The organism is Mesorhizobium sp. P2_C4, from assembly GCF_056404575.1.
This window is the reverse complement of record NZ_JBFUDT010000003.1, coordinates 280,924-393,091: the sequence shown is the minus strand read 5'-3', so window position 1 is coordinate 393,091 and position 112,168 is coordinate 280,924. Positions and strand designations below refer to the sequence as shown.

Sequence of the window (112,168 nt, the reverse complement as noted above, 5' to 3'; positions counted from 1 at the left end):
GATTGCCGACGTCGACCGCTGGCAGGCGACACTCGACGCCATCTGCAAATTGGCAATCGGCCAGCTTGCCATACTTGGGGTCGTCGACACGGTCAGCAACGCGGCCCGATTTTCGGTTTCCTGCGGCGATCCGGCCATGCTCGAACCGCTGCAGCGGGAGTACGGGGCCACCGTGCCCTTCTCCACCGCCTTGCCCAAGATGGACCTCGACACGCCCTTCACGGTCGATTCCATCTATGCGCTGCAAGGTCCGGGCGCGCGGCAGAACTGGCTCGAAAGCCGCATCGTGCGCGAATGGGTGGAGCCCAACCGGCTCGACGATTTCTTCTGGGTGGCGCTGATCAAGCGGCCAACCCGCGTCGGCACGCTGATGGTGGTGACGGACAAGGACAGACGCCAGATTTCGAGCCAGGATCTCGAGCTGATTTCACAGCTTGCGCCTCATGTTCGCCGCGCCGTGACCATCGGCGACCTGTTCGAGGCCGAACGGCGCAAGGCCGAGATTTTCAGCTCGATCATCGAAGGCCTCGACCATCCGGTGCTGATCGTCGCGGACGACATGCAGATCCTCTTCGCCAATCCGGCGGCCGAAGCACTGCTGAGCGAGAACATCTCGGTGTCTTCCGCGCGCGGCCAGCTCTCGTTCACCTATGCCGACGCCAATGCCGCGATCGGCCTTGCCGTCGAGCTCGGCACGCGCGACGAATTCGCTCTCGGACCTTCCGGCATCAACATTCCCCTGGTCAGGGCCGCCGTTCCGGCGGTGGCGCATGTCATGCCGCTGGCGCGGCGTGAAATTTCCGCACGCGTGTCGCAGCGCGCCGCAGCCGCCATCTTCATCGCTGCTGCCGGCTCGACGCCGATGCCGGCGCTAGATGCGATCGCCGCACTGTTCGGGCTGACCGCAGCTGAAAAACGGGTCGCCGGCCATGTCGCCGCCGGCTTGACGCGCCGTGAAATCGCCGCCACGAGCGGCGTCTCGGACGGCACCGTCAAGTCGCAACTGGCGACGATTTTCGACAAGACCGGCGCCAGTGACCAGCGCGGGCTGGAACTCTTGATGCGCGAATTGTCACCGCCGCTGCGCTCGAGCTGACACCGCGCCAGGCCGCGTATCTTGCGAGTTGGCTAGAGCCTGTTCCATCCCGATGAAATCGGGATGGGGCTCTATCTCTTTGTTTGAGCATGATCTTTTCCGAAAACCGGATTCCACTTTTCGGGATCATGCTCTATTCCTCGGTCGGCATGTGCAGGTACATCGACTGGATGCCGACCCGGCCCGGTCCGGTGAAGCGATTGACGATGAAATTCATGTTGGCGCCGAAAAACCCGCTGGAAAGCCGGTCGATCTTGGTCTCCATCTTCACCGACACATCCTTGAACAGCCAGCCGCCCGGCTCGATGTCGATGGTCTCGCCGGCGGCAAGCGTCTTCTCGAAGACATTGCCGTAGCCATGCAGCCAGACGATGCCGTCGCCGGAATCGCCGCGAAAACGATCGATGAAGAAGCCGCTCTGGCCAAACAGCATCGTTGCCAGGCCGCGCACGCGCTCGAAGGTGTAATCGACATTGCCGGTCGCTGCGAGGAACTGGTGTTCGCGCACCTGGATTTCCTCGCCGCGCTTGAGATGAATGGGCACGATATGGCCCGGCCCGTCGCGGCTGAAGGCGATGATGCCGGCTCCCGACGCCTCGGTGACAAAGATCTGCATGCCGGCCATCATCCGCTTCAGCGCGCCCTTCAGCGACTTCAGGCCGATGGTGATGGTGGAATGCTTCCACAACAGGATGTGGTGTTCGAAATAGACAGGCATCTGCGTGACGTCGACTGACAGCACCGGCACCAACTCGCCGGCAATATGATAGGTGACGCCACCAAAGGTTTCGTCCGACACCTGTGTCGGCATCAGTTCCGGTAAGTTCGGCATGAATTCCCCCTCGCGCCGTCGCGTCCCATCTCGTCATGCGGGTGCGGATCGGCGAAGACAGCCTTCATCTTGTCGGGGACGCAATCAAATCAAAAACGCGCGATGGCCGGAGCGATCCGGAAGCCTATCCGATCGCTTTTTCGAAGATCAGCGCGGGCAGCCCTGAACTGCCGCCGCAATCGGCAGTCTTGCCGACGGGCAGAAATCCTTGCGAACGGTAGAAGGCGATAGCCGCCGCGTTTGCTTCTTCCACCTCAAGGCGCAGCGTTTGCGCCTCCGGAAAGCTGGCCTCGACCTCTTCCAGCAATGCCTGGCCAATCCCTTGCCGCTGGCAGTCTGGATGGACGTAGAGCTGGTTCAAGAGGACGATTTTCGTATCCGTGGTGGCAGCGGCAAAAGCCATGCCGCCGATGCGCTTGCCGTCATCGGCCACCAGGAATTCGGAATTCGGCCGGACCAGCCGCGCCTTGAGCGCGGCGATCGAATGCCATTCACCGGTGATTTCGGTGACCCGCTCGACGCCGTAGATCACATCGTAAGTGGCGTGCCACGTCTCGACCAGCAGCGTGCGGATGGCAGCCAGATCGCGTTCCCCGGCGGTGCGGACGAACATCGCCCTACTCGATGCCGAGCTTGGCCTTGACCAGGTCGTTGACCGCCTGCGGGTTGGCCTTGCCACCGGTCGCCTTCATCACCTGGCCGACGAACCAGCCGGCCATGGTCGGCTTGGCACGCGCCTGCTCGACCTTGTCGGGATTGGCGGCAATGACCTCGTCGACGGCCTTCTCGATGGCGCCGGTGTCGGTAACCTGCTTCATCCCCCGGCTTTCAACCAACTGGCGCGGGTCGCCGCCTTCGTTCCAGATAATCTCGAACAGGTCCTTGGCGATCTTGCCGGAGATGGTGCCTTCCTTGATCAGGTCGATGACCGCACCCAGCTGATCGGGTGTGACAGGAGCATTTTCAATGTCCTTGCCGGCCTTGTTCAACTGGCCGAGCAGATCGTTGATGACCCAGTTGGCGGCAAGCTTGCCGTCGCGGCCGGCGGCGACCTTTTCGAAATAATCGGCGATCGACTTTTCCGACACCAGGATCGAGGCGTCATAGGTCGACAGGCCCAGCGAAGCGATCAGCCGAACCTTCTTGTCGTCGGGCAGCTCCGGCAGGTCCTTGGCCAGCGCATCGACATAAGCCTGGTCGAACTCCAGCGGCAGGAGATCCGGATCGGGGAAATAGCGGTAGTCGTGCGCCTCTTCCTTCGAACGCATGGAGCGCGTTTCGCCCTTGACGGCATCGTACAGCCGCGTTTCCTGGTCGATCTTGCCGCCGTCCTCCAGGATAGCAATCTGGCGGCGCGCCTCGAAGTCGATAGCCTGACCTATGAAGCGGATCGAGTTCATGTTCTTGATTTCGCAGCGCGTGCCGAACTCGCCACCGGGCCGGCGCACCGAGACGTTGACGTCGGCGCGCATCGAGCCTTCATCCATGTTGCCGTCGCAAGTGCCGAGATAGCGCATGATGGTGCGCAGCTTGGTGACATAGGCCTTGGCCTCATCGCCAGAACGCAGGTCAGGCTTGGAGACGATCTCCATCAGCGCCACGCCCGAACGGTTGAGGTCGACATAGGACATGGTCGGATGCTGGTCGTGCATCGACTTGCCTGCATCCTGCTCCAGGTGCAACCGCTCGATACCGACCTCGATATCCTCGAACTCGCCCTGCCGGTCCGGCCCGACGGAAACGATGACCGTGCCCTCGCCGACGATCGGCTGCTTGAACTGCGAGATCTGATAGCCCTGCGGCAGATCGGGATAGAAGTAGTTCTTCCGGTCGAAGACGGCTTTGTGGTTGATCTGCGCCTTCAGCCCAAGGCCGGTTCGGATCGCCTGCTTGACGCATTCCTCGTTGATCACAGGCAGCATGCCCGGCATTGCCGCATCGACCAGGCTGACATTGGCATTGGGTGCGGCACCGAAAGCCGTCGAGGCGCCCGAAAACAGCTTTGCCTCTGAAGTGACCTGCGCGTGCACTTCGAGACCAATGATGATTTCCCAATCGCCGGTGGCGCCCGGGATCAGGCGTTTTGCGTCGGGCGTGCGGGTATCGATGAGTGTCATGGTGGCCTGCAAATTGGAACTACGGCATATGCGCGAACGCATATTTTGGTGTGCAACTTCGCTAGTGCAAACCGCCAAAAGAGACAAGCGCCCAAAAAACATGGGCGCGAAGCCGCAGGCCGGCTTTTTTCAGCCGCTTGCCTCGAATTCCGGTTTTCTCTCGCTCAGGCCGTGGCGATATAGGCCCTGATCTCGTCGGCCTCGCGCTCGACGTCCTCGATGCGGCGCTTGACCACGTCGCCGATGGAGATGATGCCGTCGAGCAACCCGTTCTTTTCCACCGGCAAATGGCGGAAACGCCCCTTGGTCATGATCTCCATGACCTCATTGACGGTGTGGTTCTCGTTGCAGATCTTCACTTTCGGCGTCATTGCCGAGCGCACGGCGATATCAAGAGCGGCAGCCCCCTCCTTGGCGACGACCCGCACGATGTCGCGCTCGGAAAGAATGCCGACGATCTTGTGATCGCCATTGGTGATAACCAGCGCACCGATCTTGTGGTCGGCGAGCATGCGAATGGCCTCGCTCAGCTTTTCGTTGGGCCCGAGCGTCAACACGTCGTGACCCTTTTTCTCGAGAATTGCCTTAACGGTCATGGCGTCCTCCTCAATTTTTGCTCGCCGGTTCCTGCCCTGACCGGCTTTCACGTTCTGGTGAACATCGTGCGCCGTGATCGGTCGCATTTCAAGTGCGATGGTCACTGCTCGTGCTCGTGAACCTCCTGCTGCCGCCGATCGAAAAGACGCAAACCGAAGAAGCCGGCGACGAAGCCGCCAATATGCGCTTCCCAGGCGATCTGGCTGTCGACGCCGGGGGCGCCGAACAGGCCGGTGGCGAGATTGATGATCATCCACATGGCGAGAAAAGTCATGACGCTGCGCGAGCGCAGCACGGCGGCTATCGATAGCGGCGCGCCGGCAAAGGCAGCTTTGCCGGAGGAACGGTCGATGCTGAAGCCAAAGCGCGCCGCAGCCCCCATCATGCCTGAAATCGCGCCCGAGGCGCCGACCAGCGGCGCCTCGCCATAGGGATGCATGGCCCAGAAGAGCACCACGGAAGCCAGTCCGGTGATGGCGAAGAACAAAGCGAACCAGAACGCACCGAGACGATTGGCCAGCGGCGAGCCAAAGGCGGCGAGCCAGATCATGTTGATGGCGATGTGCGCAAAACCGCCATGCATGAAGGCATAGGTGAAGGGCCGCGTGAACAGGAACCAGTCGAAGCCGTATTGTCCGGTATAAAGGACAGGGATGAAGGCCCCGTCGTAGAGCAGCGTCATTTGCTGCGTGTCGTTCAGGACATATTGCTGCAGCAGAAAGACGGCGACGCAGATGCCGATCACCGCCAGCACCACCGGTGGCAGGTTGAACACCGGCTCGCGGCGCGGCTCCGGAGGAGGTTCCGCCAGCTCGATTTCCGATGGGCTTACAGGTTCGCTCATACGCCTTGCACTCAGCTCCGGGATTTGATGCGCGAGCTTTAGAGCAAGGACGCTCGACTTGGAACAATTCTGTTTCTCCGGGAGCCAATGCCCGGCTCGCCGGTCATTTGCTAAAACCAGGCAGGCAACAAGGCGGAAATGCTCCCGGAGTCGAAAAACTCGCAACTGGAGTTCTCGGAAGCGATGCCGCCGCTCCCTACCATGGAGATGAGAGAAGCGATTCCCCTCCACTCCCATGCGCCGTTTGGCCAGAGAAAAGCTGGCCAAACCCTTTCCCAATTCGCCAACCGGTAACCGGCCGAAACCACTTGTCCCTCCCCACCTCCCCCATCGCCGTCTCGGTTGCCGGGATCGAAAAATCCTTTGGGCCGACGCGCGCGCTCGCTGGAGCCGACCTTGCCGTGGCGGCTGGCGAAGTCGTGGCGCTGATGGGCGCCAACGGCGCCGGCAAATCGACCTTGGTGAAAATCCTTTCGGGTTCGCACACCCCCGATGCCGGGACGATCAGGCTGAACGGCAGGACCGTCACCTTCGCCTCGCCGAGCGCCGCCAAGGCGGCCGGCATCGCCACCGTGCATCAGGCGACCGACCAGGCCGGCGCTGCCGGCCTGACAGTTGCCGAGAACCTGCTGCTCGATGAACTTTGCGGCAGCACCGGGCGCTTCCTCGTCTCAAGCAGGTCGATCCGCAAGCGCGCCAAAGAGATCGCGGCGCTGATCGATCTCGACCTGCCACTCGACCGCGACTTTGCCGACCTGCGTCCGGCCGAACGGCAATTGATCGCCATCGCCCGCGCTGTCGCGGCAAAAGCCTCCGTGCTGATCCTCGACGAACCGACATCGAGCCTGTCGACCACGGAAGCCGACCGGCTGTTCGCCATCATCCGCCGGTTGCGCTCGACCGGCATGGCAATCCTCTACATCTCGCACCGGCTTGGCGACCTCGCCGCGATCGCCGACCGCGCCGTGGTCATGCGCGGCGGCCGCATCGTCGGTGCGTTTGCCAAGCCTATCGATTTCCCGGCCGCCGTTGCCGCCATGATCGGCCGGACACTGGAAGCCGTCATCCATGACGGCAAGACCTCGACGGCGCCGGTCATCGCATCCATCAAGGGCGCGCAACTGGTTACCGGAGCGAGACCCTTCGATCTCGACCTGCGCTCCGGCGAAGTCGTCGCCATCACCGGCACGCTCGGTTCGGGCAAGAGCCGGCTTTTACGGGCGCTGTTCGGTCTCGAAACATTGGCGCGAGGCAGCGTCGTCCTCGACGGCAAGCCGTGGCTGTCGAGCGGACCGGCGCAATCGATCGAAAGCGGCGTCTTCATGGTCGCCGAGGACCGCTGGCAATCGTCGCTGCTGCCGCCTGAAGTTCCCGGCGCCTCGATTGCCGGCACCATCGCCCTGCCGCACCTGAAACGCTGGTTTCCAGGCGGGCTCTTGCGAGAGAAGCGGGAGCGCAAGGTTGCCGCCGAGGCAATCGCGCGGCTCGGCATCAAGGCGCGCGGCCCCGACGACACGCTCGACGAGCTTTCCGGCGGCAACCAGCAAAAAGTCGTGCTCGCCCGCTGGCAGGCGGCACCTTGCCGGCTGCTGCTGCTCGACGAGCCGTTCCAGGGCGTCGATGTCGGCGCGCGTGCCGATCTGATCGCCGCGATACGCAGCAGCCAGAGCGGTTCGGCCACGCTGATCGCCACCAGCGACACCGAAGAGGCGCTGGAGGTTGCCGACCGCATCCTCGTCATGCGCAACCATTCACTTCATGAGGCCGCGGACGGCCATGGCTCACTGACCGAGCAGATCGGCAAGGTCGAGAGCGAAGAAGCCGGAGGCCATCGATGACCGACCAGACGACAGCGCAGGCCGCGCCGCGCCTATCGCTTTTCCGCGAGATCCGCCGCTACGCCCTCTTCGTGCTCCTGGCTCTTCTGGTCGTCGGCTTCTGGCATGTGCAGCCCGCCTTTATCCGTTCAGCCAATCTGTTCTCGATCCTGCAGGCGGTTTCGGTGGTGGCGATCCTCGGCGTCGGCGTTTCGATCACCATGGCGGCTGACGGCTTCGATCTTTCGGTCGGCAGCATCGCCGCATCGTCGGTGATGGCGGCAAGCTACGCCATGGTCGTCTGGCAATTGAACGCGGCCGAGACCATGGTTCTGGTCTTGCTGATGGGCGCCTTGATCGGCCTCGCCAACGGGCTGCTGATCGTGCGCGTCGGCGTCCCCGACCTTCTCGCAACGCTGGCGACAATGTTCCTGCTCGCCGGCGTGCAATTGATCCCGACCGGCGGCCGCTCGATTACCGCCGGCATGGTGCTTCCCGACGGCTCATCGGCTCTTGGTGCCTACGATCCGGCTTTCCTGGTCCTCGGCCGTTCCAGGCTCTTCGACACGATCCCTCTATCTGTCGTGGTCATGGCGATTGTCGCCGTTCTCGCCTGGTTCCTGATGGAACGCACGCGCTGGGGCCGCGTCTTCTACGCCATCGGCGGCAACGAAACGGCCGCGCATCTTTCCGGCGCGCCGACCAAGGCATACCGGCTCTGGGCCTATATCCTGTCGGGCACGCTGGCTTCGCTGGGCGGGCTGATCGTCGCGTCGCGTGTCGGCCGCGGCGACGTCTCGGCGGGCAATTCGTTGCTGCTCGACGCAGTCGCCGCGTCGCTGATCGGCTTTGCCGTTCTCGACAAGCGCCGCCCGCATGTGATCGGCACGGTGGTCGGCGCGATTTTCGTCGGCGTGCTGCTCAACGGCCTCACCATGCTGAACGCGCCCTATTACACGCAGGACTTCGTCAAAGGCGTCGTGCTGGTTGGCGCGCTGGCGTTGACCTTCGGCCTCGGAAAGAAGCGGTAACTCGAGCAATTCCGGAAAAGTGTGTAGCGGTTGTCCGTCCGGATCGCGCTCCAGCGCGGCGTCAGTCACGACAACACAGATTGCGTTGTCCTCGATGGAGGGAGGCGGCATATCTTCTCACCCTGGCCCCACGGGTTTAGACTGCAAAAAAATTCCTGACCGTTGTCGGCCAGGCCCACGCTCCGCCGTCCTTGATGAAAGGCATGCAATCGGGAGGAGAAAATGCCGGAAAAAGTCCTGGTCCTCATCGGCACGAAAAAAGGCGCCTTCATCGCCGAGAGCGATGGCAAGCGCGGGTCGTGGAAACTGCGCGGTCCGTTCTGCGAGCACTGGCCGATGAACCATGTCGTCGGCGACGCCGCGACCGGTGCGATCTACGGCGCCGGCGGCAACGAATGGTTCGGTCCGGCGGTCTGGAAGTCCAACGACCTTGGCGAGAGCTGGACACATTCCAGTGAGGGCCTGGCCTATGCGGCTGGCGAAGAACCGATCAAGGCGGTGTGGAGCCTCGCCAGGCGCAATGGCAGCCTCTATGCCGGCGTGCAGCCGGCCGGCCTGTTTCGCTCCGACGACGACGGTGCCACCTGGAGCCACATCGAGGGCCTGCAGCATCACCCCAGCCGCAAGGACTGGAACCCGGGTGGCGCTGGCCTCATCCTCCATTCCATCGTCACGCACCCCGCAGACGAGGAGCAGATCTGGGTGGGCATCTCGTCCGCAGGCGTGTTCTACACCTGGGACGGCGGCAAGACGTGGGAGCCGCGCAACCGCGGCACCCGCGCAGACTTCCTGCCTGAAGGACAAAACTACCCAGAGTTCGGCCAGTGCGTGCACTGCCTGGTGATGGCGCCCGGCAAGCCCGATCGGCTCTACCAGCAGAATCATTGCGGCATGTACCGCTCCGACGACGGCGGCAAGAACTGGCAGAGCATCGAGAAGGGCCTTCCCTCGACCTTCGGTTTTCCTGCGGCCACGCATCCGCGCGACGCCGACACCCTCTTCCTCCTGCCGCTCAACGGCGACAGTGCCGGCCGCTACGTGCCGGACGCGAAGGCGGCTGTCTGGAAGACGCAGGATGCGGGCGCCACTTGGCTGGACGAGCGCAAGGGCCTGCCGCAGGAGAACTGCTATGCCGGCGTGTTGCGGCAGGCCATGGCGACCGATAGCCTTGAGCCGGCCGGCGTCTATTTCGGCACCAGCGGCGGCTCGCTCTTCGCCAGTGCCAACGAAGGCGAAAACTGGTCGGAGATTGCTCAGCATCTGCCCACGATCCTGTCCGTCGAGGCGATGGTGGTGAGCGGGTAGGGAAAATGCCGAACGACACCGCCAGCACCGTGTCCCTTGTTGTCGCCCGGCTCCCGGGCGTGCTTATCGACCTGTTTCCCGGCGCGTCGCGCCGGGTCGAATTGCCGGCCTCGACCGTGAGGGAAATGATCGACGGGCTGGACGCGCTCTGGCCCGGCATGCGGGACCGCATGTGCGATTCCCGCCCTGCGATCCGTCGCCATATGAACGTCTTCGTCGATGGCGAGAAGGCAACCCTGGAAACCAGGCTCGCGCCCGGCGCCGAGGTTTTTATCCTGACGGCGATCAGCGGCGGTTAGGTCAGGAAACAAAAGTAGCCCGAGCCTCCCGCCCCCTCGCCGGAAGCGAGGGAGGGGAGAAAAAGGATCAGTTGGACGGGATCCAGCTTGCGGTCGCTGCGTCGCTCTGGCCGAAAGCCGGAAGCTTGGCGTCGAGATCCTCGATCGTCTTGATACCGTTCTTGCGCAGATCCTCCTGTGTCAGCAGGACCGGTTTGACGACGATATTGTGGCCCGGATCCTCCCCCGCGATCAGCTTGGCCGCCGCGCGGACCGAAACCGCGCCGACGACGGCCGGATTGGTGGCCGCGGTGGCGACCCACGGACTGCCTTCCGCGGTGATCTCGGTGATATCGGCCGTGGACACATCGGCCGAATAGATCTTCACCTTGTTCGAGATGCCGAGTTCGTCGGTGGCGAGCTTCACGCCGCGCGCAAACTCGTCATAGGGCGCAAAGACGACGCTGATATCGGGATTGGCCTGGAATGCCGCCTTGGTCTGATCGGCGGTCGAGACCGCGGTCGTGTCGTTGACCGTGCCCCAGCGGGCCTTCTCGACGACGCCGGGATTGGCCTTCTTGATCTCGTCCCAGATTTCGTTGCGGCGGTCCAGCGGCGCGAAGCCGGCGACGTAGACATAGCCCGCCTGGAACGACGTGCCATTGTCCTTGATCGCCTGGCCGAGCGACGCCTTGGCCAACTCGTGATCGGACTGTTCGACCTGCGGTATCTTAGGATTGCCGAGATCGACGTCGAAAGCGACGACCTTGACGCCGGCGTCGAGTGCCTTCTGCGCGACATCCTTCAAGGCTTCGGGCTGGCCATGATCGATGATGATCGCCTGGACACCGAGATTGATCGCCTGGTCGATCTGGTCACGCTGCGCGGCCGCATCCTGCCGGCCGGAAAAGATCGTCAGATCGATGCCGAGCGCCTTGGCCTGCTTTGTCGCGCCAGCCTGATAGGCCTGAAAGAAATCGCCGGCGGAGATGAAGGTGACGAGTGCCACTTTCACGCCGCCCTTGTCGAAAGGCGCAGGCGCGCCGGTGATCCCGGCGGCGTGAACCGCCCCGACCGGAATGGCGCTGGCCAGCAGACCGGCCGCGATCAGTCGAAGGATAGAAGTCTTCATGATGTTACCCCAGTGAATGTCGCCAACAAGGCACGTCTCCGGACCGCGGGATCGCCGCCGTCGCGCCTTGAGGAGCGAATTCGCGAGACTACAGCGGCGACAGAACCGCCCGGAACACAGATTTTTCTCTTTCGCGGCGCCTGATTGGCAAATGTTACCGCTGCCTGTTGCACCGCTCGGGGATCGGGAGGTGTCGCGCGGATCGTCGGGATCGTCGCCCGCGTTTCAGGCGCGACGCGCTTTGGCCGCGAATCGCCGATCCGGCGAATCATCAAGCGCGAATCAAAAAGAAGCCGTCCAAGGTTTCCCTTGAACGGCTGGTCGAGCCCCCTGCTCCCCTAAAACTCTTCACCGAAGTGCTGCCGATCGTCGCGAAACGACCGCTTCTGGAGTGGTTTTTATGTGCCACAGACCCTGCCTAGGAGCAACGTAAACCACTTGTTAACCTTAACGGCCCCGACCCGTGAACAAGTGTTAACGCTGCTGGCACGCATCCTGCGACGCACCGCATGTAGGTCATCGGAGAGCGCCCTTTCTGTTCCCCGATGGGACACCAGAAGACAGAATGCGCGGAGCTGCTAGCATGAAACAGAACGGGTCGATCACACTGTTCCAATATTGGAACAGGCTGCGTGATGGGCGCTCTGCCCCGAAGCGTTCGGAAGTAGAGCCCGCTGATATCAAGTCGCTGCTGGCCGACACCTTCATCCTGGAAAGGGACACCCGCGGTGAAGCCGTGTTTCGGCTTGCCGGCACCCGGCTTTGCGCCGTCTACGGACGCGAACTCAAGGGTTTTTCCTTTCCCTCGCTGTGGCGCCAGAAGGATCAGCGGCTTGTCTCCAAGCTGTTCCACGGCGTTCTCGAGCAGAAATCCGTGGTGCTCATCACCTATGAGGGCCTCAGCCAAAATGGCCGTTCCAACCGCTTCGAACTGCTTGCCTTGCCGCTCGACGGCGGGATCGAAAATCCGCGCTGCCTGGGCGTGATCAGCGCCGTCGAAAAGCCCTTCTGGCTGGGGGCGGACCCGATCACCGACGCTTTGATCGACGCGATCCGCGTCATCGATCCGGACAAGGACCCGATGTACCTGAAAAACCGGCCGGAGATCGCCGTTCCCTCGCTTGTACCGTCCGAATTCGATCCGCCGGAAACGATTTCGGCACTGGGCCGGGCGCGCCGCATCCGCCATCTGGTCGTGTTCGACGGCGGGCGCGAAGAATAACCCCAAATCTTAAAGCACGGCGGCCGGCTTTTCCCCTTTGTTAACCTGCTTTCCTGTAGTTTTGCGGGTGAAGTTCCTCGCATCGGCGCGCAGGAATGCCCAACGGGGTGTAGGCATGATGAGGTCAGCGGCGGTCGAGTCCGCGCCGTCCCGCGCCGAAAGGCGTAACTTTCAGCGCGTCCGTGTAAAGATCTACGGCCGCTTCATGCTGGAAGACCGTACCGAGCACCCGTGCCAGGTGATCGACATGTCGCCGGGCAATGTCGCGCTTCGTACCGATCGCGTCGGCATGCCGGGCGAAAAAGTCATTGCCTACATCGATCATATCGGCCGCATCGAGGGCGTGGTGACGCGCACCTCGCAGGATGGCTTTGCGATGACCGTCATCGCCTCGGACCGCAAGAAGGACAAGCTTGCCGCGCAGCTGACCTGGCTTGCCAACAAGCATGAACTCGATCTTCCGGAAGACCGCCGTCACGAACGCGTGGCGCCGCGCAACCCGACCAGCGTGCTCCAGCTTACCGACGGGCGCCAGTATCAGTGCCGCATCATCGACCTGTCGCTGTCGGGCGCCGCCATCGAGATCGACGTCAAGCCGGCCATCGGCATCCAGGTCATGCTGGGGACCATGCGCGGCCAGGTGGTGCGCCATTTCGAGGATGGCGTCGCCATCGAATTCGCCGTCATCCAGCGACCCGAAACACTCGATTCCGAATTCAACGCCCCGCGCTCCTGAGGCAGCGACATCGCAATCCAGCGAACCGGCCCGTTGCGGCCGGTTTTTGTTGACCGGACATCCCCGCCAAAGCCTGCCCCGACCCCACCAACCCGTACTCGCCAGCGCCGTATCTGTGGTGGCGCAGGCACCCGGCTTGGTTAGAAATACCTGAAGAATTTTATACTCAAATAGCTCAAATTTTATGTTTATTCTACTGAGGTTTTACTCAAAATCTACTTCGGGTTTTTGCGTCAAATAAATCCAACCCTGTCATGGTCTTCTCAAACGGGGAGACTGAACAATGAGCAAGACGAGGGGCAAGCTGTTGCTTATGGCAATAGCGATGCAGCTTTCCGCTTGGGGAACAGCGGAAGCGGCGCAACCAGCCTTCATGCACACTGGCGGCCGCACCACGCAGCCGGTCGGCCACTACGAGTTCTGCCAGAAACTTCCGCAGGAATGCACCGAGCGGACGCCGAAGCAGGCGCCGGTCGAACTGACCCGCAAACTGTGGGCGACGATCGTCAACGTCAACAATTCCGTCAACACCCGGATCATCCCGCGCACCGACATGGAGCAGTGGGGCAAGGAAGAGGTCTGGTCCTATCCCGACAATGGCTTCGGCGATTGCGAGGACTATGCGCTGGAGAAGCGCCGCGAGTTGATGAGCGCCGGGATCCCCGCCGGCAATTTGCTGATGACCGTGGCGCGCCAGCCGAATGGCGACGGCCATGCGGTGCTCACCGTGCGCACCAGCCTCGGCGAGTTCATCCTCGACAATCTTGAATCCAGGGTGCTGTCCTGGACCGACACCGACTACACCTACCTGAAGCGCCAATCGGACCAGAACTCCGGCGTTTGGGTGACGATCAATGACGGCCGCGCCGACGCGGTCGCCAGCGTCCGCTAAAGCACAAACCAGAGGTCAAGCACGCCGCATAATGCGACGTGCCTAACGAGGAAGCCCGGTCGAGTCCCCACCCTCCCCGTCCCCAACGACCGGGTTTTAAGGAGCCGGCCCCGTCCCCGGGCCGGCTCCACCATTTCAGGGGTTACGGTCACTCAAATCCTCGACTATCGATTATCAACAGCCTAGATTTCTGTTTGCGGCTCACCTCCGCTATGAACAGGATGAAAAAAGCGGCTGATCACAACATCGCAGCTTCGACAAATCGTGCGGCGCTACCATCCAGGTGAGCCCCAATTTTGGGTTGCGGTGTTCGGGAAATCCAGGTCCACTGATGACCGAAACAGGAACGACCAAGAAGTGCAGTAGTCACGTATTTGCAGGCGGTACTTAGGATGACGATATTGCCATCGGGGCCGAATATTTTTGAGAGGTCAGAAGCGCGAGAATGATAAAGGATGATATTAGAACCGGACATCTGCAGAAATTTCCCCAAGAACTCGACATAATCAAAAAACTTGAGCCGGATTTTGATATTACGTGGGGAGCGCGTATAAAGAAATTCAACACAGAAGCGTCCGTTTACTTTATAAAACCTCTCCCAAGCCTTTGGGTTCGACCAAGAGCTTCTTCTCGGGATATCTGACTATCCAACACTTGAAGCTCGATTTCTTCAAGCCTTGGAGCAAACATTTCAGCAAGTTCCAGCGCGCGGCCGCGTTGATCAAACTGTATCACTGATCCTATCGTCATATCCAAAAACAGAAGAATGGATAAAGGAATTTACCGCTCAACACCCGCAAGCCCGCGCTTACGTCGGTGTATTTATTAATGATTTGTTGAATAGCAACGATCCATGGTTTGTTCGCAACAAATTTATATCTCAACTCTTCTCAAGAGACCTGTTTGACTATACTCTTCCTTTGGACAACGACCTATTCTTCTTTGGAAGACAGGCAATAGTCGCCGAACATATTGATGCTATCCGTCGCTCAGAGAATCGCGGCCTTTTTGGCCTTAGAAAAACCGGCAAGACGTCTGTATTATTTAAGATAATGAGGCAATGCGCCGAGAACACAATACCTGTCAAATACTACGACTGCAAGGTATCTTCTATTTATCGGTTATCCGGTGACGAGCTCCTTGATAGAATTTCGTCAGATATTGAAGAAATTATTGATCAAAAACTAAAGGGATGGAGGAACAAGAAAACACCGACTGATAGATTTCTTTCGCTAATTGAAAAGATACCCGCCACTACCCGCTTTTGTTTGATATTTGACGAGATCGAATATGTTTCCGTGGGCAGCAAACTTGCCCCACATTGGGTTACAGACTTTGTTCCGTTCTGGCAGGCGCTTTGGTCGGCGCAAAGTCAATTTCGAAAATTCTCGTTCATTGTATCTGGCGTAAACGCGTCCATTTCCGAAACTGATAAAATTGAAGGGGTGCAGAACCCCATGTTTGGAATTGTGAAGGCTCGATATCTCACCGGATTTGAACGCGGGGAACTTCGTTCCCTTACAAATGTTTTCGGAAAACGCATGGGCCTCCATTTCGACGAAAGCGCTGTGGATGCGTTGTATGAGCGCTATGGGGGCCACCCTCTTCTCACACGAATGATTTGCTCTCAAATAAACACTGGTATAAAAGTATCAGGCCAACCGAGACCTATTTCACTCTCTAAAGCTGAAATTCGCAAAGATCTGAACAGTAGGGAGGAAGATATCCAATTTTATTGCGGCCACATAACTTCTGAGTTGGAAGAATTCTACCCGACAGAGTACGACATGCTCGAGCTGCTTTCCGTTGGTAATATTATCGACTTCAATGATCTGGCTGAAGACATTGACCTCGTAAGACATTTAAAAGCATACGGACTTATCGATCTTTCGAAGGCTCATGAGCCTCAGTTTAAAATTCCCGTGATACAAGGATACGTCGCTTCAAAGTGGAGGCGACGTAACTCCCTCAAAACAAATCGCTACGTCGTTCCACCTCATCGACGGCAAGAATTCGTAGCAAGTAGAACGTCATCTATTCTCCGCGAGATGCGAGCGGCAGAAAGAAAATTTGATACGATTGGTCTTCCTGCTCTGTACCGCGGCAATGGCCCTTCGGAAGCGGAGCTATTCGCGTCAGTTCGTGAATGCAGTTCGCGAGAGGAGATGGTTGCATTCCTCAATCAAGCAAACCGCAGCTTAGTAGAACCAATAGACCGAGAAGGGAAGAGGCTGTCAAAAAAGGACTACTTCTTCGGTGATATTAAGTCAAATTATACAAAGTTATGGACCGGGCTAAATCGCGTCCGCGCCTATAGGAATCATCTGCTTCATTTAGAGCTTACGCCAATCGCAAAGAACGCCTATGAGGATTTTCTTCAGTTCGATCTAGACGGACAAGACCCTTCCAATTCTGTGGACGGATGGTTTCAACTTCAGTCGGCGATACTCAACGGACTTCTTATCGCACTGCAAGCGGAGATGGCGATCTACGACTAGACGGCGGGTAGCGGCCAGGAAATGGCATCCGCTTGAATGTCATTCCTTGTCAAAATGATATTTCAAATGGCTTTTGATCGCTGCAGTATGAGCGATCAAAAGCCAACTTCTGGATCACGGCCATGCTCGAAATCCCGGAAGACCGGTGCGAGCGCCACCGCCTGTTCAAGGCCATCGACGATGCCTTCAAGGCCGGCGACTTCGCAGCCCTCGGCGCGGCCTTGGGCGGCTCGCCGCGCTGGTTCGACGAGCGCATGCCGTTCGAACTCGGCCTTGGCCATCCGCTCGAATATGCCATCTACTGGAGCCCCGTCGGTTTCATCTCGACCTTGCTGGGTGCGGGCTCCGATCCGAATTATCAGGATCACGGCGGGTTTCCGGCAATCATCGCGGCGTTGTCGACCGACCGGGCCGACAGGCTGGAAATCGTCCGGGTGCTGATCGATGGCGGCGCAGACCCCAACATGCCGGGCGTCAACGACTGGACGCCGCTTCACTATGCAGTGGCCATCCGCAGTGTCGATGCGATCCGCCTGCTTTTGGCGGCGGGTGCCGACCCGACGCTCGAAACCCGCATCGATCACTATACGACGGCCCTCGAGGAAGCAGACAATGCCGGCTTTGAAGACGGCGCTTCGTTGCTTCGCGATGCAATGGCCGGACGCGGCTCCAACAGCCGGTGAACTGGGCGCGATGAACCGCGGGGCGACAAGGATTGGCCAGGCCGGCCTCAGACCTCTTTCAACCCGGCCTTGAACCGCTTGCCGTTCGCCACGTAGTGCGCGGCCGAGCCGCGCAGCCTTGCGACAGCCGCGTCGTCCAGTGTCCGGATCACCCGCGCGGGTGAGCCGACGATCAGCGAATTGTCGGGAAATTCCTTGCCTTCGGTGACCAGCGCGCCGGCCCCGACCAGCGAATTCTTGCCGATCCTGGCGCCGTTAAGCACGATCGCGCCCATGCCGATCAGGCTGTTGTCGCCGATCGTGCAGCCATGCAGCAGAGCCCGGTGGCCGATCGTGCAGCCTTGTCCTATGGTCAGGGGAAAACCGGGATCGGTGTGCATCACCGTGTGTTCCTGGACATTGCTGTCAGCACCGATGACGATCGCCTCATTGTCGCCGCGGATGACGGCGCCAAACCAGAAGCCGACGTTGCGGCCGACCCTGATATCGCCGATCAGCGTCGCGTCGGGCGCGATCCAGTTGCTGTCGGCGTCCTCGAAGCCGGGCGCCTTTCCATCGATCGCATAGACCGGCATTTTTCGTCTCCGAATCGTCTCAGGCCGCGACAGCGGCGGCCGAGCCTAGGAGCGTGCCCGCCCACGACGCAATGGCGATCAGCACGACGCCGAGCGCGAGTGCCCAGGCCACTGCGGTGCAGCCGCAGGAAATCAGCGCCAGCGTCGAAATGCGTCCCTGCCGACGGGCGTCAAGCGCATCGTTGACGAGCATGAACGGCCCCGCGCATGCGGTTGCGGCCAGCGAACGCACGATATGCGACGGCGACACATAGGGCTCGACAAAGGCAAGCCGGCGGCCCGAGATCAGCTCCATCGCCGATCCGACCAGGCCGCATGCGGTCACGCCGACCGCAAAAGCGAAGAGAGTGAGTTCCACCGGGCTCATCTTTACCTTCCGTTTACCATGAAATCGCACAGTCGCACCCGATACGCGCGCTGCAAGAGCCATGCCGCGCCATGTGTGCCGCCCGAGGACACCTCTTGAGGTGCGGCTGATTTTGGGGATTGAAATGAAGCAGGCAGCCACCGCCGACAGCCCGGAGTTCGATGTCGTCGATTCCAGGCTGATGAAGCGGGTGTTCTATGCCTTCGCGACGCTGGCGCTGCTTTCCGTGGCGATCAGTCTGGGCGGCAAATGGTTCGGCCGCTCGATCGCCATGGCCGGCTATACCGACGACGCGACCATCCACAGGATCGTCATCGGCAATAATGTCATCGCCGTGCCGGCCAACGTCATCCGCTTCGACCAGGCGCGGCGCGACGGCATCGCCTCGCGCCTCGACCTCTATCTGCGCTATCCCGAGATGGACGGCTACAGCCAGGCCGCGCGCGACGACTTCAACCACACCGGCCAGGGCAAGGACATCATCTTCCTGTCGTTCGAGCCGCAGATGATGTCGCGCGACATGAGCGGCCGCTTCGCGCCGATCTACAGCGCAATGATCATCCCGCCCGGCACGCCCGGCCCCGGCGGCACGACGGTCTACGCCTTCACCGAAAAATCAGGCTATCTCAACGAAGTGCTCGCGGTCGCCAGCCGCCCCGGCAAGACTCCGTTCGTCGCCCGTTGCCTGAGCGGCCCAAGCGCGGAAGAATCGCTGGCGCCATGCGAGCGCGACATCCAAGTGGGCGATAGCCTCGCCCTCACCTACCGTTTTCCCAGGGAGTTTTTGGACAACTGGCAAGCGCTCGACACAGCGATCGCCACCAGGGCTGCGCAGGTCCTGAAGGCAGGACACTAGCGGCTCCTTCGTCATCCACGGGCGGAGCGGGCGCGAAGCCGCGCGGACCCGAGTGTCCCGTGCCTTTCAGGCGGCGAAGCTGAGCAGAATTTGTTGTTGGGAGAGCGGCGGAGCTGGTTCCGGACCGCTGCATTTCTGGGCCAACATCACGGCATGGATCCCAGGGTCTTCGCGACGCCGCTGCGCGGCTGCTTCGCCCTGGGATGACGAGGGCCGGCTTAAGCCTTAGGCCAGATCGATGTCGAGGATCGCCATCGAGAAATTGTAGTCGCCGTCGTCCTCGTCCTTGAAGACGATGCCGAGAAACTCGTCGCCGACATAGACCTCGGCCGAATCGTCCTTGCGCGGCCGCGCCTTCACTTCGAGTTTGGGATTCTGGAAGACGCGCTTGAAATAGGCGTCCAGCTTTCTGATTTCGTCCGGCTTCAACAGTCTTCTCCGATCGTCGGGCTTGCTGGTTTGAACGCGCTTCTGACACGTCGACAATGGCGATGTAAAGGCAAGCCGGCCATATCGCATGGGAACCAGGCCCAGGCGCGTGCAGCCGGATTTCGGCGCCGCGCCCGGGGAGCCGGAAAAATCAGATGTCGAAGCTGACGACCTGGTCCATCGACTGCGACGGCAAAAGCTGGTCCATCTGCCGCGAAGGCTGGTCGCAGCCGGTCTCGCCGACGACACGGGCCGGCACGCCGGCAACCGTCTTATTGTGCGGCACCGGTGACAGCACCACCGAGCCTGCCGCGATCTTCGAGCAATGGCCGATCTCGATGTTGCCGAGGATCTTGGCGCCGGCGCCGATCAGCACGCCGTAGCGGATCTTGGGATGACGGTCGCCGCCGGCCTTGCCGGTACCGCCCAGCGTCACGCCATGCAGGATCGACACATCATCCTCGATCACCGCGGTCTCGCCGACGACAAGACCGGTTGCGTGGTCGATGAAGATGCCCTTGCCGATGCGAGCGGCCGGGTTGATGTCGGTCTGGAACACCGAGGATGAGCGGCTCTGCAGATAGAGTGCGAAATCCTTGCGGCCCTGGTTCCACAGCCAATGCGCCAGCCGATGCGTCTGGATGGCGTGAAAACCCTTGAAGTACAGCACCGGCATGATGAAGCGGTCGCAGGCAGGATCGCGGTCGTAATAGGCCTGGATGTCGACACGCACGGTCGACGACCATTCCTTGTCGTCGGCCAGCATCGACTTGAAGGTCTGGCGGATGAGATCGGAACCGACGTCCTGATGGTCGAGACGCTCGGCCAGCCGGTGGATGACGGCTTCCTCCAGGCTTTCCTGGTTCAGGATCGTCGCATAGAGAAATGCCGCCAGCAGCGGATCGCGGTTGACCGCTTCCATCGCTTCATCGCGGATCGAACGCCAGATCGGATCGACCGGCTGCAACGCGCTGTGTCGGGAAATGCTGATGCTGTTCATCGACGTCTCGTCCTGCGTCCTGCCGGCTTGCCTATTGTCCGGCCGCACATATAAGCCAGATCATAGCACGATTGAACTCAATTTTCCTTAGTGCTCGATCAAATGGATTTGGTTCACGGGAATTCAAGCCGCCATGGAAAACGAACCCTTGATCGACGCGCCGCTGAAGCACGAGCTTTCCGCGCTCTATCAGGCCGAAGGCCGCCACTATCACAACCTCAGCCATATCGAGGCGATGCTGGCGCTGGCCGCCGACTATCGCGCATCGCTGCACGACCGCGGGGCCGTCGAGGCGGCGATCTGGTTCCACGACGCCATCTATGACAGCCGGGGCAAGGACAACGAGGCCAGGAGTGCTGCACTGGCCGAGGAAAAACTCGCCGGTCGTACCAATGCGCAGCGACTGGATCGCATCGCCGCGATGATAGTCGCCACCGCAACGCATGAATTGCCCAGCCTCGCTGGCAAGGAAGCCGTCCGCGACGCAGCATTGTTCCTCGACATGGACCTGGCGATCCTGGGGGCTTCTCCGGGCGCCTTCGACGCCTATGAACAGGCGGTCCGCCGCGAATATGGCTGGGTGGAGGAGCCGATGTGGCGCGCCGGCCGTGGCGCGGTTCTGAAGACTTTCCTCGCCCGCCCGCACATTTTTCACACCGAGGAATTCCGGCAGCGGTTCGAGCCCCAGGCCAGGCAAAACATGGCGCGGTCGCTCGAAGCGCTCAAATCCTGATTTGGTCAGGAAAAGTCTCGATCCGCTGGGCGTACTGCCTGAAACCGGCGCGCCGATAGACGGCTTGCGCGCCAGGATGGTCATAGGTGTCGGTATGCAGCCACAGCCTCTCCGGCCCATGCGACCAGACGGCACGAAGCGATTGGTCGAGCAGGAACGGTCCGAGCTTGCGGCCCTGGAAGGTCGGAATGAGCCCGAAATGGGTCAGCTCGACGACCGGCTGGCCAACGCCATTGAATTCGCACAGGCCGGCGGCCTCGCCGTCGACACGCAGCACATGAATATGCGTCGACGGGCTGGCTAAAAGGCGCTCAAGCTCGCCCGCAGGCAGGCGCAACCGCCGGTCCCATTGCACCGGCCCGCCAACGGCGCAGTAAAGGCTGATGTAGTCGGCCATATCAAGCGTTTCGCGCGCCACCGTCGCGCCCGCTATCGGGCTGCCGAAAGCCGGCGCGGAATTCGGTTCACGCATTTCCATATAGGTGACCAGAAGATCAACCAAGACGGCACCAAGCCAGCAGGTCATCCGAGATCAGGTAAAGGCGCCCAGCGTCGATACCATGGCCATAAACAGCCCGGCGCCAATGGCCAGAGAGGCGCCGTTGAGCAAGGACGCCGACGAGACCGAGCAGGCGGCTGTCGTTCGAACGCGCCAGCGCCATCAGCCCGAAAATCACTCCAGCAATATGCGCCAGCGGCGCCGCCAGCAGAAATATCGTCATGAAAACGCCCGTGACAACGTTCGGGGAAACCTCGGACGTGCCGCTCGGCAGCAGCACCATTGCGGTAAAGACAATGGCGTCCGCTGCAAAGGCGGCCAGCGCCAGCATGATGGAACGTTTGCCGAGCCTGCCTGTCGCGACGACGCCCGGCAGAGCGTCCGCGCTTCTTCCCCATTGTGTCATAGTGGCCCCCGCCATCCCGCTTGGAGCAATTCCAGGAAAAGTATGTAGCGGTTTTCCCGGGAAAAGTGCGTAGCGCTTTCCCTGCGGAATTGCGTAAAAACAAAGTGTTAGAGCGGATTTTCCGCATAAAACTCAAGCACCCGTTGCTTGAAGGCCTTGTCCCCGACAGCCAGCATGTGGTCGCGGCCCTCGATGTGAAAGGCCCTGGCGTTGGGCATCAGCGACGCCAGTTCGTCCGGCGAACCGCCAATGTCGTCCTTGGTACCGACAGCGATCAGCGTCGGCTGGGCGATGCGCGCCATGTCGTCCTCATCAAGCAATTCCCGCGAGGTGGCGATGCAGGCGGCCAGCGCCCGGCGATCGCTGCGCGTCTGGTCGGCAAACGCGCGAAACGAGCGGCCGCGCGGATGGCTGGTGGCGTCTGGATCGTCGGCCAGAAGGGCTGCGGCAATCGGATCCCAGTCGCCGACGCCATCGACCATGCCGACGCCGAGACCCCCGAAAACCAGCGTCACCACCTTGTCCGGGTCGGACAGCGCCAGGAAAGCCGAAATGCGCGCACCCATCGAATAGCCCATGACATGAGCCCGCTCGATGCCGAGATGGTTGAGCAGAGCCGCTCCGTCCGAAGCCATTTTGGCCGGCGTGTAGTCAGCCTCTTCATAGCTTTTCGACGAGGCGCCATGGCCGCGATTGTCGAAGGCGATGGCGCGATAGCCGGCATCGTTCAGCGTCTTGAACCAGCCGGGCGACACCCAGTTGACGTAATGGCTCGAGGCAAAGCCGTGGATCATCAACACCGGGTCGCGGTGGCCCGATGCCGGCTGGCGATCGAGGAAGGCAAGGTCGAAACCGTCATGGGAGAAAAACTGCATCCGCCCGCTCAGCTGCCGCCGGCGTTCGGCGCATCGCCATTGTCGGCCGGCGGCTTGCCCGGCCCCGACGCGGTGCCGATTGCCGGATGGCGCAGCAGATCGTTGTACTCGATGCCGTCCCTGGCGGCGGTGCCCGCCTTGAGTTCCAGCACGAAGCGCACCGGCAGGCCAGACGAGATGATCGCCTCGGATTGCGGTTCGCCTTTCTTGATCGCCCGGATCCTGCCGTCCTGGCCAACGAAGATCAGGTCGAGCGGCATCGGCGTGTTCTTCATCCAGAAGTTCACTTGCCCGACAGTCTCGAACACAAACAGCATGCCATGGTCGTCGGCCATGTCTTCGCGGAACATCAGCCCGGCTTCACGCTCCGCGCCGGTGTCGGCGACCTCGATGGAGAAGGAGTGTTCACCGCCTTTCGTCACCGCAACCAACGGCGTCGGGTCGACGGGAAGGATCATCGCCCGGCTGTCGGCGGCACTCGGTTCCTGCGAATAGAAATAGACGCCAGTGGCGGCGGCAACGGCAATGACGGCGCAGATCGCGCCCGCAGTCAGCCAGATCCTGTTAGCCATTCAAAGTCCTCTGCCGGGCACCGCCCTAATGCGAGACCGGCAAGGTTCCCATATCGGGGTGAATTTCGGCAGCCATAAGGCCTTTGTCGCCGCGTCCGAAGCGAACCAGCACGACCTGACCCGGTCTGAGCTCGGTGATGCCGTAGCGGCGCAGCGTCTCCATATGGACGAAAATATCCTCGGTACCCTCACCCCGGGTCAGGAAGCCGAACCCCTTGGTGCGGTTGAACCACTTGACCAGCGCCCGTTCGAGGCCGCTTTCCGGCGTCACCGAAATGTGGGTGCGAGGCTCCTGCATCTCGGCCGGATGGATCGCCGTGGTGACATCCATGGACAACACGCGAAACGCCTGCAGTCCGCGGTCACCATGCTTGACGAGGCAGACGACGCGCGCGCCTTCCAACGCAGTCTGGAAGCCGTCCTTTCGAAGACATGTCACATGGAGGAGGATGTCGCCCGAAGAACCGTCATCCGGAAGAATGAAACCGTAGCCCTTGGCCACGTCGAACCATTTGATCGCGCCGGCGATTTCAACGAGGTCGGCGGAGTCGCCGCTAGCGTCTCGATGCAAGGCGTCGTCAAGGCTCTCGTCCCGCCCCATGAAAGAGGCCTTTTCCCCCATAAGAATGCCCCCTTTTTTCAAGAAACACCGCAACTGATTCTTGAGACTAGATTAACACCGCGGCTTCCGGTCTGTGCAAGACCTGACGTGCCTTTTTTCACGGTTCAATACAGGAATACCTGATTTGTTGTTTGCCGGCGCCACTGGCGGCCAGAACAGCGGCTTCTCAGACCGGACCCACTGCCGTTCTGCCTTTGGCTTGAGCATCGGATTTTTCCCGAAACCGCTCGCCGCTTCCGGCTCCGCGATTGCCCTTTGGCCGGGTGGCCCCTATGTTCCGCCGCGACGTAACATCCCGAGGAAACCACATGCGCTATCTCCACACCATGGTCCGTGTCGCCGACGTCGATGCTTCGCTCGATTTCTACTGCAACAAGCTTGGTCTCAAGGAAGTGCGCCGCTACGAAAACGAGCAGGGCCGCTTCACGCTGATCTTCCTCGCGGCGTCCGAGGACGAAGAGAGCGGCATCGCCGACAAGGCGCCGCTGATCGAACTGACCTACAATTGGGATCCTGAGGACTATAAGGGCGGCCGCAATTTCGGCCACCTCGCCTATGAGGTCGACGACATCTACGCCACCTGCCAACACCTGATGGACAATGGCGTCGTCATCAACCGGCCGCCGCGCGACGGCAACATGGCCTTCGTCAAGTCACCGGACGGCATCTCGTTCGAGCTGCTGCAAAAAGGACCGCCCAAGCCAAAGGCCGAACCCTGGGCCTCGATGCCGAACACCGGCACCTGGTAGCGATCACGCCATCTTGAAGCAGGGCGGTCGGGGTAAAAGCCGGCCGCCTTTGCGATTCCGGGTCACGCCACCTATGTAGGCGGTCATCGCGCCCAGCCGACAGCCAGCGCCTAAAGCAATTCCAGGAAAAGTGTGAAGCGGTTTTCCGTTCGGAATTGCGTCGAAACAAAGAGGGAATTCGTTCATGCCGTCCAGCCATGCCGATGTCGCCACCGAGCACGCCAGCCGCTACCTGCAGCAGTTGTGCAAACATTGGGCGCACAAATTTCCCGTCGACTTCAACCCGACCCACGGCAGCATAGATCTCTCGCTCGGCCGCACCATCATGGATGCCGATGCCAGCGCGCTGCACATCACTGTGTCGACGGATGAAGGCGGATCGCTGGAGCGCCTGGAAAGCGTCGTTGCCGACCACATCAAGCGCTTTGCCTTCCGCGAAGAACTGACCTTCGACTGGAAGCAGGTTCCGGCAGTCTAGGCGTTCAGCCGGCGGCCTGTCCTGCCATCTCCAGTAGCGCCAGCACCGAGCGCCAGTTGCGTGCGGTGCCAGGCACTTTCAGCGTGCGCGGGATCAATCCGGCAAACACCGATTTGCCCAGCCCGTCCGGCGCATTGAGGTAGAGCACATCGCCCTTGATCTCGAAGCTTTCGGGGCCGGTGCATTTTTCGGCCAGCCGCGCTGCCTCGTCGGCGGTCGGCTCGCGCTCCAGCACATAGGCGTGGAGTTTGGTGTGTTCCGCGGCCAGTTCGGGATAGGGGTTCTCGCTCACCAGCCGCTCGAACCATGAGAGATCGCGCACCATGATGCGCGAGTAAAATCCCCATTGCTTCTCGAAGGCTGCCTCGATTTGCTTCGTCAGAGTGGCTGCATCGCCTTTCGACGACCGGAAAACGGCGTTGCCGCTCTGCACATAGGTGGCGACATCGGAAAAGCCGAGGTCCTCGAAAAACGCCCGCAGCTCCGCCATCTTGACGATGCGGTTGCCGCCGACATTGATGCCGGAAAACAGCGCGACGAAGATTTTTGCCTTCCCGCTCATATGATGAACCCGGCCAATGTCTCGTTGTCGGTGATGTCCTGATACTGGACACCCTCTGCTTCGAAATTCGCCTTCAGCAGATCGAAATTGCGACGGTCCTTGGTCTCGATGCCGATCAGCACCGAACCGAAATTGCGCGCCGATTTCTTCAGATATTCGAAGCGGGCAATGTCGTCGTCAGGCCCCAGCATTTCGAGGAAGTCGCGCAGCGCGCCTGGCCGCTGCGGAAAACGGATGATGAAGTATTTCTTCAGGCCCTCGAAGCGCAGCGCCCTTTCCTTGACGTCCGGCAGCCGCTCGAAATCGAAATTGCCGCCCGAAACCACGGCAACGATGGTCTTGCCCCGGATCTCCTTCTTCGAAAAATCCTTCAGCGCGTCGATCGCCAGCGCGCCGGCGGGCTCCAGCACAACACCTTCGACATTCAGCATCTCGATCATCGTCGCGCAGAGCCGGTTTTCCGGGATCAGCCGCACCGTGTCCGCGGCAAACTCCTTGAGATGGCGCAACGGTTCGCGGCCGATCTCAGCCACCGCCGCGCCGTCGACAAAATTGTCGACCTTGGCGAGCTTGATCCGCTTTCCCGCCGACAGGCTCTCGCGCAGGCTCGGCGCGCCGGCCGGTTCGCAAAAGACAAAGCGCGCGTCACGGCCTTGATCGGCGAAGTAATGCGTCACGCCGGCGGCCAGGCCGCCGCCGCCGACCGGCAGCATGATGATGTCGGGCATGCGCGCGCCGGGCATCTGGTCGGCAATCTCATAGGCGACGGTCGCCTGCCCCTCGATGATGTCCTTGTGATCGAAAGGCGGCACCATATGCGCGCCCGTCGTTTCGGTGAATTCGAAGGCGGCCCGGTAGCAGTCGTCGAAAAAGTCGCCGACCAGCCGAACCTCGATGAATTCACCACCGAACAGCCGCGTCTTGTCGATCTTCTGCTGCGGCGTCGTCACCGGCATGAACACCACGCCCTTTTTGCCAAAGTGGCGGCAGACGAAGGCAAAGCCCTGGGCATGGTTGCCGGCCGAGGCGCAGACGAACAGCTCGGCGTCATTGCCGGCGGCGAGCGCCTTGCGGAAAAAGGTGAAGGCCCCGCGGATCTTGTAGGAGCGCACCGGCGTCAGGTCCTCGCGCTTCAACAGCACGCGCGCGCCGGTCTTCTTCGACAGATAGTCGTTTTCCTGCAGCGGTGTTTCGGGAAAGATCTGCCGGATTGCGGCGGCGGCGGCAGCGACACGAGAGGAGAAACTGTTCATGGCAAGATCACCCGGATCGCCTGTGCGCGAGTTCGATCCCCGCCTATTGCATATCCGGCCTCGCAAAGCCATTGTCCGGTCGATTATGCAGCCCCGCCGCAGGGGCATTCCTAAAAACCTTGCAAGCACTTGAAGGCGTTTGTTCATGCCTGTCGCATCGGTTGCCCTGAAAACCATGTCGCTGCCGGAATTTGGCGAGCCGACGCTGATGCCGTTCGTTGCGCGCACCACCTACGAAGCGCGCATCGACGCACTGCTGACACGCGGCACCGCGTCGGGCTTCGAGGCCTTCGCCATCTATGGCGACCGCGAGCACGCGGCCAATGTCGCCTATCTCTGCGGCTACGATCCCCGTTTCGAGGAGACGCTGCTGGTCATCGTCCCGGGCAAGCAGCCGAAACTGCTCGTCGGCAATGAAGGCTGGGGCTATGCCGAGATCTGCGACGGCCCTTACGAGCGCATCCTTTACCAGACTTTTTCGCTGCCGGCGCAGCCGCGCGACCGCTCGGCGGCGCTTCCCGACATCCTCACCGCTTGCGGCCTGAAGGCCGGCCAGCGCATCGGCGCCATCGGCTGGAAGCCGTTTGGTCCCGGCGATGCCGGCTTTGGCGAAACGGCGCTCGACCTGCCGTCCTTCATCGCCGACACGCTGCGCACGCTTGTCGGCGACAAGGGCGCGGTCCTGAACGCGGCCAACCTGCTGATGAACCCGGCGGACGGCCTGCGCGCCATCAACGAGGCCGACCAACTGGCGTCGTTCGAATTCGCCGCAACCTTTTCCTCGCAAGGCCTTCGCAATGTGCTTTCAGGCATCGAACCCGGCATGACCGAGTTGCAGGCCGCACGGCTGATGGGCATCAACGGCCTGCCGCAATGCTGTCATCCGATGCTGTCGGCCGGCAAGCGAGCGGCCTACGGCTTGCCCAGCCCACGCCTCGACATCATCAGGCGCGGCGACCCGATCACCATGGCCTATGGCATCCAGGGCTCGCTCAACGCCCGCGCCGGCTTCCTGGCCGAAGGCGCGTCAGACCTTCCACAAGGCATACGCGACTATGTCGAGAAACTGGTCGCGCCCTATTTCAGCGCAGTTGTCGACTGGTATGAAACGGTCGGCATCGGCGTTGCCGGCGGCGCGCTTTGGAAAGCGGTGCACGATCGCATCGGCGATCCGTTCTTCGGCGTCTCGCTCAACCCCGGCCATCTCGTCCATATCGACGAATGGATGCATTCTCCGATATTTGCCGGCTCCGACATCCCCCTGAAATCGGGCATGGCGCTGCAGGTCGACATCATTCCGGCGACCGGCACCGACTATTTCACCACCAACATCGAGGACGGCATCGCGCTCGCCGACCAGGCGTTGCGCGAGGAGATCGCCGCGCGCTATCCCGAGGCCTGGCGCCGCATCGAGGCGCGCCGCGCCTTCATGAACGAGGTGCTCGGCATCCGGCTCAAGCCGGAGGTGCTGCCCTTCTCCAACATACCGGCGTTCCTGCCGCCATTTTGGCTTTCGCGCCACAGTGCGATGGCTGTCGACAGGCGCTGACCGCATTTCGACTGGACATGACTTAGTTCTGCCGCACTCTACCTGTCCGGGAGGTGTCGCGGGGGTGGATGGGCCATTCGGCCAGAGTTGGAATTTCTAAGTGCCTGTAAAGAAGATCCTTACCGTTGTCCTTGCCTTGCTCGTTGCCGGCTGCGCCGGCCCGCAAACACAGGAAATTCTCGGCAGCACGGTCGTGTCCGCGCCGGTGACGGAAATCGCCGGCAATCACTCGATCTTCATCGCCACGACGCGCAAGAAATCCGACGATCCCAACAAGGTTTTCGACGGCGAGCGCTCGGCAACGCTCAACTATGCCCGCGTCAATGTCACCGTTCCGGGCATCCATCAGGCCGGCCAGATCGAGCGGCGTTCGCGCGGCAAGTCGGACGACCCGGCGAAATACTTCATGGCTTCCGAGGTCGTCGGCTACGACGCCCAGCCGAAATTCTCCAGCGCGCTCAGCGCCGACATCGCCGCGCGCGGCGGCCGCGTCATGGTCTTTGTCCATGGCTACAACACCGGCTTTGACGACGCCGTCTATCGCGTCACCCAGATCGTCCACGATTCCGGCTACCCCGGCACGCCGGTGCTGTTTTCCTGGGCATCGGGCGCCCGGACCACCGACTATGTCTACGACAAGGAAAGCGCCAGTGTCGCCCGCGACCAGCTGGAAGTGACGCTGCGCATGCTGCAGCAGTCCGGCGCGCGGCGCATCGACATCGTCGCCCATTCGCTTGGGACCTGGGTCACCATGGAAACGCTGCGCCAGTTGGCCATCACCGGCGACCGCGATCTCGGCGGCAAGCTCGGCGACGTCGTCCTCGCCTCGCCCGACATCGATGTCGATGTGTTCAAGAGCCAGATGCGGCGCTACGGCAAGCCAGACAAGCCATTCATCCTGCTGTTGTCCGACGACGACCGCGCGCTGCGGCTGTCCGGCCTGATCGCCGGCTCGCGGCCGCGCGTCGGCGACTACAAGGACGCCGCCGATCTTGCGTCCTACGGCGTGACGGTCGTCGACCTCTCCAAGGTCAAGGGAACCGACAGCTTCAATCACACCAAATTCGCCGACAATCCCGAGCTGGTGAAGATGATTGGCCAGCGGCTGCGTGAGGATGACGGTTTTGCCAGCGACCAGACGGTGACAGAGCGTATCAGCCAGCTCGGCCAGTAGGTGCGGTCGCGCCTGTTCACGATTGCCGAGCCATCGGATCAGTTTGAACTGGACCTGGACGGCCTCTGGCTCTATCGACATAGAAAAGGCGTCATGCGCCAGCGGGAGCTCGCGTAACCGTGCGTTCGAAGACTGTCCTCGCCGTTGCCTTCGCGCTCGCCGTCACCGGCTGCGCCAACCAGAACACGCACGACCTTCTCAACAAGACGACGATCACGGCACCCGCCGCCGATATTGCGGCGACGCATGAGATCTTCGTCGCCACCACCCGCCAGCAGGCGACGAAAGACCCGCGCCAGGTGTTCGACGGCGAACGTTCGCTGACCACCCTCTACGCCCGCGTCGACGTGACCGTCCCCAAGGTCCATCAAGTGGGCGCTATCGAGCGGGCCAAGGGTTCCGCCAACTCGAACCCGGCCAAGGACTTCACCGCGACCGGCGTCACCCACTACGAGGACGCCCCCCAATTCGCCAAGGCGGTCGGCGCCGACATCGCCATGCGTGGCGACCGCGCCTTGGTTTTCGTGCACGGCTTCAACAACGGCTTCGACGACGGCGTTTACCGGCTGACACAGATCGCCCACGATACCAAATATCCGGGCACGCCGGTGCTGTTCTCATGGGCGTCGAGCGCCAAGACGACCGGCTACATCTACGACAAGGACAGTGCCAACGCCGCCCGTGACGATCTCGAGGCGACGCTCAGGATGCTGGCCAAGACCCGGGCCAAGAGCATCGACATCATCGCGCACTCGATGGGAACGTGGGTGACGATGGAGGCGCTGCGCCAGCTCGCCATCACCGGCGACCGCGATCTCGGCGGCAAGCTCGGCTACGTCATCCTGGCCTCGCCGGACATCGATGTCGACGTCTTCAAGAAACAGATGATCCGCTACGGCAAGCCCAACAAGCCGTTCGCCATTTTGCTGTCGGGAGACGACCGTGCGCTGAAGCTGTCTTCCCTGATCTCGGGCGACAAGCCACGTGTCGGCGACTACGGCAATGCGGCCGACCTTGCCAGCTATGGCGTGGTCGTGGCGGATCTGACCAAGACCAAGGGCGGTGACCGTTTGAACCATGCCAAGTTCGCGGACAATCCGATCCTGGTGCAATTGCTCGGTGACCGACTGCGTACACCAGCCGCCCTGCGATCGAACGATCCGGGTGAGTTTGACGATATCGGCCAAGGGATCGGCAAGGCCGTCGGCTCCATGGCCGAAGTCGTCATCACCACGCCGTTCAAGGTGCTGACCATCGCCACCGGCGGCTGACCAAAGGCACGCTGCCCGGACCTCAGACGAACAGATCGACCTTCTGAAACGTCGTGACGTCGATCAGGCCGACATCGGAAATCCTCAGTTCGGGGATAACGACCAGCGCCAGCAGCGAGTGCTGCATGTAGGCGTTGTTGAGCGAACAGCCCATCTTGCGCATCGCCTCGGTGAGTTGCTCGGCCTTGGCGGCGACGATTTCCGCCCGCTCGTCCGACATCAGCCCGGCGATCGGCATTTCGACCAGCGCCAGCTCCTTGCCCTTGGAGAACAGCACCACGCCGCCGCCGACCTCGCCCAGCCGGTTCACGGCCAGCGCCATGTCCTGCTTGTTGGTGCCGACGACGATGATGTGGTGGCTGTCATGCGCGACGCTCGACGCCATGGCGCAGTCGCCCATATAGCCGAAGCCGGAAACGAAGGCGTTGGTGACGCCGCCCGTGCCTCTGTGGCGCTCGACCAGCGCGATCTGGCAGACGTCGTTGCGCCGATCCATGGCCACCAGCCCGTCTTCCACCGCAAGATCGGCCTCGAGCGCCCGCGTCGGCGCCTGGTTCTCGATCACGCCGATGACCCGCACCCGCACCTCATTGGCGCCCTTGGGTGCCGCAATGTCGAAATCGCCGGCTTTCAGCTTCTTGCCGAGCTTGACGGTGTTCTTCGCCGTTTTCGGATAGTCGTAGGCCGGAATGTCGATGTCGAGCTTGCCGCCCTTGGCCAGCCTGACGCCGCGCGCATAGACCTCGTCGATGGTCATCTCAGCCAGATCGGACACGATCAGCACATCGGCGAGCCGCCCCGGCGCGATCGAACCGATTTCGCGCTCCAGCTTGAAGTGCTGCGCGGTGTTGAGCGTCGCCATCTGGATCGCCGTCACCGGCTTCAAGCCTTGTTGAATGGCGTGCCGGACCACCCGGTCCATATGGCCCTCATGGACCAGCGTGCCGGAATGGCTGTCGTCGGTGCACAGGATGAAGTTGCGCGGATCGATGCCGCCTTCAGTCACCGCCTTGATCTGCGACGCCACATCGTACCAGGCCGAGCCCAGCCGCAGCATCGCCTTCATGCCCTGGCGCACGCGGGCAATGGCGTCCTCGGCGCGCGTGCCCTCGTGGTCGTCCTCTGGCCCGCCAGCGACATAACCGTGGAACGGCAGGCCGAGATCGCGCGAGGCATAGTGGCCGCCGACCGTCTTGCCGGCCTTGACTGTCGCCGCGATCTCGCCGGACATGACTGGATCGTTGGCGACGACGCCGGGGAAATTCATCACCTCGCCGAGGCCGATGATGTTTTCCCAGGTCATGGCCTCCGTGACATCGGCAACCGTCAGCTCGGCGCCGGCATGCTCCAGCCCCGGCGCCGAGGGCACGCAGGACGGCATCTGCACATGCACGTTGATGGGCATGGCCACGGCCTCGTCATGCATCAGCCGCACGCCGGGCAGGCCGAGCACATTGGCGATCTCGTGCGGATCGATGAACATCGAGGTGGTGCCGTGCGGGATCACCGCGCGGCAGAACTCGGTGACCGTCACCATGCCGCTCTCGACATGCATGTGCGCGTCGCAAAGGCCGGGCACCAGATAGCGGCCGCCGGCATCGACTACCTTGGTGCCCTGGCCGATGGCGTGGCTGGCATTCGGCCCGCAATAGGCAAAGCGGCCGCCGGCAATAGCAATGTCGGTGCCGGCGATGATCTCGCCCGAATGAACATTGACCCAGCGCCCGTTGCGGATGACCAGATCGGCAGGCTTGCGCCCCATCGCGACATCGACCAGCTGCGTCGCCATCTCGGCCCACGGTTTGGGTTTCGTCGCGGACGGCTTCTTGGCCATGAAAGACTCCTGTTTGCTTGACTGTGCCAAGCCGGCGGCGTTTTGACCAGCGCGGAACGCTAGATCGGTGGATTGGTCCCGAGGCTATTCAGCCTTCACATCGACCGCGACCTTCGCGCTTCCGGACGAGATCCGTTCGGCCAGGCGCCTGAGTTCGCCCTTGGCGAATGTACCGCTGACCATGATCTCACCGCCGAGGATCGGCTCGACCAGCCGCGGCGACATCACCACGGCGCCATCGATGCTGAGATCGATGGTCTTGCCGACATTCGCCTTGGTGAAGGCCGCGAATGCCTGCTTGCTGCCCGGCGTCAGCTTGAGGTTGAGCGCCACTTGTCCCGGCGCCGGATCGTGCACGACATCCGCCTTGGCAATGGCAAGCGTCAACGGCTTGGCCATGGCCAGCCCGCAGGCGAGCAGCACGATGGCGAGGCCGGCGATCAGACGAAACAGGGCGAGCATCCGGTTTTACCTTGCAAGCCGCCGATCTTGCACGGCGACGCTGCCGCGGCAATGCCGCCATCGCCGCGGCAGGTCGTAAACCATGGCAACCCAAGATATCGGCCCCGGTCGAAATATGATTCCGTTTTGCGGCAAATCGGGTTACCTTCAACCAGAAGTGTCATTCTGGAACCGACGTTCGGGAAGCCTGATGCATCGCCTGACGCTCGCAAGTGCCGGTTTTTTAACCGCTTTGGCCGTGCCGGCTTTCGCCGCCGATCCAATGACAGACCTGCCGATGACCGCGCCCGGCTTCGACTGGACCGGCTACTATGCCGGCCTGCAGGCTGGCTATGGCTGGGGCCAATCCGACATATCAGTGACGGAAGGCGCACCGTTTTCCATCACGCCCGACATCGACGGCGGCTTCATCGGCGGCCATGTCGCCGGCTTGTGGCAGTTCGACCAGGCGGTGGTCGGCGCTGAGGCCGACCTCAACTATTCCACGATCGACGGCACGGCGGTATCGGGCCTGGGCGGCACATTTGGTACCGACATCAAGTGGTTCGGGTCGGTCAACGCCAAAGCCGGCCTCGCCATGAACCGCCTGCTGATCTACGGCATTGGCGGCGTCGCCTTTGCCGGCATCGAAACATCGCAAGTCTCGGGCCCGGCCTTCGCCAGCACACGCACGAATGTCGGCTGGACCGTGGGTGCCGGCGTCGACTACGCGCTGACCGACAAATTCATCGTCGGCGCGCAGTATCGCTACTATGATTTCGGCTCCGAGCATTTTGACGTGGCGGCCCCCTTCAACGATCGCGATCAGGACGTGAAGCTGAACACGGTCGGCATCAACCTAAGCTACAAATTCTGAGCGCCGCTGGGTTCAGCCATCGCCACAGGCTTTTGTTTTAAAACGCGAAAACGCCCTGTGATTACTGGAGCGGACGACGGGGACCGAACCCGTGCTATCAGGGAAAAGCATCGTCAACATTCCACGTCGATCCGAAGATCGTGCTGACCTAGTGCTTGAAGAGATCGCGGTTGAATTTGATGCCGGTGCTGCCGTACCCGCTCGGCAGATCAGCGGCAGCGTTTCGGAAAGAATGTTCCGCTGCATCCGTGTACCGGCCTTCGTTCGCAAGCCTGTCCCATAGGAAAAAGGCAACTGCCAGGGCGATCACTATAAGCACCGGACGCATCGGAAAACCTTCCTCAGAGTTCCCGACAAAGCGGCTTGCATGATGATCCTGCTTCAGGCGAAATACAAGCTCCTGCTAATGCACCGTGACGCGAGAGTGAGCCGGATAGCCGCAGACTAACCCATACGCTGCCAGCCACAGGCGGGCGCCAGGACGCGCGAGGGGCCCCGGCGGCTGGAGACCAGCAGGGGGGAAACGCGCGCTTCGCGAGGCTCCTACCTAAGTGGTAGGCCAAGGTTTTAGAGCATAATGCAAAGGGCTAATTCGGCCCCGTTCGGTTCCGGCAATGTCCATGTGACGTTCCGTACTTTAGCAACTCATGAAGCAAAGTCGGATCTGACCGTTTTCAATCTGCCAGACCACACTCTGGCGTACTCCAGCCCTCCCGCTGGCTTCGGCCGGCGTGCTCCAGGCAGCGGCCCGACAGTCTGTTGGGGTGTGTTCGACTGACCGTCGGGCCTGACCGGCTTGGGGCTCTCGTTGGGGGCAAGCCGGCTAAAGCTGAACGTAATATTAGCAACCCTGCAACAAAACCCTGTTCGGACGTTTTCCCCCGCTAATGGCTGGACAGATTTGATACTTGCGCAATCGCTAAAATAATGAAAACTTTCGCTTGAGACCCGTTGGGGGACGGGAAGCGGATTGGGGGCAATGTATTTTCCGCAGTTTCTCGTGGGAATGCTGGCGACGTCGGGTTTCGTCGGGGCTTGGGCCTATGCAGCCACAGGATCAATCTGGAAGGCTGTTGCGTGGGGCATTATCGCAGCGGTTTTGCTGCAGATCGGATACTTCGCGCTTGTATTGAGGCTTGCCTATGGGCGGCGAGACACCAAGCAGGCGGCGGAGGAGACCACTCCGGACGTTACCAAACAGCCTGCCGTTCCTAACCGACCGTTGCACCGAGGCGGTCGCAAAAAAGGGCTGACTTAGGCCGGCGCAGCGGTAACGCTGGACCGACGGCCTAGACGATGAGCTTGTATCAGGATGGGGTCCGGCAGCCTTTGGGGAGGGACCGCCTCCGGCCGCCGGACCTCGCCGGCGGTTAGCACGCCGGCTGAACCTACATGCGCCTGGACTGACGGCCAGTCAGCATCTCCAATAGGCCTAGGAGCATATTACAACTCTTGGTGTAGCCGGATCTGCGATCCGAAACAGGACGTAGGCACCATGCCGGCCATCGGTACCGCACATACCCACCCTGTCACGCTGCCTGTAGCGCCAGATCAAGCTGGCGAGCATCAGGGCAGCGATTCCAGCGATGTAGATGGAAATGACGATCACCAGTCCCCAGCGATTCTATGCTCTTGAGGGCACGACACCGCTGAGGATTGCGGAGAGCACAGGACGTTCGGAAATTGGTGCACTCGGCAGGGATCGAACCTGCATCTGCCCGAGACTTCTATTGGTGGCTCTGTCCTGATTGAGCTACGAGCGCGAACATTTACAGCAGGCTACAGAAACAAGCGTTCTGTGATCAATCTGAAGATTAGGGTAACCGGCGCCTGCAATGGAAGTAGGTGAAGATGCTAAATGGCCTAAGCCCGCTGCCTCACTGTGGCGGCTCATGTTTGCGTCAATGGACGTAGATTGTTTGCACAAGCATGCAGGAGTATGCCGTTTCGCCGCCGAAAACGGCGGGAGTTCCAAGGAGGAACCGATGGCGCGTTGCAATCTCCGCAGATGGTGCGGACGCCGGGAATCGAACCCGGATAGCCGTAGCTGAGGGATTTTAAGTCCCTTGCGTCTACCAATTCCGCCACGTCCGCGTGGCCGCCACTGGTAATAGAGCCAGACAGGATTGCAAGCCTGCTCTGGCGGCGACCGCTGCCGATCAGCCGACCAGGCCGGGGTCCGGCTTCAAATGCTGGATCAGAATGACCATCTTGGCGTCGATGATGCGGCACATCCCACTCGACAATTTTGCCTTCCTTGACCCGGTTTTATCACCCGCGACGTCGCTACAGTCATATCCGTCAGCAATTCCGTCGCCATCATGCATCGCCGCGCCGTTGTACGGTGCGGCGCCAAAAGCAAGGTTCTCACCCCGCCTTCGCGCGAGCCAACAGCGCTCGCGCGTCCGCCATTTCGGAACGACCAATGACAGTAACGATCGACAAAAACGCGAGCTGGCGCGACATCGCGCAGGTGAGCGAAGGCGACACCCTGGCGCTGAGTGAGGCTGCGTGGGAGCGGATCGCTTTTGCAAACCAGCTCGTCGCTTCCATCGTCGAAAAAGGCATCCGTGCCTATGGCGTCAATACCGGGGTCGGCGCATTGGCCAGCAAGGTCGTGGCGCCTGCCCTGCAAAAGAAACTGTCGCGCAACATCATTCGCAGTCACGCGTGCGGCGTCGGGGACCTGGTGCCAAGGCGCGGCGTGCGCGCCATCATTGCCGCGCAAGTGGCAAATTTCGCCCATGGCCATTCGGGCGTAAGCCCAACGATCGTCCGCAACTTGCTCACCTTTATCGAGCGCGACTGCGTTCCCGATGTGCCATCCAGGGGATCGGCCGGCTATCTGACGCACAACGCCCATGTAGCGCTGGTCTTGATCGGTGAAGGCAGTGCGACCGTGGCGGGCCGCTCCATGAGCGGGCTCGAGGCGCTGGCTGAAATGGGCCTGGAGCCGTTGGAGCTTGGCGCGAAGGAAGGCTTGAGCCTCGTCAACGGCACGGCGTGCGCGACCGGCCTGACCAGCATTGCCGTGCAGCGCGCCGAACGCTTGCTGGGTTGGGCTGACGCCGCGGCCGCTTTAACGCTTGAAGCCGCCGGCGCGCAAATGCCGGCGTTTGGCGAAGCCATCCTGGCGATGAGGCCCTCACCCGGCATTCAGGATGTCGGCAGATCGCTGCGTGGCTGGCTTCACGGCAGCGAGTTTATCGCGCTGGCCCACGGCAGTCGCACGCAAGACGCGCTCAGTCTTCGTGCCGTGCCGCATGTTCACGGCGCCGCCCGCGAGGTGCTGGATCGGTCCGCCGAGTTGGTCGACCGTGAATTGGCTGCGGTCACCGACAATCCCGCTGTATTCGGATCGTTGAACGATCCGCAGGTTGTTTCAGAAGCGCATGCGGTGGCGCCCGCGCTCGGACAGGCCGCCGATGGCCTGACGATTGCCTTGGCGCAGGTGGCTGGAATGAGCGAGCGGCGGATCGACCGTCTCGTCAATCCGCTTGTCAACAATCTGCCGCCCTTCCTTGCCGATGAGGACGGAGCCAATTCCGGCTTCATGATTGCCCAATACACCGCCACGTCGCTGAGCAACGTCAATCGGCGCCTGGCCGCCCCGGCGGCGACCGACGGCGGTGTTACTTCCGGCCTGCAGGAGGACTTTCTGGCGCATCCGACCGTGGCGGCCAACAAGCTGCTCGCGGTTATCGACAACGCCGAATACATTTTGGCAATCGAACTCATGGCCGCCGCGCAGGCCCATGATTTCCTGGCTGAGCGCGGTGCACGTGCGCCCGGCACCGACATTATCTACCGCATGGTCCGGGACAACATCGCACATTATTCCGACGATCGGCCTCTGTCCGGGGACATGGAGGAATTGCGCACCTTCATCCGCGAAGTGGACGTGCCGCCCTGTCCGCAGCACACCGAGTGAAACCCCTCACCGGGCTTCTCGGTCCTAAGGCTTTAACGGGTTCAACTTCAAATGCTGGATCAAAATGATCGTCTTGGCGTCGATGATGCGGCCGTCTGAAATGCCGGCCAGCGCTCGTCGAGCGGTCGAACCGGCCGCATCTAACTTTGACGTGGGGTTCTCGACCTAACCGGCCCAGGCGAGTTTTGTCAGTGCCTACGCCATGGCGCGAGACGGTCACCGAGCGCGTTTGCCTCAGCGAACCTGGCCAGCGCCTGTTCGACCTTCTGCGCCGAGGCGTCAGTGCGCTCGATGTGGTGGACCACTCGGTGCCTCAGCATCGCAAGCCTGGCAGCGCAACACATGTCGCTGTTTCGCTGGTCTTCACGTTGAAGGTCGGGAGCATCGCCGGCTACAATCCGGGTCAATTCATGCCGGCGGGATCGATCGTCGTAAGGCGCTTCCTGGCCTCCAGCACACGCCGTTGCGCGGACCTGATCGTGCTGCAGAGCGCAAGCTTGACGGCTACGCCACAATCCTCGTCCAGCATTTCTTCCGCGCTTTCGAGGGCGAGTTTGGCTCGGCTAATGCGCTGTCTTGCTCTGGCAAGTTCCAGCGCCAAAATATCGGCCGCCATCCCGCGACCGTGGGGGTCCAATCTGTTCATCATGAGTTGCTAACACATGGCGGAGCGGTTCGTTCCCTTCTTACGTTGATGCTGCGGCGGCTCGCCGCATGCTCTCAAGCGGGGAGCAGTGGCATTGGCAGTGTGCCCTCCGGCGCAGGAACAGGGAGGCGGATCAAGCGAAAATCGGGTACAACTTCAAATGCTGGATCAGCATGATCGTCTTGGCGTCGATAATGCGGCCGTCTGAAATGCCGGCCAGCGCGTCGTCGAGCGACATTTCCAGAACCTCGATGTCCTCGCCCTCGTCGACCGCGCCGCCACCGGCCGAGATGCGGTCGGCGGGCGTGTAGCGGGCGATGAAGAACCACAGCCGCTCGGTCACGCTGCCGGGGCTCATATAGGGCGCAAACAGCCGCTCGATGCTCTTCAGCCGGTAGCCGAGTTCTTCCTCGGCCTCCTTGCGGATAGCGGTTTCCGGATCGTTTTCGTCGAGCAGGCCGGCGCAGGCCTCGATCAGCGGTTCGCGATGGCCGGTTACATAGGCGGGGTAACGGAACTGCCGCACCAAAAGCACCGTCGACCGCGCCGGATCGTAAGGCAGGATCACCGCGCCGTCGCCGCGATCATAGGTCTGGCGGATTTGCGTCTCCCACTGCCCGTCACGCCGGCGATAGTCGAGGACGGTCTTTTTCAGGACCGCCCAGTCATCGGAAAGGACTTCCTCCGAACGGATGCGAATGCGATCTTCCATGATGAACTCCTTGGCGTCGGCGGCAAGGCGTAGCCGCGAACCGCGGTTTCCGCAATCCGGCCAGCGATTGGTCCAGAAAAGCGTTTCACCGCCTCGTGTCTGGCGCCGGCAGTCGCCATTGCCTAGATAACAGCATCCTTTCCGGAGTTTTCTGATGACCACATCGCTTTTCCAGCCGATCACGCTTGATGGCCTGACCTTTTCAAACCGCATCGCGGTGGCGCCGATGTGCCAATATTCCGCCGACGACGGCTCCGCCAGCGACTGGCACCTCTATCATTGGATGAACCTGGCAATGTCCGGGGCCGGCATGGTCACCGTCGAGATGACCGACGTCGAACGGCGCGGCCGCATCACGCACGGTTGCCTCGGTCTTTATTCCGACGACAACGAGGCTGCCGCCCGGCGCACGCTGGATGCGGCCAGGCGGGTCGCTGCTCCGGCCACGAAATTCGGCATCCAGCTTGCCCATGCCGGTCGCAAGGCCTCCAACCGAAAGCCCTGGGAGGGCGGCGGGCCGCTGCAGCCAAACGAGGATCCCTGGCAGACCGTCTCGGCCTCGGCCATCGCCTATGACACCGGCTGGAACGTGCCGCACGCGCTGGAGGAAGAAGAGATCCTGCAGCTCATCGAGCGCTTTGCCGAAGCCGCCAGGCGGGCCGAGCGCGCCGGCTTCGACTTCCTCGAACTGCACGCCGCGCACGGCTATCTGGTCTTCCAGTTCCTGTCGCCGCTCTCCAACCAGCGCACCGACCGCTGGGGCGGCTCGCTGGAGAACCGCATGCGCTTTGTCACCGAGATCGCCAAGGCGGTGCGCAAGGCCGTCCCCGACCTGATGCTCGGCGCCCGCCTGTCGGTGAAAGACTGGGTTGATGGCGGTTTCGATGTCGAGGACGCGATCGAAGTGGCCAAGGCGCTGAAGGATCTTGGCATCGCCTATATCTGCTGTTCGAGCGGCGGCAATTCGCCCCTGCAGAAGCTGCCGACCGGCCCCGGCTACCAGGTGCATCTGGCGGAAGCGGTGCGCAAGGGAGCCGGCATTCCGACACGCGCTGTCGGACTGATTGACGATCCCAGGCAGGCGGAGGCGATCGTCGCCGATGGCAGCGCCGACATGGTGGCGCTCGCCCGCGCCTTCCTCGCCGATCCGCGATGGGGATGGCGCGCCGCCGCCACCTTCGACGAGAAAATTCACCCTGCCCCGCAACTGGCCCGCTCGGTGACGACAATGCAGCATTGGATGAAGGCGGCGGGCTGACCGGCCCGTTCTCCTGATGCCGGCGCCGTGCGGCTCATAGTTCCGGACAGTAGCTCCCGCTTCAATTTTGTCCGCAAACTGTTACGCTGGGTGAGGCTGCGGCGGGCGTGGCCGAGGCTTGGGAGGAAATCATGTCATACAAGGCATTCTTGCCGATTGCGGCGCTGACAGCAGTGGTCGGACTTTGGATTGGCACATCAACGCCGGCCGGTGCGCAATATTGCGAAGGCACCGTGCACGGCCTCTCCCGCCACTACAATCTGGCGACGGGAAGCGGCTTTCTCGCCGTGCGCGCACGGCCGAACTCGTCGTCGCGCATGATCGGGCAATTGTTCAACGGCGATCATACCGAGATTTTCGACCGCCGCGGAAACTGGTACAAGGTCGAAATCGGTGGCGGCACCGGCTGGGCGAACGCGCGCTGGCTGCGCAACGATTGCGGCTACTGAGGAGCCGTTCGTGGGCACCGGAAGCGCAGAAAGCGCCATCTGATGGCCGCCGGAGTAGAAGTTTCCGAACAGGCTCTGAGACGTTTGGGCGCAGGCTGACGGCCACTTTTGCAACCAAATTGGCTGCTTTGCGTTGCGCCCATGATGGACAACAAACCTTTTGAAACGCCGGTCGTGGTCGAACTCGGTCATGTCGGCAAATGTCGCCATATCCGCAGCACCCAGGAGGCGGCGGAGTGCCTGATGACCGTTTGGCCACTTAATCGCGGCCCCCGGCATCGTGATGCCCTCGACACTTGCCTCAAAGTGCTGGAAGGTTACCGTTCGACGGCGGATGCACGCCGCGCCTTGATCGAAGCGGCCAAGGAATCGGAAGTGCTGGTTCCCGACGACCGGCTGCTCGACAGCAAGCTGCATTGAGCGAACGGAGCTTTTTCACCAGGAGGATTTCATGGCGAAGCTGACTTACAAGATCGTCGAGCACGACGGGGGCTGGGCCTACAAGGTCGGCTCGACATTCTCGGAGACGTTCCCCAATCATCAGGACGCGCTGCGCGCCGCCGAGATCGCTTCGGCCGAACAGCAGGTTGCCGGCTCGACCGATGGCATCCAGTATGAGGACGCCGACGGCAAATGGCACGACGAACTGGCCGACGGCCGCGACCGGCCCCAGACCGAAGTTTCCGACTAGTTTTTGATTTTGTTTGTCTCTCTGCCGGCCGTGGATGCCCTTTGGAGGCATCCTGCCGGTCAGTCGAGGTCTGCAGCCGATCACTTGCCGCAGTAGTTGTCGTGAATCGGCGTTGGCGTCCGGTCCTGGCGTGTTCGAGGCGCAAGGTCCCATCGCGCCTGAGCCCATGGTGTTCAGACCGGAGGCATCAATGCTGCCGGTGGTGTTCGGATCGACGGTCATCGTCTGTTCAACCGGACGATGGCGGGTGTGGGCGGTATAGACGGCGGACGATTGCGCCATCGCTGAGGTGGCGAGACCAATCGTCAAAACCGATGCTGCAAGAAGTCTGGTGATCATTGAAGTTACTCCGTGTCTGCGTCGCGATGCTGCGACACGGGTAAACTGGCAATCACCCCAAAGGTTCAGTGAAATTGTCGTGAGGGCGCGGTGATGTCCGTGCGGCAAACGCCCGCTCGGCGATGCGCTTGATGAAGGCGGTGACGCGTTCCGGCTCGATGAATTGCGGCATGTGCCCGAGCCCCTCGACGGGCTCGAAATCGAGCCCCCTGATCTTTCCCGTCATCGGCGCGCCATGGACATGGATGCCCAGCACACGATCGCGCGTGCCGAACAGAATGCCGGCCGGCATGGCGATTTCGCCATAGCGCGGTTCGAGGCCGCCGAGGTCGCGCTCGATCGCGACGACGTCGGTGGAAGTCGCGTAGAAATGGTTCGGCCGCAATCCGCACCAGCCGCCGCCATCCACCATGTAGTCGGCCGGCGTGGTCTGCGGCGCGAAGACGAATTTCAGCGTGCGCCGTGCGTATCTCAGGCCCGCCGGCATCGCAACAGTGTGGGCCATGATCCAGCGCAGCAGCGGCGACTGGATGTAGAGCGAGCCGAATTTCTCCCGCACACGTGGTTCCAGATGCGTCAGCGGCGCCAGCAAGGCGATGCCGGAAATCGCTTGCGGATGCTCCACCGCCAGCGTCAGCGCGATGGCGCCACCCAGCGAATGGCCGACGACGAGCGGCTTTTCCAGCCCGAGCGTTTCCATGAATTGGCGCACGATTTCGGCCTGTTCGGGCAAACGCCCGGTGGCGCCCCTGGCCCGCACCGAATGACCGGAGCCTGGGCGGTCGAGCGCGATCAGCCGGTATCCCCGGCCGAAGCGGCCAAACAGCGTATGGCGAAAATGATGCAGCTGCGCGCCCATGCCGTGCAGGAAGACGATCGGCCGCCCCTCGCCTTCCTCGACATAGTGGATGCGGTTGCCGTCGATCTCGACGAATTTTCCGCGCGCCGGCACCAGCCTTTCAGCTTTCGCGGCGATCCACAACGTCGCCAGCACCAGAAAGACGCCCATCGCGACTGCCAGCAGCAGCAGGCCGCCGAGCAGCCACAGCAGAATAGATAGAAGCATTCTTCACCCGGCATCTGGACCGGCGCGCACCATCACCCACCGCCGGTTTGACCGCAAGGGCGTGAAAGCCGGTCCGTCGTCCCCCGGCATTGCCGCCGGCCGTTCGCCGCGCTATCTCAGGCGACCTTGTCTTCCTCAGGCGACCTTGCCTGCCAAGGTGACCCGTTTGCCGGAGCTTCCCATGCCTGAAATCGTCACCGCCGCCATGCTCGTCATCGGCGACGAGATTCTATCCGGCCGCACCAAGGACAAGAACATCGGCCATCTCGCCGATATCATGACGGCGATCGGCATCGACCTGAAGGAAGTGCGCGTCGTTCCCGATGAGGAAGACGAGATCGTCGCCGCGGTCAATGCCGTGCGAGCCCGCTACACCTATGTCTTCACCACCGGCGGCATCGGCCCCACCCATGACGACATCACCGCGGATTCTATCTCCAAGGCCTTTGGCGTGCCGTGCGAATACGACGCCAAGGCCTATGCCATGCTGGAAGCGAGCTACGCCACGCGCGGCCTCGAATACACCGAGGCGCGCAAGCGCATGGCGCGCATGCCGCGCGGCGCCGACCATATCGACAATCCGGTGTCCATCGCGCCCGGCTTCCGCATCGGCAACGTCCATGTCATGGCCGGCGTGCCGTCGATTTTCCAGGCCATGCTCGACAATGTCGTGCCGACGCTGAAGGCGGGCACCAAAATGCTGTCGGCGACCGTGCATTGCCCGTTCGGCGAAGGCCTGATCGGTGGTCCCCTGGGCGACATCCAGAAGGCGCACCCGGACACCATCATCGGCTCCTATCCGAAATATGGCGACGGCAAATTCTGGACGGAGCTGGTCGTCCGCGCCCGCAGCCAGGAGGCGCTGGACGCCGCGCGGGCCGATGTCGAAGCCATGGTCGCGGGCTTCGCCAGCACGGCAAGTTGATCTGGACCAGGCCGGAACAAAGCATGGCGGTGTAGCGTTTCCCGTTGACGATTTCGATCGCCGCAAAATGAGGGATTTGCCATGCGCTTCAAGACCATCGTCGCCATATTGCAGAACGAACAGGATGCCGAGCGCGTGCTCGACTGCGCCATCCCGCTTGCCGAGCGCTTCCAGAGCCATCTCATCGGCATCCATGCCGAGGCGCTTCCTGTCCCCTACACTTCGGCCACCGGCTTTCCCGACACCGAATTCCTGCAGGTCTCCGCCGATATGAGCCGGGAGCGCGCCGACAAATTGCAGGCGGTTTTCCTCAGGCATATCGAGAATTCCGGCCTGTCCTTCGAGTGGCGCAGCCTGGAGAGTTTTTCTGGCGACAGTGCACTGACCGGCATCTCCAGCGTCCGCTCCGCCGATCTGATCATCGCCGCGCAGCGCGAGTCGGGCGGCGACCCGAGCGCCGATATCGACACACTGGTCTATGATGCCGGCCGTCCGGTGCTGGTGGTGCCGCATTCGGGTCCGCTCGCCACCAGCTTCAAGCATGTGCTTCTGGCCTGGAATGGCAGCAAGGAGGCCGCACGCGCCACCTTCGACGCCCTGCCCTTCATCATCGAGGCCGAAAAGACCGAAATACTGGTCATCGATCCGCCGGATACGCTGGATGAGAATTCCGAGGCCGCCGGCGCCGAGATCGCCGCCGCTTTGTCCCGGCATGGCGCCACGGTCAGCGTCTCGGTGCTGAAGTCGGGCGGTATCTCCGTCGATGACGTCATCCAGACCAGGATCACCGAGACCGGCGCCGACCTGCTAGTGCTTGGCGCCTACAGCCACTCCTGGCTGCGCCAGCTGCTGTTCGGCGGGGTGACGCGCACCGTGCTGCGCACCGTGCCGGTCGCGGCCTTCCTGTCGCGCTGAGGCATCAGGGCGTGAGCGCGACGCGTTCACGTCCACAGCCTATAGCTGCATCGCCCTTGCCAATGCCCTGACTTTCCAGTTAATTCCGCGCGCATTCCATGATGTTGCGCGCGGAGTGCACGAATGTCCCTTCCCGAAAAAGCTTTTCCGGTCTCCTGGGACCAGTTCCACCGCGACGCCCGTGCGCTGGCCTGGCGGCTTGCCGGCGCCAACAAGGGCCAGTGGAAGGCGATCGTCTGCATTACCCGCGGCGGTCTTGTTCCGGCCGCCATCATCTCGCGCGAGCTGGGCATCCGCATCATCGAGACGGTCTGCGTCGCTTCCTATCACGACTACACCAGCCAGGGGCAGTTGCAGGTGCTGAAGGAGATCACGCCCGCGCTGCTCACCGACGACGGCGTCGGCGTGCTGATCATCGACGACCTCACCGACACCGGCAAGACGGCAGGCATCGTGCGCGCCATGATGCCCAAGGCGCATTTCGCCACCGTTTACGCCAAGCCGAAAGGCCGGCCGTTGGTCGATACTTTCGTCACCGAAGTCAGCCAGGACACCTGGATCTACTTTCCCTGGGACATGGGTTTTACCTACCAGAAGCCGATCGCCGACGACCACGCCGGCTGATTCGCGTCGATCCTTTTTCCAGTCGAAACGGCCGTGCGAATACTCTTTTGCTTTGGAAAGAGGTTCGCGGGCATCGTATTTCGCGAAATCGACCGTTTCTGGGGGCGTTTTGCGCGCCGGTGTGAAGTTTTTTACTTTTATTGCCTATGATTAGCCGTAAGATTCGTGAGACGGCAAACGATTCTGGAGGCTGGGGCTAGCTTCTCCGATGTTGACGAGGCCAACGACGCACAACCATCTGGCCGAAAGGGTCCGGCGACTCTTCGGCACGGCGCCGTGCCGCCTGCAGGTTGCCGCCTTGCCCTGGCGCGATACCGGGAACGGCGTCGAGATCATGCTGATCACCAGCCGTGACACCGGCCGCTGGGTCATACCCAAGGGCTGGCCCGAGGCCAAGGAGCCGCTTTGCGAGGCGGCGGCGCGCGAGGCCGGCGAGGAAGCCGGATTGCGCGGCACCGTCTCCCACCTCGAAGCCGGCCGCTACTTCTATGCCAAGGTGTTGGCCTCCGGCGAGGAAGTGCCTTGCGAAGTGCTGGTGTTTCCCCTGCAGGTCGACAAGGTCGCCGACCGGTGGAAGGAAAAGCGCGCGCGCACCCGTAAATGGGTGAATTCCACCGAAGCGGTGCGCATGGTCAACGAGCCTGATCTTTGCCAGATCATCGCCTATTTCTGCGCCGATCCGCACCGGTTCGCCTGATTCAAAACTGAAATATCCAGCGACTGCCACTGATCTGTGGCATACTGTCTGCCGGCACGGGGGTGCTGCTACGTCGAGCAATCGATCGGCCAATCCGATTTCTTATTTATGGCAGACCCCACAAACCCAACCGAAGCGAAGTCCGACGAGCACCGGCGCGAACACCGCCAGCGCGTGCTCAAGGGCGGGACCATCATCACCGGGATCCAGAATTCCGAGATCAGCTGCACCGTGCGCAACCAGCATGAAGGCGGCGCCGAACTGAAGGTCGCGGTCGACGCCCGGGTGCCCGATCGCTTCCTGCTCTACATTCCGGTCGACGGAATTGGCTATCGATCAGAGGTTCGCTGGCGCCGCAATGATCGAATCGGCGTTCAGTTCACTGGCACCGAGCCGAAGCCGAGGCTGCACTACGGCTGACATCCGGACTCGGCAATCGTCTGGACGAACTGCGTACCCAAGACCCGCCTTTGCCAGACACCCAGTCCGTCAACATTGTGGCTAACCAAACGGCGTGCCATGGATCGCGGTCCAAAAGGTCTGGTAAGCACCAGACGCCGTAATCAAGAGTCGATGTACCGCACGTCCTATGTTGGCCGACAGCGGACCAGCAGCTTTCGGCCTCCGGAAAGCAAGAGCGGACGCGGCGCGACAGGTGCATTGTCTGGAGTTGACCGCCACAAGCCGACATTTGGTGGGCATGGTTGACGCGACCCCAAAGAACCGGAAGAGCGGCCTTGGATCGCTTGACCTGAGCGAATATGATCCTGACGCCTTGGAGAGGGACTCGGATGGAAATCGGCCGCGTCGAGCGCAAGCTCTCGGCGATCCTTGCGGCTGACGTCGCCGGGTATAGCCGGCTGATGGGCGCCGACGAGGAAGGAACCCTCGACCGCTTGAACTGCCATCGCCGCGAGCACCTCGATCCCTGCATTGCCCGGCATCGCGGCAGGATCGTCAAGACAACGGGCGACGGGCTGTTGGCGGAATTCGCAAGTGTTGTCGATGCAGTGCGCTGCGCTGTCGAGGTGCAGGCCGGCATGGCAGAACGCAATGCTGCCATAGCAACTGACGAACGGCTCGAATTCCGGATCGGCATCAATGTCGGCGATGTCATCGAGCAGGACGGCGACGTCTTCGGCGACGGGGTCAACATCGCCGCGCGTCTGGAGGGGATCGCCGAGCCGGGCGGGATCTGCGTTTCCGCACGCGTACAGGAAGATGCTGCGGGAAAGATCGGCCTGCGCTTCGAGGATATCGGCGAGCAGGCGCTGAAGAACATCGCCCGGCCGATCCGTGCCTATCGTCTGCGCCCGGATGGGGCGAAGCAGCGTGGGCCATCGCGTGCAACGGAGCGCCTGCCCGACAGACCGGCGCTTGCGGTGCTGCCTTTCCAGAACATGAGCGGCGACCCGGAGCAGGACTACTTCGCCGACGGCATCGTCGAGGACATCATCACCGCGCTCAGCCGCTTCAAGTCGTTTGCGGTGATCGCCCGCAATTCGAGCTTCGTTTACAAAGGCAAGGCCATCGACGTGCGGCAGGTCGCCCGGGAGCTCGGTGTCCGCTACGTGCTTGAAGGCAGCGTCCGACGCTCCGGACAGCGGCTGCGCATCACCGCACAGCTCATCGAGACGATAGCCGGGGCGCATCTTTGGGCCGACAGGTTTGATGGTGTCGTCGCAGACGTGTTCGACGTGCAGGACCGCATTGCCGAAAGTGTTATCGGCGTCATCGAGCCGCAGATCCGACAGGCCGAAATCGAACGCTCCCGCAGGCAACGCCCTGAAAGCCTCGATGCGTACGACCTCTACCTCAGGGCCCTGTCGAAGACGTACAGCGCGCGGCCCGAGGACAACGCCGAGGCCTTTGAGCTATTCATGCAGGCAGTCGCGCTCGAGCCGCACTATGCGGCGTTCCTCACCGGTGCCTGTTTTGCCCTCGAGTTCCGCATTGCCATGGGCTGGCCCGAGCTTACCGGCGACGACCGGTCCGCCTGTCTCGATCTGGTGCGCCGGGCCCTTGCCGATCCGCAGGGCGATGCGACCGTGCTGGCGCAATGCGGGCTGACGCTGGTGACCATGCGGGAGTACGACCGCGGCATGCAGATCGTCGCCAATGCCGTCGAGGCGAACCCCAACAGCCAGTTCGTGCTGATGGTCGCAGGCATTGCTGAACTGCATTGCGGGGACCTGGAGGACGCGCTCGCCCATAGCCGGCGCGCGATCCTAATGAGCCCGGGCGACCCGACGGCGCCGTGGCCCATGACCACGATTGCGCATGTGCACATGGCGCGCGGTAACTATCTCGAAGCGCTGAAGGCCGCGGAGCGGTCAATGGCGGTCAACGCGGGCCTCGACCCGACTTACTGGATGCTGATCGCGGCAAATGCACAGCTCGGCCGAATGGATGAGGCACATCGCTACCTGGCAAAGTTCCAGACACTCGCGCCAGACGTTACGATCGCGAGCATCAGGGCAGGACTGCCGGAATACGATCCATCGCGCATGGCGGCGATCTTCGAAGGCTTGCGGATCGCAGGACTGGAAGAGGGCTAGCCACTGCGCGGATGAGACCCCGTGGCCGAGGTGCGATGCAGCCCTCGGCGAGGGTGATCGCACACCTCCGAACGTCCATCGCCCATGACCGCTTTGCGTCCTCTTCACAGTCAGATCACCAGGCCCTTGGTCAGTTCCAGCGCCTGGCGTTCGAACAGCCGACGGTAGATGCCGCCTTGCAGCCGGATCAACGCGTCATGCGAACCCTCTTCGACGATGCGGCCGCGATCGAAGACCAAAAGCCGGTCGAGCGCCCTCACCGTCGACAGCCGGTGCGCAATGACCAGCGTCGTGCGGCCGACCATCAACCGCTCCATCGCCTGCTGGATCAGCACCTCCGATTCCGAATCGAGGCTTGATGTCGCCTCGTCTAGGATGAGGATGCGCGCATCGGCGAGGAAGGCGCGCGCTATCGCCACGCGCTGACGCTCGCCGCCCGACAGTTTCACGCCACGCTCACCGACCAGCGTGCCATAGCCCTTCGGCAGGCCGACGATGAAGTCGTGCGCGCTGGCCAGCCGTGCCGCATGCTCGATCTCGCCTTGCGTGGCGCCCGGACGGGCATAGGCGATGTTTTCAGCCAATGACCGGTGGAACAGGATCGGCTCCTGCTGGACGATCGCGATCTGCCCGCGCAGCGACGCTTGCGCCACCGTGGCAATATCCTGACCGTCGATCAGGATCTTGCCGGCGTTCACGTCATAGAGGCGCTGGATCAGCTTGACGAAGGTCGTCTTGCCGGAGCCCGAGTGACCGACCAGCCCGACGCGTTCACCTGGCGCGATGTCCACCGAAAAGTCGCGGTAAAGTGGCAATCGGTGGCTGCCATAGTGGAAGGTGACATTGTCGAAGCTGATGCGGCCGTCGGCGATCCGGATCGGCCTGGCCCCGGGCCGATCCTCGATGCCGAGCGGCTCGGACTGGAAGTCGACCAGTTCCTCCATGTCATTGATCGAGCGCTGCAAATTGCGGATATGCGTGCCGATATCCCTGAGATAACCCTGCAGCACGAAGAACGCGGTCAGCACGAAGGCGACATCGCCGGCACTGGCTTGCCCCCACGACCACAGCATCAGCGCCAGGCCGATGACGGCGGCCCTGAGCACCAGCAGCAACGCCCCTTGCGTGGTGCCGTTGACGGTGCCGCGCACCCAGGTGCGGCCCGTGCGGGCGCGCCATTTGGCGACGACCCTGGCAAGGCGCGTTTCCTCGCGCACTTCCGCGCCGAACCCCTTGACCACAGCGTTGCAGCTCACCGCATCGGCAAGCGAGCCACCGAGGCGTGTATCCCAGGTATTCGCCAGCCGTGCCGCCGGCGCGACATAGCCGAGCGACAGCATCGCCGTCACGGTGATGAACAGCACCGAGCCTGCCGCAACGACCGCACCCATCATCGGCCAGAACCAGCCAAGCAGCAGCGTCGAGCCGGCGAGCATGACGACGGACGGCAACAGCGCGATCAGGATCGTGTCGTTGAGCAGGTCGAGCGCCCACATGCCGCGCGTTATTTTGCGCACGGTCGACCCGGCAAAACTGTTGGCGTGCCAGTCGGTGGAAAAGCGCTGGACGCGGTGGAAGGCGTCGGCGGCGATATCCGCCATCATCTTCAGCGTCAGCTCGACGATGGCCATGAACGCCAGGTTGCGCAGCACGACGCCGGCAAGCGCCAGGGCCACCAGCATCGAAAACGCCGCCATCGCCGCGTTCCATGCCACCTCGTCCGCGCCGGCACTGCTGGCAACGGCATCGACCAGCCGGCCGGAATAGAGCGGCGTCAGTACGTCGGCCAGGGTCGACAGCAGGAATGTGCCCATGATGAGCGAAAGCCGCCACGGCTGACGCCGCCAATGGCAGAGCGTGAAACCAAGAACGCTGCGAAAGGCGCCTGCGCGCAGATCGATTCGAAAACGAGCCATGATGTCATTCGGGCGCAAACGAGCCCGATCCCGGTAAGGTCGAAAATTGAAGAAACCGCGCTAGGGCATTGGCCCAGGAATGCGGAAGGTTCGGCATATTTGGCGGCACACCCGATTTGTCGGGTGGCGACCGGCATCGACGAACGCCTGTTCTCAGATCGGCTTTGCCACAGAGGTAAAACCCTTGTAGCGCGCCGTTTGAGACCTAGGCTTCGCGGCCTCGCATAATAATGTCAAATCCTGGCATTCGGTCCTCCCAAAGGGGAATCGCGGAGACGTTCTTATAGGGACGGCTCAACGCCTCGCCAAGACAGGGAACCGCCGAAAGCGCATCTGGTCCAACCAGTGAGACGATTTTGCAACAACCGCGCTCAGCCGGTGCCAGCGCTCACGGCACCACAAGATAGGCCTTCTGATCGGCGATGGTGATCGACATATCCGTGCCGGAATTGAAATCGACGAAATCCATTTCCATGCCGTCGCTGAAAACCACGCCGCCCTTGCTCAGCCGCGAAGACACGACAAGCGGACGCTCGCGGGTGATGACGCCATGCACCAACGATACGCCTGTCGTCTTGCTCGGAAACGGTTCGCGCACCGAAAAGAACAGCTGCTCGCCTTCCCGGTCGTAACCCTGTGGCGGCACTGTCGGCACTGAAGTATCGCCATAGGCCGCGGCTAGACCGGCGGCACCCGCCATGACCGAGCGCAGCCAGCCGGTCGAGCCGGCACCGGTCGAAATGATGATGCCGCTCGACGACTGGCGTTCGGTCCTGCCGTTGTAGCTGAGATCGTAGCGCGCCGAGACATGCGTGCGGGCGCCGACGAACAGGTCGTTGAAGGCGATCAGCCGGCGCCCATCCCTGGAACGCGCCTCGGCCATGACCACGGCTTGCCGACGCGCCTTGCCGGTGATCGTGAGTGCCAGCACGCGTTCGGTGTCGTCGGCGCGCCATGGCAGGAGCGCACCGTCGAAAAGCGCCGGATCCGGGTTGATGCCGATCAGCGGCTGGTGCGGCAAATATTTCGCGGTGTTGGAGACCAGCCCGTCCTGGCCGAGCGCAATCACCACATCGGTTGTGAATTCGAACTGCGGCACCAGCTCGCGGTCGAGCCGCAATTGTTTGAGACCGGCCGGAAGCGAGCCCATCACCATTTCGAGTGCCCGATGATAGGTATCGTGCGCGGCCTTGACCGGGTCGAAATTCATGCCGGCTTGCCTGAGATAAAACCGGGCCTGGCCTTGTGTGTTGAAGCGCGCCGTCAGCTCCTCGAGCTCGGTCTTGCGGGTGACGACGATCACCCGATCGATCGGCCTGTCATTGCCCTCGCTGGCCACTAGATCACTTCGAAGGCCCGGCTTTCGCCGGCGTGGCAAGCTGGCTCAGCGCACTGGTCAGCATGTCGGGCGTGATCGAAAGATTGCCGACCGAACCGCCCTTCTCCGCCCAGGCCTTGAAGGCCATCGCCGTCAGCACATTGGCCGGCGCCGACGAATAGACGGTGAGTTCGAGCTGCTGTGCCTTGGCGTCCGCCTCGGCGAGCGTCAGCTTGTTGCGCGCCTCGGTGTCGACCAGAACCTTGTTGCGTTCGGCCAGTTCGATCTCGGTGGCCAGTTCGCTCTGCTTGATCTCGCGCTCTTTTTCCACCGCATGCGCCCGGCGCGCATAGATCGCTTCGTCGGCCTGGCGCTGCAAGGTCTCGCGGTACTCGGTCTGCAGCGCCTGCCGGATCTCCGGCGTCGGCTGGGCCGAGGTTATGTGGACCTCTTCGATCGACAGGCCCGCCGTCGATGCGATCGGGTCGCTGCGCAGCAGTTCGGCCAGATTGCCGCCGAGCTTGGTCACCTCGGCCAGCGCCTGCTCCAGGCTCATCCGCGACACCACGGCGCGCGCATGGCTCTGGATGGCGAGCACGAGACGTTCGGCGATCTTCTCACGGCCGTCGCCGGCGATATCGGCACGTCTGAGCCTGGCGCTGAAGTCGAAACCTTCCGCCGCCTTTACCGGATCGACAATGCGGTAGCTGACCGAACCCTGGATCGCCAGATCCTGGAAGTTCGCCGTCGTTTCGGTGAAGATGAAGGGGTTGTCGAGCGACGTTACCGGCACCATCGCGATGGTGGTGCCGAGCGTGCCGTACCAGAAGCTGATGCCGCGCCCCTGCTCAAGGATCTTGCCGTTCTTGAAGCGGACAATGTGATACTCAGGCGTTCCCCTGAAATAACTGACAAACATGCACGGCCCCCAGGTTCATCAAATCAAAACAGATAGTTACCCGCGATCCCTGAATCGATTGGTGATGGGATAGCGGCGGTCGCGGCCAAAATTCTTCCGGGTGATCTTTACACCCGGTGCCGCCTGCCGGCGCTTGTATTCGGCGATGTAGAGCAGGTGCTCGATGCGCGTCACCGTCGCCCGGTCATGGCCGCGCGCAACGATATCGTCGACGCCCATCTCGTTTTCGACCAGGCATTCCAGGATATCGTCCAGCACCGGATAGGGCGGCAGCGAATCCTGGTCGGTCTGGTTCTCGCGCAGTTCCGCCGAAGGCGCCTTGTCGATGATATTTTTCGGGATCACCTCGCCCGACGGGCCGAGCGCGCCCGGCGGCACATGCGCGTTGCGCCAGCGCGACAGTGCATAGACCTGCATCTTGTAGAGGTCTTTTATGGGATTGAAGCCGCCATTCATGTCGCCATAAAGCGTGGCGTAGCCGACCGACATCTCGCTCTTGTTGCCGGTGGTGACGACCATCGACCCGAACTTGTTGGAGATCGCCATCAGGATGGTGCCGCGCGCGCGGCTCTGCAAATTTTCCTCGGTGATACCTTCCTTGGTGCCCTCGAACATCTGCGTCAGCGTGTGCAGGAACCCTTCGACCGGTTCGAAGATCGGCACGATGTCGTAGCGGCAGCCGAGCGCGCGGGCGCAGTCCTCGGCGTCTGCGAGCGAGTCCTTCGAGGTGTAGCGGTAAGGCATCATCACCGCGCGCAGCCGTTCCTCGCCAAGCGCATCAACGGCGAGCGCGGCGCAGATCGCCGAATCGATGCCGCCGGAAAGGCCAAGCACCACGTTCTTGAAACCGTTCTTGTTGACGTAGTCGCGCAGGCCCAGCATGCAGGCGCGGTAGTCCGCCTCCTCGCGCTCGGGGATTTTCGACATCGGCCCTTCCGAGCAGACCCAGCCCGCATCCGTGCGCTTCCAGGTGGTGACGTCGACCGTCTCCTCGAACTGGCTCATCTGGAAAGCCAGCGTCTTGTCGGTGCCGATGGCAAAGGACGCGCCGTCGAAGATCAACTCGTCCTGGCCGCCGACCTGATTGGCATAGATCATCGGCAAACCGGTTTCGATGACCTGGCGGATGACGACCTGATGGCGCACATCGATCTTGGCGCGGTAATAGGGCGAGCCGTTCGGCACCAGCAGGATTTCCGCGCCGCTTTCGGCCAACGTCTCACAGATGCCGACGTCGCCCCAAATGTCCTCGCAGATTGGAATTCCGATGCGCACGCCACGGAAATTGACGGGTCCCTGAGCCTCGGGTCCGGCCTGGAAGACGCGCTTCTCGTCGAACTCGCCGTAATTCGGCAAATCGAGCTTGTAGCGCTCGGCAAGGATCTTGCCGCCATCGGCAAAGATGATCGAGTTGTGCGTGCCGCTCTTACGCTTCAACGGCGTGCCGATGATGACGCCTGGGCCGCCATCTGATGTATCGGCGGCAAAGTCCTGCGCCGCCTTTTCACAGGCCTTCAGGAAGGCCGGCTTCAGCACAAGATCCTCCGGCGGGTAGCCGGCGAGGAAAAGCTCGGTGAACAGCACGATGTCGGCGCCCTGGCGGGCGGCATCCGCCCTCGCCTCGCGCGCCTTGGCAAGATTGCCGGCGACATCGCCGACCGTCGGGTTGAGCTGGGCAACAGCGATGCGCAGAATATCGGGGGCGGTCTTCTTGGTCATGCCTGCTGACTTAGCGCGGCAAAATTCAGCGGGCAATGGCGTTCGTTTGGACCACCCCAGACCGATCGACAGATCGTGTCTAGCCGATCGACAGATCGTGTCCAGCCGATCGACAGATCGTGTCCAGCCGATCGACAGATCGTGTCTGACCTGTCGATGGCGTCCTTATTCGCCCATATATTCGCGCAGTGTGTCAGGCGAATGGTTCTCGCCGATCGACATCGCCAGAATGCGCGAAATGTGGCGGCGGGGCAGGCTGGTTTCAGCCGCCCAGACGTTGATCTGGTCCTGAATCTTGCCGAGATCCTTCTTCGATGTCGGGCTTTCCGCGATATCGAGGCCGGCATCGCGCAGCGCCGCTCCCATGTCGGCCGAAATGATGAAGGCATCCCACTCCAGCCAGCGCAGAAAATACTGGCCGGTGTTGCCGCCGAGCCGGCTGCCATGCTTGCCGAGATAAGCCATCAGCCCAACCTGGTCGTCGGCAGGCCATTCGGCGAGAAATTTGCCGAAACCGCCATGCTCCTTCGACACACGCTCGACGAAGGCGGCGTTGTCGCGCACAGATTTGATCTTCTGTGGGTTGCGCACGATGCGCTTGTCGGCGGTCAAATCGTGCCAGAAATCATCCGGCTGGAACAGCAGCCGCTTCGGCTCGAAGCCGAGAAACGCCTCCTCGAAACCGAGCCATTTCTGTTCGATGACCCGACAACAGTCAATTAGACACAGCAATCAGGGCTGAACTATGCTTGTTAGCTTTGTCCTTAGATCGAGAACGAACGCACTTGCAAGAATCTGATTTGCCTCCAGCGAAATCCAAGCGTTCAGCAGCATTGCAACCACCATGTCCTTGTCGATTCCAATGGCCTCTCCGAAGGCGCTCGGCCAATCGTGCAGGTCGACATGTGCGTTATCCGAATGAGACCTGCGGATGTCATCGACGTGCCTACTTAGATGTTGCGCAGCGAGTTCCGGTAGTTCGGCCACTAGCTTTTTCAAAACCGCCTCGGGAGCAGCGCCTCCGGGAAGTATCGAGAACGGCCACAACGCATCACCGATTTGTGCCGTTTGCATGTCACCGTCATACACGCCGATGAGCCGGGTGGCCTTTGTCGGCCACGGAAATTTGCGTCGGAGTTCCGTCACCACACCTTCGCCCCCGCAACGAAGCACTTCGGATTCGTTGGCGAGAGGGAGATCGTAAGCGTTGAGTAGGTATGAAAGGAACTTACTAGCAACCGAATCTTCAACCAAAAGAAGATTTTTCCTCCCAGAGAGAAAGCCAATCTGAAGCAAGAACTGACGCCAGTTCCGACGATCAAAAATACGGCTCCCCTCTGCACTCTTGTACATTGGTACATACTCGGGCTCCTGAAGGCGATCCATCATCCGTGTTGAGTGGCTCGAAATGACAATACTCAACCTCTTTGTGAGTGCCGTATGAGCGATAACGTCCATCATTGCTGCCTGCGCCGTTGGCGAAATAAAGGTCTCGGGTTCATCAATAAAAAGAAATGAACCGGCAGTCGCCCTCCGAAGGCGCCAAAAGGTGTTCAGTGTAGATATTTCTCCTAGGCTCATCGTTTTAATGTCGTATTGAACTCCAAACTCCTGAACCACAAAGAATGGAACCATAGGATCAAATTGCTCTATCTCGTATATCTCAACCTTTTCATAGGATTTACCCGTGATGTACCGCACTAGTGCGAGTTCTTTTTCCTCTAAGACAATCGGGTCGACGCCATTCAAAGTATCTCGTATACTAACAATTTTCTGGAAGAAATCCTGCAGCTCAAATGCCTCTCTGGGTACATCTATGAAGACACTCTTTACATTTTCCGGGATAACGCCCGCCTCAATAAGATTTCCTGACTCGAAGGTGCGTTTTATTGGAGTATTGTTAGCAAATAGGCTCAGCGCAACCTTCCCCGCCTGAAGGCGGGCCCATGCAGATGCGTCCTTTGCATTGTCCCAATCTAACGCCGCCCAAAGGAGGCGCAGAAAGATCGTTTTGCCGACGCCATTCAGACCGCAAACCATGGTGATCGGCGACTCGAAGTCCACGGTAGTGTCGAACAACCCGGCAATGCCCGAAAAGGTCACGCTCGAAAGTCTGCTGGGAAATGGCGCAGCCTCACGAAGCTTGGACCAGTTGTGACTCGCTTCGGCCTTCCTCACCGCAAACGCCCCCAGACGAAAGGGTCTAGGATCGACTCAAGCCTGTACTCGAGTTCGAAAGGCTCCGTGTTGTTTATGAAGCTCATTGCCTCCGACAATATCCGGTGTTTCTCCGGTCCAAACGGCAAATCGCTGGCTTCAATATGGGGCAGTGCGAAGAAGTTAAAATGAAGGATGAAGTCACGAAGGATGACTGACGAAATATCCAAAACTCGAGAGGTCGACCGGTCGTTGTAGATGGATATCAAGCCACTCCATGCTCGCTCACTTACACCAGTGAGCGTGAGTGGAGCGTTAGTTGGAGCCCCCCTGCGATGCGCCAAGCGCTCTTCCTCGAAGTCATGAAGAAGGGAGGGATGCTGGCTCAATATGGGCGTCCTGCCATGCAAAACAAAGGAAGCACAAAACAATAACCACGACAGCAACGTCGCCTTGTTAAACCTCGTCCTGTATTCATACTTCCTTAGACGAGAGAAAACATCAATCGACTCGCCAGCAACGTATATAATCTCAGCATTGAATGGATCATTTGACCTAAAACGATCAGAGATCGAATTAGCAGTTAGCTTAACGATCAAGGAATCTGCTTCGAGTGTGCACAGGAACTTAGATATTACATCATCATAAGACATCCTAGAGTTGGAAAATCCTAGGGTATCCGACGAATTTCCGTAATTCTCAAAAACGCTTACCAAATCCTTTACCTGCTCACGCACAGGTCCATAAAAGGCATTGCGCTGTTCTGCTGCTGTAACGTTGGTTATAGCATTGAGACGAAAGAAAAGTTCGCCCGGTTCCTCCGGTTGATAGTCCGTGACACGCATAACTCGAATCGTGAAGTTGTCGAACAGCCTGCGAGCATCGGGTGGTAGCTCATTGTAGCGCAGCCCATCCAGCCGGTGCATTCGTTCATCAAATGGGGGAATATTTCCGTCGACCGGATAATGTCCATTTACGAAATCTCGAATAGCAACCAATCGCTGCTGCCCATCTAGGACTTCTTGCTGATGGGAGCCGGGAACTACAACGGTGTGGATTGGTGGCACGTACCAATTGCGAAGTATGCTATCGATTAGCCGGCGCTTTTTTTGTGTCGACCATACCTCGCCACGTTGAAAATCGGGCTGCAGGTCCAAATCACCGTTCTTTATTCGGGCAACTATCGTCTGGATGTCGGGGTCGGAGGGTGAAAGCTGCATAAGTCGATCTGCCAATTAGAGCGCTGGAAACCCATAAAGCACCAATGGATACAGCGGAGCTTGGTCGGAACCAATAGGCACGCCGCATTAACGCCCTGCAAAGTGCGCCGCATTCGACATCGTTTGTCTGGCCAGTGATCGTGGCTCGACTCGCAATCAACAAAATGAAAGCTGAAACGGCGTCCCGTGTCTCACTAGCCCCTGCCCTTGCGGGAAAGACCATAGCCGCTCGTTTCCGTCCCACAAGAGTTCGATTGACATTTTGGGAAAGTTGTCCCACAATCCTTAAGAGGCTAATGGGACAAATTCTTTTATGTACGTCGGATACGCAAGAACCAGCACGGTCGAGCAGCAAGCGGGCCACGAGGCACAGCTTCGGGATTTGCAATCGCAGGGATGCGAGAAGGTTTTCAGCGAACAGGTTTCTTCCGTTAATGCAAAGCGGACGGAACTTGAAAGGGCCGTCGAGTTTGTTCGAGAGGGTGACGTATTGGTCGTTACCCGACTGGACCGCCTTGCACGCTCTGTCGGTGACCTCCTTCAGATTGTCAGCCGGTTGGAAGTAAAGAAGGTTGGGCTGAAGATTCTTGATATGGCGATTGATACAACCTCGCCCACGGGTCGGCTTCTCTTGAACCTTGTCGGTGCCATCGCCCAGTTCGAGCGTGAGATCATGATTGCTCGACAGCGTGAAGGCATTGCAAAAGCGAAGGCCCAGCACAAGTTCAAGGGCCGAGCGCCCACAGCTCGTCGCAAGACAGCCGATGTGGTGTCGATGCACAGGGAGGGCAAAAAGCCGGTGGAAATCTCCCGAGCACTCGCCCTCGGGCGTTCGTCTGTTTATCGCATTCTGGCCGAGACTGCCGGGTAGTCACTATGAGATGAGCCTGGACTCGCCTGACACCATCAACGGAGCGCCAAATGGACTTCATTTTCGGCGAGAAACTTCAGGCGACAATCGGATCGATTCTGAAGGAGGACGATTTTATCTGCGCTGTCGCATTCTGGGGTAAGGGAGCATCGGCACGGCTGGCCAAGCGTTCGCCCCAAGGCCGGTTGCCGAGAATCATATGCAATCTGACATCCGGTGGGACCAACCCCTACGAGATTGAGAAATTGATCGGCAATGAGCTAAGTGCCTATGGTCATGTGAAGCAGTCGAACGCCTTACACGCAAAGGTCTTTCTGGCTTCAGACAGGGCTGTGGTCGGCTCCGCAAATGTGTCAACCAATGGGTTGGGTATCGAAGGTGCCGCCCCAGCAAAATGGATCGAAGCTGGAGTCCTGGTCACCGACAAGGGGCAGCTTGGACCGATTTCGGCATGGCTTGAAGCCGAGTGGGAAGGAGCAGCAATCATCGGTCGGGATGATCTGCTCCGTGCAAGAGAAACATGGTTTCGGCATCAGATGGCAAACGGGCCAACTTTAAAGTCTCAGGGGTCGAGTTCCAGCCTCGCCAAATTTCCGGTGCCACCTTCTGATGGTGCAATCGCCGGAGTGGATTTCCCACTCCTGAATTGGTGGAATGATACGCCTTATCGGTGGGCACCAGAAGCGATAAGCGCCGTTTCCAAATTGCTCTCGGACAATGACCCAAAGAAAATCGAGGCCCGCCTGGATAACGCCTTTGAGGTCGATCTGCGGGACAGGGAGACGTTGAGTCCGGGCAGATGGGTTGTCGCTTGGGAGGCCGCAGGCGAAAATAACTTTCCTGCTCGAAGGAAGCCATACTGGTTTTACACAGGTCAGATTCTGCCAAAAGGGATCATCTATGACGATGACCCCACCCGATATCCGGCCATTTTGGGCGCCGACTATCGAGGCAAGGTGACGCCTCCTTTCGAGTTGGACGCTTCGACGATTAAGGCTTTCCGTAACGTTATCGTACGGCCAAAGTTCTCGTCGTTGTTGGAGAGTTCCTATCCCTACTTCACAAAGCGGCGCCTTTCGGCCATGCGAGAGTTTCTGGAGGATTGGAAGTCGGAATTGATAAGAGCGACGGGATGAGAGCAGCCTGCCTCACGGAGGCTCGTAAGACCCGTGAGTTTCGTCGGCGATTCAACGTTGGCGGTGTGCTCTATGAGTTCTCAGCTATCAATGGTGGCCCGGTTACGTTTGGCACAATCGGTGGCGGAACTTCACTCAAGGCCTTCTCAGGCAGCATATGGGGCGCCTGGGATGACGAAAACGCCAAGTTTAGTGAAGGTGGCTATTTTCGAAACGGATTTCCCGTTCTCCGGAGCGTGGTGTCGCTGACAACCGAATGGATTCGAAGCGAAAGGCCCTTTCGGTTCCACTTCGAAGCGGTCAGCGATAGGAAGCATCGAATTTATCGCTACCTCGTGGCTCGATACCAATCCCCGGCAATCCGGCAGTATGTGCACTACATGGAGGACGACCGGTTCTGGTTCGTTCGGACCGACGAGCGACCGTAGAGACGGTATCGAGCGCTTTGATCACCTTGTCGGCCAGGTCTTGGGGTTTAGTTTTTGAGCTTCTTCGCCGGTGCGAGGGCGGGAACGTTGCTCGCTATTTCCAATGTAATGATTATATTGCAGGTTATATGAGCCAATTAATGTATTTTCGCATATAATCTGAATATTAGTTAAATGTAAGATTTGGTCTATTGCAGATTACTATTGACGTCTTATGGTCGACATGCTATAACCACCCCAGCATTGACGGTCTCCGTTCGTCAAACTCCTTCAATTGGAGAATGTATTTACGTAGTCACTTCGAAAAAGGCCGCTTTTTGCGCTTTGGTCGCCATATGATTCGGTTCATTTCCGGATGAAAAGCAACAACTACTAAATACACACTGTGTGCACAGGGATATTCGCTGCGCAACAGATTGGCGTGGATCGCATTGTTATGAGCAAATTTGAAATGGCATACTTGCCACCAACGGCGAAGCCATGCCTTACGAGAGTAATACAATAGTAATGAGTGAAAATAATACTATGACACCACCTGATTTCATCGAATCTGTTACCGAAACTCATATGCCGAAATTTCACGAGGACTATGGTCGAGCAGTCAACAGATTCCGCCAAGCCTCGGAGATTGGCCAGAAGCTCGATGCGATGTTCGACATGCTACAGTTGATGCTGAGCATCGGCCTCCACGCAGCAGCGAAACACGACCGGCTCGACGCAGAATGATCGATCGGAACTCACGGATTTCTTTGGAGCCTACTGCGGCTCACGCTCTGAGATTGATGGCCAAGCGAACTAAAACCGACAGCGTCCAGGAATTGGCTGGCAAAATCATCAACGAGTGGCTTCTGAGCCAAAAAGCAGACGTCGCTCGTGAATTGATTATCGAGAAGACCACACGCCATCGAATGACCCAGTTCGTTACAATCCCTTTTGCGAGGGCCGGATCGATCGAAGAGGCGGTAGAAGCGGCATACCGCAGAATCAGGGCCGCCAAGACGCAGCCACCATTACAGATGGATGAGCCGATAGCCATCTTGAGGGTTCACGATCGGCCGCTTGGCGATCGCTTGGTCAAGCGGTATTTTTCGACGCTGCGGCGTCAGTTTGATCGAAATTTGCCGGCAATTGCAATCAGTGAGACCGTCAAGAAGAACGGGATCGACTCGACCTTCCTTCACTATCATTGCCTGCTTGCAATTCCGGACCACGAGGAGCTGAGATTTCGTCGGTGGTCACAGACTTTCTGGGGCAAGATTGGGGTGCAGAAGGTTGGCTTCCCTGTGAAGCCGTCGATCCTTCGGCTGGATTCACAAGATTTGGCCATCCGTTATGCCCTCAAGAACGTGGACGAGCGTTACCCGATCGAGAACATTATCCTATCCGGCTATGATCTACAGCCGGCATAAATCGGGCTGACAGCCCGTTTCGCTGCGGCAAAGCCCGAGGAAATAGAATGGCTGAAAAATCACTTAGATTCGGAGTTGTCGACGACCTTGATAATCGGGCCGCTTCTTGGAAGCTCTTTACCCGCACTGGCCCAAACATCGATTTCTATCTCGCTTGTCGTGAACTCGGGGGCTCACTCAAGACTAGTTTCCATCAGTCGGGATTTTGGCACACGGCTTATGACCAGGCGACGTTTAAACGGATGGAGCCGGCCGACCAACAAGGTCGAGATCGTTTCATCAGCAAGTGGCCAAAGCCTACCGAAAAGCTACCGGGATTTCGAATAGGCATGCACATCATCACGCCATTTGGATCATCGACGGTTCAAGACCAAAAATTGCCCACCGGTTTCATAAAAGTTGCGCCCGCCCCGACCGGACGAGCAATCGAGTTCACTGTTGCGGTGAGCGAACCGCAACTGTCCATTTCAGGCTGGCCAGGAAGCACGAACCTTGTCGGCACGCTTGCACTTGCCGACGGCTCGACCGTCTGGGTTCTATCGTCCGTCGTCGATATACCTGTTCTCAAACTTCCTAGCCGTAGTCCTCATTTCTTCGAGGGCCACGATGTGTCTGATCTAAGAAGCGAAGGCTTACGGGCGCTGGCGTTTGCGGACTGCGACGATGGGTCAAAGATGATTGTTGACGCCAAGGTCGCCCCCCTAGCGCACCCGTAGCCTTCGGCCTTGGTCAGAAATAGGCCAAGTACGGGCCACGATTGGGTGGTCAAATTGTCCTCTAAAAGCCGTTGAAGCCTCCAGCGCCATCGGAATGCCATATACGGCCATTGATACCGGGGCCGAAGCCATTGAAGCCCCCTGCGCCGTTGGAGTGCCATATTTGCCCAGCAATTCCGGCACCAAACCCATTGAAGCCCCCAGCACCGTTGGAGCGCCACATTTGGCCGGCGATTCCGGGACCAAACCCATTGAAACCCCCAGCACCGTTGGAGCGCCACATTTGGCCGTCGATTCCGGGACCAAACCCATTGAAGCCCCCAGCACCGTTGGAGCGCCACATTTGGCCGGCGATTCCGGGACCAAACCCATTGAAACCATCACCGGCAGCCCTCCACATGGCGCCCGGCCCACCATCAAAAAGTACCACCGTCATTGTCATGCCTCCTGTCGGTCCTCCCAGTGTATCCAGGTTATCGCCGATGCATCCCTTACCTATTGACCAGCCGCCTCTGCTTCGCCGCCCTTTGCATCGGTAAGCCCTGGGAAGATACGATCCATTTCCTTCGGAAATAGGTTCCCGTCCATTCCTTTGAGGTTATCCTTGAAATTGTTCATCGTGTAAGATTGCATATCCCATTCTTTCGTCTCGCCATCGACCTTCTTGGACATAAACGTTTCGATTCCGACATCGGACATAATCAACACAGCCAGTTCCAAATCCCACACGGATGCCAACGTGAAAGGGTACTGGTCCATTAACTTCGCATCGATTCCGGCTTTCTGCAGTTGGGCAAGAGCGACCTTCCGAATCGGCTCGTACAGTCCCGCTGAGTAGAAATCCTCAAGCATTACAACCACAGGGTAAATGGGCCTCTTGTCGTGCTTCCAAAGCGGATGTTCGCCGTCAAGCGCTGCCTGCAACGCCTTGTAGGTTTGTGCTACACCCTTGCCGAACTCAATTACGTCGGCATCAAGCGCCGAGCTATCTAGAATCTTGGTCTTTGCGAGATATGTAAACCTCTTCGTTTTGCACTCGACAAATAGATGGGCGGTCTTGTCAGAAACGATCCAATCAATGGTATGTTTAGGGCTGCCCCTGAAGATATATTCCTGCTCCTGGGTAATCGCAAACGTTCCAGCTCTATCAGCAGCCTCGAACATCTCGCCAACATAATTTTGAAAGGACGGGCCGAAAAAGTCTGAAAAGTTCGGCATGCCGCAAATCTCGTAGTACAGTCCTTCGGACACTCTTCTAATAAGGTAGTTCGGTATCGGGCATATAAGTTCGATAGGTCCATTCAAATCGTGAAGTATGAGAGGACTAACGACCAACGGATTCCGGACATATATAAAATCTTCTCCGAGGCTGAAGCTCTTTTCGGCTTCTTCAAACAAATTCCAAAATTGACTCGAAAAATGCTTTATGAAGATAGATACTTCTTCAGCAGTCGCAAAATTGTTTCCAACTTGAATTGGGATACTCTGCGAAAACTGCTTCATATAGATCGCAAAGAATGCCATTCCTATCCTCAATATCTTCTCGATTGGCAATCCGACCTTCTGAAAGATCATTGCATCCAGTTCTTTGACGCCGAATATCTTGAGATACCTTACAAGCCAGCGACTACTGGGCCTCGTCTGCCATGGAAACTGTTGGTTTTGAATCCTAAAAACTTCAGACATAAGCTTGGCATCCAATATGTCGGAATGGGCTTTCTGAACGTCCCCATGAATGTCTTTCACGTGATTTATCGCATCAGCGAGTTCGTCCCAATGAGCAATATTGCGAGTTCCCCACCGTGAAGCATACCGAAGCAATTCACGGCAAAGAATGTCTAATTCCCACTCAAAAAGGCCCAACTCGATTTTGTCTCTATCCTCCAAAGAGGCTATGGTTTTTAGCCAAGCAGGAAGCGGCGTCTTGAACTGAAAAAACACAATGTAGGCATGGATAGCTTCCAACGATTCAACTAATGGCATAGCGGCCAGACGTTGGCGTAGGCGTCGATGGTTGCGCAGAAATTTATCCATGGTGAGCGTTTTGTTTTCCATCCGAACTTCTACCGATCAAACAAAATACCCTTCAGCCGGTCTGCCACGCCTTCTTAGACGACAAAAGCGACGGTGAGCCGATCCGCACATCCATGCCGTCTGTTGGGTCCCTACGGCCCGTGTAGAGGGCTTCGAGCGATGGTCCGACGGTCATGGCCACACTTCGCTAAGATAGACATTCGATTGGCGGATGAAACGCAAGAGCACCTTGCCAACGCTGTGCGCCACGCATCGAACTATCATGCAAAATGGGTTTTGCACGACAGCGCATTCGAACTTCGCATGTCACTGCCGGCCCAGGGTCAAAAACTTCCCAATGGCCGATTTACGGACTGAGCGGATATCGACCGGGTTAGCGCATTCTTGCCAAGAAGGCGCTTGCATCGCTAGAGTAGCGTCCCATGGTTATAGAAGCGTCAGCCGTTTGATCCAAGATTTCCGACGTCTTTCGTGCTGCATCACCGATGTCATGAGCCAAGGAAATTCGACAATTATTGTGCCCGAAAATCCGGAAGGGGACACCATTAGAGTCCCTGTTCTGAAAGTATTTGACGGTGACGGATTTCTAACAAGAATTAAGGCCAGCGAACTCACGGGCAGCCCAAGCGACCAATCAGAGTTTGAACTCGCAGCTCGGTTTGCCTTCATCGACGCACCTGAATTGGAACAGCCCGGAGGACGTGAGGCCAAAGATTTTCTTCAAACTTTGATTGGCGGTAGATGGGTGGAACTTGAAGTTAGAATGAAGATGGATACGGGTCAGATAGTCGACAGACATAAGCGCATAGTCGGTGTGCCGTTTCTGACCGAGGAATACTCGGGTGCCGAATTCAGAACATCGTCTAACCGCACTCATGACGCTGCTACATTCGGGGGGCCACTACTCGTCACTAGGAACATTGAGCTAGAGATGGTTTTGAATGGATGGGCGTGGGTTCTCGAACGATATGGACCGGGCGAACGATATTTAGAGGCGTTGGACGATGCGCAACGTCACAAAAGAGGAATATGGGCGGCCACAGAGACCAACATTCGGCCATGGGAGTTTAAGCAGCAGAAACACCGTGAAAAGCGCCTCACGGACAAGAGAGGCACAAAATGTCCGATAGAGGGGTGTGGTGGCGATTTGGTGAAACGCAACGGTAAGTTTGGAGCGTTCTTCGGTTGCTCGACTTTCCCTGCCTGCAAATTCTCTTGCTCTGCTGCGATCTGAAAAACGCTCCGGCCCCCCGAAACCGTACGGACGGAGGCTTCTTTGAAGGGGCCAACGCCACGCTTTTTCCGGAACCACCAGCGTCCGGTTCGCCCCTCAGGACTTTGGATTTCAGCCTCCAGATATTACATTGTTTGGATGATTCGAGCTTGGGGTCCTCAGCGATGACCAATTCAGCGTTTGACGCTTGGCAACGTGATCCTGCAACACGTGCCCTGCTTGATTTTGCAAATAGCCCTGCGATGACGGAAGCGCAGAAGCTTGCAAAGGCCGTTGCCGACCTCCCGGGTAGTCGTGCCTTCGATGACGCACAGCTGCTCGCCAGCGTTCACGGTGGCTTGATGGATCAAAGGATCACCGACACCTACAATCGGGCCATTGAGGACGCTAAGGGGCTCGCCAGCGTTCATGGTGGCTTGATGGATCAAAGGATCGCTGACACCTACAATCGGGCTGTTGAGGACGCTAAGGGGCTCGCCAGCCTTCACGGTGGCTTGATGGATCGGAGCGTCACCGGCGCTTACAGTCGAGCGATAGAGGACGCTAAGGGGCTCGCCAGCGCCGGCAGCCACGCTATCACTGAGGCTCAAAGGCTTTCCGGCGCATTCACCAGCTTCGCCGACAGTCCCGCCATGAAGGATATGCAACGACTGGGCGGCCTGATTACCGGCTTCGCCGACAGCCCGGTCATGAAGGACATGCAGCGACTGGCCGGCGCATTCACCGGCTTCGCCGACAGTCCGGTCGTGCGTGACATGCAACGACTGGCCGGCGCATTCACCAGCTTCGCCGACAGCCCGATTATGCGGGATGTACAGCGCCTATCCGAAGCCGCAGCTGGTTTCGCCAATAGCCCAGCGGTTAGGGAGGCTCATAATTTTGTAGGCGCCTTCTCCGCCGCATCGGACCTTCCGACCTTCGCCGCTCTCAGTGGACTCGGAAAGGCTTTTGATCACTATCGACGCAATCCAAACTTGAGCGTTGTAGAGGCGTTTGCAGGCACATCAGCCGGACAAACGCTACAAGAACTGCTTGACAATCAGATAGCCAAATCGGCCACAGGCATATTCGCAGTTGGCGCAGAAGGCGTCCGCAACAAGCAAAGTGGAGCCTTATCTAAGGCCGATGACGCTCCGATTGATCCCAATTTGGCCGTGTACGAGGCGATTTTTGATGCGGTCAACTCGATCCATGACACTTTGAAGTCTGGGAAAGCAGGGCCACTCGAAAGCTACTTTGTAGGATACCTCTACCCACTGATTCTATGTGTATTTTTTTATATTCTATCTGGCATCGACCTTGATAACCAGAAGCAGGAGGTTATCAGCCACATTGATGAGTCAAAGCAGCAAATTGTTGAAAACATTAATGACAAATTATTCGTCCTAAAAGAATCTTTCGAGCAGTTATCCCATCGAATTGAGAAATCTCCTGACGTTTACATTGCCGTTCGCCGAGTGCGACTAAATTGGCAGAGAAAATATTCTGGCGGACACTATTTACTGCTCGAACCCGGTCAAGAGGTCGAGGTGCTGCGACGCTCGGGTAAATGGCTGGAAGTGCGAGCTATACTTCCCGACCAAACGGAGATTACTGGTTGGGTTCTCAAGAAATATATGCGAGCCGCCCGTTGACCCGCCATGTTCGTCTCAGCGAATGGTGTGGAATTCAAAAGGTACGATAGCTAAGCGCTTTCTTGAATGTTGAATCCCAACTCTCTTGCCTGTCGTAGCATGGTGTCCTTAGTGGCTTTCATTTTTTCGACGATTTTCCTTGTGGCTTCCAAGCCTACTTCACCACCGTTTTCAATCAGCCAATCCACCTCATTGATGATATCCGCCAATATGTGGTTCCCAAGCGCTGTAGCCGTCTCTAGATCGTCTGGAATGATATCAACGCCACCATGGGCACCAGTGACCGCATATGGCTTCCTTGGGTCTGTATAGTTCACATGCACGAGACGGGTTCCACCACCCTTAAATTCGATGATGAAGCTAGCCCCGTACTTGGATTCAGGATCACGCTTAAGCCTGACTTCCTCCACTATCGTCCTGATGTGTTGTGCGGTCTTTGCCCGTAGCTCAAAAAGCTTTTCAATGGTCACTTGGCCCGGTTCGGTTCCTACCTTTGGGAAGTCCACCAAATTGGTTTCCATGGCGGCTGTATGATTTGACCTCGTGGTGTTGCGCTCTGCCTCTAATGCCTTCACCTGTTCGTTGATGGCATCTAGCTTGGCTTGGTCTGCATCCATTCCCGGTTGAAGGGTTTTAGCAAGGCTATCGTTTTTGCGAACCATGTTGGCGATTGCCACAATGCCTTTTTGAAGCGATTGCCGCTCACCCTCTAGGCTCTGCAATTGTGCTGTAATTTCTTGGATGCGTGAACCCGAACCACCATGCATGATGGTCTGTAGGTCAATCTCATTCACAAAGCCCAAGAACGACTTTTCAAACACTTCATAGTTCCATGGTCGGGCATCGCATTTCCCTACCAACATGGCTTTGCAATAGAACTGTGGTGCCCTACCCGGCTTTGGTGGCCTGTGAGTCATCGGTCCACCGCATCTCTGACACTTTGCGATGCCGCCAAACAGGTTTGAATAAGCTGGTCCTTTCCTGCCACGACCAACCTTCAAACGGGATGCCATGCCAGCTTGTATCCGGTTGAATTCATCTTTGGTGATCACAGGCGGGAAACATCCTTCAATGATCGTTCCATCTTTCATGTGGTAGTCACCGTAAAGAGCCGGTGATTTCAGGATGTTTTCCAAGGCGGCTACCGTCCAATGGTTGGCAGCGCTTTTCCGCTTTGCCTTGGTGAATGGTTCATCCTTGGCTTTGTTCAGGGTAATGGCAATCTTGGGATAGCCGCAACCGGCCAAGCTCATGTCACACATGCGTTGAACAATCGCCCGTCTCTGTTCGCTATGGAACACCGCCTTTTTGGTCACAGGGTCTTTGGTGAGCCAACCCGTCATGCACTGAACGGGAAGCACTCCGGACTCTTTGGCCTTGGCGTAGCGTTCGGCATAGCTCTTTTTGGTTCGGTATTCTTTTTTGGCCGACTCCTCATGCGCCAGTTCCATTTTCATGATGGAACGCATGAGCGTTTGCAGCGTCATCTTGCCGGTCTGGTACTCTTGCCAGTCAATGGTTGTGACCACGATTAGCCCGGTTTTGATAATCGCCAACAAGAGTTGCAAGGCGTCTTCGATTGAGGCACGGCTTAGGCGGTCCAAGTCTTCCACGAACAGGATGGTTTCGGCTGGAAACTTGCCTGCCTGTGCCTCTTTAAGCAGGACACCAAGCGCACCGGACTCAAGGTTCTTTCCCTTGTAGGCTGACAAGCCCATATCGATCATCTGATGTTCATTGGCGATGGTCACGCCATAGCGTTCTTGGGCTTCATCGAACGAGTCTTTTTGTCGCCTTAGCCCGTCACCGTCCACCTGAATCAGTCTCGAAACACGGGCATAGCTCAATGCCAGCGGCCTTGTTCCAACATTTCCGGTATATGAATGAGAATGTAAATTATCCAACGAATTCATTGGCTTCCACCTTTCGGAGGCATATGGGAAGCCCGAACAGACTTACAAGCACTCCCTTTATGTCCAAAAGACTACTGGCGGACGCGCCAGACGAAGCCGGCGGCAAACACCCGCTCGGCCATCGTCGAGAGAATGCGGTCGTCTGCAACTTTCGCCACCGCGGCATTGTTGGGCAAAGGCCCGAGCAGCGACGACAGCTGCGCCTCGCCGCCTTTGCGTTTTGCTGCGCGGGCACGGATCTTCGCGAAATCGGGCATTTTTGCTCGCATCCTCACGCCACGCTTTTGACGGAGCGCCATCTTCCTATATGCAGACGAGGCTGCCAAGCCGATGCTTTTCCGATGGAGACATCCATGAACAAGACCGTGCCCGAACTCGCCAACCGCTGGCTGAAGCGAACGCCGGAGGCTCTCAGCGAGCTCGAGCGACGCGTGCTGCAGAGCACCGTCGACCGCAAGCCGATATCGCAAGACATCAATGACAGTCTGGCCGGCCTTCAGGGCGCGGGCGACCGTATCGCCGATGCCATCGCCCGCGTCGGCGGCTCATGGTCGTTCATCCTTTCCTTCATCGCTTTCCTGATCCTCTGGATCGGTGGCAATTGGTGGCTGCTGGGGCAAAGTTCGTTCGACCCCTACCCCTTCATCTTCCTCAATCTCGTCCTGTCGATGATCGCCGCCCTGCAGGCGCCGGTGATCATGATGTCGCAGAACCGCCAGGCCGCACGCGACCGCATCGACGCCGCCCACGACTATGAGGTCAATCTCAAGGCCGAGATCGAGATCATGGCGCTGCATGAAAAGCTCGACGAACTGCGCCACAGCCAGATCATCGGCATGCGTGACGAGATCGCAGAGATCGCCGACCGGCTGAAGCGGATCGACGAACGGCTGATGCCGCAGACATCATGACGGAGACCATCCATCATCTCATCGAGCAGTATGGGCTGATCGCCGTCTTTCTCGGCTGCGTCGCCGAGGGTGAAAGTGCTGCCATCCTTGGCGGCTTCTTCGCGCACCAGCACGTCTTCATCCTGTTGCAGGCCTTCCTGGCAGCCGCCCTCGGCGCCTTCGTCGGCGACACCTTCTTCTTCACCCTTGGGCGAAGCTTTGCCGACCATCCCTACGTTCTCAAACTGAAAGCCAGGCCGGGCTTCAATCACGCCTACCGTATGGTCTCCTCGCACCCCAACATCTTCGTGCTGTCGAACCGCTACATCTACGGCCTGCGCCTGGTCGGCGGCATAGCAGCCGGCTTTGCCAGCATCACGGTGAGACGCTTTGTCATTCTCAACGCCATCTCGTCGCTGGCCTGGGCGGCATTGTTCTGCACCATCGGCTATGTCTTCGGACTGGGCGCCGAGCGTATCGTCGGCCAGGCACTGCATCGTCACGAACGGCTGTTGGTAGCGCTCGCCATCGGGCTTGCCGTCGCCATCCTTGCCTGGCTCCTCGCCCGCAATGTTGCCAAAAAGGAACGCGCCAAGGACGCCCGCGATAGCGACGCCACGTAGTTCAGTCGTCGTCCTCGATCAAGGCGCGGTCGCCGCGGTCTAGGATCAGCGGGATGATCAAATCCTCCTCATCGGCAAGATGCCTGGTCAGCATGGCGATCAGCCGGCTGTTTTCGTTGGCATAGGCTTCAGCGGCAAAGCGCTGCTTGTCTTCGCTCTCCTGCAGCGTCTTGATGAAGGCATTCGCCGTCTCGGCATTGCGCTCCAGACTTTCATGGATCGTGTGGTGATCCGCATCGAGAATCTCGAAGCCGCGTTTCAGCCGCGGCTCGGCTTTGGCGAAGACCGGGAAGTATTGATAGTCCTCGACATTGTGGTGGCCGTCGAGGTGCCCAAGAAAATGGTTGAGGCGCGGCGCGAACCAGCGGGCGAAATCCGGTGCCGTCAGCCTGCCCTCGCGATAGTCGCCGATGCCGTTGCCGAGCATGCCGCCGAGCTCGCGGAACATATCGTGCCGCTGCAGCCACATGTTGGCCATGCCATGGATGTTGGCATGGCCCTGCCAGTTTTCACGCGGGTATTTTTCGACCAGCCAGCGCAGATCGTCCGGCAGGCCCGCCCGCTCAAGCAGCAAGAAATCGGTGGCCTCGGCCATGACAGTCTCCTTTGGATACCGTCATGTAGTGCCTGAGGTGTCAGATCGGTAGTCCGGTGATGCGCTCGATGATGGCGATGCCCCAGACGCCGGCCACGATCAGCACCGAAATCAGCACCGCCAGCGAACCGCAATCCTTGGCCAGCTGGATATCGACGTTGAACTCCCGGCTGAACGCATCGCAGGCTGCCTCGATGCCGGTGTTCAGAACCTCGACCATGATCAAAAGCAGCACCGCGCCGATCAGCAGCGCGTAGCCGCGCCACGACACCGAGACAAACCAGCCAAGCGGCAAGGCAAGCACCAGCAGCATCAGCTCCTGCTGAAAAGCCTTTTCGCTGGCGGCCAGCTTGCGAAACGCCCGCACTGAATTGAAGAAAGCATCGATAAGCCGCTGCATGCTCAAATCCCCTAGAATCACCGGCAGGGGATAACGCAATGGCCGGATCAAGGGAATAAGGCAGCTGCTTCAAAAATCATGGGCCCGCACTGTCACTCCTCGGCCACCTTGACCGACGGCGTCGACTTCTCGAACTGCGGCAGCGCGTCGTCGATCGCATAATAGTCGCCCTTGTCGCCGACGAAGATGTGGCACTGACCCTCGAGCCCGGTGGGCTTGTCGAACAGCCCGGCCATGACCGAAACATAGGCGTCGTGCCGCGGCTTCCAGAACAGCAGCGAACCGCATGTCTTGCAGAAGCCGCGCCTGGCAAACGAAGACGCCTCGTACCAGGTGATGCCCTCGGTTCCCGTTATCGTGATGTTTTCATCGAGGACATTGGTTGCGGCGTAGAAATGCCCGCTCTGCTTGCGGCATTGCGAGCAGTGGCAATAGACCACCCCTCGCAAAGCTCCCCGCGTCTTGAAGCGCACCGCCCCGCACAGGCACGATCCGCTGTGATTGTCATCCATCCCCGCCTCCATTCGATAGCGCCATTCATGGTTTCGCCACCCTGGCAGGATTCCAGTTCCGCTGCCGCCGCGTACAGGCAAATGCGACACTGCGTGGGCGTGTTTTGAATTCCCGCGACACGGGCAGCAACCCTTTTGCAGCCTGAGGTAGAGAAACTAGGTGACATTAAGGAAACTTTAGCGCCCCCGCATCTATGGTCCTTGCCAGCGAAAGTCGTGATTGGGGACGCGGCTTTTCGCAGTTTGGCCTGGAATTCGGCTCACGCCCCGTCGGCGACATCTTGCACTCGCAGATCTGCGAAGGCTCCCAGGGTAGAGTGAACAGCACATGCAGCCGGTAGCCGTCCAGACCGACCGAAATGCAGACATCGCAACCACCGTTGTGACCACCATGCGCCAGCTGGGTGTGCTCGGTCTGCCGCGCAACTATGAAATCTTCTACGAAGCGCTGAACGGCACCAATCGCGAGCTCAGCCTTGCTGTCGTCTCGTTGAGCAACCGGCCGACGCAAGAGGATCTGGACAAGATCGGCCGCACCTTCTTTGCGCAGCACCATGGTCCGGGCATTGTCGAGCAGGCGCGCGACGTCCTTGCCAGCGAGCTCGAGGACATCGCCTCGCTGCTGCGCAATGAACGCAGCCATATCGAGAAATACGGCAGGATCCTCGACGAAACGTCGAGCGGGCTTTCCAATCGCAGCCTGCTTTCGCAGGATCTGCTGCAAAAGGTCGTCAGCGCCATATCGGCAGCCACCAATTCGACGATCGACCACGGCAAGCAGGTTGCAACCACGCTGAGCGACAAAACGGCCGAACTCGAAAGCGTCAAGTCCAAGCTCGAAGAGTACAAGCGGCTCGCCGACACCGATCCGTTGACCCATATCTGGAACCGCCGCGCCTTCGACAAGCAGATCACCAGGATCTACACCAGCAACAAGGGCATCCTGTTCAACGCCCTGATCCTCGCCGACATCGACCGCTTTAAGGACATCAACGATCGCTACGGCCACCCGGTCGGCGACAAGATCATCCAGATTGTCGCCGACATCTTTCAGACCAGCATTGCCGGCGACATGTTCGTGGCCCGAACCGGCGGCGAGGAATTCGCGCTGATCATCGAGGGTGTCAGCGAGGACACCACCTACGAGATTGCCGAGCGCATCCGCCAGCTGATCGAACAGACGCCGTTTACCAGCAGCCAGACCGGCACCAACTACGGCACCGTCACCGTATCCATGGGCATCTGCATGGCATCCGAGGCCGACAGTGCCGAGGACCTGTACACCAAGGCGGACCGGGCGCTCTATCGCTCCAAGGTCAGCGGGCGCAACCGCGTGACCAAGCATTCGGCAATGGCCGGCCGCGCCGGCAAAAGCTGGCTGCTTTACAAGAAGGACTGACCCTTCCGCAGCAAGGGTTGTCGGTCGCGCCTCGAATTGTTTTGATCCAGCATCTTTCCATATGAATTTTTGTGGACTATATTTCCCACAGAAATGGAAAACCGATGTCCGTGACACAGCCTCGAATTGCTGCCAATGCAGCCGAAAATGCGGTCCTGACCAAGGCCACACTACGCGCTGCCGACCTTCTTGATATAACCGCCAGGATGCTGGCTTCCGTCATCGGTGTTTCGGAAGCCACGGTTTCACGCATGCGCCGGCAGGAATTCCTGCTGGAGCGCGGTACCAAGCCGTTCGAACTGGCGGTGCTGTTCGTGCGGCTGTTCCGCTCGCTCGACGCCATCGTCGGCGGTGACGAGACCGTTGCCCGCGCGTGGCTGAAGAACGCCAATACGGCGTTCGACGGCAGCCCGCTTGAAAAAATCCTGACCATTTCCGGGCTTGTCGATGTCATTGCCTATCTGGACTCCCGACGCGCTCTCGTCTGAAGCCGTCCGCCTCGACGGCAAATACTGGCGCATGGTCGAGGCGCAGCACCGTGTCTCGACATTGAAAGTCGTCGACACGCTCGACGAGCAGGCGCTGCTGGAAGAGCTGATCGAGGAAACCAAGCCGCAGATCCCGATCGAATGCCGGCATCTCCATTATCTCCTGGCGACGCCGTTCCGCTACGGCTCGGTCTATCCGCACGGCTCGCGCTTCCGCCGCGCCGGCAAGACCTTGGGCGTCTACTATGCCGCCGAAACGATGATGACCGCGGTTGCCGAAATGGCCTTCTACAGGCTGCTGTTCTTTGCCGAATCGCCGGATACACCCTGGCCGCACGACGCCGCCGAATACACCGCCTTCGCGGCTGCGATACGTATCGACAAAGCAATCGACCTGACGCGGCCACCACTCGACCGCGATGCGGCGGCGTGGACGCATCCGACCGACTATGCCGCTTGCCAGGCCATTGCCGATGTCGCGCGCGAGGCCGGCATGCAAGCGATCCGCTACCGCTCGGCGCGTGACCCCGGCGCCAACATCGCGCTTCTGACCTGCAAGGGTTTCGCCAAGGCCAAGCCGCTGGAACCACAGACCTGGCGCATCCGCCTGGGCGCCTTCGGCGTGCAGGCGATCGGCGAATTTCCGGAAAAGCGCATCGAGTTTTCCAGGGCCGCTTTTTCCGACCCTCGCCTGAAGGAGTTGCGCTGGGAACGCGGGCGCTAAACCGCCGCCTCGCTAAGCGAGGATGTTCACGGCACGCGCGGCCACCAGCGCGATCGTCAGCAGCGAGATCATCGCTTCCGCCATCATCAGCAGCTTGGCGCGCTGGCTGAGCGGCAAGGTGTCGGTGGGCGAGAACGCTGTCGCGTTGGTGAAAGCCAGGAACACATAGTCGATGAAACCCGGCAGCCAGCCATGGGTTTCGCGGTCGGGCAGCGTCATTTGCGGAAACAGGAAGTCGGCCTGCGCGCGCTTGACCAGACCGCAGGTCGGCGGCCCGCCCCGGTCAGTGCTCCAGAACCACAAGGCGAACACGATGACGTTGGTGACCCAGATATTCAGCGCATCGACCAGCAGCGTCGTTCCGGCGCCCGCATGCCCTTCGAGCAGCGCCTTGACCAGCAGGACCAATGCCCCGCAGTTCATGATGCTGATGACCCCTGTCATGACCAGCGCCGTCCGGCGGATGTAGACGCGAAACCGGCCGATCGCATACCAATGCTCGTGGTCGACGGCCTTCTGCGTCGCCATTTGTGTCCAGGCCGTCGCGATCGACAGCGGCACAAGCAGCGTCGCCTCGATCGCGGGCGCCAGCCAACGCGGCCCGAACGACAGGTCGTTGATGACGAGAAGCTGCAGACAGATGATGACGAGGACCGCAGCGCGCGCCGACCAGAAGTCAAGCGCGCGGTGGTGGATGATGGCATGCTCGTGGCGCATGGTGCTGGCGACCGGATAGTGAGAACTCGGAGCTTCCGCGTTCCGCCTCAATCTTGGTTTTGCAATGGTCGCGTGCGAACACATTTTCGTATGCGCGGGCGTGAGGACGGCCCGTCATGCATCGCCGCGAAACAAAAAAGCGCCGGATTTCTCCAGCGCTTTTGATCAACATAAGCCGGCAGGCTTAGCCGTTTGCAACCTGCTTGTGCTGCACCGGATGGCTCTTCTTGAGCAGGTCCGACACCAGGAATGCCAGTTCGATCGCCTGGTCGGCATTGAGGCGCGGGTCGCAATGGGTGTGATAGCGATCCTGCAATTCCTCGGCGGTGATGGCGCGGGCGCCACCAGTGCATTCGGTGACGTTCTTGCCGGTCATCTCGACATGGATACCGCCCGGATGCGTGCCTTCGGCGCGATGCACCTCGAAGAAGGTCTGCACCTCCTTGAGGATGCGGTCGAACGGCCGCGTCTTGTAGCCGGCGGCCTCGATGGTGTTGCCATGCATCGGGTCCGACGACCAGACGACGCTGCGGCCTTCCTTCTTCACCGCGCGCACCAGCTTGGGCAAATGGTCGGCGACCTTGTCGGAGCCGAAGCGCGCGATCAGCGTCAGCCGTCCCGGCTCGTTTTCCGGGTTGAGCAGGTCGATAAGCTGCAGCAGACCGTCCGGCGTCAGTGAGGGACCGCATTTCAGGCCGAGCGGGTTCTTGATGCCGCGGCAATATTCGACATGGGCATGGTCGGGCTGGCGCGTACGATCGCCGATCCAGATCATGTGGCCGGAGGTTGCGTACCAGTCGCCCGAAGTCGAATCGACGCGGGTCAGCGCCTCCTCGTAGCCGAGCAGCAGCGCCTCGTGGCTGGTGTAGAAATCGGTCTCGCGCAGCGCGTAGTTGGTCTCCGAGGTGATGCCGACGGCCTTCATGAAGTCCATCGTCTCGGTGATGCGATTGGCGAGCGACTCGTATTTCTCGCCCTGCGGGCTATCGGAGACGAAGCCGAGCATCCAGCTGTGCACGTTCTCCAAGCTGGCATAGCCGCCTTGCGCGAAGGCGCGCAACAGGTTGAGCGTCGCCGCCGACTGGCGGTACGCCATCTCCTGCCGTGCGGGATCCGGAATACGCGACTTGGCGTCGAACTCGATGCCGTTGATGATGTCGCCGCGATAGCTCGGCAGCGTCACCTCGCCCTTGGTCTCGTTGTCGGACGACCGCGGCTTGGCGAACTGGCCGGCGACACGGCCGACCTTGACCACCGGCTGCGCGCCGGCAAAGGTCAGCACCACCGACATCTGCAGGAAGACGCGGAAGAAGTCGCGGATATTGTCCGCGCCATGTTCGGCAAAGCTCTCGGCGCAATCGCCGCCCTGCAGAAGGAATGCGTCACCGGCAGCGACAGCCGCAAGCTGCTTCTTCAGCTTGCGCGCCTCACCTGCAAAAACCAGCGGCGGAAAGGTGGCGAGCTGAGCTTCCGTGTTCTTGAGCGCGGTGAGATCCGGATAAGCAGGAACCTGCTTGATCGGCATCGATCTCCAGGAATTCGGCGACCATTTTGTCATCGTTGCACCCAACGCTCTTTCCAGCGAACACCCGCGCTCGCCATTTCAGCCCCTATATGGGGTGGCGGCTCCATACACGAAGCCGATTTCCTATTCTAGACCGGAATTTCAGCGCTGGCGAATGAGCCGGCTATGCCGCCGCCAGCCGCGCCAATTGCGTCATTACCACCGCCGATCCGGCCAGCCGCTTTTCGGCAGTCGCCCAGTCGCGGCTGAACACGACGCTGTGGTCCGGGCGGATTTTGGCCAGCGAGCCCTGCTCGCCGATGAACTTGACCAGCCCGACGGGGTTGGAAAACTCGCGCTTGCGGAAATGGATGACGACGCCCTTTGGCCCGGCATCCAGCTTTTCGACATTGGCCTTGCGGCAGAGCGCCTTGATGAAGACGATCTTCAACAGATGCTTCACCTCCTCCGGCAGCGGCCCGAAGCGGTCGATCAGCTCGGCGCCGAAGGCATCGATTTCCTCGGTGTTTTCGAGATCGCCAAGCCGGCGATAGAGCGCCAGCCGCAGCTGCAGGTCCGGCACATAGCTTTCCGGGATCATCACCGCCGTGCCGACAGCAATCTGCGGCGACCAGCCGCCGTCCTGCACCTCGCCGGAATCCTTCACCTCGGCCACCGCTTCCTCCAGCATCTGCTGGTAGAGCTCGAAGCCGACCTCCTTGATGTGGCCCGACTGTTCTTCGCCCAGAAGATTGCCGGCGCCCCTGATATCGAGATCGTGGCTGGCGAGCTGGAAGCCGGCGCCCAGTGTGTCGAGCGACTGCAACACTTTGAGCCGCCGCTCGGCGGTGTCGGTCAGCTTGCGATTGGCCGGCAGCGTGAACAGCGCATAGGCGCGCACCTTTGAGCGGCCGACGCGGCCGCGCAGCTGGTAAAGCTGCGACAGGCCGAACATGTCGGCGCGATGCACGATCAGCGTGTTGGCGGTCGGGATATCGAGGCCGGATTCGACGATCGTCGTCGACAAAAGCACATCGTACTGGCCGTCATAGAAGGCGTTCATGATGTCGTCGAGTTCGCCGGGTGGCATCTGGCCATTGGCCACCGCCACCTTCAGCTCGGGAACGGATTCGCGCAGGAAATCATGGATTTCGGCGAGATCGCTGATGCGCGGCACGACGTAGAAGGAATGGCCGCCGCGATAGCGTTCGCGCAAAAGCGTCTCGCGGATGACCAGCGGATCGAAGGGCGAGATGAAGGTGCGCACCGCCATGCGGTCGACCGGCGGCGTTGCGATCAGCGACAGTTCGCGCACCCCGGTCAGCGCCAGCTGCAGCGTGCGTGGGATCGGCGTTGCCGACAGCGTCAACACGTGCACATCGGTCTTGAGATCCTTCAGCCGCTCCTTGTGCTTGACGCCAAAGTGCTGCTCCTCGTCGATGATCAACAGGCCGAGGTTCTTGAAGGAGATCGCGGACCCGAGCAACGCGTGGGTGCCGATGACGATGTCGACCTGGCCCTCGGCAATGCCTTTCTTGGTCTCGGCCAGTTCCTTGGCGCCGACCAGCCGCGAGGCCTGGCCGACGCGGATCGGCAAGCCGGAGAAGCGCTGCGAAAACGTCTTGAAATGCTGGCGCGACAACAAAGTCGTCGGCACGACGACCGCGACCTGAAAGCCTTCCATGGCCGCGATGAAGGCGGCGCGCAGCGCCACTTCGGTCTTGCCGAAGCCGACATCGCCGCAGATCAACCGGTCCATTGGCTTGCCGGCGGCCAGATCGTCTCTGACCGAGTCGATCGCCGTCTGCTGGTCGTCGGTTTCCTCATAGGGGAAGCGGGCGGCGAATTCGCCATAGAGGCCGTCTGCCGGCACCAAAGCCGGTGCGGCGCGCATCTGGCGCTCGGCGGCGATGCGGATCAACTGCCCGGCCATGTCGAGCAGGCGCTTCTTCAGACGCGCCTTGCGCGACTGCCAGGCGCCGCCGCCAAGCTTGTCCAGCGAGGCTTCAGCTGAATCCGAACCATAGCGCGACAGAAGCTCGATGTTTTCGACCGGCAGGAACAGCCGGTCGTCGCCGGCATAGTGGATTTCCAGGCAGTCATGCGGCGCACCGACCGCCTCGATGGTGCGCAGGCCGATGAAGCGGCCAATGCCGTGGTCGGCGTGGACGACGATGTCGCCTGCGGACAATGACGAGGCCTCGGCGATGAAATCGGACGCGCGCTTCTTGCGCTTGGAGCGCCGGATCAGCCGGTCGCCGAGAATGTCCTGCTCGGCGACGACGACCAGCTTTTCGGTCTCGAAACCGGCTTCGAGCGGCAGCACGGCAAGCGCCGCCTGCCCCGGCTCCAGCTTTTCCGCTTCGGCCAGCGTGGCAACCTGCTTGAGATTGCCGAGATGATGTTCTGCCAGGATCTGGCCGAGCCGGTCGAGCGAGCCCTCGGTCCAGCCGGCAACGACGATGCGTCGGCGCGCCGCGCGCTCGTCGGCAATGTGTTTGACGACGACATCGAAGACGTTGATGCCGGGGTCGGCGCGCTCTTCGACAAAGCTGCGGCCATGGCGCGAGCCGGCATGGTAGACCTTTTTGGCGCCGGCATCGGGCGCATCGAAAGGCGTGAAGTCGATGGCTTCGCGCGGTCCGAGCGACGCCACCAGGTTTTCCGGCGAGAGATAAAGCAGGTCCGGCGGCACCGGCTTGTAGGGCACGGCGTCCTTGAGCGCGCCGTCAGCCTGCTTCTTGCGCGCCTCGTAGTGATCGAGGATCAGCGTATGGCGTTCGGCCAGCGCCTCATGCGCCAGATGGTCGAAAATGACCGGCGTATCCGGCAGATAGTCGAACACCGTCTCCAGCCGCTCGTAGAAGAACGGCAGCCAGTGCTCCATACCGGCGAAACGGCGGCCTTCGCTGACCGCCGCATAAAGCCCGTCATCGCGCTGCGGCGCGCCAAAAGCTTCGATGTAGGAGCGGCGGAAACGGCTGATGGTTTCGGGCGTCAGCGCCACTTCGCTCATCGCCTGCAGTGCCATCGACTTGCGCTGGCCGGTGGTGCGCTGGGTCGCGGCGTCGAAGACGCGGATCGATTCCAGCGTGTCGCCGAAGAAATCGAGCCGCAGCGCCTCGGTCCAGCCGGGCGCGAAAAGGTCCAGAATGCCGCCGCGCACCGCGAACTCGCCAACGCCACGCACGGTCGGCACCCGCTCGAAGCCGGAGGTTTCCAGCCGCGACACCAGCGCGTTCATGTCGATCTGATTGCCGGGCTTGGCGTGGAACGTCTGCGACTCGACCAAATTCGCAGGCGGAATACGCTGCAACAGCGCATTGGCGGTGGTGAGGATGACAGCGCGATGCGGCTTCTTGGCCAGCGCGATCATCGCCGTCAGTGCATCGAGCCGCTTGGCGGCAGCATCCGAACCTGGCGAGACGCGGTCGTAGGGCAAACAGTCCCAGGCCGGCAGTTCCAGGACCGGCAGGCCGGGCGCCGCAAAGGCCAGCGCCTCGACGATCGACGGCAGGCGCTGGCCGTCGCGCGCCACAAACAGCACCGGCTTGTCCGCAGCGATCTCGAGTGCCGCCTGCACCAGCGCAAACGCCTCGTAGCCGTCGGCGACGCCGTCGACGATGAATTGGCCGGCGCGGCCTTTGGGCAGACCGATGGTGGGGATCAGGCTCATGGATTACACGTTCAAAATGTCATGGACCGGCGGGACGCCAGGATTTTTTGCAGGACCGCACAGTCGATCTCCTGGGGAACCGGGCGTTCGCCGGTGACCATCGGCAGGAATTCGGTGTCGGGAATGTCGAGGAGCCCCTCATATTGGTCGATTTCGTCATCGGTCAAGGCGCCGATCTCGGCATCGGCGAAGCTGCCGAGGATAAGATCCATTTCGCGCATGCCGCGATGCCAGGAGCGGAACAACAGCTTACGGCGGCGGGCGTCGAGCCCCTCGCTTGATCGTGTTGTTCCAGTCATCTTACCGCATCCCAGCTCTTGAACGGCGCATATAGCGTGGATAGAGGACGGTGTCAGCCTTGCGCCGCGGCTGTCGCGACATAAGCTGACATCATGCGTCCTTCCATCCTCGATCCGCTGTTTGTCCCGATCACTTCGCTTGCCGGCGTCGGGCCGAAGGTTGGCACGCTGATCGAGAAAATCGTGCCGGCCGACCTCGGTGACCGTGCCGCGCGCGCCGGTGACCTGTTGTTCGTGCTGCCGCACACCGTGATCGACCGCCGCAACCGGCCGGGCATCGCACTTGCCGCCGAAGGCGCCATTGTCACCCTCGAGGTGCGCATCGACCGCCATCAGCCGCCGCCGCGCGGCAACCGCTCGGTGCCGTACCGTGTCTACGCCCATGACGACACCGGCGAGATCGGGCTGACCTTCTTCCATGCCCATGCCGCCTATCTCGAAAAGGCCATGCCCGTGGGCGAGCATGTTGTGGTCTCCGGCCGTATGGAATGGTTCAACGGCCGCCCGACCATGGTCCATCCCGACCATATCGCGCTGGCCGGCGACGCCGAGAACCTGCCGCTGGTCGAACCGGTCTACCCGCTGACGGCTGGGCTGTCGGGCAAAGTGCTGCGCCGCGCCATCGGCCAGGCGCTCGCCCGGCTGCCGGTGCTGCCGGAATGGCAGGACGCCGAATTCCTGCGCCGCCGCACCTTCCCGGCCTTCGCCGACGCGCTGACCCGCATCCACAATCCGGCCGACCCAATCGACGTTTCCGTCGATGGCGCGGCATGGCGGCGTCTGGCCTATGACGAGCTTTTGGCCGGCCAGGTGTCGCTGGCGCTGGTGCGGGCAAAGGTCCGACGCCTGTCGGGACGGCCGCTGGTCGGCGACGGCCGCATCGTCGAAAAACTGCGTGCGGCTCTGCCCTATTCGCTGACATCAAGCCAGGAATTCGCCCTGGCCGAGATCAACGCCGACCTCGGCGATCCCGAACGCATGCTGCGGCTGCTGCAAGGCGATGTCGGCTCCGGCAAGACGGTGGTCGCGCTGCTGGCCATGGCGCGCGCCGTCGAAGCCGGCGGCCAGGCGGCGCTGATGGCGCCGACCGAAATCCTGGCGCGCCAGCATCTGGCGACAATCACGCCTCTGGCCGAACAAGCCGGCCTGCGCATCGCCATCCTCACTGGCCGCGAGAAAGGCCGGGAACGCACCGACACACTGGCCGGTCTGGCCAGCGGCGACATCGACCTTGTCGTCGGCACCCATGCGCTGTTCCAGGAGACGGTGACCTACCACGACCTCGTCTTCGCCGTCGTCGACGAACAACACCGCTTCGGCGTCCACCAGCGGCTTGCCATCACCGCCAAGGGCGACGCGCCTGACATGCTGGTGATGACGGCAACGCCGATCCCGCGCACGCTTGTACTGACCGCCTTTGGCGACATGGACGTGTCGAAGCTGACGGAAAAGCCAGCCGGGCGACAGCAGATCCGCACCGTTACGCTGCCGCTCGAACGGCTGGACGAACTGGTCGGCCGCATGCTCGACGCCGTCGCCGATGGCCAGAAGATTTATTGGATCTGCCCGCTGGTCGAGGAATCCGAAGAGATCAAGCTGATGTCGGCTGAAGACCGCTTTACCTCGCTGGAGCCCTTGTTCGGCGACCGCATCGGTCTTGTCCACGGCCGCATGAAAGGCGCCGAAAAGGACGAAGCGATGCGCGCCTTCAAGGTCGGCGAAACCCGCATCCTGATCGCCACCACCGTCATCGAGGTCGGCGTCGATGTGCCCGACGCGACGATCATGGTCATCGAACATGCCGAGCGTTTCGGCCTTGCGCAACTGCACCAGTTGCGCGGCCGGGTCGGGCGCGGCGACAAGCCCTCCTCCTGCGTGCTGCTCTACAAGGACCCGCTCGGCGAGACGGCAAAGCGCCGCCTGTCGGTGATGCGCGAGACCGAGGATGGCTTCCGCATAGCCGAAGAGGATCTGAAACTGCGCGGCGAAGGCGAGTTGCTCGGCACCCGCCAATCCGGCACGCCGGGCTTCCAGGTGGCGCGCCTGGAAGTGCATGCCGACCTGCTGGAAGCTGCCCGTGACGACGCCAGGCTGGTCCTGTCGCGCGATCCGGAACTGCAGTCCGAGCGCGGCGAAGCCCTGCGGCTATTGCTTTATCTGTTCGGCCGGGACGAAGCCGTGCGGCTCCTGCGGGCCGGCTGAGACAAAGCGCCGATCGTTGGATTGGCGAGATCTCCATCGATCTGCTCGCCGTTCAGCGTCACCAATTTGGCGTTGACCTCCGGCGCCACCAGTCCGGCCGAAACGATCAGCTTGGCGCCGTCCTCGATCGTCATGTCGAGCAGCACGATGTCGGATTTCGGCACATACATTAGGAAGCCGGTGGTTGGGTTGGGCGTGCATGGCATGAACACCGCGATCAGCGGGTCGCCTTCTTGATCGAGCTTCTGGTTGATCTCGGTTTCCTTCTCGCTGGCGACGAAAACCAGCGACCAGACACCCTTGCGCGGATATTCGACCAGCCCGACCTGGCGGAACATGTCGCCCTTGTTCGACAGCACGGTCTCAAAGATCTGCTTCAGCGACCCATAAATGCCGCGCACCAGCGGCATGCGGCCAAGCAGGCGCTCGCCGAAATTGACGATGGCGCGGCCGACGATGTTGGCGGTGAGGAAACCGATCATTGTGATCAGGAACAGCGCCACGATCAGCCCGAAACCCGGAACCTGGAACGGCAGATAGGTGTCCGGGCTGTAGCGTGCCGGAATATAGGGCTTTACCCAGGAATCGACCCAGCCGACCACAGACCAGGCGATATAGGCGGTGATCGCCAGCGGCGCGCAGACGACAAAGCCCGTCAGGAAATAATTCCTCAACCGGGTCATGCCGGAGGTTCGTGGAGCGTCGGACATGGGTCACCGGGGGCGCGGGTTGCATCGCAACACTAGTGAACCGGAAAGCGCTTTGGAACTGCGAAGTTTTTAAAGAACGCCTATTCCACCGTCACCGATTTCGCCAGATTGCGTGGCTGGTCGACATCGGTGCCCATGAACACGGCGGCGAAATAGGCCAGCATCTGGATCGGCAGCGCGTAGATGATCGGCGAGATGATTTCCGGCACGTCGGGCAGGACGATCGTCTCCATCGTCTTCACGCTCGCCTGGGCCGCACCCTTGGCATCGGTGATCAGGATGATCTTGCCGCCGCGCGCCGCCACTTCCTGCATGTTCGATACGGTTTTTTCAAAAATGCGGTCATGCGGGGCGATGACGATGACCGGCATGTTCTCGTCGATCAGCGCGATCGGCCCATGCTTCAACTCGCCGGCGGCATAACCCTCGGCGTGGATATAGGAGATTTCCTTGAGTTTTAGCGCGCCTTCCATGGCCAGCGGGAAATTGGTGTCGCGACCGAGATAGAGCACATCGGAGTAGCGCGACAGTTCCCGCGCGATCCTTTCGATCTGCGCTTCGAGTTTCAGCACCTGGTTGGCATAGCGCGGCGCTTCGGAGAGCTCGCGCACCAGAATTTTCTCCTGCTCCTTCGAGATCGTGCCGCGCGCCACGCCGGCCCGCACGGCAAGCGATGCCAGCACCGAGAGCTGGCAGGTAAAAGCCTTGGTCGAAGCGACGCCGATCTCGGGGCCGGCGAGCGTCGGCAGCACCACATCGGATTCGCGGGCCATGGTCGATTCGCGCACATTGACGATCGCGCCGATCTTCATGCCGGCCTTGCGGCAATAGCGCAGCGAGGCCAGCGTGTCGGCGGTTTCGCCGGACTGCGAGATGAAGAAGGCGGCGTCATTCGCCGACAGCGGCATCTCGCGGTAGCGGAATTCCGAGGCGACATCGATATCGACCGGCAGCCGCGCATAGCGCTCGAACCAGTATTTGCTGATCAGCCCGGCGAGATAGGCGGTGCCGCAGGCGGAAATCGCCAGCCGGCCGATCTTGGCGAAATCGAACGGCAGGTCGAGCGGCTTCGAGACCCCGCCGACGAAATCCACATAATGCGCCAGCGTGTGCGAGATCACTTCGGGCTGTTCATGGATTTCCTTTTCCATGAAATGGCGCCGGTTGCCCTTGTCGACCATGAAGCTGGTCGACAGCGACTGCTGGCGCTTGCGCTCGACCTCTTTGCCGTCCATGTCGAAAATGGCGACCCCGCCGCGGCGCACCACCGCCCAGTCGCCGTCTTCCAGATAGGTGATCGAATTGGTGAACGGGGCGAGCGCGATGGCGTCGGACCCGAGAAACATCTCGCCGTCACCATGGCCGACGGCCAGAGGCGGGCCGTTGCGGGCGCCGACGATCAGGTCTTCGTCTCCCTTGAACATGATGGCCAGCGCGAAGGCGCCTTCCAGCCGCTTCAGCGCCTGGTGCGCTGCCTCGACCGGCTTCAGCCCCCTGGCCAGTTCGCGCGCTACCAGATGCGCCACCACCTCGGTGTCGGTCTGCGACGAGAAAGAATAGCCGTCGCGGATCAGCTCCTCGCGCAGTTCGGCGAAATTCTCGATGATGCCGTTGTGGACGATGGCGACGCCGTCGGAAAAGTGCGGATGCGCGTTGGTCTCGTTGGGCACGCCATGCGTCGCCCAGCGCGTGTGGCCGATGCCGATCGTGCCGTCGAGCGGCTCGTCCTTGAGCCGGCGCTCGAGGTTGACCAGCTTGCCTTCGGCGCGGCGGCGACCGAGCTGGCCATGCTCGATGGTGGCGACACCGGCAGAGTCATAGCCCCGGTACTCGAGCCGCTTCAGCGCATCGACGATGAGCGGCGCCACCTGCGAGTGGCCGACAATCCCAACGATACCGCACATGGCTGCTTGCCCCCGATTCCCTGCAGAAAACCCAGCGCTATTTAGGGATGGCCGGCCTGCCGCGAAAGTCACATTGCGTTTCGTCCCGTATCAGCCGGAACGCTTCTGCACCGATGCACCATGCCAGACTGCTCTTGCAATCCGGTTACTGCAATCGTTCAGTTTTTTCTGGCGATCGACCTGAGACGATGGTTTTCACCACAGAGATATTTGGCTAGTAACCCGGCCATGAACGAAAGCAAGCACATCGTAACACTCTGGCGTCCTGTCGGCCCCCAGGAACTGGAACTGATCGAGGCTTCAGGCATGCAGGCATTTCCGCCGCGCCTGCCCGAGCAGCCCATTTTCTATCCCGTGACGACCGAAGCCTATGCGGTGCAGATCGCCCGCGACTGGAATGTGCCGGCCAGCGGCTCGGGGTTCGTCACCCGCTTCGACGTCCTCAAGAGCTTTCTCGACCGATACCGCGTCGAGCATGCTGGCAGCAAGGCGCATCTGGAATACTGGATCCCGGCCGAAGATCTCCCTGAATTCAACAAGGCGATCGTCGGCAAGATCGAAGTGACAGCCAGTTTCGGCAAGGACGCCAAGATTTCCGGCTAACACCTCTCAGCCGGCAGCCTTTTTCTTCGCCGCCGCGACCGAAGCGAAACGCTCGCGTGTTTCCTTGCCCTTGCCGGGAATGGTCTTCTGGCGGGCGCGGCCAAACGCCAGCGCATCGTCAGGCACGCTCTCGGTGATGACGCTGCCCGAGGCGATATAGCTGCCCTTGCCAATGGTTAGCGGCGCCACCAGCGAGGAATTCGAGCCGATGAAAGCCCCTTCGCCGATGTCGGTGAAGAACTTCGAGTAGCCGTCATAGTTGCAGGTGATGGTGCCCGCGCCAATGTTGGCGCCCGCACCGACGCGGGCATCGCCGACATAGGTGAGGTGATTGACCTTGGCGCCCTCCTCGATGGTCGCCTTCTTGACCTCGCAGAAATTGCCGACCTTGGCTTTGTTCCTGAGATCGGCGCCGGGCCGCAGCCGCGCGAATGGCCCAACTTCGCAATGCGAGGCGATGGTGGCGCCTTCGAAATGGCTGAAGGCGTGAATCCTGGACGCCGTGCCGATCGTTACGCCCAGCCCGAACCAGACATTGGGTTCGACGATGGTATCGGCGCCGATCTCGGTGTCGTGCGAGAAGTAAACGGTTTCGGGCGCGAGCAGCGTCACGCCGGAAAGCATCGCCGCGCGCCGCCGGCGCGTCTGCCAGATGCCTTCGGCTTCGGCGAGTTCCGCCCGGTTGTTGATGCCGAGCGCGTTTTCGAAGCTCGCCTCGGTGGCGACGACATCAAGGCCTTGCCCACTGGCGATCTCGACAATGTCGGTGAGGTAGTACTCGCCCTTGGCGTTGGTGTTGCCGACCGCGTCGAGCAGCTTCAGTGCCTGGCTGCCGGCCACCGCCATCAGCCCGCCATTGCAGAAGTTTATTGTCCGCTCTTCGTCGGAGCAGTCCTTCTCCTCGCGGATGGCGACCAACTTGCCGCCCTTTTCGATCAGCCGGCCGTAGCCGGTCGGATTCGGCGTGCGAAAGCCGATGACGACGACGGCCGCACCTTCTGCCAGCTTCAGCCGCGCCACGGTCAGCGCGTCCGGATCGATCAGCGGCGTGTCGCCGAACATCACCAGCACATCGTCATAACCCCTTGATATCGCAGCGCGCGCCGCCAGCACGGCATGCGCAGTGCCCAGACGCTGCTCCTGCACGAACGTCTCGGCCTTCGGTGCGAACTTTTGCGCCGCCTTGCGCATCTCGTCGGCGCCATGGCCGATCACAAGTGCCTGGTCCCCGGCGCCAGCAGCCTCAGCCGCCTTCACCACATGGGCGACCATCGGCAGCCCGGCGATCGGGTGCAGCACCTTCGGCAGCGTACTTTTCATGCGCGTGCCTTCGCCGGCGGCGAGGATGACGGACAGGCAGGATCTCTGGCTCATGGGATGGACAACCGTATGAAAGGGATCAGGAATCGGGACTATCTAGCACTGGCGCCATGCTGCACCAATGCGGTTAAATTCCGGTGAGGCGGAACCCTACCCCAGCTGCCCCAGCACCGGAAAGTTCTCCAGCAGCCAGTAGGACGCGGCCTGCACGCCGCCGGTCAGGAAAAACACCCCGGCGACCACTAGCAGCGCGCCAATGGCCTTTTCGACGCGGCCGAGATGGACGCGGAATTTTCCGAGAAAACGCATGAAGGCGCCGGAAAACAGTGCCGCGATCAGGAACGGAATGCCGAGCCCAAGCGAATAGGCGGCGAGCATCAATGCCCCCTCGCCCACCGTCTCGCGACCGCCGGCAAGCGTCAAGATCGGCCCCAGCACCGGGCCGATACACGGCGTCCAGCCGAAGGCGAAGGCCAGCCCCATGACATAGGCGGCGATCAGGCTGGCAGGCTTGCCTTGCGACTGGAAGCGCGCCTCGCGCGACAACAGCGGGATGCGCAATATGCCGAGAAAATTCAGGCCCATCAGGATGATCAGCACGCCGGCGGCCATCGCCAGTTGCTCCTGCCAGACGCGCAGCAGATGACCGATGCTCGAAGCGCCGGCGCCGAGCGCCACGAACACCGTGGAGAAACCGAGCACGAAGGCGAGCGATGAATAGATGAGCGCGCCGCGCGCGCCGGCCTTTGCCGTGGCGCCGGCGTCGCCGCGGAAATCGTCGACCGAGACGCCGGCCATGTAGCAGAGGTAAGGCGGCACCAGCGGCAGCACGCAAGGCGACAGGAACGAGATCGCCCCTGCTCCGATCGCGCTGACATAGCCGATGTCCAATGCCATTTCCGTCTCCTGGTCCTTGCGCTGCCATATAGCCGCGACCGTACCCGTCCGCCAATCACCATCGCGTGGCAAGTCGTCGCCCTGCCCCACGGGATTGACCGGAAGACAGGAATGACCGGGAAGAAACCGCAGCCGGGCGGCGTTTGCAGAACGAGGCCGCGATTTTCCGCGCGCTTCGAGATCACCCAGGGAGATTCCGATGAAAACGATAACAGCAGGCTTGGCCGCGCTTTTGCTCAGCACCGCCGCATCCTTCGCTGCCGAGGCGTGGAAGGAAGCCGAGGTCGGGGGCGTCAAGATCTACACTGATGCCAACGGCATGACGCTCTATACCTATGACAAGGATGAGAAGGGCAAGACCAATTGCTACGACAAATGCGCCACCAACTGGCCGCCGCTGAAGGCCGAGGCCGGTGCCAAGGCGGATGACGAATGGAGCATCGTCGACCGCACCGACGGCACCAAGATGTGGGCGTATGATGGCAAGCCGGTCTACACCTTCATCAAGGACAAGAAGGCCGGCGATACGACAGGCGACGGTGTCGGCGAGGTCTGGCATATCGTCAAGGCCGACTGATTTTCGAACTGGATTCCCGCTTTCATCGGCGGGAAATGGGCTGGCTGCCGGAATCCCCCTCCAAGCCCTCCGGCGGCCAGCCTTTACCTATTGTGACGCTCGATCCGGCAATGGACCTCCGAGTCGTTTCCCGGGGGCCTGAGACACAAAGTGCCCTTGCCCAAAATTCTGTGATTTTCTCCATACACTCTAAGAGTGTATTGCTGCCGCCATCCCCGCAATTTGGGCGCTTCCCCTTGACCGGATGCAAAAGCGCGGCCATGTGAGCGACAAATTGTACGAGATTTCGTCGCGCGCAGCGGAATTCTTCTGCCGCACCACAGCTGATATGAGACCTCATGGACGTCGTCGTCGTCGAATCGCCGGCCAAGGCAAAGACAATCAACAAGTACCTCGGCAAGAACTATAAGGTTCTGGCCTCGTTCGGCCACGTCCGCGATCTGCCGGCCAAGGATGGCTCGGTGCGTCCGGACGAGGATTTCGCCATGTCCTGGGCGGTCGACACCGCCTCGGGCAAGCGGCTCGCCGACATCGCCAAGGCGGTCAAGGACGCCGATGGCCTGATCCTCGCCACCGATCCGGATCGCGAGGGTGAGGCGATTTCCTGGCATGTTCTGGAAGTGCTGAAGCAGAAGCGCGCGCTGAAGGACAAGCCGGTCAGCCGTGTCGTCTTCAACGCCATCACCAAATCGTCGGTGCTGGAAGCGATGGCCAATCCGCGCCAGATCGACGCCCCGCTGGTCGACGCCTATCTCGCCCGCCGCGCACTCGACTATCTCGTCGGCTTCACGCTGTCGCCGGTGCTCTGGCGCAAACTGCCGGGCGCCCGCTCGGCCGGCCGCGTCCAGTCGGTGGCGCTGCGCCTCGTCTGCGACCGCGAATCCGAGATCGAGCGCTTCATCCGCGAGGAATACTGGCAAGTCGCCGCCATCCTCGGCACGCCGCGCAAGGAGAATTTCGAAGCACGGCTGACCGCCTTCGACCGCAAGAAGCTGCAAAAACTCGACATTGCCAACAAGGCGCAGGCCGACGACATCAAGGCGATGCTCGAAGGCGCCACCTTCAAGGCGCTGTCGGTCGAAGCCAAGCCGACCAGGCGCAATCCCGGTCCGCCCTTCACCACCTCGACGCTGCAGCAGGCGGCGTCATCGGGCCTCGGCTTCTCGGCCAGCCGCACCATGCAAGTGGCGCAGCGGCTGTATGAAGGCATGGAAATCGGCGGCGAGACCACCGGCCTGATCACCTATATGCGAACCGACGGCGTGCAGATGGCGCCCGAGGCGATCGCCGCTGCGCGCGACGCCATCGTCAAGGAGTTCGGCCCCAAATACCTGCCGGAAAACCCGCGTCAGTACACCACCAAGGCCAAGAACGCCCAGGAAGCCCACGAGGCGATCCGCCCGACCGATTTCATGCGCACGCCCGCCTCGGTCAGGCAATATCTCGATTCCGACCAGATGCGGCTCTATGAGTTGATCTGGAAGCGCGCCATCTCCAGCCAGATGCAGCCGGCCGAGATCGAGCGCACCACGGTCGAGATCGAGGCGGTCAACGGCCCCCGCACCGCCGAGCTCCGCGCCGTCGGTTCGGTCGTCCGCTTCGACGGCTTCATTGCCGCCTACACCGACCAGAAGGACGACGATGCGGAAGACGAGGAAAACCGCCGTCTGCCCGAAATCCGCGCCGGCGAACAGCTTGCCCGCGAAGCAATCAACGCCACCCAGCACTCCACCGAACCGCCGCCGCGCTATTCCGAAGCGTCGTTGATCAAGAAGCTGGAAGAACTCGGCATCGGCCGTCCGTCGACCTACACGGCGATCCTGAAGACGCTCGAGGACCGCGACTACGTCACCCTCGACAAGCGGCGGCTGGTGCCGCAGGCCAAGGGCCGTCTGCTGTCGGCCTTCCTCGAAAGCTTCTTCCGGCGCTATGTCGAGTATGACTTCACCGCGTCTCTCGAAGAAAAGCTCGACGAGATTTCCGACGGCAAGCTCGCCTGGAAGGACGTGCTGCGCGATTTCTGGAAGGATTTTTCCGGCGCCGTCGCCGATATCAAGGAATTGCGCGTCACCGACGTGCTCGACGCGCTGAACGAAGAACTGGCGCCGCTGGTGTTTCCGGCGCGAGAGGACGGCTCCAACCCGCGCATCTGCCCGAAATGCGGCACCGGCAATCTGTCGCTGAAGCTCGGCAAATTCGGCGCCTTTGTCGGCTGCTCGAACTATCCCGAATGCTCGTTCACCCGCCAGCTCGGCGACGCCGCCAACCCCAATGGCGAGAATGGCGGCGGCGAAGACGGCACCAAGGTGATCGGCAAGGATCCGTACACGGCTGAGGAAATCACGCTGCGCAGCGGTCGCTTCGGACCCTATCTGCAGCGCGGCGACGGCAAGGAGGCCAAGCGCTCCAGCCTGCCCAAGGGCTGGACGGTCGAGTCCATCGACCATGAAAAGGCGCTCGCTCTGCTGTCGCTGCCGCGCGATGTCGGCAAGCATCCGGAGAGCGGCAAGATGATCTCGGCCGGGCTGGGGCGCTACGGTCCGTTCGTGTTGCATGACGGCACCTACGCCAATCTCGAAGGCATCGACGAGGTGTTTTCGATCGGCCTTAACCGCGCCGTTTCGGTGATTGCCGAGAAGCAACTGAAGGGCAAGGGCGGCCGCAATGGCGGCACCGCCGCTGCACTCAAGGAGCTTGGCGACCATCCGGACGGCGGCGGCAAGATCGTCGTGCGCGACGGCAAATACGGGCCCTACGTGAACTTCGGCAAGGTCAATGCGACGCTGCCCAAGGGCAAGGACCCGCAGTCGGTGACGATCGAGGACGCGCTGGCGCTGATCGCCGAGAAGGAAGCCAAGGGCGGCGGCGGCAAGAAGCCTTTCCGCAAGGCGGCAGCGGCCAAGGCCCCGGCAGCCAAGAAGACAGCAACCAAGAAGGCGGCGGCGAAGAAGCCGGCGGCCAAGAAAAAGGGATAAGCAGCGTGGCGCGCAGGATCACCGGTAGAACCCACGGCGATCCGCGCACCGCTGATACCCGCGCCAAGGTCAAGGACGACTATCGCCCGTCCCGCGACGAAATCCTGCGCTACATCGCCGAAAATCCGGACCGTTCCGGGAAGCGCGAGATCGCCAAGGCGTTTGCGCTGCGCGGCGATGACCGCATCTGGCTGAAGGATATCTTGCGCGACCTGCAGGACGAGGGCCTGCTGACCAAGGAGCGCAAGCAACTCGCCCGCGTCGGCGCCCTGCCCCATGTCGCCGTGCTCGACATCTTTGGCCGCGACGGCGACGGCATCCTGTTGGCGCACCCGGCCGAAGCCCTCAGCCCTGGCGAGCCACCCGTCGTCTCGATCCGTGTGTCGCGCGGCGGCAATGGCCCCGCGCCCGGCATCGGCGACCGCGTGCTGGCCAAGACCTTTCCGACCAATGAAGCGACCGGCCCCGCCTATACCGGGCGGGTGATGAAGATCTTCGAGAAGCGCACCGATGCCGTTCTCGGCATCTTTCGCATCTTGCAGGACGGCACTTTTCGCATCGAACCGGTAGAGCGCCGCCAGCCCGAACTGATCGTCGACAAGGAATTCCAGAACGGCGCCAAAAACGGCGATCTGGTCGAGGTCGAGCCAGCGCGGGCCTCCCGCTACGGGCTGCCGAGAGCCAAGGTGCTCAACGTGCTGGGGTCGCTGACCAGCGAAAAGGCGGTCTCGATGATCGCCATCCACGCCCACGACATTCCGCACATTTTTCCGGCCGAAGTCATCGCCGAATCCGAGGCCGTGAAACCGGCCACGCTGGATCACCGCGAGGATTGGCGCGACCTGCCGCTGGTCACCATCGACCCCGCCGACGCCAAGGACCATGACGACGCGGTGTTCGCCACGCCGGATCTTGATGAGAAGAACCCCGGCGGCGTCATCGCCACCGTCGCCATCGCCGATGTCGCCGCCTATGTCCGCTATGGCACCGCACTCGACCGCGAGGCGCTGAAGCGCGGCAATTCGGTCTATTTCCCGGACCGTGTCGTGCCCATGCTGCCCGAGCGCATTTCCAACGATCTCTGCTCGCTGCGCGAAGGCCAGGATCGCCCGGCGCTGGCGGTGCGCATAACGTTTGCCGCCGATGGCCGCAAGCTCAGGCATTCCTTCCACCGCGTCATGATGAAGTCGGCGGCAAAACTCGCCTACCCGCAGGCGCAGGCCGCGATCGATGGGGCGCCCGACGACAAGACCGGCCCGATCCTCGACACCATACTGAAGCCGCTATGGGACGCCTACGGCATCCTGAAGCGTGGCCGCGACGGACGCCAGCCGCTGGAACTCGACCTGCCCGAGCGCAAGATCCTGCTTAAGGAAGACGGCACCGTCGATCGTGTCATCGTCCCGGAACGGCTCGACGCCCACAAGCTAATCGAAGAGTTCATGATCCAGGCCAATGTCGCCGCCGCAGAGGCGCTGGAGGCAAAAAAACAGGAGCTGGTCTACCGCGTCCATGACGCGCCTTCGCTGGCCAAGCAGGAATCGCTGCGCGAGTTCCTGCAGACGCTCGGCCTGTCCTTGGCGCGCGGCGCGCAGATGCGGCCGAGCCAGTTCAACGGCATTCTGGAGCGCGTGCGTGGTGCCGACAATGAGGGGCTGGTCAACGAAGTGGTGCTTCGTTCGCAAAGCCAGGCCGAATATTCGCCCAAGAACATCGGCCATTTCGGCCTCAACCTGAAACGCTACGCGCATTTCACCTCGCCGATCCGCCGCTATGCCGACCTCATCGTGCATCGCGGGCTGATTGCTGCCCTTGGCCTTGGTCCGGGCGGGCTAACGCAGGATGAGGAAGCGCGGCTGGAAGACGTGTCCGTGCTAATCTCCGGCACCGAGCGCCGCGCCATGGCAGCCGAGCGCGACACGGTCGACCGGCTGATCGCCGCCTATCTTGCCGAACGCATCGACGATCGTTTCGACGCGCGCATTTCGGGCGTCACCAAATCGGGACTATTTGTCCAGTTGCCACAATTTGGCGCAGATGGTTTCATCCCGGTGTCAACTCTCGGCGGCGACTACTATATCTACGACGAGACGGCCCGATCGCTCTACGGAGAGCGCACCGGCAAGGGTTATCAGCTTGCCGACCGCGTCGAAGTCCGCCTCATCGAAGTGGCGCCCATGGCCGGCGCAATGCGCTTCGAGATGCTGACCGACCCGAAGCCGCTGCCCGGCTCCAAGCGGTCGTTTCACAAGGCCAAAGGCCGCGCCCGTGCGTCGCAATCGCGTCCAGGCTCGCGCGGCAGGAGACGATGATGCAAAAAGAACTGGGTTTGGAACAAGTCTTCGGTGGCGAACATCACTCCGGCCGGCCCGCCCGCCCGCTATGGACGGCCATGAAGCGCGGCCTGCTTGGCCGCTGCCCGCATTGCGGCGAGGGAAAACTATTCCGCGCCTTCACCAAGACCGTCGACAAATGCGATGTCTGCGGCGAGGACCTTCATCACCACCGCGCCGACGACCTGCCCGCCTATCTCGTGATCGTCATCGTCGGCCACATCGTGCTGGGAGCCTTCATGGGCGTCGAGGCGACGTCGACTTTATCTCTCTGGCAGCACGTCGCCATCTGGGTGCCGCTGACCATTCTTTTGGCGCTGGCGCTCCTGCAACCGGTCAAAGGCGCCGTCATCGGCCTGCAATGGGCGTTCTATATGCACGGCTTCGGCGGCGAAGAAGACAGGATTGAGTCTTATCCCGAGGCTTGAAATCAGGGTTGGCGCAATCGGCCATGGCTGAACGCCACTTTCGCATCCGAGAAGATTCCGCTAAAGCGCGTCGCGTGTGAAGGGATTCATGCGGCGCGCTTTTAATTTGTGTTTTCATGCATGTCGCTGCCCCAAAACCGCTACGCACTTTTGGGCGACATGCATCAGGTCGGACGTATGGACGGGATGACCAAGGCGGAAGTCGACAGGGTTGAACGGCGCGAGATCCCGCTTCACGCCCAGCCTATGCGCCCGCGTGACGCGGCGACGCTTATCCTGCTCGACCGCCAGGGCGATGAGTTTCTGGTGCTGATGGGCCGCCGCCATGCCGGCCACGCCTTCATGCCGGGAAAGTTCGTTTTTCCCGGCGGCCGGACCGATCCAGCCGACAGCCGTATTCCCGTCGCCACCGCCTTGCATCCACAGGAAGAAGCGAATTTGACCGCCGGCGTCGGCCGCACGAGCCTGGCGCGCGCCCGCGCCATTGCGCTCTCGGCGATCCGCGAAACCTATGAGGAAGCTGGCCTGCTCATCGGCCAGAAAGGCGCCTTTGCGACCGACAAGCGAGATTGGCAGGGGTTTGTCGAGCACGGCGTAACGCCTTCGCTGTCAGCGCTGCGCTTCATTGCCCGCGCCATCACACCACCCAACCGGGTGCGCCGTTTCGACACGCGCTTCCTTAGCGCCTGGCGCAGCGATGTGGTGGTCGAATTGCCGGGTGGCGGCCCGACCAACGAGCTTGAGGAACTGGTCTGGTTGCCGCTGGCCAAGGCCAGGGAAGCCGACATACCTGACATCACCCGCATGATCCTGGACGAGCTGCGGACGCGCCTTGCCCATGATCCGCTGCTGCGTCCGGGCGGTTCGGTGCCCTTCTACCGGCTGGTCCGCAACCGCTTCACCCGCGAAATTCTGTAAAGCATCGAGTAATCAGGCATCTCATGACGGTCGATACCCAACCACAGGGCGACGAACGCGTACACTGGCTGCCGATGATCGCGGCGATCTCGTCGATCAGCGTCGTCGGCATCGCCATCGGCCTCGGCATGCCGCTGCTCAGCGTCATCCTGGAAACACGCGGCCATTCGGCCTCGATGATCGGCCTCAACACCGCGGTCGCCGGCCTGGCCTCGATCGCCGGTGCCCCGCTCGCCACCCCGCTTGCCATGCGCTTCGGCGTTGCCTGGACGATGATCGCCATGATTGTTGCCGGCGCGCTGGCCTTCATCGGTTTCCATTTCGCGCCGGATTTCTGGATGTGGTTTCCGCTCCGCATCGTGCTGCACATCGCGCTGACGGTGCTGTTCATCCTGTCGGAGTTCTGGATCAGCACCTCGGCGCCGCCGCATCGGCGTGGCCTGGTTCTCGGCATCTACGCCACCGTCCTGTCGCTCGGCTTCGCCGCGGGACCGTGGATATTCGCCCATCTCGGCAGCTCCGGCTTCGCGCCCTTCGGCGTCATCATCGGATTGGTGGCGCTGGCCGCCGTACCGGTGCTGGCCGCGCGGAACGAAAGCCCCACCATTGTGGCCGACGGCGAGACCAGCAATTTCCTGCGCTACATCTGGCTGGTGCCGACGGCGACCGCCGCCGTGCTGGTGTTCGGCGCCGTCGAAACCGGCGGTTTTGCGCTGTTCCCGGTCTACGGCAACCGCATCGGCTACTCCGAGGCTGACGCCGCCCTGCTGCTGACCATGATCGGCCTCGGCAACGTGCTGTTGCAGATCCCGATCGGCATGATCAGCGACCGCGTCTCAGACCGCCGCTATCTGCTTCTGGCCTGCGCCATCGTTGGACTTGCCGGCACCATCTTCATGCCGTTCTTCGCGCAGAACTGGCATCTGATGGCGGCACTTCTGTTCGTCTGGGGCGGCGTGGTCGCGGCCATGTACACGATCGGCCTCGCCCATCTCGGCTCGCAGCTTTCCGGTCACGAACTGGCATCCGCCAACGCCGCCTTCGTGCTCTGCTACGGCGTCGGCATGGTGCTGGGGCCGCAGGCGATCGGCATCGGCATGGACGCTTTTGGACCGTCAGGTTTCGGTTGGGCGCTCGGCCTGTTCTTCGGCGCCTATATCGCCCTGGTCGGCTTCAGGCTCTTGCGAAAGTTTCTGTAGCGCACGGCATTAGCCGCCAGCCCATGGCGGCAGGCTGCGGCTGCTGACAGAACCGTGTCAGGAGCCTGCGGCTAAAAGAGTGTCCTCGAAAACTCCTGAGTTGAGGATATCTCCATGATCGACAGCGGCTTTGAAACCACATCCCTTCGAATGACGCTTCTGCTGCTCGTAACCTTTCAGGCGCCGGCCGCAGATGTCGACCGCATCATGGACGCGGTGGTCGCCATCGTGCCGTTGGTCATGGGTAAATATGACCGCAATGCCTATCAGTCGGCGCACGGCATCGAACGCTACCGGCCTCTGGAAGGCGCTGCCGCGGGTCCCGAGACCGAACTGCGGCGTCGCCCGGGCACGGTGGAGGTCTCGTTCGAATTGCCCGATGACCAGGCACTGGCCTCCCGGGTGGTTGAGGCAATTTTCCAGGCGCACTCCTATCAGGAGCCGGTGATCCGCATTCAGCCGATCCTCGCCAGCCGCTCCAAGGGGCTGGACGACCAGGCCAATCCGAATCGCTGGTGGAACACCACCGGAGACTGGAAGAAGGCCGCCTCGCCGCTCAAGGAAGACGCCTGACAACGGGGAACGGTCAAGCTTCGGACCGGCTTGGGAATTCGTGACCAAGCCGCGCGGGCTTGACTTTCAGGGCGCATTCTTTATGTGTCGCGCCAAGTTTCCCGCGTCCGGGTGTTTCCCCGTGCTCCAGCGGCCAAAACTCCACCAACACAACGGACGAACATCATGGCCAAAGCCGCAAATATCAAGATCAAGCTTCTGTCGACCGCCGACACCGGTTTCTTCTACGTGACCAGCAAGAACAGTCGCACCAAGACCGACAAGCTGTCGTTCCGCAAGTACGACCCGGTCGCCAAGAAGCACGTCGAATTCAAGGAAACCAAGATCAAGTAATCTGGTTTCTTTCCGCGATAACGAAAACGCCGCCCATTGGGCGGCGTTTTTGTTTCAGGACGCTGAAAAGCACGAGGTTTCCGAATCTTGGCGCAGAGCCCTGATGTTGTCCTTTTGAAAAAAGGGGGCCGGTCGGCGATTGGCAGCGGTACGAGGAGGCCACTATGTGCCAGCGCCGGCCGGCCGACCCCACGGACCCAGGAGATGCGGCGGACCTGAGCATCATGGGGTATTTTTCGGATCGATCCGGCAATCTGTCCTCGCGCCGGCTCCGTCTATGGGCTGCACATTTGCGCAACAGCTTATGGAAATCAACAGTTTCTTAACCAAGGCTCCCGAATCACTTGGATTAAGGTAAATTCCTAACCCTGTCGGCTTGACTGGATAATCGGGCGCCGGCCCCTGAGCATGATGAGAAAAAATCATACTCGAACACCAAGATAGAACCCCATCTCGGTTCTATCTTGAAGGAACGGGCCCTACGCCGCCTTGGCGACGACGCGATTGCGGCCGCCGCTCTTGGCTTCGTAGAGCGCAAGATCAGCGCGCTTCATCAGTGCCGCGACCGTATCCGCCCCCTTGAGCACCGACGACACGCCGACGCTGACGGTGACTTCGACCGTCTTGCCTTCATGACCGACGGCAAACGGCAACTGGGCGATTTCGGCGCGAATGCGTTCGGCGACCTTTTCGGCGACAGCGCCATCCGTGTCCGGCATCACCACCACGAACTCCTCGCCGCCGAAGCGGCAGGCAAGGTCGATGCCGCGCACATTCTTGCGCAGCCGTCGAGCGAATTCGCGCAGCACGGCATCGCCGCCGTCATGACCATACGCGTCGTTGATGGTCTTGAAGCGGTCGAGATCGGTGATCATCACCGACAAGGGCCGTCGCCGCGCCACAGCGCGATCGAACAGCGTCTGCAGATGGCTGTCGAGGTAGCGGCGGTTGTGCAGGCCGGTCAGCCCATCGGTCACCGCCATCTCGATGGTCTGGGTGACGCTGGCGCGGAGCTGGTCGTTGTAGCGCTTGCGGCGCACCTGCGTGCGCAACCGCGCCAGCAGCTCCTGCTGGTCTATGGGCCGCATCAAATAGTCGTTGATGCCGAGTTCGAGGCCGCGGATGATGCGCCCCTCCTCGCCTTCTTGGGCCAGGAGGATGATCGGCAGGAAGCGGGTGCGATCGAGCGAACGCAACTGTGAACACAGCCGAAGCGGATCGAAATCGGCAAAGGCCGTCGAGATCATGACGCATTCATAGGGCGCTTCGGCAGCCTGGAAGAACCCTGCATGCGGATCGGTGGCAATGTCGAGATCGGCACTGTCGCGCAGCATCTTCTGGACGCGCTCAACTGAGGATTTGCGCTCGTCGATCAAAAGAACCTTTGGCGTCACGTCTTCGGACGTGAAGGTGCGGCTCAGGAGCTCCTCGATGCCGATATTGCGTGTGGTCGAGGCGCGCAGGCGCAATTCGTCGGTCAGCGACTTCAGCCTCACCAAGCTTTTCACGCGCGTCATCAGCTGCAGGTCATTGACCGGCTTGGTCAGGAAATCGTCGGCGCCGGCCTCGAGACCACGCACCCTGTCCGCAACCTGGTCGAGTGCGGTGATCATCACCACCGGGATATGCGAAGTCGCCGGATCACTCTTCAGCCGCCTGCAGACCTCGAACCCATCCATGTCAGGCATCATCACGTCGAGCAGCACGACATCGACCTTGCCGTTTTCGCAGGTCTCGATCGCGTCCGGTCCGTTGGAGGCGGTCAGCACGTCGAAATACTCGGCCAGCAGCCGGGCTTCGAGCAGCTTCACATTGGCAGGGATGTCGTCGACGACGAGGATCCGCGCAGTCATGTCATGAGGCTCCAGCTCGGTAGGCGATGCGCATCAGGCGTCGCCCAGGTAGGATTTGATGGTTTCGATGAAACGCGGCACCGAGATCGGCTTGGAAATATACGCCTCGCAACCGCCTTGCCGAATACGCTCCTCGTCGCCCTTCATGGCAAACGCGGTGACGGCAATGACCGGGATGGAGTGGAGGTCATCGTCCTCCTTCAGCCATTTGGTCACTTCCAGGCCTGACACTTCGGGCAGCTGGATATCCATCAAGATGAGATCGGGCCTGTGCTGGCGCGCCAGATCGAGCGCTTCCAGACCGTTGCGCGTGCGCACCGTCTCATAGCCGCTTGCTTCGATGAGGTCCCGAAAGAGCTTCATGTTGAGCTCGTTGTCCTCGACGATCATGACCTTCTTAGGCATCGATTTCCCGTCCCGGCCGGCCTTCAATCCGAAGCCTGCCGTCATGCGCCCTTTGCCGGAGCACACCAAACCCGCGTTCACTCTAAGGCAATATGATTGACGAAACGCAAACCCGCGGCCGCAAAAGCCATTCGGATTTCCGCCTCGAAAACCGCATTGGACCGGGGCAGTGGCTTGCCGCAGGCGACGCTAGCGATTACTCCGGAAAAGAGACTCATTTCCGCACCCAGAAGGTAGTGATGGCAAACGCAGCGTCAATGCGCGAGGAAGCTGAAACCATTGCCGTGAAGGCATTGGGCTTCGTCGCCGCCGATCCGGAGCTGCTGCCACGCTTCCTGGCGATCACCGGCATCGAGGCACATTCCATCCGGCGGGCCGCCAGCGAGCCGGGATTCCTCGCCGGCGTGCTGCAGTTCATCCTCGCCCACGAACCGACCTTGTTGCGCTTCGCCGAGGAAACCGGCACGCCGCCGGCCTCCGTCGGCAAGGCCTTGCGCGCACTGCCACTTGGCGGCGACGATCATGAGCATTCGATATGAGCGATGATCCCGAAACCGCGCGCCAGATCGAGGAACTGGCCGCCGACGACCGGCCGCTGCTGGTGCTCGACGTCGACGATGTCGTGCTCGAATTCATCCGGCCGTTCCCGCGTTTTCTCCAGTCGCGCGGCTTCGAGCTGACGCTGGCCTCCTTCCGCCTCACCGGCAACATTGCCGAAACGGCGAGCGGCCGTCTGATCGAGCAGGCGGAAGTGACGGATCTTCTGGGTGATTTCTTTGATTCGCAGGCCGACTGGCAGAGCGTCACCGACGGCGCCGCGCAGGCTCTTTCGAGCCTCGGTGATCGCGCCGAAATCATCCTGCTGACAGCCATGCCGCACAAACATCGCGCGGTGCGCCGCGCCCATCTCGACGCGCTCGGGCTGAACCATCCGCTTTTGACCACCGAAATGGCCAAGGGCCCGGCGGTGGCCAAATTGCGCGGCAACAAGGGCCGGCCAGTGGCCTTCGTCGACGACCAGCCGCACAATCTGGTGTCGGTGCGCAGCGCCGTTGCCGACGCCCACCTCTTCCACCTCATGGCCGACAATTCGCTGCGCGCCTTCCTGCCGCCGGTGTCGGACGACATCGTCGTCGTTGAGGATTGGCATGACGCTATGCCGAGGATTGCATCAGCCCTCGGGCTCTAAAAGCTGGACGCTCAGGGGTTCAGCTTAGCCCCTGCCCCGCCACCGCTGTTGCCCTCGCCAGGACTCGCACCCTGATCGGTGTTGTCTTCCACCACCGGGTCGGGGCCTTTCAGCATGGCGCCGTTGACCGCCACCGAACCATCATGCTTGGCGCTGATCACCCATTCCAGACGGCCGTCCGGCAGGGTCTTGGCAAACCCCTTGATGGCCAGCGCGCCGGTGAAAGCCTGCGAAGCCTGAGGGTCGGTCCTCGCCGCTTCCTGCAGGCTTGCCACGATCTTATCATAGCCGGTGACGTCGATGGTCACGTTGGCATCGGGCTTCTCGCTATCGGGAAACGTCATGTCGCCCTCCAGCGCGATTTCAGCACCGCCGCTCTTGACCGTGCTGTGGCCGATGACGATCTTGGGACCATTGGCCAGGAAGCCAGCCTTCAGCCCCTCGCCAAAATCGTCCGACAGTGGCGGATTCTTGTTGAGATCGAAGGCTTCGATTGCCTTCTTCGCCATGGTGTCGAGATCGATGTTGGCGCCGCCGAAATTGAGATCGAAATCGGTGGGCAGCAGCGCCACGCTCCAGGCCGGAACAAGATATTGCGGTATCGAGAGCCCCGACGCTTTGATCCCGTAATTGATCGTCCCACTGCGGGCGACGCCGTCCATGCCGAAAGCAACACCCACATTGGCCGCGCCGAAACTGCCGACCGGGCTGCCGACGCTGAAATCCTTGAAACTGTAAGCACCATCGATCCGCTCCCATAGCGGCAGCGCGGCCAGGAGGTGCGACTTGAGCTCGGCTTGGTTGGCCTTCAGATTCGCTTCGTCCTGATTGGCCACGGCGAAGGCCAAAAGGTCCAGAATAGGCTTCGTGCGCAGCCCCTTGCCTTTCGCGTCCACCGACAATTCGGGCGACTTGACCGTCAGTGGGATTTTCTGCCCGTTGTTCGGGTTGTCGATCGTGATCGACTCGGCAAAGTCGGCGATTGTCTGAACCATGTTGAAATCGACACCGCCATTTGCGCCCTTGGTAGCGCTCATTGTGGCGGTTCCAGCACCAGAACTCATCTCCGTGCGCTGCTTGGCGTCCTGCGACGTCATCATCATGCCTTCCAGCGACGACGTCGCGCTGCTGAAAGCCGCCAGTTCGGGATCGTAGATGCCGACGAACTTGCCGCCCTTGATCGACATCTTCATGCTTTGCGGACCCTGAGGCCCGTTGAACTCCATCGTCCCTTCCGGTGCCAGATTGCCTGAAACATCCCACGCGCCATCGCTGCGTGGCTTGGTCAACAGCGCATAAGGCGTGAGATCGACCTTCAGGCCGTCCTGTTTTGCGAAGAGTTCCACGATCGGCTTGAAGTCGAACGCAAGCTTGTAGGCATCGCCTTCGACTGAGATCTTCACAAACCCGACGTCGAACGCCTTCTTGCCGAAATAGCGCGCCAGATTGTCCGAAAGCTGCTTGGCGCCCTGGCTGTCGACCGTCTGGCCAAAGGCCGGTGCGCCGCAGGCAAGAAGCAAAACAAATGGCAAAACGCGCTTCATATCGATCCTCCACTCTATTGCGGCCGTCAAAACCGTTCTTGCCACTGGTAGGGAAATACCATCACGGCTGCAAGACAAGGCGCATGAATTGCCGGCGGCTGCCTACAACACCAGCCGCATCAGCGGCCGGCCGGTCTTGCGCTCGACCAGCCGTTCGAAACCGGCCTTCTCGAACACCCGCGACGAACCGACGAACAGGCCGATCGACCGCGAATCGCGCGACAGGTCGATCGGGCAGGCCTCGACCTGCCGCGCACCGTTCTCGCGGGCATAGGCGATGCCGCCTTCGACCAGGCGGTGCGAGATGCCGCGGCCCCTCGCCTTGGCGCGGATGAAGAAGCAGGAGATCGCCCAGACACCTGGATCCACGGCATCGGCCGGATCGATCGGCGCCGACCCCCTGCCCTGATTGTTCCATTCGGGCACGTCGGCGCGCGGGCCGATCTGCATCCAGCCGACTGCCTTGTCATCCTCGAACGCCAGCAGCCCGGGCGGCGGCCCGGCCTCGATGCGCGCCTTGATATGATCCTTGTTGCGCTCGCGGCTGCTCTCGCGGCGCACGGCGGCTCCAGCCGGAAATGCGTGCGCCAGCAGCCGTAACAGGCGCCCTGCTTGCCGAAAAGGTCTTCGAAATCCGCCCACAGCGCGGGCGCCAGCGGCTTTATGGTCGTGCTCATGCGTTCTCCCCAGGCCAAGCTTGTCGCTGCCCTCGGACTGACGTAACATTGCATTTGTTCTCTTTATGTTCGCAGCGATGGCGGCCCCTGTCAACAATCCCGAGCACGGTTTTTGCCGCGACTGCCTGACCTTTCAGCGCGGCGAGGCGCACCGCTGCGAGCGCTGCGGCAGCCCGAGGCTTGCCCGTCATCCCGAGCTTTACCGGTTGCATCTCGCCCATATCGACTGCGACGCTTTCTATGCGGCCGTCGAAAAGCGCGACAACCCGGCGCTGAAGGACCGGCCGCTGATCATCGGCGGCGGCAAGCGGGGCGTCGTCTCCACCGCTTGCTACATCGCGCGCATCCATGGCGTGCGCTCGGCGATGCCGATGTTCAAGGCGCTCGAAGCCTGTCCGGAAGCGGTCGTCATTCCGCCGGACATGGAGAAATATGTCCGCGTCGGCCGCGAGATCCGCGCGTTGATGCAGGCATTGACGCCGCTGGTCGAGCCGCTCTCCATCGATGAGGCTTTTCTCGATCTTGCCGGCACCGAGCGGCTGCACGGCATGCCGCCTGCCGTGGTCCTGGCGCGGTTCGCGCTGACCGTCGAAAAGGAGATCGGCATCACCGTGTCGGCGGGCCTTTCCTACTGCAAGTTCCTCGCCAAAGTGGCATCCGATTTCCGCAAGCCGCGCGGCCTCTCGATCATCGGCGAGGCCGAGGCGCCAGGCTTTCTGGCCGAACAGCCGGTGACACTGATCTGGGGCGTGGGAAAGGCCTTTGCCGCCACACTCGAACGCGACGGCATCCGCAGCATCGGCCAGTTGCAGCGCATGGAGCGCGGTGACCTGATGCGCCGCTATGGCGTTATGGGCGACCGGCTCTACCACCTGTCGCGCGGCGAGGACGACCGCCGCGTCCATCCCGACCAGGACGCCAAGAGCGTATCGGCGGAAACCACCTTCGACACCGACATTGCAACCATGGACGAACTGGTGCCGGTGCTGAGAGCGCTGTCGGAAAAGGTCTCCGGCAGGCTAAAGAAGTCAGGCATTGCCGGACGCACCGTGGTGCTGAAATTGAAGACGCAAGACTTCAAGCTCCGCACCCGCAACCGCCAGCTCGGCGATCCGACCCGGCTGGCCGACCGCATTTTCCAGACCGGGCTCGAATTGCTGCGCAAGGAAGCGGACGGAACGAAATACCGGCTGCTCGGCATCGGCGTCAGCGACCTCTCGGACGACGACAAGGCCGACCCGCCCGATCTGGTCGACATCCAGTCGCGCAAGCGCGCCATGGCCGAAGGCGCCATCGACACGCTGCGCGACAAATTCGGCAAGAAGGCGGTGGAGACCGGCTACACCTTCGGCAAGGGCCGCAACGCCCACCCGCCGGAGCCGATCGAGGATTAGACCATGATCCCGAAAAGTGGGCACCGGTTTTCGGAAAAGATCATGGTCCAACAATAAGATAGATCAGGTTCGTTTCAGATAGATCAGGTTCGTTTCAGATCGATCCGGCTCGTCACCACGCTCTTGCCGGTCTTCGGATCGACGTCGGTAACTGTCAACCGCATGCCGTTGCCGCCGGTCTTCTCGACCGTCAGCCGCGCCTTCAGATCGCCGTTGACCTCCGTCGCCCAACGTATGCCGAGATTGATCGCATTGCCCGAACGGCTGCCATTCAGCTGTGCCGGCCCGGTGCGCGATCCGACATAGACACCGCTGTATTTCGCACCTGTGACCTTCAAGTTGGCGCTGATGGCCCGCGTTACCACAACGAGACCGCGGCAATTGCCATCCAGCGAGAGCGAGGTTGAGGTCGCATTCGACTTGAAGCTGCAGGACACACCTACGTTCGGCACATCGGTGGTTACCTGGACCGTGCCTTTGCCAGCGAAATTCCCCTGCAACGAGCTTAGAAAATCGGCCTCGTCGGCATGGGCTGCGCCGCTTACGGCCATCAGGCAGCCGGCAAGCAGAAATCGTGCGAATGATTTCATCGAAGCTCTCCCCGTTGGTGTTGAAAAACAGCGCTTCAAATAAATTTGGCAAATACCGGGAATCAACGCCTGTCGCCGCGTCAGGTTCCGCTTCCAACATGTCTGTTTTGCAACGCGGCTGTGGCCCAGTCGAATGCGGTGGCTAGCGATTGCAGCGAAAGCCCCGGCCTGCGAGATAGCGCGCATGGCACCTGCACCCTCGATCCCCAAGGCCGCGTTCTGGATGGCGCTGTCGATCGCATCGTTCCTGGCGATGTCGGTCGCAGGCCGCGCCACGACTGCCCAACTCAACGTCTTCCAGGTGCTGGAACTGCGCTCGGTGATCGGCTTTTTCATCCTTCTGCCGCTGGTGATGATGAGCGGCGGCTTTGCCGCGATGCGCACGCAGCGCCCGGTCGCCCACATCGCCCGCAACGTCATCCACTACACCGGCCAGGCGGCGTGGCTTTACGCATTGACGCTGATCCCGCTGGCCGTGCTGATCTCGATCGAATTCACGACACCGATCTGGACGGCCCTGCTGGCGGTCGGCTTCCTCGGCGAAAGGCTGTCGCGGCCCAAGCTGGCGGCAATCGCGTTGGGCCTGATCGGCGTGGTGATCATCGTGCGCCCCGGCGTTGGCGCTGTCGATCCGGGACATCTGATCGTGCTCGGTGCCGCGGTCTGCTTCGGCATTTCGGTGGTCATGGTCAAGTCGCTGACGCGCACCGACAGCGTCGTGCGCATCATCTTCTGGATGCTGATCATCCAGTCGCTGGTCGGCCTGATCCCGGCGCTCTACGAATGGCGCAACCCGCCGCTCGAACTCTGGCCGTGGATCGTGCTGATCGCCTTCAGCGGCATGTCTTCGCATTTCTGCATGGCCCGCGCGCTCGCCTATGCCGACGCGACCGTCATCTCGCCGATGGACTTCTTGCGCGTACCGCTGTCGGCGCTGATCGGCTGGCTGCTCTACAGCGAGCAGATCGACGCCTTCACCGCCGGCGGCGCGCTGCTGATCCTGATGGGCAATTTGTTGAATTTGCAGCGCAAGGCACCGCAAGCAGCCGAGATCGCGGCATCCTAGCTATAAGGCTATTCACCCAGTCAATGCCTAGTTCGATCGCCTACGATCCGACAGCTTGGCTGGCGTCGATACGACTGCCGTCACTCGCCTCGATCGAGCGGCACTCGGCTCAGTCATAGACGCCATCAAATAGAAGCTCGTTGTCACCGCCGTCCTTGAAGTGTCCGGCGTACGAGCCCGTCGGCAGCAGCAATGCTTCGCCTGTACCGTTGCGCAATGTTACGGTCTTTGGCCCGGTCGCAAGGTGAAATGGCGGGCCAAGCACGGTGCCGTCGATTTCAACCTGGCCCCATAGGGGCGTTCCATCGGCACTGTAGAGCGCATAGCTTCCAGCAATCGGAACATCAAAAATCTTCCGCTGACCGGGATAAATTCTGCTACCAGCGATCCTGAGGTTGGGTGCAATACGGACGTAACTGTTCAAGATCAGAGGCGCGACCACCGGATAGATATAGTCCATCCGGTAGGACCACAAGATCAGTTTCGGGGGAGACTTGCTAAGCACATTATAGGCATCGGAGTGCCCGCTTTCCCGCAACGTTTTGAGCACGTAGTGTTTGTCGAGCCATAGAGTTGTCGGCTCCATCCGATTGGGCAGCATTCCAACGCCGTCGAAATACCGCTCGCCTGGTGCAAGCAATGACTCCGCACGCGCCACCAATTCAAGTTGGGCCGCATTGTCGAAGCGGAGGTAAAGTACATTGGCAACGAAGCTTACAGCCATGGCGGTGGCGAGCGCTATCCACGCAACGCGCAGGTAACGCACGCGGGCGACGCCGTCGAACAGCGTCAAAGACCATAGCGACATGAACGGCAACGCCATGATGAACACGTAAGGCCACGGCTGGGAGTGCGCGAAGACCAGCACAGTGACGACGACCGAGAAGATCAGCGCAATTCGCCTTCGCGCGTCGAGCTTCATGATCTGCATCAGAGACAGAGCCATGCCGGAGAAACAGACGGTATAAAGAACATAGTTGCGGACGAGCGTCTGTAACACGAATTGCCTCAGCCCCCCGTAATCGCCTCCTCCGCGGGTCGCAATCTCAAGAGGGCCAAATATGAGGTTCCTGGCCACAGGTACAGGGTCGGCGCCGCCGAAGACAAAGCAATAAGCGATTATGGGAACGGTCCATCCCAGCACGAGCCATGCGCCGCGGGCCATGCCTGCTGCGTAGCGTCTCATCAAAGCCGCATCGGCGACCAGGCCAAGGCCAAGCGCAAGATTGAAGTAGACTGATTTCTGCGTCGCGAGGAACGATAGGCCGCTCAGGATGCCGGCAGCGACAAGCTGCGGTCCCTTCAATTCACGTGCCCTCAGGACAACCAGCAGCGCCGCTACGGCGAAGAACACCGCCAGTGGTTCGGCGATGGTGCGAAAGATGCGCTCCATGAAATTAGAGAAGCACAGGAGGAGGAGGACAATGACCAAGGCACGGACCCTATCCTCTCCAAGTGCGCGAGCGCATGCGTAGACCAAAGCAATGGTCGCGCATGCCAACAGCGCAGTCTGCATACGACCGGCAAGCAGGATCGACCTGGCATCCCAACCGATCAGGTGGGCGATCTCGTAGAAGACCGCGTAGCCGACCGCCTTGGCGTGCCAGATTGTATGGAACAGGCCACTAGAGAAATATTTAGCCCATCCGAGTTGGACGAATTCATCCATGACAAAGCGAGCGTTCCAAGCCAGGGTGAAGAGCAAAACGATCTTAAGTGCGATTAGGACACTCAGAAAAATCGTCGCCGGGCGCTGCCCGAGACCGAATGGCAGGCCTGATCTGTGTCTAAATTCCTGCGTGTCCAAGATACCCCCAAACAGTGGCTCAGGCCGGAGCCACCCTCGTGCCAGCAACTGCACAACCTCGCTACTTCGACTGCTACCGTTCCAAACGCAAACAACCAGCTCGGCGAGGCAGCTTCGACTCGGTCCCGGCGCGGTTGCTTGTCGAACACCGTGTCGAAACCGCGTTGCGTGATTTTGTCTGGTCGCGCATATGTGCAGTGGGTTCTTGCAGAGTCCGCCCGCTTAGCTTGTTCTGACCGGATTTTAGCAACTGTTAGCCTTCGCTCGTTAAGAAAGGCCTATAGTTATCCATGGTAACCTGCTCTCCCCAATAGTGTGGAGACCTTGAAAGGACAGCGCGTGCTGCAATCCAAATTCACGTCGGGTCTTGTCTGCCCAGCCTGCTATGCTGCGCTTGTGACAGGCCCCGGCGCCCTGACATGCAAGTCTTGCTCAGCCATTTATCCCATACGAGAAGGCGTTCCGTTCTTTGCCGAGCCACCGACAAGGCAAGGCTTCGACGCCAGCTTCCATGAAGAGGCGTATGCCGGCACCAGCGTCCGTGCCCGCTTCTACAATTCGCTGAAGCGGCTTATAACAAGTGAGTATTCACCGCATGACACACTGAATTCGTTTCTCGCCTCGGTGCCTCAACACTCCATGGTCATCGAGTTCGGTTCCGGCGCTCGGCGCATCCGCTCCGACGTGCTCAACATCGACTTGTTCCCGGCGCCGAATGTCGATCTCGTCGCAGATATTGAGCGCACCCCACTTCCGAGCGATTCAGTCGATTACATCATCCTGGACAGCGTGATCGAGCATGTTTCCAATCCGGCTGCGGTCGTTGATGAAGTGCTCCGTGTCCTAAAACCAGGCGGCAAGCTGCTGTGCATTAACCCGTTCTTGTTTCCCTACCATGGCTACCCCGCCCATTACTGCAACTTCACGAAAGACGGGATCGAGCAGCTTCTTCGGCGGTTCGGAAAGGTTGAGGTTCAAACGCATCAGGGACCGACAAGCGCAATCGTCAACATCCTTTCCGAGTACGTCGGCGTGATTGTGGGTCGAGAGAACCGGACCCGCTACATGCTGGCGAAAGGAGCGGTCTTGACGCTGACATTCCCGCTCAAGTTCATCGACAAATTGCTTGTCGATCGCCCCGAGAGTCATCGGATCGCCAGTATGCTCGGCACCATCGCGACCAAATAATTTAACGGGCTGTACGTCCGCACCATAGCGCCGAACACCCGCATCGTAACCCCGGGCGGTGGCATTGATCGCCGGACATCGCTGTCTTGCCGGTCAGTTGGTTTAGAGACTACCAACTCAACACTTCGCAATAGTTCGGCCAGTCAGGTACAGCTGATAGTCTCTGCGCCTTTGGGAAATACCGTCGCGCCATGACCGCAAAGTCCGAGCGTGAAAACAGCACGACATGCTTGTCTCCGGTGATGTGCCGGTCCGCAAGAAGCGACAGCGTGGCGCGCACGCCACCCGGCTCAATGTCCTTCAAGATGATCTTCCGGCAAGCCCAGCGTTCGCAGCTGCTGGCCAGCGATTTGAAAAATGAATCGCGTTGATCGACCGGCACGTGATGGATGACGTCGGAAATCGTGACAGCATCGTAAAGCCCTGTCACGTCGGCGAGATCGGTCGCAGGCAGAAGTTCAACCCTCGCCCGATGTACCTCCCTTAAGAATGTACCGATTGAAGGAGCTAGATCGCACATCGTAACGGCCAGGTCAGGGCGTCGATTCAGAAGCCGCTCGATAAGCGCGCCGTCACCGCCGCCGATGTCCACGATCTTCGCGCCCTTCGGCAATTCACCGTCAAGAAAATCCGCGATCAGGTTGAGATTGACGAACACACGACGATATACATTGCCGACCGGCTCAAAATGGCGGCCGAGAACCTTGCGCACGACCTGACCTGGTGCCAGCATTCTTATTCCTCGTTTCTTGCTGATTGGCGTTTCGCCGGATGAGTGGGTGCCGTCGGCACGGCCGCCGGGTACAAATGGAGACGCGGTAGGATGGCCCAGTGCGCAGCGGCAAAGTTCCAGACGAATAGGGCGATGGTGGCGATTGGGGCCGCGATCGCAACACTAAGATCGAAGCCGGAGCAGAGGACGACCATCATAGCTACCGAGAGCGGATAAGCCGCGACGACGCCACCTACGAAACGCATGAATGCCTTCACGCGAAGTGGCTCTGCAAAGGTGAACCGGCTGTGTAGTGTGTATCCGATCGGGGTGACAGCCAAGAACGAGATCAGGATGCCCAGCAGGTAATGCCCCCCCAATTGATCGACTACAATCATGATGGCGTTGTGCGCAATGGCGCATATCAACCCCACTAGCGTGTACCGCCACCCTCGTTCCAAAAGCGGTCTTTTGCGGATGCCCGCGTCACGCTCCTGTCCCATCGGCTCATCCGTGTATGCAGTTGGATTGGGCATCGGCCTCAGAAAGCTCCTGTTAGCTTCGCGCGAAGCCGGCAAGCGACACGCTCTCGCAACCGCGAGTCGCGCAAATAGCGCCTCATGCCGATCGGTCCGAGCGAAAGTACAATACAAGCCGCGCGAACCAGGGCCTTCAAATTGCCGCCCGATGCGGCGGCCAGAGATACATTGACGCCGATCGACGCCAGAGCGACAGGCTCAACCCGGCGTCGGCTGCTCGCCGGAAGCCGGGAAAGATGGCGCTCCATAACAATCTGCATTTGCGCCCGGAGTTCACCAACGTCACGGGATCCGGTTACAGTCAGCGAACTGCCGTGAACCCGAAAGGCTGTAGTGATCTCGTCGTGATAAACGACCGGACCGGTACTGGCGAGCTTCGCCCAGATGTCCCAATCTGGCGTATACCAGAGTTTCTCATCCATGCCCCCGCATGCCAGCCACGCGGCTCTGCGGAATATCGGAGCTGGCACCGAGACAAAGTTTTGAACAAGCAGCCGCTCCAGCAGGAATTGAGCTTCGAGCACCTCGTCAGCCGGCAAAGGGCAGTTCCAGCGCCCAATTCGGCGGCCGTAGCGGTCAATGATGGCCGTCGGGGCCAAATGAAGCCCGGCTTCGGGTGAGGTCGCGAGCCAGCGGTGCGCGGCCTCGACGCGCCCGGGCAGCCACAGGTCATCTTGATGGAGGATGCAGACGTGATCTGCGGCCGCTAACTCGACGCCTAAATTGGTCTTCGTTTGCCAAGGCACAAGATCTCTTCGCTGAAGCAGC

At 60.8% G+C, this 112,168-nt stretch carries 110 protein-coding genes, 2 tRNA genes and 3 pseudogenes (2 of these 115 running past the window's edge); 57 read left to right on the top strand and 58 right to left on the bottom strand.

The genetic code is table 11. The annotated features are described in order from the left end of the window. Positions 1-1,096, top strand: partial view of a helix-turn-helix transcriptional regulator gene (locus AC1DX6_RS14440; protein WP_477314386.1) — the 3' portion only. It extends 65 nt beyond the left edge of the window; only the last 1,096 of its 1,161 coding nucleotides appear in the window; the start codon falls outside the window, past its left edge; its stop codon occupies positions 1,094-1,096. A 133-nt stretch (positions 1,097-1,229) separates the two neighbouring features. Here the strand turns inward: AC1DX6_RS14440 and AC1DX6_RS14435 are convergent, their stop codons facing one another. The 5 genes from AC1DX6_RS14435 to AC1DX6_RS14415 all read right to left on the bottom strand — a co-directional run bounded on the left by AC1DX6_RS14435 (position 1,230) and on the right by AC1DX6_RS14415 (position 5,486). Next, positions 1,230-1,928, bottom strand: coding sequence for an AIM24 family protein (locus AC1DX6_RS14435; RefSeq protein WP_477314384.1), 699 nt, complete (start codon positions 1,926-1,928; stop codon positions 1,230-1,232). A gap of 124 nt (positions 1,929-2,052) precedes the next feature. Further along, positions 2,053-2,541, bottom strand: coding sequence for an N-acetyltransferase family protein (locus tag AC1DX6_RS14430; protein WP_477314382.1), 489 nt, complete (start codon positions 2,539-2,541; stop codon positions 2,053-2,055). Between the two features lie 4 nt (positions 2,542-2,545). Continuing rightward, positions 2,546-4,045, bottom strand: a complete 1,500-nt coding sequence (gene gatB, locus AC1DX6_RS14425) for an Asp-tRNA(Asn)/Glu-tRNA(Gln) amidotransferase subunit GatB (RefSeq protein WP_477314380.1) — start codon at positions 4,043-4,045, stop codon at positions 2,546-2,548. Between the two features lie 164 nt (positions 4,046-4,209). Continuing rightward, complete coding sequence (locus AC1DX6_RS14420) at positions 4,210-4,641, bottom strand: CBS domain-containing protein (RefSeq protein ID WP_477249016.1); 432 nt, start codon at positions 4,639-4,641, stop codon at positions 4,210-4,212. Positions 4,642-4,742: 101 nt separating this feature from the next. Further along, positions 4,743-5,486, bottom strand: a complete 744-nt coding sequence (locus AC1DX6_RS14415) for a rhomboid family intramembrane serine protease (protein WP_477314378.1) — start codon at positions 5,484-5,486, stop codon at positions 4,743-4,745. Positions 5,487-5,794: 308 nt separating this feature from the next. Here AC1DX6_RS14415 and AC1DX6_RS14410 point away from each other — a divergent pair, with 308 nt between their 5' ends. The 4 genes from AC1DX6_RS14410 to AC1DX6_RS14395 all read left to right on the top strand — a co-directional run bounded on the left by AC1DX6_RS14410 (position 5,795) and on the right by AC1DX6_RS14395 (position 9,938). Then, positions 5,795-7,324 carry a sugar ABC transporter ATP-binding protein gene (locus AC1DX6_RS14410; RefSeq protein ID WP_477314376.1) on the top strand — a complete coding sequence of 510 codons (1,530 nt, stop codon included), beginning with the start codon at positions 5,795-5,797 and terminating at the stop codon, positions 7,322-7,324. Further along, the gene (locus AC1DX6_RS14405; RefSeq protein WP_477314374.1) at positions 7,321-8,334 is read left to right on the top strand and encodes an ABC transporter permease; all 1,014 of its coding nucleotides are present in this window, start codon (positions 7,321-7,323) and stop codon (positions 8,332-8,334) included. The genes AC1DX6_RS14410 and AC1DX6_RS14405 overlap by 4 nt, the downstream gene beginning before the upstream one ends. 222 nt (positions 8,335-8,556) lie before the next feature. Further along, positions 8,557-9,639, top strand: a complete 1,083-nt coding sequence (locus tag AC1DX6_RS14400) for a WD40/YVTN/BNR-like repeat-containing protein (RefSeq protein WP_477314372.1) — start codon at positions 8,557-8,559, stop codon at positions 9,637-9,639. A gap of 5 nt (positions 9,640-9,644) precedes the next feature. Beyond that, entirely contained in the window at positions 9,645-9,938 is a 294-nt protein-coding gene (locus AC1DX6_RS14395) for a MoaD/ThiS family protein (protein WP_477314370.1), read from the top strand. A gap of 67 nt (positions 9,939-10,005) precedes the next feature. Here the strand turns inward: AC1DX6_RS14395 and AC1DX6_RS14390 are convergent, their stop codons facing one another. Next, the gene (locus AC1DX6_RS14390) at positions 10,006-11,037 is read right to left on the bottom strand and encodes a substrate-binding domain-containing protein (RefSeq protein ID WP_477315109.1); all 1,032 of its coding nucleotides are present in this window, start codon (positions 11,035-11,037) and stop codon (positions 10,006-10,008) included. A gap of 595 nt (positions 11,038-11,632) precedes the next feature. Here AC1DX6_RS14390 and AC1DX6_RS14385 point away from each other — a divergent pair. The 5 genes from AC1DX6_RS14385 (at position 11,633) to AC1DX6_RS14365 (ending at position 17,080) form a co-directional block, all read left to right on the top strand. Then, positions 11,633-12,271, top strand: a complete 639-nt coding sequence (locus AC1DX6_RS14385; RefSeq protein WP_477314368.1) for a PAS domain-containing protein — start codon at positions 11,633-11,635, stop codon at positions 12,269-12,271. Between the two features lie 118 nt (positions 12,272-12,389). Further along, complete coding sequence (locus AC1DX6_RS14380; RefSeq protein ID WP_477249105.1) at positions 12,390-13,007, top strand: PilZ domain-containing protein; 618 nt, start codon at positions 12,390-12,392, stop codon at positions 13,005-13,007. A gap of 283 nt (positions 13,008-13,290) precedes the next feature. Then, entirely contained in the window at positions 13,291-13,899 is a 609-nt protein-coding gene (locus AC1DX6_RS14375; RefSeq protein ID WP_477314366.1) for a transglutaminase-like cysteine peptidase, read from the top strand. Positions 13,900-14,576: 677 nt separating this feature from the next. Continuing rightward, positions 14,577-16,397, top strand: a complete 1,821-nt coding sequence (locus AC1DX6_RS14370) for an ATP-binding protein (protein ID WP_477314364.1) — start codon at positions 14,577-14,579, stop codon at positions 16,395-16,397. 122 nt (positions 16,398-16,519) lie between these two features. Continuing rightward, a complete protein-coding gene (locus tag AC1DX6_RS14365; protein ID WP_477314362.1) occupies positions 16,520-17,080 on the top strand; it encodes an ankyrin repeat domain-containing protein in 561 nt (186 codons plus the stop codon). A 47-nt stretch (positions 17,081-17,127) separates the two neighbouring features. On the opposite strand, the gene AC1DX6_RS14360 is transcribed toward AC1DX6_RS14365, so the two are convergent. Continuing rightward, positions 17,128-17,655 (bottom strand): gamma carbonic anhydrase family protein, encoded by a 528-nt coding sequence (locus AC1DX6_RS14360; protein WP_477314360.1) that lies wholly within the window; start codon positions 17,653-17,655, stop codon positions 17,128-17,130. A 19-nt stretch (positions 17,656-17,674) separates the two neighbouring features. Next, positions 17,675-18,022, bottom strand: coding sequence for a DUF6949 family protein (locus AC1DX6_RS14355; protein WP_477314358.1), 348 nt, complete (start codon positions 18,020-18,022; stop codon positions 17,675-17,677). A gap of 124 nt (positions 18,023-18,146) precedes the next feature. On the opposite strand from AC1DX6_RS14355, the gene AC1DX6_RS14350 reads away from it, so the two are divergent. Then, positions 18,147-18,878: a hypothetical protein gene (locus tag AC1DX6_RS14350; protein ID WP_477314356.1), complete on the top strand. Its 732-nt coding sequence runs from the start codon at positions 18,147-18,149 to the stop codon at positions 18,876-18,878. 225 nt (positions 18,879-19,103) lie between these two features. Here the strand turns inward: AC1DX6_RS14350 and AC1DX6_RS14345 are convergent, their stop codons facing one another. Together AC1DX6_RS14345 and cysE are read right to left on the bottom strand one after the other, a co-directional pair. Next, positions 19,104-19,307, bottom strand: coding sequence for a DUF3126 family protein (locus AC1DX6_RS14345; protein ID WP_013531334.1), 204 nt, complete (start codon positions 19,305-19,307; stop codon positions 19,104-19,106). A gap of 151 nt (positions 19,308-19,458) precedes the next feature. Then, the gene (gene cysE / locus AC1DX6_RS14340; protein WP_477314354.1) at positions 19,459-20,307 is read right to left on the bottom strand and encodes a serine O-acetyltransferase; all 849 of its coding nucleotides are present in this window, start codon (positions 20,305-20,307) and stop codon (positions 19,459-19,461) included. Positions 20,308-20,440: 133 nt separating this feature from the next. Here cysE and AC1DX6_RS14335 point away from each other — a divergent pair, with 133 nt between their 5' ends. After that, on the top strand, positions 20,441-21,040 hold the full coding sequence (locus AC1DX6_RS14335) for an HD domain-containing protein (protein ID WP_477314352.1): 600 nt from the start codon (positions 20,441-20,443) through the stop codon (positions 21,038-21,040). On the opposite strand, the gene AC1DX6_RS14330 is transcribed toward AC1DX6_RS14335, so the two are convergent. The 5 genes from AC1DX6_RS14330 to AC1DX6_RS14310 form a co-directional block, all read right to left on the bottom strand. Beyond that, a complete protein-coding gene (locus tag AC1DX6_RS14330; RefSeq protein WP_477314350.1) occupies positions 21,030-21,542 on the bottom strand; it encodes a GNAT family N-acetyltransferase in 513 nt (170 codons plus the stop codon). The genes AC1DX6_RS14335 and AC1DX6_RS14330 overlap by 11 nt on opposite strands. After that, positions 21,535-21,945 carry a hypothetical protein gene (locus AC1DX6_RS14325; RefSeq protein ID WP_477314348.1) on the bottom strand — a complete coding sequence of 137 codons (411 nt, stop codon included), beginning with the start codon at positions 21,943-21,945 and terminating at the stop codon, positions 21,535-21,537. Before AC1DX6_RS14325 ends, AC1DX6_RS14330 begins: the two co-directional genes overlap by 8 nt. 107 nt (positions 21,946-22,052) lie before the next feature. After that, complete coding sequence (locus tag AC1DX6_RS14320) at positions 22,053-22,820, bottom strand: alpha/beta fold hydrolase (RefSeq protein WP_477314346.1); 768 nt, start codon at positions 22,818-22,820, stop codon at positions 22,053-22,055. 8 nt (positions 22,821-22,828) lie between these two features. Next, positions 22,829-23,392, bottom strand: coding sequence for a DUF192 domain-containing protein (locus AC1DX6_RS14315; protein ID WP_477314344.1), 564 nt, complete (start codon positions 23,390-23,392; stop codon positions 22,829-22,831). 25 nt (positions 23,393-23,417) lie between these two features. Then, complete coding sequence (locus tag AC1DX6_RS14310; RefSeq protein WP_477315107.1) at positions 23,418-23,993, bottom strand: cold-shock protein; 576 nt, start codon at positions 23,991-23,993, stop codon at positions 23,418-23,420. A gap of 329 nt (positions 23,994-24,322) precedes the next feature. Between AC1DX6_RS14310 and AC1DX6_RS14305 the strand changes: the two genes are divergently transcribed. Both AC1DX6_RS14305 and AC1DX6_RS14300 read left to right on the top strand, forming a co-directional pair. After that, the gene (locus AC1DX6_RS14305; protein ID WP_477314342.1) at positions 24,323-24,763 is read left to right on the top strand and encodes a VOC family protein; all 441 of its coding nucleotides are present in this window, start codon (positions 24,323-24,325) and stop codon (positions 24,761-24,763) included. Between the two features lie 184 nt (positions 24,764-24,947). Further along, positions 24,948-25,241, top strand: a complete 294-nt coding sequence (locus AC1DX6_RS14300; RefSeq protein ID WP_477314340.1) for a DUF2218 domain-containing protein — start codon at positions 24,948-24,950, stop codon at positions 25,239-25,241. Positions 25,242-25,245: 4 nt separating this feature from the next. Here AC1DX6_RS14300 and AC1DX6_RS14295 read toward each other — a convergent pair whose 3' ends face one another. Further along, complete coding sequence (locus AC1DX6_RS14295) at positions 25,246-25,803, bottom strand: DUF1697 domain-containing protein (protein ID WP_477314338.1); 558 nt, start codon at positions 25,801-25,803, stop codon at positions 25,246-25,248. Further along, positions 25,800-27,056 carry a threonine ammonia-lyase IlvA gene (gene ilvA, locus AC1DX6_RS14290; protein WP_477314336.1) on the bottom strand — a complete coding sequence of 419 codons (1,257 nt, stop codon included), beginning with the start codon at positions 27,054-27,056 and terminating at the stop codon, positions 25,800-25,802. Before ilvA ends, AC1DX6_RS14295 begins: the two co-directional genes overlap by 4 nt. A 145-nt stretch (positions 27,057-27,201) precedes the next feature. Here ilvA and AC1DX6_RS14285 point away from each other — a divergent pair, with 145 nt between their 5' ends. The 3 genes from AC1DX6_RS14285 (at position 27,202) to AC1DX6_RS14275 (ending at position 31,050) form a co-directional block, all read left to right on the top strand. Further along, on the top strand, positions 27,202-28,605 hold the full coding sequence (locus AC1DX6_RS14285) for an aminopeptidase P family N-terminal domain-containing protein (RefSeq protein ID WP_477314334.1): 1,404 nt from the start codon (positions 27,202-27,204) through the stop codon (positions 28,603-28,605). Between the two features lie 100 nt (positions 28,606-28,705). After that, positions 28,706-29,779 carry an alpha/beta hydrolase gene (locus AC1DX6_RS14280; RefSeq protein WP_477314332.1) on the top strand — a complete coding sequence of 358 codons (1,074 nt, stop codon included), beginning with the start codon at positions 28,706-28,708 and terminating at the stop codon, positions 29,777-29,779. Positions 29,780-29,898: 119 nt separating this feature from the next. Further along, on the top strand, positions 29,899-31,050 hold the full coding sequence (locus AC1DX6_RS14275; protein ID WP_477314330.1) for an alpha/beta hydrolase: 1,152 nt from the start codon (positions 29,899-29,901) through the stop codon (positions 31,048-31,050). Between the two features lie 22 nt (positions 31,051-31,072). On the opposite strand, the gene ade is transcribed toward AC1DX6_RS14275, so the two are convergent. Both ade and AC1DX6_RS14265 read right to left on the bottom strand, forming a co-directional pair. Next, entirely contained in the window at positions 31,073-32,884 is a 1,812-nt protein-coding gene (ade, locus tag AC1DX6_RS14270) for an adenine deaminase (RefSeq protein ID WP_477314328.1), read from the bottom strand. Between the two features lie 84 nt (positions 32,885-32,968). Then, positions 32,969-33,346, bottom strand: coding sequence for a SecDF P1 head subdomain-containing protein (locus tag AC1DX6_RS14265; RefSeq protein WP_477314326.1), 378 nt, complete (start codon positions 33,344-33,346; stop codon positions 32,969-32,971). A gap of 190 nt (positions 33,347-33,536) precedes the next feature. Between AC1DX6_RS14265 and AC1DX6_RS14260 the strand changes: the two genes are divergently transcribed. Beyond that, positions 33,537-34,202 carry an outer membrane protein gene (locus tag AC1DX6_RS14260; RefSeq protein WP_477314324.1) on the top strand — a complete coding sequence of 222 codons (666 nt, stop codon included), beginning with the start codon at positions 33,537-33,539 and terminating at the stop codon, positions 34,200-34,202. A gap of 148 nt (positions 34,203-34,350) precedes the next feature. Here the strand turns inward: AC1DX6_RS14260 and AC1DX6_RS14255 are convergent, their stop codons facing one another. Beyond that, on the bottom strand, positions 34,351-34,530 hold the full coding sequence (locus AC1DX6_RS14255; protein ID WP_477314322.1) for a hypothetical protein: 180 nt from the start codon (positions 34,528-34,530) through the stop codon (positions 34,351-34,353). Positions 34,531-35,181: 651 nt separating this feature from the next. Here AC1DX6_RS14255 and AC1DX6_RS14250 point away from each other — a divergent pair. Then, positions 35,182-35,460: a hypothetical protein gene (locus tag AC1DX6_RS14250; protein WP_477314320.1), complete on the top strand. Its 279-nt coding sequence runs from the start codon at positions 35,182-35,184 to the stop codon at positions 35,458-35,460. Positions 35,461-35,886: 426 nt separating this feature from the next. On the opposite strand, the gene AC1DX6_RS14245 is transcribed toward AC1DX6_RS14250, so the two are convergent. After that, positions 35,887-35,965, bottom strand: a tRNA-Ser gene (locus AC1DX6_RS14245). 246 nt (positions 35,966-36,211) lie between these two features. Further along, positions 36,212-36,296 (bottom strand) — tRNA-Leu (locus AC1DX6_RS14240). A gap of 331 nt (positions 36,297-36,627) precedes the next feature. Between AC1DX6_RS14240 and AC1DX6_RS14235 the strand changes: the two genes are divergently transcribed. Beyond that, a complete protein-coding gene (locus AC1DX6_RS14235; RefSeq protein WP_477314318.1) occupies positions 36,628-38,133 on the top strand; it encodes an HAL/PAL/TAL family ammonia-lyase in 1,506 nt (501 codons plus the stop codon). Positions 38,134-38,157: 24 nt separating this feature from the next. Here the strand turns inward: AC1DX6_RS14235 and AC1DX6_RS14230 are convergent. From AC1DX6_RS14230 to AC1DX6_RS14220, 3 genes and pseudogenes are all read right to left on the bottom strand, one after another. Further along, positions 38,158-38,247 (bottom strand): annotated as a pseudogene (locus AC1DX6_RS14230) (GDP-mannose pyrophosphatase); the annotation flags it as partial. 289 nt (positions 38,248-38,536) lie between these two features. Beyond that, the gene (locus AC1DX6_RS14225) at positions 38,537-38,749 is read right to left on the bottom strand and encodes a hypothetical protein (protein WP_477314316.1); all 213 of its coding nucleotides are present in this window, start codon (positions 38,747-38,749) and stop codon (positions 38,537-38,539) included. A 163-nt stretch (positions 38,750-38,912) separates the two neighbouring features. Continuing rightward, positions 38,913-39,491, bottom strand: a complete 579-nt coding sequence (locus tag AC1DX6_RS14220) for an NUDIX domain-containing protein (RefSeq protein WP_477314314.1) — start codon at positions 39,489-39,491, stop codon at positions 38,913-38,915. Positions 39,492-39,645: 154 nt separating this feature from the next. Between AC1DX6_RS14220 and AC1DX6_RS14215 the strand changes: the two genes are divergently transcribed. The 4 genes from AC1DX6_RS14215 (at position 39,646) to AC1DX6_RS14200 (ending at position 41,889) form a co-directional block, all read left to right on the top strand. Beyond that, positions 39,646-40,749 (top strand): NADH:flavin oxidoreductase/NADH oxidase, encoded by a 1,104-nt coding sequence (locus tag AC1DX6_RS14215; RefSeq protein WP_477314312.1) that lies wholly within the window; start codon positions 39,646-39,648, stop codon positions 40,747-40,749. Between the two features lie 131 nt (positions 40,750-40,880). Then, a complete protein-coding gene (locus AC1DX6_RS14210) occupies positions 40,881-41,198 on the top strand; it encodes an SH3 domain-containing protein (RefSeq protein WP_477314310.1) in 318 nt (105 codons plus the stop codon). Between the two features lie 141 nt (positions 41,199-41,339). Beyond that, positions 41,340-41,618 carry a DUF982 domain-containing protein gene (locus AC1DX6_RS14205; protein ID WP_477314308.1) on the top strand — a complete coding sequence of 93 codons (279 nt, stop codon included), beginning with the start codon at positions 41,340-41,342 and terminating at the stop codon, positions 41,616-41,618. Positions 41,619-41,649: 31 nt separating this feature from the next. Then, the gene (locus AC1DX6_RS14200) at positions 41,650-41,889 is read left to right on the top strand and encodes a DUF2188 domain-containing protein (protein WP_477247246.1); all 240 of its coding nucleotides are present in this window, start codon (positions 41,650-41,652) and stop codon (positions 41,887-41,889) included. Positions 41,890-42,280: 391 nt separating this feature from the next. On the opposite strand, the gene AC1DX6_RS14195 is transcribed toward AC1DX6_RS14200, so the two are convergent. After that, positions 42,281-43,294, bottom strand: coding sequence for an alpha/beta fold hydrolase (locus AC1DX6_RS14195; protein WP_477314306.1), 1,014 nt, complete (start codon positions 43,292-43,294; stop codon positions 42,281-42,283). A 181-nt stretch (positions 43,295-43,475) separates the two neighbouring features. On the opposite strand from AC1DX6_RS14195, the gene AC1DX6_RS14190 reads away from it, so the two are divergent. From AC1DX6_RS14190 to AC1DX6_RS14165, 6 genes are all read left to right on the top strand, one after another. Next, a complete protein-coding gene (locus AC1DX6_RS14190) occupies positions 43,476-44,219 on the top strand; it encodes a competence/damage-inducible protein A (protein WP_477314304.1) in 744 nt (247 codons plus the stop codon). Between the two features lie 81 nt (positions 44,220-44,300). After that, positions 44,301-45,134 carry a universal stress protein gene (locus tag AC1DX6_RS14185; protein ID WP_477314302.1) on the top strand — a complete coding sequence of 278 codons (834 nt, stop codon included), beginning with the start codon at positions 44,301-44,303 and terminating at the stop codon, positions 45,132-45,134. A gap of 123 nt (positions 45,135-45,257) precedes the next feature. After that, positions 45,258-45,758: a xanthine phosphoribosyltransferase gene (gene gpt / locus AC1DX6_RS14180; protein ID WP_477314300.1), complete on the top strand. Its 501-nt coding sequence runs from the start codon at positions 45,258-45,260 to the stop codon at positions 45,756-45,758. Between the two features lie 208 nt (positions 45,759-45,966). After that, entirely contained in the window at positions 45,967-46,455 is a 489-nt protein-coding gene (locus AC1DX6_RS14175) for an NUDIX hydrolase (RefSeq protein WP_477314298.1), read from the top strand. Between the two features lie 108 nt (positions 46,456-46,563). Beyond that, entirely contained in the window at positions 46,564-46,875 is a 312-nt protein-coding gene (locus AC1DX6_RS14170) for an immunoglobulin domain-containing family protein (RefSeq protein WP_477314296.1), read from the top strand. A 371-nt stretch (positions 46,876-47,246) separates the two neighbouring features. Then, entirely contained in the window at positions 47,247-49,013 is a 1,767-nt protein-coding gene (locus tag AC1DX6_RS14165) for an adenylate/guanylate cyclase domain-containing protein (protein ID WP_477314294.1), read from the top strand. Positions 49,014-49,123: 110 nt separating this feature from the next. On the opposite strand, the gene AC1DX6_RS14160 is transcribed toward AC1DX6_RS14165, so the two are convergent. The 7 genes from AC1DX6_RS14160 to AC1DX6_RS14130 form a co-directional block, all read right to left on the bottom strand. Next, positions 49,124-50,929: an ABC transporter ATP-binding protein gene (locus AC1DX6_RS14160; protein ID WP_477314292.1), complete on the bottom strand. Its 1,806-nt coding sequence runs from the start codon at positions 50,927-50,929 to the stop codon at positions 49,124-49,126. Positions 50,930-51,317: 388 nt separating this feature from the next. Beyond that, complete coding sequence (locus AC1DX6_RS14155) at positions 51,318-52,268, bottom strand: diacylglycerol kinase catalytic domain-containing protein (protein ID WP_477314290.1); 951 nt, start codon at positions 52,266-52,268, stop codon at positions 51,318-51,320. A gap of 4 nt (positions 52,269-52,272) precedes the next feature. Beyond that, on the bottom strand, positions 52,273-53,166 hold the full coding sequence (locus tag AC1DX6_RS14150) for an SPFH domain-containing protein (RefSeq protein ID WP_477314288.1): 894 nt from the start codon (positions 53,164-53,166) through the stop codon (positions 52,273-52,275). A gap of 36 nt (positions 53,167-53,202) precedes the next feature. Beyond that, positions 53,203-54,885 (bottom strand): NAD+ synthase, encoded by a 1,683-nt coding sequence (locus AC1DX6_RS14145; protein WP_477314286.1) that lies wholly within the window; start codon positions 54,883-54,885, stop codon positions 53,203-53,205. A 165-nt stretch (positions 54,886-55,050) separates the two neighbouring features. Continuing rightward, the gene (locus AC1DX6_RS14140; protein ID WP_477314284.1) at positions 55,051-55,617 is read right to left on the bottom strand and encodes a DNA-3-methyladenine glycosylase I; all 567 of its coding nucleotides are present in this window, start codon (positions 55,615-55,617) and stop codon (positions 55,051-55,053) included. After that, entirely contained in the window at positions 55,618-56,988 is a 1,371-nt protein-coding gene (locus AC1DX6_RS14135; protein ID WP_477314282.1) for an AAA family ATPase, read from the bottom strand. Positions 56,989-57,059: 71 nt separating this feature from the next. Continuing rightward, the gene (locus AC1DX6_RS14130; protein WP_477314280.1) at positions 57,060-58,262 is read right to left on the bottom strand and encodes a DUF262 domain-containing protein; all 1,203 of its coding nucleotides are present in this window, start codon (positions 58,260-58,262) and stop codon (positions 57,060-57,062) included. Between the two features lie 313 nt (positions 58,263-58,575). Between AC1DX6_RS14130 and AC1DX6_RS14125 the strand changes: the two genes are divergently transcribed. From AC1DX6_RS14125 to AC1DX6_RS14105, 5 genes are all read left to right on the top strand, one after another. Further along, on the top strand, positions 58,576-59,133 hold the full coding sequence (locus AC1DX6_RS14125) for a recombinase family protein (RefSeq protein ID WP_477314278.1): 558 nt from the start codon (positions 58,576-58,578) through the stop codon (positions 59,131-59,133). A 50-nt stretch (positions 59,134-59,183) separates the two neighbouring features. Then, entirely contained in the window at positions 59,184-60,269 is a 1,086-nt protein-coding gene (locus AC1DX6_RS14120) for a phospholipase D family protein (protein ID WP_477314276.1), read from the top strand. A gap of 953 nt (positions 60,270-61,222) precedes the next feature. Beyond that, on the top strand, positions 61,223-61,423 hold the full coding sequence (locus AC1DX6_RS14115; RefSeq protein WP_477314274.1) for a hypothetical protein: 201 nt from the start codon (positions 61,223-61,225) through the stop codon (positions 61,421-61,423). 56 nt (positions 61,424-61,479) lie between these two features. Beyond that, complete coding sequence (locus tag AC1DX6_RS14110) at positions 61,480-62,106, top strand: hypothetical protein (RefSeq protein WP_477314272.1); 627 nt, start codon at positions 61,480-61,482, stop codon at positions 62,104-62,106. A gap of 47 nt (positions 62,107-62,153) precedes the next feature. After that, complete coding sequence (locus AC1DX6_RS14105; protein ID WP_477314271.1) at positions 62,154-62,822, top strand: hypothetical protein; 669 nt, start codon at positions 62,154-62,156, stop codon at positions 62,820-62,822. A 61-nt stretch (positions 62,823-62,883) separates the two neighbouring features. On the opposite strand, the gene AC1DX6_RS14100 is transcribed toward AC1DX6_RS14105, so the two are convergent. Genes AC1DX6_RS14100 through AC1DX6_RS14090 form a run of 3 tightly spaced genes read right to left on the bottom strand, consistent with a single transcriptional unit; the run spans position 62,884 to position 65,031 of the window. Further along, positions 62,884-63,258, bottom strand: a complete 375-nt coding sequence (locus AC1DX6_RS14100; protein WP_477314270.1) for a hypothetical protein — start codon at positions 63,256-63,258, stop codon at positions 62,884-62,886. Positions 63,259-63,317: 59 nt separating this feature from the next. Beyond that, complete coding sequence (locus AC1DX6_RS14095; RefSeq protein ID WP_477314268.1) at positions 63,318-64,877, bottom strand: hypothetical protein; 1,560 nt, start codon at positions 64,875-64,877, stop codon at positions 63,318-63,320. Between the two features lie 31 nt (positions 64,878-64,908). Further along, positions 64,909-65,031, bottom strand: coding sequence for a hypothetical protein (locus tag AC1DX6_RS14090; protein WP_477314266.1), 123 nt, complete (start codon positions 65,029-65,031; stop codon positions 64,909-64,911). A gap of 270 nt (positions 65,032-65,301) precedes the next feature. Between AC1DX6_RS14090 and AC1DX6_RS14085 the strand changes: the two genes are divergently transcribed. Next, positions 65,302-66,090, top strand: a complete 789-nt coding sequence (locus tag AC1DX6_RS14085; protein ID WP_477314264.1) for a topoisomerase DNA-binding C4 zinc finger domain-containing protein — start codon at positions 65,302-65,304, stop codon at positions 66,088-66,090. Positions 66,091-66,254: 164 nt separating this feature from the next. Next, positions 66,255-67,724: a hypothetical protein gene (locus AC1DX6_RS14080; protein WP_477314262.1), complete on the top strand. Its 1,470-nt coding sequence runs from the start codon at positions 66,255-66,257 to the stop codon at positions 67,722-67,724. 50 nt (positions 67,725-67,774) lie between these two features. On the opposite strand, the gene AC1DX6_RS14075 is transcribed toward AC1DX6_RS14080, so the two are convergent. Beyond that, on the bottom strand, positions 67,775-69,637 hold the full coding sequence (locus tag AC1DX6_RS14075; protein WP_477314260.1) for a recombinase family protein: 1,863 nt from the start codon (positions 69,635-69,637) through the stop codon (positions 67,775-67,777). Positions 69,638-69,717: 80 nt separating this feature from the next. Beyond that, positions 69,718-69,894: pseudogene (locus tag AC1DX6_RS14070) on the bottom strand (DNA-3-methyladenine glycosylase I); the annotation flags it as partial. 96 nt (positions 69,895-69,990) lie between these two features. Between AC1DX6_RS14070 and AC1DX6_RS14065 the strand changes: the two are divergent. Then, the gene (locus tag AC1DX6_RS14065; RefSeq protein ID WP_477314258.1) at positions 69,991-70,548 is read left to right on the top strand and encodes a DUF1003 domain-containing protein; all 558 of its coding nucleotides are present in this window, start codon (positions 69,991-69,993) and stop codon (positions 70,546-70,548) included. Beyond that, a complete protein-coding gene (locus AC1DX6_RS14060; protein ID WP_477314256.1) occupies positions 70,545-71,150 on the top strand; it encodes a DedA family protein in 606 nt (201 codons plus the stop codon). The genes AC1DX6_RS14065 and AC1DX6_RS14060 overlap by 4 nt, the downstream gene beginning before the upstream one ends. Before the next feature lies 1 nt (position 71,151). On the opposite strand, the gene AC1DX6_RS14055 is transcribed toward AC1DX6_RS14060, so the two are convergent. The 3 genes from AC1DX6_RS14055 to AC1DX6_RS14045 all read right to left on the bottom strand — a co-directional run bounded on the left by AC1DX6_RS14055 (position 71,152) and on the right by AC1DX6_RS14045 (position 72,657). Next, the gene (locus AC1DX6_RS14055) at positions 71,152-71,745 is read right to left on the bottom strand and encodes a hemerythrin domain-containing protein (protein WP_477314254.1); all 594 of its coding nucleotides are present in this window, start codon (positions 71,743-71,745) and stop codon (positions 71,152-71,154) included. A gap of 40 nt (positions 71,746-71,785) precedes the next feature. Continuing rightward, on the bottom strand, positions 71,786-72,145 hold the full coding sequence (locus AC1DX6_RS14050; protein ID WP_477314252.1) for a diacylglycerol kinase: 360 nt from the start codon (positions 72,143-72,145) through the stop codon (positions 71,786-71,788). 92 nt (positions 72,146-72,237) lie between these two features. Then, positions 72,238-72,657 (bottom strand): GFA family protein, encoded by a 420-nt coding sequence (locus AC1DX6_RS14045; protein ID WP_477314250.1) that lies wholly within the window; start codon positions 72,655-72,657, stop codon positions 72,238-72,240. Between the two features lie 328 nt (positions 72,658-72,985). Here AC1DX6_RS14045 and AC1DX6_RS14040 point away from each other — a divergent pair, with 328 nt between their 5' ends. From AC1DX6_RS14040 to AC1DX6_RS14030, 3 genes are all read left to right on the top strand, one after another. Further along, positions 72,986-74,056: a GGDEF domain-containing protein gene (locus tag AC1DX6_RS14040; protein WP_477314248.1), complete on the top strand. Its 1,071-nt coding sequence runs from the start codon at positions 72,986-72,988 to the stop codon at positions 74,054-74,056. 104 nt (positions 74,057-74,160) lie between these two features. Next, positions 74,161-74,544: an antitoxin Xre/MbcA/ParS toxin-binding domain-containing protein gene (locus AC1DX6_RS14035; RefSeq protein WP_477314246.1), complete on the top strand. Its 384-nt coding sequence runs from the start codon at positions 74,161-74,163 to the stop codon at positions 74,542-74,544. Then, positions 74,504-75,268, top strand: a complete 765-nt coding sequence (locus tag AC1DX6_RS14030) for an RES family NAD+ phosphorylase (protein ID WP_477314244.1) — start codon at positions 74,504-74,506, stop codon at positions 75,266-75,268. The genes AC1DX6_RS14035 and AC1DX6_RS14030 overlap by 41 nt, the downstream gene beginning before the upstream one ends. A gap of 12 nt (positions 75,269-75,280) precedes the next feature. On the opposite strand, the gene AC1DX6_RS14025 is transcribed toward AC1DX6_RS14030, so the two are convergent. The 4 genes from AC1DX6_RS14025 to AC1DX6_RS14010 all read right to left on the bottom strand — a co-directional run bounded on the left by AC1DX6_RS14025 (position 75,281) and on the right by AC1DX6_RS14010 (position 81,464). Further along, positions 75,281-75,985: a hypothetical protein gene (locus tag AC1DX6_RS14025; protein ID WP_477314242.1), complete on the bottom strand. Its 705-nt coding sequence runs from the start codon at positions 75,983-75,985 to the stop codon at positions 75,281-75,283. A gap of 184 nt (positions 75,986-76,169) precedes the next feature. Continuing rightward, positions 76,170-77,543 carry a class II 3-deoxy-7-phosphoheptulonate synthase gene (locus AC1DX6_RS14020; RefSeq protein ID WP_477314240.1) on the bottom strand — a complete coding sequence of 458 codons (1,374 nt, stop codon included), beginning with the start codon at positions 77,541-77,543 and terminating at the stop codon, positions 76,170-76,172. A gap of 130 nt (positions 77,544-77,673) precedes the next feature. Next, on the bottom strand, positions 77,674-81,165 hold the full coding sequence (mfd, locus tag AC1DX6_RS14015; RefSeq protein ID WP_477314238.1) for a transcription-repair coupling factor: 3,492 nt from the start codon (positions 81,163-81,165) through the stop codon (positions 77,674-77,676). 11 nt (positions 81,166-81,176) lie between these two features. Then, positions 81,177-81,464 carry an FAD assembly factor SdhE gene (locus tag AC1DX6_RS14010; protein ID WP_477314236.1) on the bottom strand — a complete coding sequence of 96 codons (288 nt, stop codon included), beginning with the start codon at positions 81,462-81,464 and terminating at the stop codon, positions 81,177-81,179. Positions 81,465-81,557: 93 nt separating this feature from the next. Between AC1DX6_RS14010 and recG the strand changes: the two genes are divergently transcribed. Next, a complete protein-coding gene (recG, locus tag AC1DX6_RS14005) occupies positions 81,558-83,666 on the top strand; it encodes an ATP-dependent DNA helicase RecG (protein ID WP_477314234.1) in 2,109 nt (702 codons plus the stop codon). Here the strand turns inward: recG and AC1DX6_RS14000 are convergent. Both AC1DX6_RS14000 and glmS read right to left on the bottom strand, forming a co-directional pair. Next, positions 83,618-84,376 (bottom strand): DUF502 domain-containing protein, encoded by a 759-nt coding sequence (locus AC1DX6_RS14000; protein ID WP_477314232.1) that lies wholly within the window; start codon positions 84,374-84,376, stop codon positions 83,618-83,620. The two genes, recG and AC1DX6_RS14000, sit on opposite strands and share 49 nt — an antisense overlap. An 80-nt stretch (positions 84,377-84,456) precedes the next feature. Beyond that, positions 84,457-86,280, bottom strand: coding sequence for a glutamine--fructose-6-phosphate transaminase (isomerizing) (gene glmS, locus AC1DX6_RS13995; protein ID WP_477314230.1), 1,824 nt, complete (start codon positions 86,278-86,280; stop codon positions 84,457-84,459). Positions 86,281-86,508: 228 nt separating this feature from the next. On the opposite strand from glmS, the gene AC1DX6_RS13990 reads away from it, so the two are divergent. After that, positions 86,509-86,883: an ADP-ribosylation/crystallin J1 gene (locus tag AC1DX6_RS13990; RefSeq protein WP_477314228.1), complete on the top strand. Its 375-nt coding sequence runs from the start codon at positions 86,509-86,511 to the stop codon at positions 86,881-86,883. A gap of 6 nt (positions 86,884-86,889) precedes the next feature. On the opposite strand, the gene glmU is transcribed toward AC1DX6_RS13990, so the two are convergent. Further along, positions 86,890-88,257 (bottom strand): bifunctional UDP-N-acetylglucosamine diphosphorylase/glucosamine-1-phosphate N-acetyltransferase GlmU, encoded by a 1,368-nt coding sequence (gene glmU, locus AC1DX6_RS13985; RefSeq protein WP_477314226.1) that lies wholly within the window; start codon positions 88,255-88,257, stop codon positions 86,890-86,892. 96 nt (positions 88,258-88,353) lie between these two features. Next, a complete protein-coding gene (locus AC1DX6_RS13980; protein ID WP_477314224.1) occupies positions 88,354-89,100 on the bottom strand; it encodes a cytochrome c biogenesis CcdA family protein in 747 nt (248 codons plus the stop codon). A 199-nt stretch (positions 89,101-89,299) separates the two neighbouring features. Between AC1DX6_RS13980 and AC1DX6_RS13975 the strand changes: the two genes are divergently transcribed. From AC1DX6_RS13975 to rpmG, 8 genes are all read left to right on the top strand, one after another. Beyond that, positions 89,300-89,677, top strand: coding sequence for a COG4315 family predicted lipoprotein (locus AC1DX6_RS13975; RefSeq protein WP_477247308.1), 378 nt, complete (start codon positions 89,300-89,302; stop codon positions 89,675-89,677). Between the two features lie 338 nt (positions 89,678-90,015). Beyond that, a complete protein-coding gene (gene topA / locus AC1DX6_RS13970) occupies positions 90,016-92,652 on the top strand; it encodes a type I DNA topoisomerase (RefSeq protein ID WP_477314222.1) in 2,637 nt (878 codons plus the stop codon). Positions 92,653-92,657: 5 nt separating this feature from the next. Continuing rightward, positions 92,658-94,964: a ribonuclease R gene (gene rnr, locus AC1DX6_RS13965; protein WP_477314220.1), complete on the top strand. Its 2,307-nt coding sequence runs from the start codon at positions 92,658-92,660 to the stop codon at positions 94,962-94,964. After that, positions 94,964-95,413 (top strand): DUF983 domain-containing protein, encoded by a 450-nt coding sequence (locus AC1DX6_RS13960; RefSeq protein ID WP_477314218.1) that lies wholly within the window; start codon positions 94,964-94,966, stop codon positions 95,411-95,413. Before rnr ends, AC1DX6_RS13960 begins: the two co-directional genes overlap by 1 nt. Before the next feature lie 177 nt (positions 95,414-95,590). Next, complete coding sequence (locus AC1DX6_RS13955) at positions 95,591-96,331, top strand: NUDIX hydrolase (protein ID WP_477315105.1); 741 nt, start codon at positions 95,591-95,593, stop codon at positions 96,329-96,331. A 23-nt stretch (positions 96,332-96,354) separates the two neighbouring features. After that, entirely contained in the window at positions 96,355-97,530 is a 1,176-nt protein-coding gene (locus AC1DX6_RS13950; protein WP_477314216.1) for an MFS transporter, read from the top strand. Between the two features lie 114 nt (positions 97,531-97,644). Beyond that, positions 97,645-98,103 (top strand): YqfO family protein, encoded by a 459-nt coding sequence (locus tag AC1DX6_RS13945; protein ID WP_477314214.1) that lies wholly within the window; start codon positions 97,645-97,647, stop codon positions 98,101-98,103. Between the two features lie 165 nt (positions 98,104-98,268). After that, entirely contained in the window at positions 98,269-98,436 is a 168-nt protein-coding gene (rpmG, locus tag AC1DX6_RS13940; protein ID WP_006201775.1) for a 50S ribosomal protein L33, read from the top strand. A gap of 479 nt (positions 98,437-98,915) precedes the next feature. Here the strand turns inward: rpmG and AC1DX6_RS13935 are convergent, their stop codons facing one another. Together AC1DX6_RS13935 and AC1DX6_RS13930 are read right to left on the bottom strand one after the other, a co-directional pair. Beyond that, complete coding sequence (locus AC1DX6_RS13935) at positions 98,916-100,289, bottom strand: PleD family two-component system response regulator (RefSeq protein ID WP_477314212.1); 1,374 nt, start codon at positions 100,287-100,289, stop codon at positions 98,916-98,918. 33 nt (positions 100,290-100,322) lie between these two features. Next, on the bottom strand, positions 100,323-100,694 hold the full coding sequence (locus AC1DX6_RS13930) for a response regulator (RefSeq protein WP_023667574.1): 372 nt from the start codon (positions 100,692-100,694) through the stop codon (positions 100,323-100,325). Positions 100,695-100,933: 239 nt separating this feature from the next. Here AC1DX6_RS13930 and AC1DX6_RS13925 point away from each other — a divergent pair, with 239 nt between their 5' ends. Together AC1DX6_RS13925 and AC1DX6_RS13920 are read left to right on the top strand one after the other, a co-directional pair. After that, positions 100,934-101,233, top strand: coding sequence for a DUF3572 domain-containing protein (locus AC1DX6_RS13925; RefSeq protein ID WP_112564834.1), 300 nt, complete (start codon positions 100,934-100,936; stop codon positions 101,231-101,233). Beyond that, entirely contained in the window at positions 101,230-101,883 is a 654-nt protein-coding gene (locus AC1DX6_RS13920) for a hypothetical protein (RefSeq protein ID WP_477314210.1), read from the top strand. Before AC1DX6_RS13925 ends, AC1DX6_RS13920 begins: the two co-directional genes overlap by 4 nt. 11 nt (positions 101,884-101,894) lie before the next feature. On the opposite strand, the gene AC1DX6_RS13915 is transcribed toward AC1DX6_RS13920, so the two are convergent. Continuing rightward, positions 101,895-103,427: a hypothetical protein gene (locus tag AC1DX6_RS13915; protein WP_477314208.1), complete on the bottom strand. Its 1,533-nt coding sequence runs from the start codon at positions 103,425-103,427 to the stop codon at positions 101,895-101,897. A gap of 102 nt (positions 103,428-103,529) precedes the next feature. Next, positions 103,530-104,104 (bottom strand): annotated as a pseudogene (locus tag AC1DX6_RS13910) (N-acetyltransferase family protein). A gap of 65 nt (positions 104,105-104,169) precedes the next feature. On the opposite strand from AC1DX6_RS13910, the gene AC1DX6_RS13905 reads away from it, so the two are divergent. Further along, the gene (locus tag AC1DX6_RS13905) at positions 104,170-105,498 is read left to right on the top strand and encodes a DNA polymerase IV (RefSeq protein WP_477314206.1); all 1,329 of its coding nucleotides are present in this window, start codon (positions 104,170-104,172) and stop codon (positions 105,496-105,498) included. Between the two features lie 83 nt (positions 105,499-105,581). On the opposite strand, the gene AC1DX6_RS13900 is transcribed toward AC1DX6_RS13905, so the two are convergent. Next, positions 105,582-106,088, bottom strand: coding sequence for a hypothetical protein (locus AC1DX6_RS13900; RefSeq protein ID WP_477315103.1), 507 nt, complete (start codon positions 106,086-106,088; stop codon positions 105,582-105,584). 184 nt (positions 106,089-106,272) lie between these two features. Between AC1DX6_RS13900 and AC1DX6_RS13895 the strand changes: the two genes are divergently transcribed. Next, complete coding sequence (locus AC1DX6_RS13895) at positions 106,273-107,154, top strand: DMT family transporter (protein WP_477314204.1); 882 nt, start codon at positions 106,273-106,275, stop codon at positions 107,152-107,154. 109 nt (positions 107,155-107,263) lie between these two features. Here AC1DX6_RS13895 and AC1DX6_RS13890 read toward each other — a convergent pair whose 3' ends face one another. Beyond that, positions 107,264-108,961 (bottom strand): DUF7055 domain-containing protein, encoded by a 1,698-nt coding sequence (locus AC1DX6_RS13890; RefSeq protein ID WP_477314202.1) that lies wholly within the window; start codon positions 108,959-108,961, stop codon positions 107,264-107,266. Between the two features lie 324 nt (positions 108,962-109,285). Between AC1DX6_RS13890 and AC1DX6_RS13885 the strand changes: the two genes are divergently transcribed. Beyond that, a complete protein-coding gene (locus AC1DX6_RS13885; RefSeq protein WP_477314200.1) occupies positions 109,286-110,149 on the top strand; it encodes a methyltransferase domain-containing protein in 864 nt (287 codons plus the stop codon). Between the two features lie 109 nt (positions 110,150-110,258). Here AC1DX6_RS13885 and AC1DX6_RS13880 read toward each other — a convergent pair whose 3' ends face one another. The 3 genes in view from AC1DX6_RS13880 to AC1DX6_RS13870 are tightly spaced (at most 5 nt apart) and all read right to left on the bottom strand, a layout consistent with a single transcriptional unit that may run on beyond the window. Next, on the bottom strand, positions 110,259-110,882 hold the full coding sequence (locus AC1DX6_RS13880; protein WP_477314198.1) for a class I SAM-dependent methyltransferase: 624 nt from the start codon (positions 110,880-110,882) through the stop codon (positions 110,259-110,261). A gap of 2 nt (positions 110,883-110,884) precedes the next feature. After that, on the bottom strand, positions 110,885-111,397 hold the full coding sequence (locus AC1DX6_RS13875; RefSeq protein ID WP_477314196.1) for a GtrA family protein: 513 nt from the start codon (positions 111,395-111,397) through the stop codon (positions 110,885-110,887). A gap of 5 nt (positions 111,398-111,402) precedes the next feature. Continuing rightward, on the bottom strand, positions 111,403-112,168 hold the 3' portion of the coding sequence (locus AC1DX6_RS13870) for a glycosyltransferase (protein WP_477314194.1). 239 nt of this gene lie beyond the right edge of the window; the window shows 766 of its 1,005 coding nt (coding positions 240-1,005); its start codon lies off the right edge, out of view — the gene reads right to left on this strand; its stop codon occupies positions 111,403-111,405.

Bases quoted from the DNA above. Each gene is read 5' to 3' on its own strand.
- AC1DX6_RS14365 (WP_477314362.1), top strand. From the start codon at position 16,520: ATGCTCGAAATCCCGGAAGACCGGTGCGAGCGCCACCGCCTGTTCAAG.
- AC1DX6_RS14420 (WP_477249016.1), bottom strand. From the start codon at position 4,641: ATGACCGTTAAGGCAATTCTCGAGAAAAAGGGTCACGACGTGTTGACG.
- AC1DX6_RS13895 (WP_477314204.1), top strand. From the start codon at position 106,273: ATGGCACCTGCACCCTCGATCCCCAAGGCCGCGTTCTGGATGGCGCTG.
- AC1DX6_RS13915 (WP_477314208.1), bottom strand. From the start codon at position 103,427: ATGAAGCGCGTTTTGCCATTTGTTTTGCTTCTTGCCTGCGGCGCACCG.
- rpmG (WP_006201775.1), top strand. From the start codon at position 98,269: ATGGCCAAAGCCGCAAATATCAAGATCAAGCTTCTGTCGACCGCCGAC.
- AC1DX6_RS14055 (WP_477314254.1), bottom strand. From the start codon at position 71,745: ATGGCCGAGGCCACCGATTTCTTGCTGCTTGAGCGGGCGGGCCTGCCG.
- AC1DX6_RS13955 (WP_477315105.1), top strand. From the start codon at position 95,591: ATGGACGGGATGACCAAGGCGGAAGTCGACAGGGTTGAACGGCGCGAG.
- AC1DX6_RS14435 (WP_477314384.1), bottom strand. From the start codon at position 1,928: ATGCCGAACTTACCGGAACTGATGCCGACACAGGTGTCGGACGAAACC.
- AC1DX6_RS14310 (WP_477315107.1), bottom strand. From the start codon at position 23,993: ATGGGGCGGGACGAGAGCCTTGACGACGCCTTGCATCGAGACGCTAGC.
- AC1DX6_RS13920 (WP_477314210.1), top strand. From the start codon at position 101,230: ATGAGCGATGATCCCGAAACCGCGCGCCAGATCGAGGAACTGGCCGCC.
- AC1DX6_RS14305 (WP_477314342.1), top strand. From the start codon at position 24,323: ATGCGCTATCTCCACACCATGGTCCGTGTCGCCGACGTCGATGCTTCG.
- AC1DX6_RS14355 (WP_477314358.1), bottom strand. From the start codon at position 18,022: ATGAGCCCGGTGGAACTCACTCTCTTCGCTTTTGCGGTCGGCGTGACC.
- glmU (WP_477314226.1), bottom strand. From the start codon at position 88,257: ATGAGCCAGAGATCCTGCCTGTCCGTCATCCTCGCCGCCGGCGAAGGC.
- AC1DX6_RS14115 (WP_477314274.1), top strand. From the start codon at position 61,223: ATGACACCACCTGATTTCATCGAATCTGTTACCGAAACTCATATGCCG.
- AC1DX6_RS14375 (WP_477314366.1), top strand. From the start codon at position 13,291: ATGAGCAAGACGAGGGGCAAGCTGTTGCTTATGGCAATAGCGATGCAG.
- AC1DX6_RS14060 (WP_477314256.1), top strand. From the start codon at position 70,545: ATGACGGAGACCATCCATCATCTCATCGAGCAGTATGGGCTGATCGCC.
- AC1DX6_RS14315 (WP_477314344.1), bottom strand. From the start codon at position 23,392: ATGGCTAACAGGATCTGGCTGACTGCGGGCGCGATCTGCGCCGTCATT.
- AC1DX6_RS14210 (WP_477314310.1), top strand. From the start codon at position 40,881: ATGTCATACAAGGCATTCTTGCCGATTGCGGCGCTGACAGCAGTGGTC.
- AC1DX6_RS14385 (WP_477314368.1), top strand. From the start codon at position 11,633: ATGAAACAGAACGGGTCGATCACACTGTTCCAATATTGGAACAGGCTG.
- AC1DX6_RS14205 (WP_477314308.1), top strand. From the start codon at position 41,340: ATGATGGACAACAAACCTTTTGAAACGCCGGTCGTGGTCGAACTCGGT.
- AC1DX6_RS14120 (WP_477314276.1), top strand. From the start codon at position 59,184: ATGGACTTCATTTTCGGCGAGAAACTTCAGGCGACAATCGGATCGATT.
- glmS (WP_477314230.1), bottom strand. From the start codon at position 86,280: ATGTGCGGTATCGTTGGGATTGTCGGCCACTCGCAGGTGGCGCCGCTC.
- AC1DX6_RS14150 (WP_477314288.1), bottom strand. From the start codon at position 53,166: ATGTTTGTCAGTTATTTCAGGGGAACGCCTGAGTATCACATTGTCCGC.
- AC1DX6_RS13925 (WP_112564834.1), top strand. From the start codon at position 100,934: ATGGCAAACGCAGCGTCAATGCGCGAGGAAGCTGAAACCATTGCCGTG.
- AC1DX6_RS14025 (WP_477314242.1), bottom strand. From the start codon at position 75,985: ATGCGCCACGAGCATGCCATCATCCACCACCGCGCGCTTGACTTCTGG.
- AC1DX6_RS14225 (WP_477314316.1), bottom strand. From the start codon at position 38,749: ATGGCGGCCGATATTTTGGCGCTGGAACTTGCCAGAGCAAGACAGCGC.
- AC1DX6_RS13950 (WP_477314216.1), top strand. From the start codon at position 96,355: ATGACGGTCGATACCCAACCACAGGGCGACGAACGCGTACACTGGCTG.
- AC1DX6_RS14065 (WP_477314258.1), top strand. From the start codon at position 69,991: ATGAACAAGACCGTGCCCGAACTCGCCAACCGCTGGCTGAAGCGAACG.
- AC1DX6_RS14080 (WP_477314262.1), top strand. From the start codon at position 66,255: ATGACCAATTCAGCGTTTGACGCTTGGCAACGTGATCCTGCAACACGT.
- AC1DX6_RS14250 (WP_477314320.1), top strand. From the start codon at position 35,182: ATGTATTTTCCGCAGTTTCTCGTGGGAATGCTGGCGACGTCGGGTTTC.
- AC1DX6_RS13935 (WP_477314212.1), bottom strand. From the start codon at position 100,289: ATGACTGCGCGGATCCTCGTCGTCGACGACATCCCTGCCAATGTGAAG.
- AC1DX6_RS14200 (WP_477247246.1), top strand. From the start codon at position 41,650: ATGGCGAAGCTGACTTACAAGATCGTCGAGCACGACGGGGGCTGGGCC.
- ilvA (WP_477314336.1), bottom strand. From the start codon at position 27,056: ATGAACAGTTTCTCCTCTCGTGTCGCTGCCGCCGCCGCCGCAATCCGG.
- AC1DX6_RS14265 (WP_477314326.1), bottom strand. From the start codon at position 33,346: ATGCTCGCCCTGTTTCGTCTGATCGCCGGCCTCGCCATCGTGCTGCTC.
- ade (WP_477314328.1), bottom strand. From the start codon at position 32,884: ATGGCCAAGAAGCCGTCCGCGACGAAACCCAAACCGTGGGCCGAGATG.
- AC1DX6_RS14130 (WP_477314280.1), bottom strand. From the start codon at position 58,262: ATGCAGCTTTCACCCTCCGACCCCGACATCCAGACGATAGTTGCCCGA.
- AC1DX6_RS14260 (WP_477314324.1), top strand. From the start codon at position 33,537: ATGCATCGCCTGACGCTCGCAAGTGCCGGTTTTTTAACCGCTTTGGCC.
- AC1DX6_RS14360 (WP_477314360.1), bottom strand. From the start codon at position 17,655: ATGCCGGTCTATGCGATCGATGGAAAGGCGCCCGGCTTCGAGGACGCC.
- AC1DX6_RS14325 (WP_477314348.1), bottom strand. From the start codon at position 21,945: ATGACACAATGGGGAAGAAGCGCGGACGCTCTGCCGGGCGTCGTCGCG.
- AC1DX6_RS14300 (WP_477314340.1), top strand. From the start codon at position 24,948: ATGCCGTCCAGCCATGCCGATGTCGCCACCGAGCACGCCAGCCGCTAC.
- AC1DX6_RS13945 (WP_477314214.1), top strand. From the start codon at position 97,645: ATGATCGACAGCGGCTTTGAAACCACATCCCTTCGAATGACGCTTCTG.
- AC1DX6_RS14380 (WP_477249105.1), top strand. From the start codon at position 12,390: ATGAGGTCAGCGGCGGTCGAGTCCGCGCCGTCCCGCGCCGAAAGGCGT.
- AC1DX6_RS14165 (WP_477314294.1), top strand. From the start codon at position 47,247: ATGGAAATCGGCCGCGTCGAGCGCAAGCTCTCGGCGATCCTTGCGGCT.
- AC1DX6_RS13990 (WP_477314228.1), top strand. From the start codon at position 86,509: ATGAACGAAAGCAAGCACATCGTAACACTCTGGCGTCCTGTCGGCCCC.
- gatB (WP_477314380.1), bottom strand. From the start codon at position 4,045: ATGACACTCATCGATACCCGCACGCCCGACGCAAAACGCCTGATCCCG.
- AC1DX6_RS14110 (WP_477314272.1), top strand. From the start codon at position 61,480: ATGGCCAAGCGAACTAAAACCGACAGCGTCCAGGAATTGGCTGGCAAA.
- AC1DX6_RS14100 (WP_477314270.1), bottom strand. From the start codon at position 63,258: ATGACGGTGGTACTTTTTGATGGTGGGCCGGGCGCCATGTGGAGGGCT.
- AC1DX6_RS14075 (WP_477314260.1), bottom strand. From the start codon at position 69,637: ATGAATTCGTTGGATAATTTACATTCTCATTCATATACCGGAAATGTT.
- AC1DX6_RS14285 (WP_477314334.1), top strand. From the start codon at position 27,202: ATGCCTGTCGCATCGGTTGCCCTGAAAACCATGTCGCTGCCGGAATTT.
- AC1DX6_RS14090 (WP_477314266.1), bottom strand. From the start codon at position 65,031: ATGACCGTCGGACCATCGCTCGAAGCCCTCTACACGGGCCGTAGGGAC.
- AC1DX6_RS14125 (WP_477314278.1), top strand. From the start codon at position 58,576: ATGTACGTCGGATACGCAAGAACCAGCACGGTCGAGCAGCAAGCGGGC.
- AC1DX6_RS13875 (WP_477314196.1), bottom strand. From the start codon at position 111,397: ATGCCCAATCCAACTGCATACACGGATGAGCCGATGGGACAGGAGCGT.
- AC1DX6_RS14400 (WP_477314372.1), top strand. From the start codon at position 8,557: ATGCCGGAAAAAGTCCTGGTCCTCATCGGCACGAAAAAAGGCGCCTTC.
- cysE (WP_477314354.1), bottom strand. From the start codon at position 20,307: ATGAACAGCATCAGCATTTCCCGACACAGCGCGTTGCAGCCGGTCGAT.
- AC1DX6_RS14255 (WP_477314322.1), bottom strand. From the start codon at position 34,530: ATGCGTCCGGTGCTTATAGTGATCGCCCTGGCAGTTGCCTTTTTCCTA.
- AC1DX6_RS14175 (WP_477314298.1), top strand. From the start codon at position 45,967: ATGTTGACGAGGCCAACGACGCACAACCATCTGGCCGAAAGGGTCCGG.
- AC1DX6_RS14105 (WP_477314271.1), top strand. From the start codon at position 62,154: ATGGCTGAAAAATCACTTAGATTCGGAGTTGTCGACGACCTTGATAAT.
- AC1DX6_RS14000 (WP_477314232.1), bottom strand. From the start codon at position 84,376: ATGTCCGACGCTCCACGAACCTCCGGCATGACCCGGTTGAGGAATTAT.
- AC1DX6_RS13930 (WP_023667574.1), bottom strand. From the start codon at position 100,694: ATGCCTAAGAAGGTCATGATCGTCGAGGACAACGAGCTCAACATGAAG.
- AC1DX6_RS14415 (WP_477314378.1), bottom strand. From the start codon at position 5,486: ATGAGCGAACCTGTAAGCCCATCGGAAATCGAGCTGGCGGAACCTCCT.
- AC1DX6_RS14430 (WP_477314382.1), bottom strand. From the start codon at position 2,541: ATGTTCGTCCGCACCGCCGGGGAACGCGATCTGGCTGCCATCCGCACG.
- AC1DX6_RS13960 (WP_477314218.1), top strand. From the start codon at position 94,964: ATGCAAAAAGAACTGGGTTTGGAACAAGTCTTCGGTGGCGAACATCAC.
- AC1DX6_RS14190 (WP_477314304.1), top strand. From the start codon at position 43,476: ATGCCTGAAATCGTCACCGCCGCCATGCTCGTCATCGGCGACGAGATT.
- AC1DX6_RS14185 (WP_477314302.1), top strand. From the start codon at position 44,301: ATGCGCTTCAAGACCATCGTCGCCATATTGCAGAACGAACAGGATGCC.
- AC1DX6_RS13980 (WP_477314224.1), bottom strand. From the start codon at position 89,100: ATGGCATTGGACATCGGCTATGTCAGCGCGATCGGAGCAGGGGCGATC.
- AC1DX6_RS14295 (WP_477314338.1), bottom strand. From the start codon at position 25,803: ATGAGCGGGAAGGCAAAAATCTTCGTCGCGCTGTTTTCCGGCATCAAT.
- AC1DX6_RS14220 (WP_477314314.1), bottom strand. From the start codon at position 39,491: ATGGAAGATCGCATTCGCATCCGTTCGGAGGAAGTCCTTTCCGATGAC.
- AC1DX6_RS14040 (WP_477314248.1), top strand. From the start codon at position 72,986: ATGCAGCCGGTAGCCGTCCAGACCGACCGAAATGCAGACATCGCAACC.
- AC1DX6_RS14170 (WP_477314296.1), top strand. From the start codon at position 46,564: ATGGCAGACCCCACAAACCCAACCGAAGCGAAGTCCGACGAGCACCGG.
- AC1DX6_RS14030 (WP_477314244.1), top strand. From the start codon at position 74,504: ATGTCATTGCCTATCTGGACTCCCGACGCGCTCTCGTCTGAAGCCGTC.
- AC1DX6_RS14095 (WP_477314268.1), bottom strand. From the start codon at position 64,877: ATGGAAAACAAAACGCTCACCATGGATAAATTTCTGCGCAACCATCGA.
- AC1DX6_RS14235 (WP_477314318.1), top strand. From the start codon at position 36,628: ATGACAGTAACGATCGACAAAAACGCGAGCTGGCGCGACATCGCGCAG.
- AC1DX6_RS14020 (WP_477314240.1), bottom strand. From the start codon at position 77,543: ATGACAAAATGGTCGCCGAATTCCTGGAGATCGATGCCGATCAAGCAG.
- AC1DX6_RS14050 (WP_477314252.1), bottom strand. From the start codon at position 72,145: ATGCAGCGGCTTATCGATGCTTTCTTCAATTCAGTGCGGGCGTTTCGC.
- AC1DX6_RS14145 (WP_477314286.1), bottom strand. From the start codon at position 54,885: ATGACCAAGAAGACCGCCCCCGATATTCTGCGCATCGCTGTTGCCCAG.
- AC1DX6_RS14320 (WP_477314346.1), bottom strand. From the start codon at position 22,820: ATGCAGTTTTTCTCCCATGACGGTTTCGACCTTGCCTTCCTCGATCGC.
- gpt (WP_477314300.1), top strand. From the start codon at position 45,258: ATGTCCCTTCCCGAAAAAGCTTTTCCGGTCTCCTGGGACCAGTTCCAC.
- AC1DX6_RS13905 (WP_477314206.1), top strand. From the start codon at position 104,170: ATGTTCGCAGCGATGGCGGCCCCTGTCAACAATCCCGAGCACGGTTTT.
- mfd (WP_477314238.1), bottom strand. From the start codon at position 81,165: ATGAGCCTGATCCCCACCATCGGTCTGCCCAAAGGCCGCGCCGGCCAA.
- AC1DX6_RS14160 (WP_477314292.1), bottom strand. From the start codon at position 50,929: ATGGCTCGTTTTCGAATCGATCTGCGCGCAGGCGCCTTTCGCAGCGTT.
- AC1DX6_RS14045 (WP_477314250.1), bottom strand. From the start codon at position 72,657: ATGGATGACAATCACAGCGGATCGTGCCTGTGCGGGGCGGTGCGCTTC.
- AC1DX6_RS14335 (WP_477314352.1), top strand. From the start codon at position 20,441: ATGGAAAACGAACCCTTGATCGACGCGCCGCTGAAGCACGAGCTTTCC.
- AC1DX6_RS14035 (WP_477314246.1), top strand. From the start codon at position 74,161: ATGTCCGTGACACAGCCTCGAATTGCTGCCAATGCAGCCGAAAATGCG.
- AC1DX6_RS13975 (WP_477247308.1), top strand. From the start codon at position 89,300: ATGAAAACGATAACAGCAGGCTTGGCCGCGCTTTTGCTCAGCACCGCC.
- AC1DX6_RS14195 (WP_477314306.1), bottom strand. From the start codon at position 43,294: ATGCTTCTATCTATTCTGCTGTGGCTGCTCGGCGGCCTGCTGCTGCTG.
- AC1DX6_RS14395 (WP_477314370.1), top strand. From the start codon at position 9,645: ATGCCGAACGACACCGCCAGCACCGTGTCCCTTGTTGTCGCCCGGCTC.
- AC1DX6_RS14215 (WP_477314312.1), top strand. From the start codon at position 39,646: ATGACCACATCGCTTTTCCAGCCGATCACGCTTGATGGCCTGACCTTT.
- AC1DX6_RS14350 (WP_477314356.1), top strand. From the start codon at position 18,147: ATGAAGCAGGCAGCCACCGCCGACAGCCCGGAGTTCGATGTCGTCGAT.
- AC1DX6_RS14405 (WP_477314374.1), top strand. From the start codon at position 7,321: ATGACCGACCAGACGACAGCGCAGGCCGCGCCGCGCCTATCGCTTTTC.
- AC1DX6_RS13900 (WP_477315103.1), bottom strand. From the start codon at position 106,088: ATGAAATCATTCGCACGATTTCTGCTTGCCGGCTGCCTGATGGCCGTA.
- recG (WP_477314234.1), top strand. From the start codon at position 81,558: ATGCGTCCTTCCATCCTCGATCCGCTGTTTGTCCCGATCACTTCGCTT.
- AC1DX6_RS14010 (WP_477314236.1), bottom strand. From the start codon at position 81,464: ATGACTGGAACAACACGATCAAGCGAGGGGCTCGACGCCCGCCGCCGT.
- topA (WP_477314222.1), top strand. From the start codon at position 90,016: ATGGACGTCGTCGTCGTCGAATCGCCGGCCAAGGCAAAGACAATCAAC.
- AC1DX6_RS13880 (WP_477314198.1), bottom strand. From the start codon at position 110,882: ATGCTGGCACCAGGTCAGGTCGTGCGCAAGGTTCTCGGCCGCCATTTT.